The 115,343-nt window shown below is 56.5% G+C and carries 95 protein-coding genes (2 of these 95 cut by a window edge); 51 read left to right on the plus strand and 44 right to left on the minus strand.

Translation table 11 applies throughout. The annotated features are described in order from the left end of the window. The 4 genes from ACJTMZ_RS13475 to ACJTMZ_RS13490 all read right to left on the minus strand — a co-directional run. A protein-coding gene (locus tag ACJTMZ_RS13475; protein WP_252010740.1) for an SIS domain-containing protein crosses the window boundary here: on the minus strand, nucleotides 1-573 show its 5' portion. The gene continues 198 nt to the left of window position 1, outside the view; only the first 573 of its 771 coding nucleotides appear in the window; its start codon is at nucleotides 571-573; its stop codon lies off the left edge, out of view. Next, nucleotides 573-1,418, minus strand: a complete 846-nt coding sequence (sseA, locus tag ACJTMZ_RS13480) for a 3-mercaptopyruvate sulfurtransferase (protein ID WP_110870228.1) — start codon at nucleotides 1,416-1,418, stop codon at nucleotides 573-575. The genes ACJTMZ_RS13475 and sseA overlap by 1 nt, the downstream gene beginning before the upstream one ends. 89 nt (nucleotides 1,419-1,507) lie before the next feature. Further along, nucleotides 1,508-2,875 (minus strand): 6-phospho-alpha-glucosidase, encoded by a 1,368-nt coding sequence (locus ACJTMZ_RS13485; RefSeq protein ID WP_017692919.1) that lies wholly within the window; start codon nucleotides 2,873-2,875, stop codon nucleotides 1,508-1,510. A gap of 12 nt (nucleotides 2,876-2,887) precedes the next feature. Then, nucleotides 2,888-4,432: a PTS transporter subunit EIIC gene (locus ACJTMZ_RS13490; RefSeq protein WP_252010739.1), complete on the minus strand. Its 1,545-nt coding sequence runs from the start codon at nucleotides 4,430-4,432 to the stop codon at nucleotides 2,888-2,890. Between the two features lie 286 nt (nucleotides 4,433-4,718). On the opposite strand from ACJTMZ_RS13490, the gene ACJTMZ_RS13495 reads away from it, so the two are divergent. The 17 genes from ACJTMZ_RS13495 to ACJTMZ_RS13575 all read left to right on the plus strand — a co-directional run bounded on the left by ACJTMZ_RS13495 (nucleotide 4,719) and on the right by ACJTMZ_RS13575 (nucleotide 29,030). Continuing rightward, the gene (locus ACJTMZ_RS13495; protein WP_252010738.1) at nucleotides 4,719-9,671 is read left to right on the plus strand and encodes an MG2 domain-containing protein; all 4,953 of its coding nucleotides are present in this window, start codon (nucleotides 4,719-4,721) and stop codon (nucleotides 9,669-9,671) included. Between the two features lies 1 nt (nucleotide 9,672). Then, nucleotides 9,673-12,000 carry a peptidoglycan glycosyltransferase PbpC gene (gene pbpC, locus ACJTMZ_RS13500; protein WP_252010737.1) on the plus strand — a complete coding sequence of 776 codons (2,328 nt, stop codon included), beginning with the start codon at nucleotides 9,673-9,675 and terminating at the stop codon, nucleotides 11,998-12,000. A gap of 88 nt (nucleotides 12,001-12,088) precedes the next feature. Then, nucleotides 12,089-14,467 (plus strand): DMSO/selenate family reductase complex A subunit, encoded by a 2,379-nt coding sequence (locus ACJTMZ_RS13505; protein ID WP_408626932.1) that lies wholly within the window; start codon nucleotides 12,089-12,091, stop codon nucleotides 14,465-14,467. Continuing rightward, nucleotides 14,464-15,093: a DMSO/selenate family reductase complex B subunit gene (locus tag ACJTMZ_RS13510; RefSeq protein WP_015572168.1), complete on the plus strand. Its 630-nt coding sequence runs from the start codon at nucleotides 14,464-14,466 to the stop codon at nucleotides 15,091-15,093. The genes ACJTMZ_RS13505 and ACJTMZ_RS13510 overlap by 4 nt, the downstream gene beginning before the upstream one ends. After that, nucleotides 15,086-15,865, plus strand: coding sequence for a DmsC/YnfH family molybdoenzyme membrane anchor subunit (locus ACJTMZ_RS13515; RefSeq protein WP_047741451.1), 780 nt, complete (start codon nucleotides 15,086-15,088; stop codon nucleotides 15,863-15,865). Before ACJTMZ_RS13510 ends, ACJTMZ_RS13515 begins: the two co-directional genes overlap by 8 nt. Next, the gene (locus ACJTMZ_RS13520; protein ID WP_408626933.1) at nucleotides 15,865-16,740 is read left to right on the plus strand and encodes a 4Fe-4S binding protein; all 876 of its coding nucleotides are present in this window, start codon (nucleotides 15,865-15,867) and stop codon (nucleotides 16,738-16,740) included. The genes ACJTMZ_RS13515 and ACJTMZ_RS13520 overlap by 1 nt, the downstream gene beginning before the upstream one ends. Before the next feature lie 124 nt (nucleotides 16,741-16,864). Then, entirely contained in the window at nucleotides 16,865-17,296 is a 432-nt protein-coding gene (gene ndk, locus ACJTMZ_RS13525) for a nucleoside-diphosphate kinase (RefSeq protein ID WP_003860625.1), read from the plus strand. A gap of 147 nt (nucleotides 17,297-17,443) precedes the next feature. After that, nucleotides 17,444-18,610 carry a bifunctional tRNA (adenosine(37)-C2)-methyltransferase TrmG/ribosomal RNA large subunit methyltransferase RlmN gene (locus tag ACJTMZ_RS13530; RefSeq protein WP_003860623.1) on the plus strand — a complete coding sequence of 389 codons (1,167 nt, stop codon included), beginning with the start codon at nucleotides 17,444-17,446 and terminating at the stop codon, nucleotides 18,608-18,610. A gap of 291 nt (nucleotides 18,611-18,901) precedes the next feature. Beyond that, nucleotides 18,902-19,912 (plus strand): cytoskeleton protein RodZ, encoded by a 1,011-nt coding sequence (gene rodZ / locus ACJTMZ_RS13535; RefSeq protein WP_252010734.1) that lies wholly within the window; start codon nucleotides 18,902-18,904, stop codon nucleotides 19,910-19,912. Nucleotides 19,913-19,938: 26 nt separating this feature from the next. Beyond that, on the plus strand, nucleotides 19,939-21,057 hold the full coding sequence (gene ispG / locus ACJTMZ_RS13540) for a flavodoxin-dependent (E)-4-hydroxy-3-methylbut-2-enyl-diphosphate synthase (protein ID WP_017383528.1): 1,119 nt from the start codon (nucleotides 19,939-19,941) through the stop codon (nucleotides 21,055-21,057). Nucleotides 21,058-21,138: 81 nt separating this feature from the next. Continuing rightward, on the plus strand, nucleotides 21,139-22,413 hold the full coding sequence (gene hisS, locus ACJTMZ_RS13545; RefSeq protein WP_022649001.1) for a histidine--tRNA ligase: 1,275 nt from the start codon (nucleotides 21,139-21,141) through the stop codon (nucleotides 22,411-22,413). A gap of 13 nt (nucleotides 22,414-22,426) precedes the next feature. Continuing rightward, nucleotides 22,427-23,047 carry a YfgM family protein gene (locus ACJTMZ_RS13550; protein WP_017383526.1) on the plus strand — a complete coding sequence of 207 codons (621 nt, stop codon included), beginning with the start codon at nucleotides 22,427-22,429 and terminating at the stop codon, nucleotides 23,045-23,047. Between the two features lie 10 nt (nucleotides 23,048-23,057). Further along, a complete protein-coding gene (gene bamB, locus ACJTMZ_RS13555) occupies nucleotides 23,058-24,236 on the plus strand; it encodes an outer membrane protein assembly factor BamB (protein ID WP_017383525.1) in 1,179 nt (392 codons plus the stop codon). A gap of 112 nt (nucleotides 24,237-24,348) precedes the next feature. Next, nucleotides 24,349-25,821, plus strand: coding sequence for a ribosome biogenesis GTPase Der (gene der, locus ACJTMZ_RS13560; protein ID WP_022648998.1), 1,473 nt, complete (start codon nucleotides 24,349-24,351; stop codon nucleotides 25,819-25,821). 299 nt (nucleotides 25,822-26,120) lie between these two features. Beyond that, nucleotides 26,121-27,662 (plus strand): peptide MFS transporter, encoded by a 1,542-nt coding sequence (locus ACJTMZ_RS13565; protein ID WP_015572174.1) that lies wholly within the window; start codon nucleotides 26,121-26,123, stop codon nucleotides 27,660-27,662. A 61-nt stretch (nucleotides 27,663-27,723) separates the two neighbouring features. Then, nucleotides 27,724-28,758, plus strand: a complete 1,035-nt coding sequence (locus tag ACJTMZ_RS13570; RefSeq protein WP_252010733.1) for a Gfo/Idh/MocA family oxidoreductase — start codon at nucleotides 27,724-27,726, stop codon at nucleotides 28,756-28,758. A 50-nt stretch (nucleotides 28,759-28,808) separates the two neighbouring features. Beyond that, nucleotides 28,809-29,030 (plus strand): zinc-ribbon domain-containing protein, encoded by a 222-nt coding sequence (locus tag ACJTMZ_RS13575; RefSeq protein WP_252010732.1) that lies wholly within the window; start codon nucleotides 28,809-28,811, stop codon nucleotides 29,028-29,030. Here the strand turns inward: ACJTMZ_RS13575 and ACJTMZ_RS13580 are convergent. The 3 genes from ACJTMZ_RS13580 to xseA are packed head-to-tail and all read right to left on the minus strand — an operon-like array spanning nucleotide 29,027 to nucleotide 31,829. Next, nucleotides 29,027-29,377, minus strand: a complete 351-nt coding sequence (locus ACJTMZ_RS13580; RefSeq protein ID WP_006811517.1) for a protealysin inhibitor emfourin — start codon at nucleotides 29,375-29,377, stop codon at nucleotides 29,027-29,029. The two genes, ACJTMZ_RS13575 and ACJTMZ_RS13580, sit on opposite strands and share 4 nt — an antisense overlap. After that, nucleotides 29,378-30,397, minus strand: a complete 1,020-nt coding sequence (locus tag ACJTMZ_RS13585) for a M4 family metallopeptidase (RefSeq protein ID WP_252010731.1) — start codon at nucleotides 30,395-30,397, stop codon at nucleotides 29,378-29,380. 58 nt (nucleotides 30,398-30,455) lie between these two features. Continuing rightward, nucleotides 30,456-31,829 carry an exodeoxyribonuclease VII large subunit gene (gene xseA, locus ACJTMZ_RS13590; protein ID WP_032654466.1) on the minus strand — a complete coding sequence of 458 codons (1,374 nt, stop codon included), beginning with the start codon at nucleotides 31,827-31,829 and terminating at the stop codon, nucleotides 30,456-30,458. Nucleotides 31,830-31,988: 159 nt separating this feature from the next. Between xseA and guaB the strand changes: the two genes are divergently transcribed. Together guaB and guaA are read left to right on the plus strand one after the other, a co-directional pair. Beyond that, nucleotides 31,989-33,455 carry an IMP dehydrogenase gene (gene guaB / locus ACJTMZ_RS13595; protein ID WP_003860601.1) on the plus strand — a complete coding sequence of 489 codons (1,467 nt, stop codon included), beginning with the start codon at nucleotides 31,989-31,991 and terminating at the stop codon, nucleotides 33,453-33,455. A gap of 67 nt (nucleotides 33,456-33,522) precedes the next feature. Continuing rightward, the gene (gene guaA, locus ACJTMZ_RS13600; protein ID WP_006811514.1) at nucleotides 33,523-35,100 is read left to right on the plus strand and encodes a glutamine-hydrolyzing GMP synthase; all 1,578 of its coding nucleotides are present in this window, start codon (nucleotides 33,523-33,525) and stop codon (nucleotides 35,098-35,100) included. A 101-nt stretch (nucleotides 35,101-35,201) separates the two neighbouring features. Here the strand turns inward: guaA and ACJTMZ_RS13605 are convergent, their stop codons facing one another. Then, nucleotides 35,202-35,555: a helix-turn-helix domain-containing protein gene (locus ACJTMZ_RS13605; protein WP_015572178.1), complete on the minus strand. Its 354-nt coding sequence runs from the start codon at nucleotides 35,553-35,555 to the stop codon at nucleotides 35,202-35,204. A gap of 337 nt (nucleotides 35,556-35,892) precedes the next feature. Here ACJTMZ_RS13605 and ACJTMZ_RS13610 point away from each other — a divergent pair, with 337 nt between their 5' ends. Together ACJTMZ_RS13610 and oqxB are read left to right on the plus strand one after the other, a co-directional pair. Next, nucleotides 35,893-37,068, plus strand: a complete 1,176-nt coding sequence (locus ACJTMZ_RS13610; RefSeq protein WP_023295135.1) for an efflux RND transporter periplasmic adaptor subunit — start codon at nucleotides 35,893-35,895, stop codon at nucleotides 37,066-37,068. A gap of 23 nt (nucleotides 37,069-37,091) precedes the next feature. Then, the gene (gene oqxB, locus ACJTMZ_RS13615) at nucleotides 37,092-40,244 is read left to right on the plus strand and encodes a multidrug efflux RND transporter permease subunit OqxB (protein ID WP_017692935.1); all 3,153 of its coding nucleotides are present in this window, start codon (nucleotides 37,092-37,094) and stop codon (nucleotides 40,242-40,244) included. Nucleotides 40,245-40,310: 66 nt separating this feature from the next. Here oqxB and ACJTMZ_RS13620 read toward each other — a convergent pair whose 3' ends face one another. The 3 genes from ACJTMZ_RS13620 to ACJTMZ_RS13630 form a co-directional block, all read right to left on the minus strand. Beyond that, nucleotides 40,311-40,790, minus strand: coding sequence for an Rrf2 family transcriptional regulator (locus ACJTMZ_RS13620; RefSeq protein ID WP_003860591.1), 480 nt, complete (start codon nucleotides 40,788-40,790; stop codon nucleotides 40,311-40,313). Between the two features lie 167 nt (nucleotides 40,791-40,957). After that, nucleotides 40,958-42,346, minus strand: coding sequence for a HAMP domain-containing sensor histidine kinase (locus ACJTMZ_RS13625; protein WP_047636785.1), 1,389 nt, complete (start codon nucleotides 42,344-42,346; stop codon nucleotides 40,958-40,960). Then, nucleotides 42,346-43,023, minus strand: coding sequence for a response regulator (locus ACJTMZ_RS13630; protein ID WP_047636787.1), 678 nt, complete (start codon nucleotides 43,021-43,023; stop codon nucleotides 42,346-42,348). Before ACJTMZ_RS13630 ends, ACJTMZ_RS13625 begins: the two co-directional genes overlap by 1 nt. 203 nt (nucleotides 43,024-43,226) lie before the next feature. On the opposite strand from ACJTMZ_RS13630, the gene ACJTMZ_RS13635 reads away from it, so the two are divergent. Then, entirely contained in the window at nucleotides 43,227-44,063 is an 837-nt protein-coding gene (locus tag ACJTMZ_RS13635; protein WP_045142501.1) for a MipA/OmpV family protein, read from the plus strand. Nucleotides 44,064-44,192: 129 nt separating this feature from the next. On the opposite strand, the gene ACJTMZ_RS13640 is transcribed toward ACJTMZ_RS13635, so the two are convergent. The 3 genes from ACJTMZ_RS13640 to ACJTMZ_RS13650 all read right to left on the minus strand — a co-directional run bounded on the left by ACJTMZ_RS13640 (nucleotide 44,193) and on the right by ACJTMZ_RS13650 (nucleotide 45,744). After that, complete coding sequence (locus tag ACJTMZ_RS13640) at nucleotides 44,193-44,939, minus strand: alpha/beta fold hydrolase (RefSeq protein ID WP_032649056.1); 747 nt, start codon at nucleotides 44,937-44,939, stop codon at nucleotides 44,193-44,195. A 10-nt stretch (nucleotides 44,940-44,949) separates the two neighbouring features. Further along, a complete protein-coding gene (locus tag ACJTMZ_RS13645) occupies nucleotides 44,950-45,417 on the minus strand; it encodes a DUF6130 family protein (RefSeq protein ID WP_045906606.1) in 468 nt (155 codons plus the stop codon). A gap of 156 nt (nucleotides 45,418-45,573) precedes the next feature. Further along, nucleotides 45,574-45,744 (minus strand): YfgG family protein, encoded by a 171-nt coding sequence (locus tag ACJTMZ_RS13650; protein WP_017383512.1) that lies wholly within the window; start codon nucleotides 45,742-45,744, stop codon nucleotides 45,574-45,576. Between the two features lie 368 nt (nucleotides 45,745-46,112). Here ACJTMZ_RS13650 and ACJTMZ_RS13655 point away from each other — a divergent pair, with 368 nt between their 5' ends. Continuing rightward, nucleotides 46,113-48,353 (plus strand): EAL domain-containing protein, encoded by a 2,241-nt coding sequence (locus tag ACJTMZ_RS13655; protein WP_047057319.1) that lies wholly within the window; start codon nucleotides 46,113-46,115, stop codon nucleotides 48,351-48,353. Nucleotides 48,354-48,357: 4 nt separating this feature from the next. Here the strand turns inward: ACJTMZ_RS13655 and ppx are convergent, their stop codons facing one another. From ppx to purM, 4 genes are all read right to left on the minus strand, one after another. Continuing rightward, entirely contained in the window at nucleotides 48,358-49,896 is a 1,539-nt protein-coding gene (gene ppx / locus ACJTMZ_RS13660) for an exopolyphosphatase (RefSeq protein ID WP_003860570.1), read from the minus strand. Between the two features lie 3 nt (nucleotides 49,897-49,899). Next, on the minus strand, nucleotides 49,900-51,960 hold the full coding sequence (ppk1, locus tag ACJTMZ_RS13665) for a polyphosphate kinase 1 (protein ID WP_023295129.1): 2,061 nt from the start codon (nucleotides 51,958-51,960) through the stop codon (nucleotides 49,900-49,902). A gap of 229 nt (nucleotides 51,961-52,189) precedes the next feature. Beyond that, complete coding sequence (purN, locus tag ACJTMZ_RS13670; RefSeq protein WP_408626935.1) at nucleotides 52,190-52,831, minus strand: phosphoribosylglycinamide formyltransferase; 642 nt, start codon at nucleotides 52,829-52,831, stop codon at nucleotides 52,190-52,192. After that, nucleotides 52,828-53,865, minus strand: coding sequence for a phosphoribosylformylglycinamidine cyclo-ligase (gene purM, locus ACJTMZ_RS13675; RefSeq protein WP_017383509.1), 1,038 nt, complete (start codon nucleotides 53,863-53,865; stop codon nucleotides 52,828-52,830). The genes purN and purM overlap by 4 nt, the downstream gene beginning before the upstream one ends. Before the next feature lie 266 nt (nucleotides 53,866-54,131). Here purM and ACJTMZ_RS13680 point away from each other — a divergent pair, with 266 nt between their 5' ends. From ACJTMZ_RS13680 to ACJTMZ_RS13695, 4 genes are all read left to right on the plus strand, one after another. Then, entirely contained in the window at nucleotides 54,132-55,562 is a 1,431-nt protein-coding gene (locus tag ACJTMZ_RS13680; RefSeq protein WP_032669403.1) for a 6-phospho-beta-glucosidase, read from the plus strand. A gap of 226 nt (nucleotides 55,563-55,788) precedes the next feature. After that, complete coding sequence (gene upp, locus ACJTMZ_RS13685; protein ID WP_003860560.1) at nucleotides 55,789-56,415, plus strand: uracil phosphoribosyltransferase; 627 nt, start codon at nucleotides 55,789-55,791, stop codon at nucleotides 56,413-56,415. An 82-nt stretch (nucleotides 56,416-56,497) separates the two neighbouring features. Next, complete coding sequence (uraA, locus tag ACJTMZ_RS13690) at nucleotides 56,498-57,787, plus strand: uracil permease (protein WP_017692944.1); 1,290 nt, start codon at nucleotides 56,498-56,500, stop codon at nucleotides 57,785-57,787. Nucleotides 57,788-57,883: 96 nt separating this feature from the next. Further along, entirely contained in the window at nucleotides 57,884-58,585 is a 702-nt protein-coding gene (locus tag ACJTMZ_RS13695; protein ID WP_211482948.1) for a DnaA inactivator Hda, read from the plus strand. Nucleotides 58,586-58,671: 86 nt separating this feature from the next. Here ACJTMZ_RS13695 and ACJTMZ_RS13700 read toward each other — a convergent pair whose 3' ends face one another. Genes ACJTMZ_RS13700 through celB form a run of 3 tightly spaced genes read right to left on the minus strand, consistent with a single transcriptional unit; the run spans nucleotide 58,672 to nucleotide 62,369 of the window. Next, entirely contained in the window at nucleotides 58,672-60,090 is a 1,419-nt protein-coding gene (locus ACJTMZ_RS13700; RefSeq protein WP_252010757.1) for a leucyl aminopeptidase family protein, read from the minus strand. Continuing rightward, nucleotides 60,090-61,046 carry an isoaspartyl peptidase/L-asparaginase gene (locus tag ACJTMZ_RS13705; protein ID WP_252010728.1) on the minus strand — a complete coding sequence of 319 codons (957 nt, stop codon included), beginning with the start codon at nucleotides 61,044-61,046 and terminating at the stop codon, nucleotides 60,090-60,092. The genes ACJTMZ_RS13700 and ACJTMZ_RS13705 overlap by 1 nt, the downstream gene beginning before the upstream one ends. 3 nt (nucleotides 61,047-61,049) lie before the next feature. Continuing rightward, nucleotides 61,050-62,369 carry a PTS cellobiose transporter subunit IIC gene (gene celB / locus ACJTMZ_RS13710; protein ID WP_032619279.1) on the minus strand — a complete coding sequence of 440 codons (1,320 nt, stop codon included), beginning with the start codon at nucleotides 62,367-62,369 and terminating at the stop codon, nucleotides 61,050-61,052. A 145-nt stretch (nucleotides 62,370-62,514) separates the two neighbouring features. Between celB and ACJTMZ_RS13715 the strand changes: the two genes are divergently transcribed. Continuing rightward, entirely contained in the window at nucleotides 62,515-63,339 is an 825-nt protein-coding gene (locus ACJTMZ_RS13715) for a homeodomain-like domain protein (protein WP_017383504.1), read from the plus strand. On the opposite strand, the gene arsC is transcribed toward ACJTMZ_RS13715, so the two are convergent. Then, the gene (arsC, locus tag ACJTMZ_RS13720) at nucleotides 63,336-63,692 is read right to left on the minus strand and encodes an arsenate reductase (glutaredoxin) (protein ID WP_017383503.1); all 357 of its coding nucleotides are present in this window, start codon (nucleotides 63,690-63,692) and stop codon (nucleotides 63,336-63,338) included. The genes ACJTMZ_RS13715 and arsC overlap by 4 nt on opposite strands. 13 nt (nucleotides 63,693-63,705) lie before the next feature. Next, complete coding sequence (bepA, locus tag ACJTMZ_RS13725) at nucleotides 63,706-65,169, minus strand: beta-barrel assembly-enhancing protease (RefSeq protein WP_017692947.1); 1,464 nt, start codon at nucleotides 65,167-65,169, stop codon at nucleotides 63,706-63,708. A 220-nt stretch (nucleotides 65,170-65,389) separates the two neighbouring features. Between bepA and ACJTMZ_RS13730 the strand changes: the two genes are divergently transcribed. Continuing rightward, on the plus strand, nucleotides 65,390-66,454 hold the full coding sequence (locus tag ACJTMZ_RS13730) for an AI-2E family transporter (protein WP_003860546.1): 1,065 nt from the start codon (nucleotides 65,390-65,392) through the stop codon (nucleotides 66,452-66,454). Nucleotides 66,455-66,593: 139 nt separating this feature from the next. On the opposite strand, the gene bcp is transcribed toward ACJTMZ_RS13730, so the two are convergent. After that, nucleotides 66,594-67,064 (minus strand): thioredoxin-dependent thiol peroxidase, encoded by a 471-nt coding sequence (gene bcp / locus ACJTMZ_RS13735; RefSeq protein ID WP_252010727.1) that lies wholly within the window; start codon nucleotides 67,062-67,064, stop codon nucleotides 66,594-66,596. Beyond that, on the minus strand, nucleotides 67,064-67,633 hold the full coding sequence (locus ACJTMZ_RS13740) for a glycine cleavage system transcriptional repressor (protein ID WP_000213743.1): 570 nt from the start codon (nucleotides 67,631-67,633) through the stop codon (nucleotides 67,064-67,066). The genes bcp and ACJTMZ_RS13740 overlap by 1 nt, the downstream gene beginning before the upstream one ends. A 145-nt stretch (nucleotides 67,634-67,778) precedes the next feature. Here ACJTMZ_RS13740 and dapA point away from each other — a divergent pair, with 145 nt between their 5' ends. The 6 genes from dapA to ypfH all read left to right on the plus strand — a co-directional run bounded on the left by dapA (nucleotide 67,779) and on the right by ypfH (nucleotide 74,236). Next, nucleotides 67,779-68,657: a 4-hydroxy-tetrahydrodipicolinate synthase gene (gene dapA / locus ACJTMZ_RS13745; protein WP_003860542.1), complete on the plus strand. Its 879-nt coding sequence runs from the start codon at nucleotides 67,779-67,781 to the stop codon at nucleotides 68,655-68,657. Between the two features lie 16 nt (nucleotides 68,658-68,673). Continuing rightward, a complete protein-coding gene (bamC, locus tag ACJTMZ_RS13750; RefSeq protein WP_017383500.1) occupies nucleotides 68,674-69,708 on the plus strand; it encodes an outer membrane protein assembly factor BamC in 1,035 nt (344 codons plus the stop codon). A gap of 109 nt (nucleotides 69,709-69,817) precedes the next feature. After that, nucleotides 69,818-70,531, plus strand: coding sequence for a phosphoribosylaminoimidazolesuccinocarboxamide synthase (gene purC / locus ACJTMZ_RS13755; RefSeq protein WP_001171626.1), 714 nt, complete (start codon nucleotides 69,818-69,820; stop codon nucleotides 70,529-70,531). Between the two features lie 120 nt (nucleotides 70,532-70,651). After that, nucleotides 70,652-71,521: a neutral zinc metallopeptidase gene (locus ACJTMZ_RS13760; RefSeq protein ID WP_001303362.1), complete on the plus strand. Its 870-nt coding sequence runs from the start codon at nucleotides 70,652-70,654 to the stop codon at nucleotides 71,519-71,521. Continuing rightward, nucleotides 71,521-73,467 (plus strand): GNAT family N-acetyltransferase, encoded by a 1,947-nt coding sequence (locus ACJTMZ_RS13765; protein ID WP_252010726.1) that lies wholly within the window; start codon nucleotides 71,521-71,523, stop codon nucleotides 73,465-73,467. Before ACJTMZ_RS13760 ends, ACJTMZ_RS13765 begins: the two co-directional genes overlap by 1 nt. A 73-nt stretch (nucleotides 73,468-73,540) precedes the next feature. Further along, on the plus strand, nucleotides 73,541-74,236 hold the full coding sequence (ypfH, locus tag ACJTMZ_RS13770; RefSeq protein WP_048973711.1) for an esterase: 696 nt from the start codon (nucleotides 73,541-73,543) through the stop codon (nucleotides 74,234-74,236). 98 nt (nucleotides 74,237-74,334) lie between these two features. On the opposite strand, the gene ACJTMZ_RS13775 is transcribed toward ypfH, so the two are convergent. The 3 genes from ACJTMZ_RS13775 to ACJTMZ_RS13785 are packed head-to-tail and all read right to left on the minus strand — an operon-like array spanning nucleotide 74,335 to nucleotide 76,044. Next, a complete protein-coding gene (locus tag ACJTMZ_RS13775; protein WP_000383991.1) occupies nucleotides 74,335-74,532 on the minus strand; it encodes a YpfN family protein in 198 nt (65 codons plus the stop codon). A gap of 24 nt (nucleotides 74,533-74,556) precedes the next feature. Next, complete coding sequence (dapE, locus tag ACJTMZ_RS13780; RefSeq protein ID WP_017383496.1) at nucleotides 74,557-75,684, minus strand: succinyl-diaminopimelate desuccinylase; 1,128 nt, start codon at nucleotides 75,682-75,684, stop codon at nucleotides 74,557-74,559. A 3-nt stretch (nucleotides 75,685-75,687) separates the two neighbouring features. Then, complete coding sequence (locus ACJTMZ_RS13785) at nucleotides 75,688-76,044, minus strand: ArsC family reductase (RefSeq protein ID WP_015572203.1); 357 nt, start codon at nucleotides 76,042-76,044, stop codon at nucleotides 75,688-75,690. Between the two features lie 387 nt (nucleotides 76,045-76,431). Between ACJTMZ_RS13785 and ypfM the strand changes: the two genes are divergently transcribed. Next, the gene (gene ypfM, locus ACJTMZ_RS13790; protein ID WP_015572204.1) at nucleotides 76,432-76,491 is read left to right on the plus strand and encodes a protein YpfM; all 60 of its coding nucleotides are present in this window, start codon (nucleotides 76,432-76,434) and stop codon (nucleotides 76,489-76,491) included. Between the two features lie 109 nt (nucleotides 76,492-76,600). Here ypfM and acrD read toward each other — a convergent pair whose 3' ends face one another. Together acrD and narQ are read right to left on the minus strand one after the other, a co-directional pair. Further along, nucleotides 76,601-79,714 carry a multidrug efflux RND transporter permease AcrD gene (gene acrD, locus ACJTMZ_RS13795; RefSeq protein ID WP_017383494.1) on the minus strand — a complete coding sequence of 1,038 codons (3,114 nt, stop codon included), beginning with the start codon at nucleotides 79,712-79,714 and terminating at the stop codon, nucleotides 76,601-76,603. Between the two features lie 141 nt (nucleotides 79,715-79,855). Continuing rightward, a complete protein-coding gene (narQ, locus tag ACJTMZ_RS13800) occupies nucleotides 79,856-81,550 on the minus strand; it encodes a nitrate/nitrite two-component system sensor histidine kinase NarQ (protein ID WP_045614070.1) in 1,695 nt (564 codons plus the stop codon). 152 nt (nucleotides 81,551-81,702) lie between these two features. Between narQ and aegA the strand changes: the two genes are divergently transcribed. From aegA to ACJTMZ_RS13815, 3 genes are all read left to right on the plus strand, one after another. Beyond that, nucleotides 81,703-83,679, plus strand: a complete 1,977-nt coding sequence (aegA, locus tag ACJTMZ_RS13805; protein ID WP_408626936.1) for a formate-dependent uric acid utilization protein AegA — start codon at nucleotides 81,703-81,705, stop codon at nucleotides 83,677-83,679. Between the two features lie 67 nt (nucleotides 83,680-83,746). After that, nucleotides 83,747-84,340, plus strand: a complete 594-nt coding sequence (gene nudK / locus ACJTMZ_RS13810) for a GDP-mannose pyrophosphatase NudK (RefSeq protein ID WP_033487428.1) — start codon at nucleotides 83,747-83,749, stop codon at nucleotides 84,338-84,340. A 106-nt stretch (nucleotides 84,341-84,446) separates the two neighbouring features. After that, nucleotides 84,447-85,490, plus strand: a complete 1,044-nt coding sequence (locus ACJTMZ_RS13815) for a DUF1176 domain-containing protein (RefSeq protein WP_023295117.1) — start codon at nucleotides 84,447-84,449, stop codon at nucleotides 85,488-85,490. 89 nt (nucleotides 85,491-85,579) lie between these two features. Here the strand turns inward: ACJTMZ_RS13815 and ygjK are convergent, their stop codons facing one another. The 6 genes from ygjK to ebgR form a co-directional block, all read right to left on the minus strand. Continuing rightward, nucleotides 85,580-87,931 (minus strand): alpha-glucosidase, encoded by a 2,352-nt coding sequence (gene ygjK / locus ACJTMZ_RS13820; RefSeq protein ID WP_252010725.1) that lies wholly within the window; start codon nucleotides 87,929-87,931, stop codon nucleotides 85,580-85,582. Nucleotides 87,932-87,946: 15 nt separating this feature from the next. After that, on the minus strand, nucleotides 87,947-89,005 hold the full coding sequence (ygjJ, locus tag ACJTMZ_RS13825) for a protein YgjJ (protein WP_252010724.1): 1,059 nt from the start codon (nucleotides 89,003-89,005) through the stop codon (nucleotides 87,947-87,949). A 38-nt stretch (nucleotides 89,006-89,043) separates the two neighbouring features. After that, nucleotides 89,044-90,480, minus strand: a complete 1,437-nt coding sequence (locus ACJTMZ_RS13830; RefSeq protein ID WP_252010723.1) for an amino acid permease — start codon at nucleotides 90,478-90,480, stop codon at nucleotides 89,044-89,046. A 52-nt stretch (nucleotides 90,481-90,532) separates the two neighbouring features. After that, the gene (locus tag ACJTMZ_RS13835; RefSeq protein WP_015572213.1) at nucleotides 90,533-90,982 is read right to left on the minus strand and encodes a beta-galactosidase subunit beta; all 450 of its coding nucleotides are present in this window, start codon (nucleotides 90,980-90,982) and stop codon (nucleotides 90,533-90,535) included. Further along, the gene (ebgA, locus tag ACJTMZ_RS13840) at nucleotides 90,979-94,062 is read right to left on the minus strand and encodes a beta-galactosidase subunit alpha (RefSeq protein WP_252010722.1); all 3,084 of its coding nucleotides are present in this window, start codon (nucleotides 94,060-94,062) and stop codon (nucleotides 90,979-90,981) included. The genes ACJTMZ_RS13835 and ebgA overlap by 4 nt, the downstream gene beginning before the upstream one ends. A 146-nt stretch (nucleotides 94,063-94,208) precedes the next feature. Beyond that, the gene (ebgR, locus tag ACJTMZ_RS13845; protein WP_015572215.1) at nucleotides 94,209-95,192 is read right to left on the minus strand and encodes a transcriptional regulator EbgR; all 984 of its coding nucleotides are present in this window, start codon (nucleotides 95,190-95,192) and stop codon (nucleotides 94,209-94,211) included. Nucleotides 95,193-95,330: 138 nt separating this feature from the next. Here ebgR and ACJTMZ_RS13850 point away from each other — a divergent pair, with 138 nt between their 5' ends. Further along, nucleotides 95,331-95,663 carry a tRNA-binding protein gene (locus tag ACJTMZ_RS13850; RefSeq protein ID WP_017383485.1) on the plus strand — a complete coding sequence of 111 codons (333 nt, stop codon included), beginning with the start codon at nucleotides 95,331-95,333 and terminating at the stop codon, nucleotides 95,661-95,663. An 87-nt stretch (nucleotides 95,664-95,750) separates the two neighbouring features. Here ACJTMZ_RS13850 and tkt read toward each other — a convergent pair whose 3' ends face one another. Then, a complete protein-coding gene (gene tkt, locus ACJTMZ_RS13855; protein WP_045337828.1) occupies nucleotides 95,751-97,739 on the minus strand; it encodes a transketolase in 1,989 nt (662 codons plus the stop codon). A 19-nt stretch (nucleotides 97,740-97,758) separates the two neighbouring features. Continuing rightward, on the minus strand, nucleotides 97,759-98,709 hold the full coding sequence (tal, locus tag ACJTMZ_RS13860) for a transaldolase (protein ID WP_047719307.1): 951 nt from the start codon (nucleotides 98,707-98,709) through the stop codon (nucleotides 97,759-97,761). Nucleotides 98,710-98,995: 286 nt separating this feature from the next. Between tal and maeB the strand changes: the two genes are divergently transcribed. Next, the gene (maeB, locus tag ACJTMZ_RS13865; RefSeq protein WP_023295115.1) at nucleotides 98,996-101,275 is read left to right on the plus strand and encodes an NADP-dependent oxaloacetate-decarboxylating malate dehydrogenase; all 2,280 of its coding nucleotides are present in this window, start codon (nucleotides 98,996-98,998) and stop codon (nucleotides 101,273-101,275) included. Between the two features lie 79 nt (nucleotides 101,276-101,354). Here maeB and hemF read toward each other — a convergent pair whose 3' ends face one another. Further along, nucleotides 101,355-102,254, minus strand: coding sequence for an oxygen-dependent coproporphyrinogen oxidase (hemF, locus tag ACJTMZ_RS13870; protein ID WP_032102767.1), 900 nt, complete (start codon nucleotides 102,252-102,254; stop codon nucleotides 101,355-101,357). Beyond that, a complete protein-coding gene (amiA, locus tag ACJTMZ_RS13875) occupies nucleotides 102,254-103,129 on the minus strand; it encodes an N-acetylmuramoyl-L-alanine amidase AmiA (RefSeq protein WP_015572219.1) in 876 nt (291 codons plus the stop codon). The genes hemF and amiA overlap by 1 nt, the downstream gene beginning before the upstream one ends. Before the next feature lie 212 nt (nucleotides 103,130-103,341). Here amiA and ACJTMZ_RS13880 point away from each other — a divergent pair, with 212 nt between their 5' ends. From ACJTMZ_RS13880 to pdxK, 10 genes are all read left to right on the plus strand, one after another. Beyond that, a complete protein-coding gene (locus ACJTMZ_RS13880; protein ID WP_003861292.1) occupies nucleotides 103,342-103,767 on the plus strand; it encodes a GNAT family acetyltransferase in 426 nt (141 codons plus the stop codon). Next, nucleotides 103,754-104,203 (plus strand): DUF2919 domain-containing protein, encoded by a 450-nt coding sequence (locus ACJTMZ_RS13885; RefSeq protein ID WP_023304181.1) that lies wholly within the window; start codon nucleotides 103,754-103,756, stop codon nucleotides 104,201-104,203. The genes ACJTMZ_RS13880 and ACJTMZ_RS13885 overlap by 14 nt, the downstream gene beginning before the upstream one ends. Nucleotides 104,204-104,266: 63 nt before the next feature. Next, the gene (locus tag ACJTMZ_RS13890; protein WP_015572220.1) at nucleotides 104,267-104,842 is read left to right on the plus strand and encodes an RpoE-regulated lipoprotein; all 576 of its coding nucleotides are present in this window, start codon (nucleotides 104,267-104,269) and stop codon (nucleotides 104,840-104,842) included. 92 nt (nucleotides 104,843-104,934) lie between these two features. Continuing rightward, the gene (locus ACJTMZ_RS13895) at nucleotides 104,935-105,834 is read left to right on the plus strand and encodes a Dyp-type peroxidase (RefSeq protein ID WP_017383480.1); all 900 of its coding nucleotides are present in this window, start codon (nucleotides 104,935-104,937) and stop codon (nucleotides 105,832-105,834) included. A 176-nt stretch (nucleotides 105,835-106,010) separates the two neighbouring features. Further along, nucleotides 106,011-107,024: a sulfate ABC transporter substrate-binding protein gene (locus ACJTMZ_RS13900; RefSeq protein WP_017383479.1), complete on the plus strand. Its 1,014-nt coding sequence runs from the start codon at nucleotides 106,011-106,013 to the stop codon at nucleotides 107,022-107,024. Then, the gene (gene cysT / locus ACJTMZ_RS13905) at nucleotides 107,024-107,857 is read left to right on the plus strand and encodes a sulfate/thiosulfate ABC transporter permease CysT (RefSeq protein WP_017383478.1); all 834 of its coding nucleotides are present in this window, start codon (nucleotides 107,024-107,026) and stop codon (nucleotides 107,855-107,857) included. The genes ACJTMZ_RS13900 and cysT overlap by 1 nt, the downstream gene beginning before the upstream one ends. Next, nucleotides 107,857-108,732, plus strand: a complete 876-nt coding sequence (gene cysW, locus ACJTMZ_RS13910) for a sulfate/thiosulfate ABC transporter permease CysW (protein ID WP_003861305.1) — start codon at nucleotides 107,857-107,859, stop codon at nucleotides 108,730-108,732. The genes cysT and cysW overlap by 1 nt, the downstream gene beginning before the upstream one ends. Next, nucleotides 108,722-109,816 carry a sulfate/thiosulfate ABC transporter ATP-binding protein CysA gene (gene cysA, locus ACJTMZ_RS13915; protein ID WP_032659702.1) on the plus strand — a complete coding sequence of 365 codons (1,095 nt, stop codon included), beginning with the start codon at nucleotides 108,722-108,724 and terminating at the stop codon, nucleotides 109,814-109,816. Before cysW ends, cysA begins: the two co-directional genes overlap by 11 nt. Before the next feature lie 118 nt (nucleotides 109,817-109,934). Next, nucleotides 109,935-110,846 carry a cysteine synthase CysM gene (cysM, locus tag ACJTMZ_RS13920; protein ID WP_017383476.1) on the plus strand — a complete coding sequence of 304 codons (912 nt, stop codon included), beginning with the start codon at nucleotides 109,935-109,937 and terminating at the stop codon, nucleotides 110,844-110,846. Between the two features lie 5 nt (nucleotides 110,847-110,851). Next, entirely contained in the window at nucleotides 110,852-111,688 is an 837-nt protein-coding gene (gene pdxK / locus ACJTMZ_RS13925; protein ID WP_015572224.1) for a pyridoxine/pyridoxal/pyridoxamine kinase, read from the plus strand. Nucleotides 111,689-111,732: 44 nt separating this feature from the next. Here pdxK and crr read toward each other — a convergent pair whose 3' ends face one another. The 4 genes from crr to cysK all read right to left on the minus strand — a co-directional run. After that, entirely contained in the window at nucleotides 111,733-112,242 is a 510-nt protein-coding gene (crr, locus tag ACJTMZ_RS13930) for a PTS glucose transporter subunit IIA (RefSeq protein ID WP_003861316.1), read from the minus strand. A gap of 40 nt (nucleotides 112,243-112,282) precedes the next feature. Then, nucleotides 112,283-114,010 carry a phosphoenolpyruvate-protein phosphotransferase PtsI gene (gene ptsI / locus ACJTMZ_RS13935; protein WP_006811455.1) on the minus strand — a complete coding sequence of 576 codons (1,728 nt, stop codon included), beginning with the start codon at nucleotides 114,008-114,010 and terminating at the stop codon, nucleotides 112,283-112,285. A 45-nt stretch (nucleotides 114,011-114,055) separates the two neighbouring features. Continuing rightward, nucleotides 114,056-114,313: a phosphocarrier protein Hpr gene (ptsH, locus tag ACJTMZ_RS13940; RefSeq protein WP_000487600.1), complete on the minus strand. Its 258-nt coding sequence runs from the start codon at nucleotides 114,311-114,313 to the stop codon at nucleotides 114,056-114,058. A 317-nt stretch (nucleotides 114,314-114,630) separates the two neighbouring features. Next, nucleotides 114,631-115,343, minus strand: partial view of a cysteine synthase A gene (gene cysK, locus ACJTMZ_RS13945; protein WP_006811453.1) — the 3' portion only. It continues 259 nt past the right edge of the window; only the last 713 of its 972 coding nucleotides appear in the window; its start codon lies beyond the right edge, outside the window; the stop codon is at nucleotides 114,631-114,633.

A 115,343-nucleotide genomic window follows, 5' to 3' on the forward strand; every position in this document is an offset into this window, starting at 1 on the left:
CGCTTTATCCAGTACCTGCTCCGTTTCGCCGCTGCGCGAAACGGCAATAAACACCTGATAGCGCGCGGCGTTGCTGAGAAAAATATTCCGGCTGTCTCCGGGCCCGGAGATGAATGCCGTTTTTCCCAGCACCTGCAACTTCTTGGTCAGGTACTCGGCAAAAAGGTACGAAAACCCGGCGCCGTAGAGAAAGAAGCTCTCTTTCTGGCGCAGCAGGCTGGCAAACTGCTGGCGTTTGTTCTGAGTGACCCACTGGAAGGTCTGCTGATAGTTGGCAATGAACCGGGCAAAAAGCGCGGGCATTTCCGCATGTTGCTCAGGCTGTACGGTGATATGCGGCGTGTCAGAAAGCAGCTGCTTGCAGTGCCAGATAAACTCGCTAAAGCCGCTAAACCCCAGCTTCTGACACAGCCGCATAATCGTCGCGGTAGAGACAAATGTCGCCTGCGCCAGCTCGCGCACCGTGATGTTGCCCACCAGCAATGGATGCTCAGTGAGGTGGGCGAGGACGCGATACTCCGAGCGGGTCAGCGACGACCCGCGCGTTAACAGCGTTGCCAGGCGGTTATCCATTATTTCGCCGGTTCAACCGGCAGATCGTCCCGTGCACCCCATTCACTCCAGGCACTGTCGTACAGAGTCACGTCATTCGCGCCAAGGGTTGCCAGCGCCAGGATCACCACGCAGGCCGTCACGCCGGAGCCGCAGCTGGCAATAACCGGACGATGCAAATCCACGCCCTGACGTTCAAAAATGGCACGCAATTCATCGGTGGTTTTCAGCTCGCCTTCAAACACCAGATCGCCCCACGGTACGTTCAGCGCCCCCGGGATATGTCCGCGTTTCAGTCCCGGACGCGGCTCGTCCGCTTCTGCGTTGAAACGTGGAGCGGGACGCGCATCGACGATTTGCGCCGTGTTTTCGTGGCTCACGACCAGCACGTCGGTCAGGCGCTTGACCACGTTAGCGTCAAACGTGGCATCAAATTCCCCTTCCGGCAGCGTGACGTCACCCTGCTGAAGCGGTAGTTCGTCGCGCTTCCAGCCTGCAAGTCCGCCCGCCAGAATCGATACCTTTTCCACGCCGAAGTTTTTCAGCATCCACCACGCTCGCGGCGCGGAAAACAGATTACCTTCATCGTAAACAACAAGATGTTTATCTTTGCTGATGCCCAGCTCGCGCATCGCCACGGAAAACGCTTCCGGGCGAGGCAGCATGTGCGGCAGGGGAGAGGTGTGATCGGAGAGGGCTTCGATATCAAAAAATACCGCGCCAGGCAGGTGCCCTGCACGGTATTCAGCGGGAACGTCACGATGCTCCTGGCCCGGAGGGGCCATGCGCGCGTCGATAATCTGAACTTCCGGGTCGTCGCCGTGCTCAATCAGCCAGTCGGCAGCGACAAAATATGAGGTGGACATGGTTGCCTCCATTCTTTTCCGTAAAAAAGGATTGTCGGTGTTTTTTCTGACACCGACAAGCTAACCACGTTCAACTCGCGAGCAAGCCCCTATTTTTTCACCGCTTCACCGTCCTGCCAGGCCTTTTGCAGCGCAGGCCAGTAGTCGCGGTTGGCTTCGATCATCTCATCCAGAATCGCTTTCGCGTGCTCCATGGTCGGCACGGTGCGGTTCAGAGTGAACGCCTGCAACGCTTTCTCGTAGCTGCCTTCGATGGTTGCCTCAACCAGCAGCTGTTCAGAGGCCAGCTGCTGTTGCAGGAGCGTCTGGTGGAACAGCGGTACCTGACCCACGCGGACAGGCTCCGGCCCTTCGGAGGTGATATAGGCAGGCACCTCCACCACCGCATCGTACGGCAGGTTGGTAATCGCCCCGCGGTTTTCCACCATCACCAGATGGCGTTGGCGCAGGTTGAACGCCAGTGAGCAGGCGACATCGACGATAAATTCGCCGTGAACACCTACGTGGAAGGCGTCCGGTAAAATTCCGGTGCGCTGGTACTCTTCGGCGGCGGCAAACAGCTTTTTCTCACGCCCGTTCATCACTTCGTTGGCGCGGGTATAGTCAGGGTTCTGATGCTCCACAATCTGGTTTGGCATCAGGTAGTACTGTAGATACGGGTTCGGCAGGTACTCCGGGAAGTTATCCATAATCGGCTTGATGTTGCGCCAGGTTTTCACCCACGACGGATCCGAGTGCTGCGGGTCGGTTTTCGCGGCATCTTCCGTCAGCAGGCCAAACTTCGCGATATGTTTACGCAGCTCCGGCAGCTTGTCCTCGCCGTCCACCCGCACGCGGGTAAACCAGCCAAAGTGATTGAGGCCAAAATAGTCCACCTCCAGTTTATGGCGATCCACGCCCAGAATGGCGCCCATATTGCGCATCGCGGCAACCGGCATATCGCAGATGTTCAGCACGCGTGCGTTGGGGCGCAGGCGACGCACGCCCTCAGCGACAATCGCCGCCGGGTTGGAGTAGTTCACGATCCACGCCTTTTCGTGCGCGTAGCGTTCCACCCGATCGATCAGCTCTACCATCGGCAGGATAGTACGCAGGCCATATGCCAGCCCGCCGGGTCCGCAGGTTTCCTGGCCGACCACCCCGTGGCGCAGCGGGATCTTTTCATCCTGCTCGCGCATTTTGTACTGTCCGACGCGCATCTGGGCAAAAACAAAATGCGCGCCGCTGAAGGCCACTTCCGGGTCGCTGGTGACGGTGAATTTGATGCTCTGGCTGTGGTCGCGAATAACCTTCTCCACCACGGGCGCAATGGTGTTCTGGCGCGCCTCGTCAATGTCATACAGGCGGATCTCTGCCAGAGGGAAATCATGCAGACGTACCATCAGGCTTTTCACAATACCTGGCGTGTAGGTGCTACCGCCGCCGGCAATCGACAGAATAAATGGGGGTGTAAACATCTTTAGCTCCTTTCAGAGAAACGTCTCAACGGCTTCTCGCATTTTTTTGACATGCAGCCCGTAGACCACCTGAACGTTGTTACCTTGTTTGATTATCCCTTTCGCGCCGGTCGCTTTCAGGCGCGGTTCATCGATGATAGCGACGTCCTTCACCGTGACGCGTAAGCGGGTGTAGCAGTTATCCACTACCTCTATATTTTCCCGACCGCCCAGACCCACCACGATGGATTCGCCCAGCTCGTCGTTATTGCCCTTCGCCTGGTACTCCTGCTTGCTGTAAAGGCGTGTCTCCTGGTCCTCATCTTCACGCCCCGGCGTTTTCATGTTGAAGCGCAGGATCAGTAAGCGGAATACCACGAAATAAAGGGCGAACATGATCAGCCCGACCACGATGTACATGGGCCAGTTGGACTTCTCCGTGCCGAGCGGCAGGTTGTAGAGGATGAAATCGATAATCCCGTTGGCGCCGATGGCGTGAACGCCAAACAGCGAGAACAGCATCATGCCGATGCCGGTCAGCACCGCATGCACCACGAACAGCAGCGGGGCGACGAACAGGAAGGAGAATTCAATCGGCTCGGTTACGCCGACCAGCAGCGAGGTCAGCGCCGCCGGGATCAGAATCGCTTTCGCAATCGCTTTACGCTCTGGCTTCGCGGTCATGTACATCGCCAGCGCGGCGGCAGGAAGGCCGAACATCTTGCTGATGCCGCGCGCATCCCACACCACGGTACTGCTGAGCTGCTTCACGTCCGGGCAGGCCATCTCGGCGAAGTAGATATTGCGCGCGCCCTGATAGGTTGCGCCACACACCTCCTGCGTACCGCCCAGTTCGGTATACAGGAACGGCGTATAGACCAGATGATGCAGGCCCGTCGGCACCAGAATGCGTTCAAGGAAACCGTAGATCGCCACGCCAAACGGACCGGACCCTTTGATCGCCAGCGCCAGAGCGCTTATTCCATGCTGTGCGTACGGCCAGAGTTCGCTCATGACCACGCCGAGCAGCATAGAGACAGGCAGCATCACAATCGCGACAAAGCAGTGGCCGGAGTAAATCGCCATCGCGCCGTTAAACTGGACACTGGAATATTTGTTGTACAGATAACCGGAGAGCGCCCCGGTCAGGATCCCGGCGAAAACGCCCATCTCCAGCACCTGGACGCCCAGCACCATGCTTTGTCCGGCGGCTTTCATCTGTTCCGCAGGGGCCAGTTCTCCCTGAAGCTGTAACGTCACGTTCATCGCGTTAATGAATACGATAAAGGTCACCAGCCCAATCAACGCCGCGTAGCCTTTGTCTCGTGTTGCCAGTCCAATGGGGATCCCGACGGCAAATACCAGCGCCAGGTTGACCAGCACCGACACGGCAGATTTGGCTATCAGCTGGCCGATACTCTGGATCAGCGGGTGGCCGAGAAACGGCAGGTACTCGGCCAGATTGCCGTTACCCAGCACATTCCCAAAGGCGATAAACAGGCCGACGATGGGTAAGATAAGTACAGGTCCGTACAATGATTTTCCGAAATTTTGTAGGGCGTTCACGGCTCGTTTCATGGCTTTCTCTCTTATTGAACCGCGCACTCGGGGTGCGTCATGGTCATAAAACTAGCAGGCCTGATGCGAGCTTATCCAGCTATCTTCTTGTTTTAAAAACAAATGACGCGAAAGGTAACATGTTACGTTATGCGCTGTGATCGCCGTTCCATCACGGTGTGGCTGCGTGATGCCATTCTGCGAGGTGCTTTCCAGATTATAAAATTGGACTTTTTGTATTAACGAAACTTGCGGATAATACTTATCCGGACGATGACCAACAGGCCCCTCAGGCCAGGGACACAGGATGAAACCGTTTCGCTTAGCTGCGATCTCTCTCGCGCTGCTCACCACCTTTACGCTTGTCGGCTGTGATAACAGCGACGACAAACCTCAGGCCGCTGCCCCCGCAGCGTCTACTGCATCAGAACAGAAAACCCCGGCAAAACCGGATCCTGAAAAGCTGGCTAAGCTGGCCGCGCAGAGTCAGGGCAAGGCGTTGACGCTGCTGGATGCCTCTGAAGTGCAACTCGACGGCGCTGCGACGCTGGTTCTGACCTTCTCTGTACCGCTGGAGCCCAGCCAGGATTTTGCGAAAACGGTGCATGTGGTGGATAAAAAAAGCGGCAAAGTGGACGGCGCCTGGGAACTGGCCCCCAATCTGAAAGAGCTGCGCCTGCGCCATCTGGAGCCGAATCGTAATCTGGTCGTCACCGTCGAACGTAATTTGCTGGCGCTGAACAAAGCGACATTCGGCATCGACTATGAAAAAGCGATCACCACCCGGGATGTTGAACCGACGGTCGGATTCGCCAGCCGCGGATCGCTGCTGCCGGGTAAGGTGGTGGAAGGATTGCCGGTGATGGCGCTCAACGTCAACAATGTGGATGTGAACTTCTATCGCGTGAAGCCGGAGTCGCTGGCCTCGTTTGTCAGCCAGTGGGAGTACCGTAACTCGCTGACCAACTGGGAATCTGACAACCTGCTGAAGATGGCGGAACTGGTCTACACCGGCCGTTTCGACCTCAACCCGGCGCGCAATACGAGTGAAAAACTGCTCCTGCCGCTCAAAGATATTAAGCCGCTCCAGCAGTCTGGCGTCTATATCGCCGTGATGAACCAGGCTGGTCACTATAACTACAGTAACGCCGCGACGCTCTTTACCTTAAGTGATATTGGGCTGTCCGCTCACCGCTATCATAACCGCCTGGACATCTTCACCCAGAGTCTTGAAAACGGTGCGGCGCAGTCAGGCGTGACCATTACCCTTCTGAACGATAAAGGGCAGACCCTGGCCGAGGCGAACAGCGACGCCGATGGTCATGCGAAACTGGAAACCGATAAAGAAGCCGCGCTGATCCTGGCCAGTAAGGATGGACAGACCACGCTTCTTGATCTCAAACTTCCGGCGCTGGATCTGGCGGAGTTTGATATCGCCGGTAACCCGGGTTACAGCAAACAATTCTTTATGTTTGGCCCGCGCGATCTTTATCGTCCGGGTGAAACGGTGATCCTGAACGGCCTGCTTCGCGACAGCGATGGCAAACCGCTTCCCGATCAACCGGTAAAACTTGACGTGCTGCGCCCGGACGGACAGGTGGCGCGTACGGTCGTTGTGCAACCTGAGAAAGGCCTTTATCGCTTCAACTATCCGCTCGATAGCGGCGCCCAGACCGGCATGTGGCATATTCGCGCTAATACGGGCGATAACCAGCAGCGCATGTGGGATTTCCACGTCGAAGATTTTATGCCTGAGCGTATGGCGCTGAATCTGACCGGGCAAAAAACGCCGGTTTCCCCGCAGGATAATGTCGACTTTAACGTTGCTGGCTATTACCTGTATGGCGCGCCGGCTAACGGCAATTCTCTGCAAGGCCAGCTTTTCCTGCGTCCGCTACGTGACGCGGTGCCTGCGCTGCCTGGCTTCCAGTTCGGTGATATTGCCGAGGAGAACCTGAGCCGCAGCCTGGATGAAGTGCAGCTTACGCTGGACGAACAGGGGCGTGGGCAGGTTACCACCGAAAGCCAGTGGAAAGAGGCGCACTCGCCGCTGCAACTGATTTTGCAGGCCAGCCTGCTGGAATCAGGCGGGCGTCCGGTAACGCGACGCGCCGAACAGGCTATCTGGCCTGCGGCTGAACTTCCGGGGATCCGCCCACAGTTCGCCAGCAAGGCCGTTTACGACTACCGTACCGATACCACCGTCAATCAGCCGATTGTCGATGAAAACGGCAACGCCAGCTTTGACATCGTCTATGCCGATGCCAGCGGGGCGAAAAAAGCGGTATCCGGTTTGCAGGTGCGTCTGGTCCGTGAGCGTCGCGACTACTTCTGGAACTGGTCCGAGAGTGAGGGTTGGCAGTCTCAGTTTGATCAAAAAGATCTGGTTGAGGGCGAGCAGGAGCTAAACCTCAAGGCCGATGAAACCGGTAAAGTCACCTTCCCGGTGGAGTGGGGCTCATACCGTCTGGAAGTGAAAGCCCCTGATGACATGGTCAGCAGCGTGCGCTTCTGGGCGGGGTACAGCTGGCAGGATAACAGCGATGGCACGGGCGCTGCTCGCCCGGATCGTGTGACGCTGAAACTGGACAAGCCATCCTATCAGCCAGGCGATACCATCAACCTGCATATTGCAGCGCCGGCCGCAGGCAAGGGCTATGCAATGATCGAATCCAGCGAAGGACCGCTGTGGTGGAAAGAGATCGACGTGCCAGCAAACGGTCTGGATCTCGCCATTCCGGTGGACAAGGACTGGAAACGTCACGATCTCTACCTCAGCACGCTGGTGGTTCGTCCTGGCGATAAATCCAAATCCGCCACGCCAAAACGGGCGGTTGGCCTACTGCATCTGCCAATGGGGGACGAAAATCGTCGCCTGAACATTGCACTGGATAACCCGCAAAAAATGCGTCCGAACCAGACGCTTTCTGTGAAAGTGAAAGCCAGCGTAAAAGAGGGGACTGTGCCACAGAAGGTGAACGTGCTGGTCTCGGCTGTCGATAGCGGCGTGCTGAACATTACCGACTACGTCACGCCGGATCCGTGGGAAGCTTTCTTCGGTCAGAAGCGCTATGGCGCGGACATCTATGATGTTTACGGCCAGGTGATTGAAGGTCAGGGACGTCTGGCCGCACTGCGCTTTGGCGGAGACGGCGATGAACTGAAACGCGGCGGTAAGCCACCGGTGAACCATGTCACCATAATTGCCCAGCAGGCGCAGCCGGTTACGCTTGATGCCAACGGCGAAGGCACCATCACGCTGCCGATTGGCGATTTCAACGGCGAACTGCGTCTGATGGCGCAGGCCTGGACGGAAGACGATTTCGGCAGCAGCGAAAGCAAAATCATTGTGGCGGCTCCGATTATCACCGAGCTTAACACGCCGCGATTCCTCGCAAGTGGCGATACCTCTCGCCTGACGCTGGACCTGACTAACCTGACGGACCAGCCGCAAACGCTGAACATTGCGTTAACCGCAACCGGTAAGTTGTCGCTCGAAGGCGCTCAGCCAGAGCCGGTTAAGCTGCCGCCTGGCGCACGTAGCACCCTGTTTATTCCGGTGCGCGCCCTGGAAGGCTATGGTGATGGTGAAGTGACTGCTCAGGTGACGGGGCTTCAGCTCCCTGGTGAGACGTTTGCGCCGCAGCAGAAAAGCTGGAAAATTGGCGTGCGTCCCGCATTCCCGGCGCAAACGGTGAATACGGGCACGATGCTGAACCCTGGCGAATCCTGGAGTGCGCCAGCACAGCATATCAACGGTTTCTCGTCTGCCACGCTACAGGGGCAGCTGTTGCTCAGCGGTAAACCACCTTTGAACCTGGCGCGCTACATTCGTGAACTTCAGGCCTATCCATACGGATGTCTTGAGCAGACCACCAGCGGCCTGTTCCCGTCGCTTTACACCAACGCGGCACAACTTAAGGCACTGGGTATTAAAGGCGATACCGACGATAAACGCCGTGCGGCCATTGATGTCGGGATCTCCCGTCTGCTGCAAATGCAGCGTGACGATGGCGGTTTTGCCTTGTGGGATAAAAACGGCCCGGAAGAGTACTGGCTAACCGCCTATGTCACGGACTTCCTGGTGCGGGCAGGGGAGCAGGGTTACAGCGTGCCTGCCGAGGCGGTGAATAACGCCAACAGCCGACTGCTGCGCTATTTACAGGATCCGGGGATGATGTCCATCCGCTACAGCGACGACACCCAGGCCAGCAAATTTGCTGTTCAGGCGTATGCTTCGCTGGTGCTGGCGCGTCAGCAAAAAGCGCCGCTCGGTGCGCTGCGTGAAATCTGGGAGCGCCACGCTCAGGCTGCTTCCGGGCTTCCGTTGATGCAGCTGGGCATGGCACTCAAACTGATGGGGGATGCACCGCGCAGCCAGCAGGCGCTGGATCTGGCTCTCAAAACTCCCCGTAACGACAGCCGAAACTGGATGGCGGATTACGGCAGCCAGCTGCGTGATAATGCCCTGATGCTCTCCCTGCTGGAAGAGTACAAGCTGCTGCCGGATGCGCAAAACAGGCTGCTGAACGCGTTATCTGAAGACGCGTTCAGCCAGCGCTGGCTGTCTACCCAGGAGAGCAATGCGCTGTTCATGGCCGGACGTTCACTGCAAACCTTGTCAGGCGCGTGGCAGGCAACGACCACCCTCTCTGAACAGACCCAGAGCAGTGATAAAGCGCAGGTAGAAAACCTGAACGGCGATCAGCTTGGTGCGTTGCAGGTGACAAATTCCGGCACTACGCCGCTGTGGGTACGACTGGACACGACTGGCTATCCGGAGTACGCGCCTCAGCCATCCTCTAATGTCTTGCAGATTGAACGTCATATCCTGGCGACAGACGGCAGCAGCAAGTCGCTCTCTTCTCTGAAGAGCGGTGAGCTGGTTCTGGTGTGGCTGGAGGTGAAGGCCAGCCAGAACGTGCCGGATGCGCTGGTGGTGGATCTGCTCCCGGCAGGTCTGGAGCTGGAAAACCAGAATCTGGCGAGCAGCAGCGCCAGCTTGCAGGACAGCGGCAGTGAAGTGCAAAACCTGCTGAATCAGATGCAACAGTCTGATATTCAGCACATGGAATTCCGCGACGATCGCTTTGTGGCCGCGGTGCCGGTCAATGAAGGTCAGCCGGTCACGCTGGTTTACCTGGCCCGTGCCGTTACGCCGGGAACCTACCAGGTGCCTGTTCCGATGGTCGAGTCCATGTACGTTCCGCAGTGGCGGGCAACGGGGGCGGCCAGTGGCCCGCTGATCGTTGTTCCGTAAGATGCGGATAGCACGCCTGATTCGCTCCCGCTGGCTGTGGCTGGCGGGAGCGCTTCTCGTTTCAGGGGGGCTGATTGTCGTCGCTGACCGCGTGTGGCCGTTGCCCCTGAAAGAGGTCAACCCAGCGCGAGTGGTGGTGGATGAGCAGGGTGTTCCGCTGTGGCGTTTTGCCGACAGCGAAGGCATCTGGCGCTATCCGGTTACCATTGAAGAGGTTTCCCCACGCTATCTTGAGGCGCTGATCCAGTATGAAGATCGCTGGTTCTGGGATCATCCTGGCGTCAATCCGCTTTCTGTACTGCGTGCCGCCTGGCAGGATCTCACCTCCGGGAGAGTGGTTTCCGGCGGGAGCACGCTTACCATGCAGGTGGCGCGCCTGCTGGATCCGCATCCGCGTACCTTTGGCGGTAAAATTCGTCAGCTGTGGCGGGCGATGCAGCTGGAGTGGCATCTCTCCAAGCGTGAAATCCTGACGCTGTATCTTAACCGTGCCCCGTTTGGCGGCACGTTGCAGGGCGTGGGTGCGGCAAGCTGGACTTACCTTGGCAAACCGCCGTCTCAGCTGAGCTATTCCGACGCGGCGCTGCTGGCAGTGCTGCCGCAGGCACCCAGCCGTCTGCGCCCGGATCGCTGGCCGGAACGTGCCGAAGCGGCGCGGAACAAAGTGCTCGACCGTATGCTGACTCAGGGCGTCTGGTCTGAGAGGCAGGTGAAAGAGTCCCGTGAAGAGCCGGTCTGGCTGGCTCCCCGGCAGATGCCGCAGCTGGCGCCGCTCTTTTCCCGCATGATGCTGAGTAAAAGTCGTGACACAAAAATAGTCACCACGCTGGATGCAGCTTTGCAACGACAGCTTGAAGAGCTGGCAATGAACTGGAAATCACGCCTGCCTGCCCGCAGTTCGCTGGCGATGATCGTCGTGGATCATACATCCATGAAAGTGCGTGGCTGGGTAGGCTCGGTAGATATCAATGATGACAGCCGTTTCAGCCACGTGGATATGGTCAATGCGATCCGATCGCCGGGATCGGTCCTCAAGCCATTCATCTATGGCATGGCGCTGGACGATGGTCTGATCCATCCCGCTTCGTTATTACAGGATGTGCCAAGAAAAACGGGGGATTATCGTCCCGGCAACTTTGACAGCGGCTTCCATGGGCCGGTCAGTATGAGCGAAGCCCTGGTGCGTTCCCTCAACCTGCCTGCGGTGCAGGTTCTGGAAGCGTACGGCCCAAAACGTTTTGCCGGAATGCTGAGCAACGCGGGATTACCGCTCATTCTGCCTGCGGGGGCACAGCCCAACCTCTCTCTGATCCTGGGGGGCGCAGGCGCACGCCTGGCTGATATCGCTGCCGCCTATAGCGCCTTTGCGCGTCAGGGTAAGGCGGGCCGGCTGCGTTTACAGCCGGGCGATCCGCTGATCGAACGTCCGCTGTTATCGCAGGGGGCGGCGTGGATCATTCGACGCATTCTCGCTAATGAAGCACAGCCCCTGCCGGACAGTGCGCTGCCCCAGGTTGCGCCGCTGGCGTGGAAAACGGGCACCAGCTATGGCTACCGGGATGCCTGGGCCATCGGCCTGAATGCCCGGTATGTCATTGGAATCTGGACCGGACGCCCGGACGGCACGCCCGTTGCCGGGCAGTTTGGTTTCGCCAGCGCGGTACCGCTCCTCAATCAGGTCAATAACATGCTTCAGTCCCGCTCGATGGTGGATGAAGCGCGCCTGCCGCGCGATCCGCGTCCTGCAAGCGTAGGACGGGGCGTGATTTGCTGGCCGGGGGGCCAGTCCCTGCCTGAAGGGAGCGAAAACTGTCGGCGTCGGCTTTCAACCTGGCTGCTAGAAGGCAGTGAACCGCCTACGCTGTTGCTGCCGGAACAGGAAGGTATTCGCGGGATCCGTTTCCCGGTCTGGCTGGATAAAGAAGGCAAACGCGTTGCAGCGGATTGTCCTGATGCGACAGAAAAAGTGCTGGATGTCTGGCCGCTACCGCTGGAGCCCTGGCTGCCTGCTGCCGAAAAACGGGCTGCTCGTCTCCCCGCCCGTTCAGCGATTTGCCCTCCGCTGGATAACCATAATGCGGCGCCGCTGATGTTGTCAGGCGTCAGAGAAGGGGCGGTAATTAAACGTCTTCCAGGTGAGAAAAATATGACCCTCAACGTTTCAACCAGCGGCGGGGAGGGGCAACGATGGTGGTTTTTGAATGGCGAACCGCTGGACGGGCATCAGAAAAATTATTCACTGCAATTATATTTGCCGGGTAAATATCAATTAATTGTATTAGATGAAACAGGACAAACGGCGACAGTGAATTTTGAATTAGATCGCTAAGTATTACCCCTCAAGAGTTAGCTTGATAATTATCAATATTCGTTCCTGAAAAAAAACGAGAATGCGTTTTTATTTGAAGGAACGAGCAATGAAAAAAAATAAACATCAGGGAGTGGGGTTTATTCCCGCCATATCCCGGCGTCAGTTTATTCAGGCAGGGTCAGCGCTCGCCGCCCTGCCGTTTGTCGTCAAAACCGGCAAAGTACAGGCACAGGGCACGGCGGTATCAGACGCTACGCCTGAAGAAAAAGTGGTGCAAACCTGTAGTACGTTTGACTGCGGCGGGAAGTGTGATATTCGTGCTCACGTCAGTGATGGCGTTGTGACCCGAATTTCAACGCGTCCGGATAACGCGCTGGATCCGCAGATGCCAGTAATGCGCGCCTGCGTTCGTGGTCGGGCTTATCGGAAATTTGTTTATCACCCCGATCGACTGAAATATCCAATGAAACGCGTAGGTAAACGTGGCGAAGGAAAATTCGAGCGTATTACCTGGGATGAAGCCACCACCCTCATTGCGAATCAATTAAAAACTATTACGCAAAAATACGGTGCTGCGTCACGCTATGTTCATGTGGGCACCGCGGTGTCCGGCGGGACCTTTTCTGGCGATAAAATGGTTCGTCGTCTGCTCAACTTAACCGGCGGCTATCTCGAAAGCTATCACTCGGTCAGTATGGGTAACACGGCGGCGGCAACGCCGTATACCTATGGCACCGCCGCCAGCGGCAGCTCTCTGGACACGCTGCTGGACACCAAACTGGTCATTCTCTGGGGGCATAACCCGACGGAAACCATCTTCGGGCACAGCAACCACTTCTACCAGAAGATGAAGCAAAACGGCACGCGCTTCATTGTTGTCGACCCACGCTATTCCGATACGGTTTCCTCCCTTGCCGATCAGTGGATCCCGATGCTTCCCACAACAGACAACGCCCTGATGGACGCGATGATGTATGTGATCGTCACGGAGAATCTGCACGATCGCGACTTTATTCAACGCTACACCCTGGGCTTTGACGAAGACGCCATGCCAGAGGGCGTTCCGGCCAATGAATCCCTGATGGCTTACCTGAGCGGTGCAAAGGATGGCGTGGCGAAAACGCCCGAGTGGGCAGAGAAAATCACCCACGTGCCTGCACAAACTATTCGTCAGCTGGCGCGCGACTACGCAACCACCAAGCCCGCCGCGCTGATTCAGGGCTGGGGACCGCAGCGTCATAACTGCGGCGAGCGCACCGCGCGCGGCTCGACAATACTGGCCACGCTAACGGGTAACGTCGGGGTGAAAGGCGGCTGGGCAGCAGGCTATGGCGGCTGCGCAAACCGCAAATTTGCGGCCGGGCCAGAGATGCCGGAGAACCCGGTCAACGCCAAAATTTCGGTCATGAACTGGGTGCAGGCCGCGGATGATGCTTCTAAGGTAACCGCGGAAGATGGCCTGAAAGACGCTGAGAAGCTGGACAGCAATATCCGCATCCTGTTCTCGCTGGCGGGCAATTATCTGGCTAACCAGAACCCGGACCTTCATCAGGCAACCCGTGTCCTGGAAGACGAGTCGAAAATCGAGTTTATCGTCGCAAGCGATCTGTTTATGACGCCGAGCGCCAGATACGCCGACCTGCTTTTGCCGGAAACCAGCTTCATGGAACGCTGGAATATCGGCGAAACCTGGGGCACGGCAAGCTATCTGATCCTGTCAGAAAAGCTGATTGAACCTGAATTTGAACGCCGTTCAGACTACGACTGGCTGCGGGAGGTCGCTGCTAAGCTTGGCGTCGAGCCAGCGTTCAGCGAGGGCCGTGACGAAAAAGCGTGGATTGAGCACATCTGGGAGCAGACGCGGCTGTCCATGCCGGATGAAAACCTGCCGGACTTCGCGATGCTACAGAAGACGCGTCAGCATCTTTTCAAAAGCGCGCCGTACGTTGCCTTTGAAGACAACATTCGCGATCCGCAGAATCATCCGTTCCCGACGCCGTCCGGTAAAATTGAGATCTTCTCGAAGCGTCTGTACGACATGCAGCACCCGGAAATTCCGGCGCTGTCGCACTACGTGCCTGCCCATGAAGGGCCGGAAGACGAGCTGGCGAAAACCTTCCCGCTCCAGCTGATCACCTGGAAAGGAAAAAACCGCGCTAACTCCACCCAGTACGCCAACCCGTGGTTAATTGAGGCGCAGCAGCAAAAGCTGTGGATCAACCCGCAGGATGCGCAAAAGCGCGGCATTGCGCAGGGGGATACCGTGCGTATTCATAACGCGCGCGGCATTTGCGAGATCCCGGCGGAGGTCACGCCGCGCATCATTCCAGGCGTGGTGGCCATGCAGGCAGGCGCCTGGTGGCAGCCGGACGAGCAGGGTATCGATAAAGGCGGCTGCGCGAACGTGCTCAGTTCCGCCCGTATTACCGCGCTTGCGAAAGGGAATTCCCATCAAACCATGCTGGTGGAGGTAGCTAAAGCATGAGTCAGTTTAAACATTACGCGCCGGTGAGCGACAAACAGCTGGGTTTTTATATCGACTCTTCTCGCTGCTCGGGCTGCAAGGCATGCCAGGTGGCGTGCAAAGATAAAAACAACCTTGAGGTCGGACGTCGTTTCCGTCGCGTTTATGAAGTCAACGGCGGGAGTTTTATCCCGACCGGGCAGGGCGGCGTCAGCAACAACGTTTTTGCCTACACGCTCTCTATTTCCTGTAACCACTGCGCAGACCCTGTCTGCACCAAAAACTGTCCAACCACCGCGATGCATAAGCGTCCGGGGGACGGCATTGTGCGCGTTGATACTGATAAGTGCGTCGGCTGCGGCTACTGCGCATGGTCTTGCCCTTACGGCGCGCCACAGCTCAACGAGCAGACCGGGCAGATGTCCAAATGTGATTTCTGCGTGGATCTCCAGGCGAAGGGAGAGCAGCCCGTCTGTGTGGCAACCTGTCCACTCGAAGCGATTAAATTCGGGCCGATTGATGAACTGCGGGCGAAGTATGGTGCGGTCTGTGATGTGAAAGGTTTGCCTGATTCCTCCATCACCAAACCAAACCTGGTGATCAAAGCGCATCAGGGCGCAGAGAAAGAGGGGAAACGTCATGCATGAGTTACCGCTGCTGATTTTTACGCTGTTCCTGCAAGGATCGGTTGGCGTTACGCTGTGGCTGGCGTTCGGAAGCACGCAGCGCAGCGCGCTGCTGCCGGCAGCTGGAGCGTTTGTGCTGGCGAGCCTGGGGCTGCTCGCCTCCGCGCTGCACATGGGCTATCCGCTTAATGCTCTTAACGCGCTGCGCCACGTATCCAGCTCCTGGCTGAGTCGTGAGATTATCTTTGCCAGTCTTTATCTTGCGGCACTTGGCTTCGCAACGCTGCTGATGTTTGTCAAAAAGCCAGGCTGGAAGCCACTGTTGGTTGTGGCAGGTCTGGTTGGTTTAGTCGACGTGTTCTGCATGGCGCAGATCTACATGCACGCATCCGTGGTGACATGGCAGCACGTTAACACGCTGGTGCTGTTTTTCGGTTCGGTGGGGATTATCGGTTCAGCCTGCATGGCCGTTGGGACGCGTTCCCAGACTACCGTGCGTGCGGCGGTTGTCATTATCACGCTGCTGGTGCTTGTGCGTCTGGTGATGCAGCCCGTCTGGCTGGCAGATATTACGGCTTTGGACAACACCGTGGTGACGTTCCCTCATGCACCGCTACAGATGCTGGAGCAACTTCGAACCGTGCATCTGCTGAGCTGGTGCGTATCCGTTGCGGGTATGCTGTGCTTTGCTGCGGGCGGTCTGAAAGCGGCGCGATCTCCCATGCTGCTGGGAAGCGCGTTGCTGATTGTCGGTGAGCTGATGCTGCGCTTCGTTTTCTTCAGTATTGGCTGATGGGCGGATTGACCTTTGCCCCGGCGATGGACGTGACGCATGCGTGCGTCCGTCGCCGTTTTCGCCACGCTTCCTGCCTCGCCTGCGCGGACGTCTGTCCTGTGCAGGCTTTTTCTTTTACCGACTCAGGCGTCTCGGTTGATGACAGCCGCTGTATTGAATGCGGTGACTGCCTGTTCGTCTGCCCCGCTGAGGCCATCACCGGCATCACGCCGCGAAAACGCTTTCTGTGTGGCGATACGCTTGTTGGGCCGTTTACTGACCGTGCGCCAGGGGTGAATGAGCTTCTGCTGTGGCACGCGCAGCACCACGTTCGTTTTATCAGTATCGACGCGGAGCAGAATCCTGACTGGTTGCTGGCGATTGCCCGGCTGAATCTGGCGCTTCGTCGACGCGGTGAAGCGGCGTGGGCGTTTAAACATATACCCGTCAACGAGGTTAATACCGCCCGGCGTGCGCTGATGCACGTTCCCCGTGAGGATGTCCGGGCCTGTAGCGTCGTGCCCGGTCAGCGTGAACTGCGCAGGGCGTTTTCTGCGTTTAGCGAGGCAGAGATAACTCTCGATGCCGAATCCTGCGTACTGTGCGGCGCGTGCTGGCGAAGTTGTACGGAAAACGCGATTCAGTTTGAGAACGCTGAACTGATCGTGGAAACCGGACGCTGTACGGGGTGCGGCGGCTGCGAAGCGGTATGCCAGCATGCGGCGGTAAACGTGACGCAAACAGAAGGAACAACGAAAAGCGTGACCATACCGGCATATGAAGCCGTTTGCCTGACGTGCCACCGTCATTTCTGGTCATTTACGTCTGATGAAAAGCAGTGTCCGCTCTGTTTTCATCATCAACACGGTATGCGAAATACGAGCTGTTGCTAATCTTCGTCTCATTTTAAAAAAATGTTATGCATAACCATAGGCAATGGCGCTATTGCTCTTTATAATCCGCGCCACACCATACTCAGGTATGCAAAAACAACAGAACATTTTACAGAGGTTATCAATGGCTATTGAACGTACTTTTTCCATCATCAAACCAAACGCGGTGGCAAAAAACGTTATTGGCAGCATCTTCGCTCGCTTTGAATCAGCAGGGTTTAAGATCGTTGGCACCAAAATGCTGCACCTGACCGTTGAGCAGGCTCGCGGTTTTTACGCTGAGCACGAAGGTCGCCCATTCTTTGATGGTCTGGTCGAGTTCATGACCTCTGGCCCAATCGTGGTATCCGTACTGGAAGGTGAAAACGCGGTACAGCGTCACCGCGATCTGCTGGGTGCAACCAACCCGGACAACGCGCTGGCAGGTACTCTGCGCGCCGACTATGCAGACAGCTTCACCGAGAACGGCACCCACGGTTCCGACTCTGTTGAATCTGCTGCGCGCGAAATCGCGTTCTTCTTCGCTGAAGGCGAAGTGTGCCCGCGCACTCGCTAATAATTTCGTAAATGCCGCGTGCAAACGTGGCATCCCTGCGCCAGACTTTGTACAATGCAACGCCCCGGACGAGCAGACTGCTTACCGGGGCGTTTCTTTTCAACCCACCAAGGGCCACAACGTGTAACAACGAGGCCGGAAAAAATTATGTCTGAATTAGTGAATACCTCCGAAGTCGCCATTCCTGCGGTTCCCAATAAAAATGGAAAAATTAACCTGCTGGACCTGAACCGTCAGCAGATGCGCGAGTTCTTTAAAGAGATGGGCGAGAAGCCGTTTCGTGCCGATCAGGTCATGAAATGGATGTACCACTATTGCAGCGACAACTTTGATGACATGACGGACATCAACAAAGTGCTGCGCAATAAGCTTAAAGAAGTGGCGGAAATCCGCGCACCGGAAGTGGTGGAAGAGCAGCGCTCTTCAGATGGCACCATCAAGTGGGCCATTGCCGTTGGCGATCAGCGCGTTGAAACCGTGTATATCCCGGAAGACGATCGCGCTACGCTGTGCGTCTCTTCCCAGGTGGGCTGTGCGCTGGAGTGCAAATTCTGCTCTACGGCGCAGCAGGGCTTTAACCGTAACCTGCGCGTGTCGGAAATTATCGGCCAGGTCTGGCGTGCCGCGAAAATCGTGGGCGCGGCGAAAGTCACCGGTACACGTCCAATCACCAACGTGGTGATGATGGGGATGGGTGAACCGCTGCTCAACCTGACCAACGTCGTTCCGGCGATGGAAATCATGCTCGACGATTTCGGTTTTGGTCTGTCCAAGCGCCGCGTTACGCTCTCTACTTCCGGCGTTGTGCCTGCGCTGGACAAACTGGGCGACATGATTGATGTTGCGCTGGCCATCTCCCTTCACGCGCCAAACGACGCCATCCGTGACGAAATTGTGCCGATCAACAAAAAGTACAATATCGAAACCTTCCTGGCTGGCGTGCGCCGTTACCTGGAGAAATCCAACGCGAACCAGGGCCGCGTGACCATTGAATACGTGATGCTGGATCATGTTAACGACGGTACCGAACATGCACATGAGCTGGCTGAACTGCTGAAAGATACGCCATGTAAGATCAACCTGATCCCATGGAACCCGTTCCCGGGCGCGCCGTATGGCCGTAGCTCGAACAGCCGTATCGATCGCTTCTCAAAAGTGCTGATGGAGTATGGTTTCACCACCATCGTTCGTAAAACGCGTGGCGATGATATCGACGCAGCCTGTGGTCAGCTGGCGGGTGACGTTATTGACCGTACCAAACGTACGCTGCGTAAGCGCATGCAGGGTGAGTCAATCGCGGTCAAAACCGTTTGATTATTATGCAGACACGGCGCGTTTTTTGCGCCGTGAAGCATTAATTTACTGAATATTCAGTCACAATCATTATGACTGATTAATAATTACGGTGCGTTTCATACGACTTTCGGGCAGTATGTAACGACGTAACAACAGTTTAGCGTGAAGGCCTGCCAGCGCTGTCATCTGCGGCCCGACAGTCTTATACTGTTTGTTCCAGGTTAACTGACCTAAAGTTTCGCGGTGCGGGTGGCATTGTGACTCACCGGCACCTGAACCCTTATTTTCACGTACCAGTAGTTGTAGCGAATGAATACTGAAGCCACTCACGATCAAAATGCAGCACTCTCCACTGGCGTTCGTCTTCGCAACGCCCGTGAACAACTCGGACTCAGCCAGCAAGCCGTTGCAGAACGCCTGTGCCTGAAGGTTTCCACCGTTCGCGATATTGAAGAAGATAAGGCACCCGCCGATCTGGCTTCAACGTTTCTGCGCGGTTATATCCGTTCTTACGCCAAACTGGTTCATATCCCTGAAGACGAATTACTGCCGATGATGGAGAAGCAGGCGCCTGTGCGTGCGGCAAAAGTTGCGCCGATGCAGAGCTTCTCTCTGGGTAAACGTCGTAAAAAACGCGATGGCTGGCTGATGAGCTTTACCTGGCTGGTCCTGTTCGTGGTTGTCGGCCTGACGGGCGCATGGTGGTGGCAAAACCACAAAGCGCAGCAGGAAGAGATCACGACGATGGCCGATCAGTCCTCCGCTGAGCTCAATCAGTCTGGTAATAACGGCGCGCAAAGCGTGCCGCTGAGCACCGAAGGGGCTGCGACCTCCAGCGAACCTCAGGCGGCAGCAAGCAGCACGCCTGCAACCGAGCCAGCGACGACGCCAGAAGCGACGGCGAATACCGCACCAGCCACCCAGGCCCAGGATCAGAACGCGGTCGTATCACCTTCACAGGCCAATGTTGATACCGCCCCTGCGGCAACGGCACCGGCAGATAACACCGCGGCGTCACTGCCAACTGACCAGGCGGGTACGGCGGCACCTGCCGTTGACCCGAATGCGCTGGTGATGAATTTCACGGCGGATTGCTGGCTGGAAGTGACTGATGCGACAGGTAAAAAGCTGTTCAGCGGCCTGCAACGTAAAGATGGCACGTTAAATCTAACGGGCCAGGCACCTTACAAGCTTAAAATCGGCGCACCGGCAGCGGTACAGATCCAGTATCAAGGAAAACCTGTCGATCTGAGCCGCTTTATCAGAACTAACCAGGTTGCGCGTCTTACCGTTAATGCCGAACAATCAGCAGCACAGTAACAGACGGGCAATGCGGGAGATTTTACATGCATAACCAGGCTCCTATTCAACGTAGAAAATCGAAACGGATTTACGTTGGGAACGTGCCAGTCGGCGATGGGGCGCCTATCGCCGTCCAGTCGATGACCAATACTCGTACTACGGATGTAGAAGCGACGGTCAATCAAATCAAAGCATTAGAACGCGTAGGCGCGGACATTGTTCGCGTCTCTGTACCGACCATGGATGCCGCCGAGGCGTTCAAACTGATCAAGCAGCAGGTGAGCGTTCCGCTGGTTGCCGATATTCACTTCGATTACCGTATCGCGCTGAAAGTCGCTGAATATGGTGTCGATTGCCTGCGTATTAACCCAGGCAACATCGGCAACGAAGAGCGCATTCGCATGGTGGTTGACTGCGCCCGCGACAAAAACATTCCAATCCGTATCGGCGTGAACGCTGGCTCTCTGGAAAAAGATCTCCAGGAAAAGTACGGTGAGCCGACGCCGCAGGCGCTGCTCGAATCCGCAATGCGTCACGTCGATCATCTGGATCGCCTTAACTTCGATCAGTTTAAAGTGAGCGTGAAAGCGTCTGACGTCTTCCTGGCCGTTGAATCGTATCGTCTGCTGGCAAAACAGATCGATCAGCCGCTCCACCTTGGGATCACCGAGGCGGGCGGTCTGCGAAGCGGTTCGGTAAAATCGGCGATTGGTCTCGGCCTGCTGCTCTCTGAAGGCATCGGCGACACGTTACGCGTCTCCCTGGCCGCCGATCCGGTGGAAGAGATCAAAGTCGGTTTCGACATCCTGAAATCACTGCGTATCCGCGCGCGTGGGATCAACTTCATTGCCTGCCCAACCTGTTCACGTCAGGAGTTTGACGTTATCGGCACCGTGAATGCTCTGGAGCAGCGCCTGGAAGACATCATCACCCCAATGGACGTTTCCATCATCGGCTGCGTGGTGAACGGTCCGGGTGAAGCGCTGGTGTCCACGCTGGGCGTGACCGGCGGTAACAAGAAAAGTGGTCTCTATGAAGATGGCGTTCGTAAAGATCGTCTGGATAATAGTGATATGATCGACCAGCTCGAAGCCCGGATTCGCGCGAAAGCGACGATGATGGACGAAGCGAAGCGCATCAGCGTTCAGCAGGTTGAAAAATAACGTGATGGGAAGCAGGCTGCTTCCCATGTATGATTGAACCCATTCTTTGGGTTCTTTTTTGTATATAGAAAGAGAATAAACGTGGCAAAAAACATTCAAGCCATCCGCGGCATGAACGATTATCTGCCTGGCGAAACCGCCATCTGGCAGCGCATTGAAGGCACACTGAAGCAGGTGCTCGGCAGCTACGGTTACAGCGAAATTCGTTTGCCGATTGTAGAGCAGACCCCGTTATTCAAACGCGCGATCGGCGAAGTAACCGACGTGGTTGAAAAAGAGATGTACACCTTTGAGGACCGCAACGGCGACAGCCTGACCCTGCGTCCTGAGGGGACGGCGGGTTGCGTACGCGCCGGCATCGAACATGGTCTCCTGTACAATCAGGAGCAGCGCCTGTGGTATATCGGCCCGATGTTCCGCCACGAACGTCCGCAAAAAGGCCGCTACCGTCAGTTCAACCAGCTTGGCGTGGAGGTGTTTGGTCTGCAAGGACCAGATATCGATGCTGAACTGATTATGCTTACTGCCCGCTGGTGGCGTGCGCTCGGTATTTCTGAGCACGTTTCCCTGGAGCTGAACTCTATCGGTTCTCTGGAAGCGCGTGCGAACTATCGTGATGCGCTGGTGGCGTTCCTGGAACAGCACAAAGAGAAGCTCGACGAAGACTGTAAGCGTCGTATGTACAGCAACCCGCTGCGCGTACTCGATTCCAAAAATCCTGACGTACAGGCGCTGCTGAACGATGCGCCAGCGCTGGGTGACTACCTGGATGAGGATTCCCGCGAACACTTTGCCGGCCTGTGCAAGCTGCTTGAAGCGGCGGGCATTGCTTATACCGTTAACCAGCGTCTGGTGCGCGGTCTGGACTACTACAACCGCACCGTATTTGAGTGGGTCACCACCAGCCTCGGTTCGCAGGGCACCGTCTGTGCCGGCGGTCGTTATGATGGACTGGTCGAGCAACTGGGTGGTCGTGCAGCACCGGCTGTAGGCTTCGCGATGGGCCTTGAGCGACTTGTTTTGCTGGTTCAGGCAGTTAATCCGGAATTTAAAGCCGATCCTGTTGTCGATATATACCTGGTGGCCTCAGGTGCGGATACGCAGTCTGCGGCGATGCAGCTTGCCGAACGCGTGCGCGATGCGCTGCCGGACGTTAAGCTGATGACCAACCACGGCGGCGGCAACTTTAAAAAACAGTTTGCTCGTGCCGATAAGTGGGGCGCAAGTATCGCACTGGTGCTGGGTGAGTCCGAAGTGGCCAACGGCGAAGTGGTAGTCAAAGACCTGCGCTCTGGTGAGCAAACTACGGTAACGCAGGATGGCGTTGCGGCGCACTTGCGCACTCTATTGGGCTAAGGAGAAGTACTGCGTGGAAATTTACGAGAACGAACACGACCAGGTTGATGCGGTTAAGCGCTTCTTTGCTGAAAACGGCAAGGCACTGGTTGTAGGGGTTATTTTAGGTGTTGGTGCGCTGGTAGGCTGGCGTTACTGGAACAATCATCAGGCTGACTCTGCTCGCGGTTCGTCCCTGAACTACGAAAATACCGTTAGCGCAATCCGTGCCGATCAGCCGCAAACGTTGACGGCTGCGGAGAAATTTGCCGCTGACAACAAAAACACCTACGGCGCGCTGGCTGCGCTGGAAGTGGCTCAGCAGTATGTTGATAAAAACGAACTGGACAAAGCCGCTGCGCAACTGTCTCAGGGGCTTGCTGCTGCCAGTGACGAAAATCTGAAAGCGGTGATCAATCTGCGTCTGGCGCGTATCCAGGTTCAGCAGAAAAAAGCCGACGACGCGCTGAAAACGCTTGATACCATCAAAGGCGAAGGCTTTGCCGCTATTGTTGCCGATCTTCGCGGTGAAGCACTGCTGAGTAAGGGTGATAAAGCGGGCGCGCGTAAAGCGTGGCAAGCTGGCGTGGATAGTAAAGCTTCACCTGCGCTGAGCGAAATGATGCAGATGAAAATAAATAATTTGTCCGTCTGAGAGGGACCCAATGCAATTGCGTAAATTACTTCTGCCAGGACTGCTTTCTGTTACGTTATTGAGTGGTTGTTCACTGTTCAGTGGCGAAGAAGACGTTGTTAAAATGTCCCCGCTGCCGACGGTTGAAAACCAGTTCACCCCATCCACCGCCTGGGACACCTCCGTGGGTGATGGTATTGGCGATTTTTATTCCAACCTGCACCCGGCATTTGCTGACGGCGTTGTCTATGCGGCCGATCGCAAAGGCACCGTTAAAGCGCTGAACGCTGATGACGGAAAAGAAGTGTGGTCCATTAACCTGGCGGAAAAAGACGGCTGGTTCTCCCGTAAACCTGCACTGCTTTCTGGCGGCCTGACCGTTGCTGGCGGTCACGTGTATGTGGGCAGCGAAAAAGCGCAGGTTTACGCGCTGAATGCCAGCGACGGTTCGGTTGCATGGCAGACCACCGTTGCCGGTGAATCCTTGTCGCGTCCGGTTGTCAGCGACGGCCTGGTGCTGATCCATACCAGCAACGGCCAGTTGCAGGCGCTGAACGAAGCCGATGGTCTGGTAAAATGGACGGTTAACCTGGATATGCCAGCGCTGTCTCTGCGTGGCGAATCTGCTCCGGCGACCGCCTTTGGCGCCGCCATTGTGGGCGGTGACAACGGCCGTGTCAGCGCAGTACTGATGCAGCAGGGCCAGATGATCTGGCAGCAGCGTATTTCCCAGGCGACCGGTTCAACTGAAATCGACCGTCTGAGTGACGTGGACACCACGCCAGTTATCGTCGACGGTGTGGTTTACGCGCTGGCATACAACGGCAACCTGACGGCGCTGGACCTGCGTAGCGGCCAGATCATGTGGAAACGTGAGCTGGGTTCGGTGAACGATTTCATCGTCGACGGCAACCGTATTTATATGGTGGATCAGAACGACCGTCTGCTGGCGCTGAGCACCGAAGGTGGCGTGACGCTGTGGACGCAGAGCGATCTGCTGCACCGTCTGCTGACCGCACCGGCACTGTATAACGGCAGCCTGGTGGTGGGCGACAGCGAAGGCTATATGCACTGGATCGATCCAGAGAATGGTCGCTTCGTGGCACAGCAGAAAGTGGATAGCTCAGGCTTCCTGACGGAGCCCGTTGTGGCTGACGGCAAACTGCTGATTCAGGCAAAAGACGGCACGCTGTACGCGATCACGCGTTAATTACACGGCGGTTGTAGTATACTAAACGGCTCCTGTTCACTCAGGAGCCGTTTTGACATTTTTAAAAACGCTGCGAAAGCGACGTTATTTTGAATTTTATGAGGCTTCAAACATGGTACCTGTGGTCGCGCTTGTCGGGCGCCCTAACGTTGGAAAATCCACTCTTTTTAACCGTTTAACACGCACCCGTGATGCGCTGGTTGCGGATTTCCCGGGGCTGACGCGTGACCGTAAGTACGGTCGTGCAGAGGTGGAAGGACGCGAGTTCATCTGTATCGATACCGGGGGTATTGACGGTACGGAAGACGGCGTAGAAACCCGCATGGCAGAGCAATCTCTGCTGGCTATCGAAGAAGCGGATGTGGTTCTGTTTATGGTGGATGCTCGCGCTGGCCTGATGCCCGCGGATTCTGCTATCGCTAAACATCTGCGTTCACGCGAAAAGCCAACCTTCCTGGTGGCGAACAAAACTGACGGCATCGATGCCGATCAGGCTGTTGCGGATTTCTGGTCTTTAGGCCTGGGCGATATTTATCCTATCGCGGCCTCGCATGGTCGTGGCGTCACCAGCCTGCTGGAAACCGTTCTGCTGCCGTGGGTAGATGAAGTGAACCCGCCGGAAGAGGTGGACGAGGACGCTGAATACTGGGCGCAGTTTGAAGCCGGAGAGGAAGGCGAGGAAGAGCCGGAAGACGACTTCAACCCACAGGATCTGCCTATCAAGCTGGCTATCGTGGGTCGCCCAAACGTAGGTAAGTCTACGCTTACTAACCGTATTCTCGGTGAAGAGCGCGTGGTGGTTTACGACATGCCAGGCACAACGCGTGACAGCATTTACATTCCAATGCAGCGCGATGAACGTGAGTACGTACTTATCGACACCGCAGGGGTGCGTAAGCGTGGGAAAATCACCGATGTGGTAGAAAAATTCTCGGTGATCAAAACCCTTCAGGCGATTGAAGACGCCAACGTGGTGCTGCTGGTCATCGACGCACGTGAAGGTATCTCCGATCAGGATCTCTCTCTGCTCGGCTTTATCCTCAATAGTGGGCGCTCGCTGGTTATCGTCGTCAACAAGTGGGACGGTTTGAGCAATGAAGTGCGCGAGCAGGTGAAAGAGACGCTGGACTTCCGTCTGGGCTTTATCGACTTTGCCCGCGTTCACTTCATCTCTGCCCTGCACGGGAGTGGTGTTGGCAACCTGTTCGAATCCGTTCGTGAAGCCTATGACAGCTCTACCCGCCGTCAGAGCACGGCGATGCTGACCCGTATCATGAACATGGCTGCTGAAGACCACCAACCGCCGCTGGTGCGTGGTCGTCGCGTGAAGCTGAAATATGCTCACGCCGGGGGGTATAACCCGCCTATCGTGGTGATCCACGGTAACCAGGTGAAGGATCTGCCGGACTCCTACAAACGCTACCTGATGAACTACTTCCGCAAGTCGCTGGACGTGATGGGTACGCCTATCCGTATTCAGTTCAAGGAAGGGGAGAACCCGTTTGCGAATAAACGCAACACCCTGACGCCGAACCAGATGCGTAAGCGTAAGCGTTTGATTAAGCACATTAAGAAAAGCAAATAATTCTTACCGAACTCACTAAAACCCGCGCCTGTCGCGGGTTTTTTTCGCCCATTCAAAAGGCCTGCCTTCCCTGTGTGATGTCAATCACTATTCGCTTTTAACCATGTTTATATCTAAGAAAGTAGACAATCATCGAATTTTCGTCTTAAAGTCCAGGGTTCGGTACTAGACAAAACTAGCGCCTGGTTATCAAATGGTTAACCAACATTTCGCCGCATGTAAAAAATCGATCGGATACGTAACCGTTCGGCGTACATGCTGGTGTTTACAAGCACGACACATACCTTTTCGGGAGAATTATGCAATCCTCTGTTAATCAAAAAGAGAGCCGAACCTTCTTCGGCCACCCTTATCCGCTCGGTTCGCTGTTCTTCACCGAGATGTGGGAGCGTTTTTCGTTTTACGGTATTCGCCCGCTACTGATTCTGTTTATGGCCGCCACCGTCTATGACGGCGGGATGGGCCTGGCGCGTGAAAACGCCTCGGCGATTGTCGGCATCTTTGCCGGCACCATGTACCTCGCTGCGCTGCCGGGCGGCTGGCTGGCGGATAACTGGCTCGGCCAGCAGCGGGCCGTCTGGTACGGTTCGATTTTGATTGCGCTCGGGCACCTGTCGATCGCCCTGTCGGCCATCATGGGCGACAACCTGTTCTTCATCGGCCTGATGTTTATCGTGCTCGGCTCCGGCCTGTTCAAGACCTGTATCTCGGTCATGGTCGGCACCCTGTATAAAAAAGGCGATGCGCGTCGTGACGGCGGTTTCTCGCTGTTCTATATGGGCATCAACATGGGCTCGTTCATTGCCCCTCTGATTTCCGGCTGGCTGATTAAAACCCACGGCTGGCACTGGGGCTTTGGTATCGGTGGTATCGGGATGCTGGTCGCCCTGATTATCTTCCGCGTGTTTGCCGTTCCGGCCATGAAGCGCTACGACAGTGAAGTCGGTCTGGACTCCACCTGGAACAGTCCGGTAGTGAAACGTAACGGCGTGGGTGCCTGGCTGCTGGCGCTGGCTGTGGGTGTTGCAATCATCGTAACGTTGATTGCCCAGGGCGTGATTGTGATTAATCCGGTCGCGGTCGCCAGCGTGCTGGTGTATGTGATTGCCGCCTCCGTCGCGCTCTACTTCATCTATCTGTTCATCTTCGCCGGGCTGAACCGCAAAGAGCGGGCCAGACTGCTGGTGTGCTTTATTCTGCTGGTCTCCGCCGCGTTCTTCTGGTCCGCGTTCGAGCAGAAGCCAACCTCCTTCAACCTGTTCGCCAACGACTACACTAACCGCATGATCGGTGATTTTGAGATCCCGGCGGTGTGGTTCCAGTCGATTAATGCCCTGTTCATCATTCTGCTGGCCCCGGTATTTAGCTGGGCATGGCCGAAGCTTGCGAGCAAAAACATTCGTCCGAGCAGCATCACCAAGTTCGTGATCGGCATTCTGTGCGCGGCGGCGGGCTTTGGCCTGATGATGCTGGCGGCGCAGAACGTGCTGAGCAACGGTGGGGCAGGGGTTTCTCCGTTCTGGCTGGTGGGCAGTATCCTGATGCTGACGCTCGGGGAACTGTGCCTGAGTCCGATTGGTCTGGCGACCATGACCCTGCTGGCGCCGGAGAGAATGCGCGGCCAGATGATGGGCCTGTGGTTCTGCGCCAGTGCGCTGGGTAACCTGGCTGCGGGGCTGATTGGTGGTCACGTGAAGGCCGACCAGCTGGATATGCTGCCAGACCTCTTTGCCCGTTGCTCCATTGCGCTGCTGATTTGTGCTGCGGTGCTGATCGTCCTCATTGTTCCGGTGCGCCGCATGCTGGAAAATGCGCAGACTAAACCGGCCGCTAACGCCTGATAAACCTCGACCTTGCCGGGGTGGCGTTATGCCCCGGCAATTGACTTAACGAGGTAAGAACATGCTGTTAGGGTTTGTTGGGCTTGGTGCTGTGGTTGAAACGGCTTACTTACCGGCAATACGAAATCTTTTTCCTGATACTCCGCGCTGTTTAGGTTTTGATATTCACCCCGAGAAGCAGCCTGAAGGGGTCACACGTTGCGCGTCGCTCGGTGAACTTCTTTCCCACCCGCTGGATACCCTGTTTATCACCACTTCCTCCCTGTACCATCTCGAGGTACTTGAGCAGGCGCTGGCCTCACCCGCGTCGCGTATTGTGGTAGAAAAACCGATTGTCGCCACGCTGCCCCAAATTGAAAAACTGAAAGCGCTGCTGGCTCAACCGGGAGCCGCCGACCGCGTGCTGGCGCTCGATCACTGGATGGCGCGTCTCGATAGCGTAAAGCAATCACTGGTCGCTCATGTTTCTGACATCGTCAAAATCGAAGGTTTTTTGCAGGAGCCAAGCGGGTATAACGCCGAAGGAGAGCCCATTGCGCTCAACTTCGCCACCGGCGAGCCAGACGCGCGAACGCTTCGCCATCCAGATGGTGTGATTCTGGATATCGGTACGCACGTGCTGGCGATGCTGCGTGAAACGGTGCGTTACCTGGGCGGCAGTGACGATATGACGTTGCAGGTGGTGACAGCAAAAGACCGCCTGGGCCGCGAAATCGCAACGGGCGATCTGACCACGGCGGAAGGCGAGGCGCATTTGCAGGGAAGCATCAGCGGCGTGCCGGTGGACATCTGGCTTAACAAATACGCGGGACCTGCGGGCGGGCAAAAGGGATTACGCTTCTATTTGCGCGACGGGCGTATCGTCAGCCACGACCGACGCGGCGCAGAAGATGTGCTGGAGCTGATTAAGGGTAAAGAAATTCAGCGCTGGCATATTCCCGGTACGATCTACGAGCATTGCCTTGCGGAGCATATTCTGGGGGCAAAAAGTCTCTTTGAACGGGATCCGCACGAGGTGAGCCGCACGACGCGTCGCAGGATCGAGGAGGTGACGCTGCTGCTAACCTTACAGCAACAGTTGCGTGGCCCGCACTGAACGCGACGTGGTAAAATTATCGCAGACCTGAACGCTTTGAAGGAGTCACCATGACGATTACCTGCCCGGATTGCCTGGCACCGCTGGAGCCCCTGAACGGGGTAGCGCACTGCGAAAATTGTAATAAAGATATCGCGCTCGAGGCCCGCTGCCCGGAGTGTCATCAGCCACTCCAGGTACTAAAAGCCTGCGGTGCGGTGGACTATTTTTGCCAGAACGGCCACGGTCTTATCTCTAAAAAACGCGTGGAGTTTGTTCGGTCCGAAGGTTAATCGCACACGCAGCCTTCACCTTTCTGCCACAGTTCCACCAGCGACTCGGGTGCTTCCTGCTCGGGCACCAGCACGATGATATCGGCGTAGTGCGCCTGATTTTGGCCAGTCCAGATAATCTGGATGCGGAAATAGCGCTGGTCACCGCTGCCGGGGGAAGAGGCTTGCCCGGGCGGCTGGCCGCGCGGGAAAGCCTGCTCAAGAATGCTCACCAGGCGCTGGCGCTGGGCCTCATTAAGCGAGGAGAGCGCGATGGTGCGCTGGCCGCTCAGCTTAGGGATAAAAGCGACGCCGCCTTCCCGGGCCAGCTCAACCACGGCGTCATCCGTCAGTTCCGGAACCTGCATTTACAGCACTCCTACCTGTTCCCAGGCTTGTTTTATAGCCGCCCCAACGTCGCTACCGGAGCGTTTCTCGCCGTGCGCTATCGTCAGTTTTGCAAAGGCATCAAAATCCGCATCCTGCGCCAGGTTGCGATCGCAAACCGTGTCGTACCAGGCATAACCCGCTTTTTCCCAGGCGTAGCCACCAATCGCCGTTGCGGCCAGGTAAAACGCGCGGTTGGGGATGCCGGAGTTAAGATGCACGCCGCCGTTATCCTCGCGCGTTTTGATGAAATCTTTCATGTGCGCGGGCTGCGGGTCTTTGCCGAGGAGGGGATCGTCGTAGGCGGTGCCGGGTTCAGACATTGAGCGCAGCCCTTTGCCGTTAATCCCCGCTGCCAGCAGCCCTTCACCAATCAGCCAGTCTGCTTTATCGGCGGTTTGCTTCAGATGATACTGCTTCACCAGCGAGCCGAACACGTCTGATAAGGACTCGTTCAGCGCGCCCGACTGCTCAAAATAGAACAGTCCGGCTTCGGTCTCGGTCACGCCGTGGCTCAGCTCATGCGCCACCACGTCGATGGCAATGGTAAAGCGGTTGAAGATTTCCCCGTCGCCATCGCCAAAGACCATCTGCTGGCCGTTCCAGAAGGCGTTCTGATATTCCCGGCCATAGTGCACGGTGCCGGTGAGGATCAGTCCTTTGTTATCGAGCGAATTGCGCTGATATTCTTTCCAGAAGAAATCATGGGTGATACCCAGATAATCGTACGCTTCATCCACCGCCACATCGCCGTTGGAGGGCTGGCCTTCATAGCGCACCTGGGTACCCGGCAGCTCCTGGGTCTGTTTCGCATCGTAGATGTCACGCTCAAGCTGACCGGCTTTATTCACATGCGGCGCGGCGGGTTTGCCCGGCATATGGGCCATCAGCGTCTGGACGTGGGTCAAGGTCTGACGGGCGCAGCGCTGCTGCGGCTCAGAACCGCTTTCGATAATACGGCGAAGAATATACGGAGGGATGACGCTATGAAGATGGGGCATGCTGCTCTCCTTATTAAAAAAGGCAATAGCAGCAGTATAGTTTGTAACCGGCGAAGATTTATCCGCTTTTACGCTGGCGCGTTTTTTTCACCGGTTTGATCTCTTTCACCTCACTCTCGACCCAGCCGTCAGAAAGCCGGGTGGTGAGCACATCCCCGGCTTTAACCTGTTTCGTTTGTTTCAGCACTTTGCCGTCCGTCGCGGTGGTCACACTATAGCCGCGAGCCAGCGTGGAGAGCGGGCTGACGGCTTCCAGATGGGTGACCGCATTGCCGAAACGCTCGCGCGTGGTGCTCAGGCGTGAGCGGATATTTTCCGCGAGGCGGAACTCAAGCTGCTGGATACGCGTTTGTGCGCGATAAATCTTCGGCTGCGGGTTTTGCTGGTTCAGACGCTGCGTGACGCGCTGCTGGCGAGATACCGCCCGCTTAAGCTGGTTATCCAGCGCGAAGTTCATCCGCTGACGCAGACGTTCCAGCACGGTTTGCTGACGCGCCAGACGCAATTGCGGATGCTGCTGTTGCAGACGATGGTGAAGCTGGGTAAAGCGGCGGGTACGGTTGGCGAGGAAGTAGTCCATCGCCATCTCCAGGCGCTGCTGCCCGTTCTGGATCTGACGCAGCAGCTCCAGCTGGTTACGGCTGACTACCTCTGCCGCCGCGGACGGCGTGGGCGCGCGTAAATCCGCGACAAAATCCGCAATCGTTACATCCGTTTCGTGACCGACGGCACTTACCACCGGGATAAGGCTGGCAAAGATTGCCCGCGCCACGCGCTCGTCGTTAAAGCTCCAAAGGTCTTCCAGCGAGCCGCCGCCGCGCCCGACGATCAGGACATCACACTCCTGACGGGCATTTGCCAGTTCAATCGCGCGCACGATCTGCCCCGGCGCATCGTCACCCTGAACGGCAGTTGGGTAAATAATGACGGGCAGGGAAGGGTCACGGCGCTTCAGGACGTGCAAAATATCGTGCAGGGCCGCACCGGTTTTCGAGGTAATGACCCCAACGCAGTGAGCGGGTGAGGGCAGGGGCTTTTTAAACTGCTGGTCGAACAATCCCTCAGCCGAAAGCATGGCTTTGAGCTGCTCGTACTTCTGTTGCAGCAAGCCTTCTCCCGCGGGCTGCATGCTCTCGACGATAATCTGATAATCGCCGCGCGGCTCATACAGGGTAATGTTGGCGCGAACCAGAACCTGCTGTCCATGCTGAGGACGGAACGTCACGCGACGGTTGCTGTTGCGGAACATCGCGCAGCGTACCTGAGCGGTGTCGTCTTTCAGCGTAAAGTACCAGTGACCGGAAGCAGGCTGCGTGAAGTTAGAGATTTCACCGCTGATCCAGACCTGTCCCATTTCCTGCTCAAGCAGCAAACGTACCGTCTGATTAAGGCGGCTGACAGTATAAATTGAGGGGGATTGAGAGGATAACATGTGAGCGGGATCAAATTCTAAATCAGCAAGTTATTCAGTCGATAGTAACCTGCTGAGAGGTGAGCGCAAGCATTTTTTTCAAAAAAGTGTGGATGCAATCGGTTACGCTCTGTATAATGCCACGGCAATATTTAACCACCCAGGTCAGAGATATTGCCCATGCTACGTATCGCTAAAGAAGCACTGACGTTTGACGACGTCCTCCTCGTTCCCGCTCACTCCACCGTTCTGCCGAATACTGCCGACCTCAGCACGCAGTTGACGAAAACCATTCGTCTGAACATCCCTATGCTCTCCGCAGCAATGGACACCGTGACTGAAGCGCGTCTGGCTATCGCCCTGGCACAGGAAGGCGGCATTGGCTTTATCCACAAAAACATGTCTATCGAGCGTCAGGCGGAAGAAGTTCGCCGCGTGAAGAAGCATGAATCCGGTATCGTGTCCGATCCTCAGACCGTTCTGCCAACCACCACGCTGCACGAAGTGAAAGCCCTGACCGAGCGTAACGGCTTTGCAGGCTATCCGGTAGTCACTGAAGACAACGAACTGGTGGGTATCATTACCGGTCGTGACGTGCGTTTCGTGACTGACCTGAACCAGCCTGTTAGCGTCTACATGACGCCAAAAGAGCGTCTGGTGACCGTGCGTGAAGGCGAAACCCGCGACGTGGTGCTGGCGAAAATGCACGAAAAACGCGTTGAGAAAGCGCTGGTTGTGGACGCGAACTTCCACCTGCGCGGCATGATCACCGTTAAAGATTTCCAGAAAGCAGAACGTAAACCGAACGCCTGTAAAGACGAGCATGGCCGTCTGCGCGTCGGCGCTGCGGTTGGCGCAGGTGCGGGTAACGAAGAGCGCGTTGACGCGCTGGTTGCTGCGGGCGTTGACGTGCTGCTGATTGACTCCTCCCACGGCCACTCCGAAGGCGTTCTGCAACGTATTCGTGAAACCCGTGCTAAATACCCGGATCTCCAGATCATCGGCGGTAACGTGGCAACCGGCGCAGGCGCTCGCGCGCTGGCGGAAGCGGGTTGCAGCGCGGTGAAAGTGGGTATCGGCCCTGGTTCTATCTGTACCACCCGTATCGTCACCGGCGTAGGCGTGCCGCAGATCACGGCGGTTTCTGACGCGGTTGAAGCGCTGGAAGGTACCGGTATTCCGGTAATCGCGGACGGCGGTATCCGTTTCTCTGGCGACATCGCCAAAGCGATCGCCGCAGGTGCCGCAGCCGTGATGGTGGGCTCTATGCTGGCCGGTACCGAAGAATCCCCGGGTGAAATCGAACTCTACCAGGGTCGTTCTTATAAATCCTACCGCGGTATGGGCTCCCTGGGCGCGATGTCTAAAGGTTCCTCTGACCGTTACTTCCAGACCGATAACGCCGCAGACAAACTGGTGCCGGAAGGTATCGAAGGCCGTGTGGCGTATAAAGGCCGACTGAAAGAGATCATTCACCAGCAGATGGGCGGCCTGCGCTCCTGTATGGGTCTGACCGGCTGTGGTACCATTGACCTGCTGCGTACCAAAGCGGAATTCGTACGCATCAGCGGTGCGGGTATCCAGGAGAGCCACGTTCACGACGTGACGATCACCAAAGAGTCCCCGAACTACCGTCTGGGCTCCTGATAAATTTCCGCGCCCGGCTCAATGCCGGGCGCTTTGTTTTGTTTCACTTGCCTCGGAATTAGCGTCAATGACGGAAAACATTCATAAACATCGCATTCTCATCCTGGACTTTGGTTCTCAGTACACTCAGCTGGTGGCGCGCCGCGTGCGTGAGCTGGGCGTTTACTGTGAGCTGTGGGCGTGGGATGTCACGGAAGCACAGATTCGCGAGTTCAATCCAAGCGGCATCATCCTGTCCGGCGGCCCGGAAAGCACCACCGAAGAGAACAGCCCGCGTGCGCCGCAGTACGTGTTCGAAGCGGGCGTACCGGTGTTCGGCGTTTGCTACGGCATGCAGACCATGGCGATGCAGCTGGGCGGCCACGTAGAAGGCTCTAACGAGCGTGAGTTCGGCTACGCACAGGTTGAAGTCGTCACCGACAGCGCGCTGGTGCGCGGTATCGAAGACTCCCTGACCGCAGACGGCAAACCGCTGCTGGACGTGTGGATGAGCCACGGCGACAAAGTCACCGCTATCCCGTCTGACTTCGTGACCGTTGCCAGCACTGAAAGCTGCCCGTTCGCCATCATGGCGAACGAAGAAAAACGTTTCTACGGCGTGCAGTTCCACCCGGAAGTGACCCACACCCGTCAGGGTATGCGCATGCTGGAGCGCTTCGTGCGTGACATCTGCCAGTGTGAAGCCCTGTGGACCCCGGCAAAAATCATCGACGATGCCGTGGAGCGTATCCGCCAGCAGGTTGGTGATGACAAAGTGATCCTCGGCCTCTCCGGCGGTGTGGACTCCTCCGTGACCGCGATGCTGCTGCACCGCGCCATCGGCAAAAACCTGACCTGCGTCTTCGTGGACAATGGTCTGCTGCGTCTGAACGAAGCCCAGCAGGTAATGGACATGTTCGGTGACCACTTCGGTCTGAACATCGTTCACGTGGAAGGCGAGCAGCGCTTCCTGGACGCGCTGAAAGGCGAGAACGATCCGGAAGCGAAACGTAAAATCATCGGTCGCGTGTTCGTGGAAGTGTTCGACGAAGAAGCGCTGAAGCTGGAAGATGTGAAATGGCTGGCGCAGGGCACCATCTACCCTGACGTGATCGAGTCTGCGGCCTCAGCCACCGGTAAAGCGCACGTCATCAAATCTCACCACAACGTGGGCGGCCTGCCGAAAGAGATGAAGATGGGCCTGGTTGAACCGCTGCGTGAGCTGTTCAAAGACGAAGTGCGTAAGATCGGCCTGGAGCTGGGTCTGCCGTACGACATGCTCTACCGTCACCCGTTCCCGGGCCCGGGTCTCGGCGTGCGCGTGCTGGGCGAAGTGAAGAAAGAGTACTGCGACCTGCTGCGTCGCGCGGACGCGATCTTCATCGAAGAGCTGCACAAAGCTGACCTGTACAATAAAGTGAGCCAGGCGTTCACCGTGTTCCTGCCGGTTCGCTCTGTCGGCGTGATGGGCGATGGCCGTAAGTACGACTGGGTTGTTTCCCTGCGTGCGGTGGAAACCATCGACTTCATGACCGCGCACTGGGCGCACCTGCCGTATGACTTCTTAGGCCGCGTGTCTAACCGCATCATCAACGAAGTGAACGGCATTTCCCGCGTGGTGTATGACATCAGCGGCAAGCCACCGGCGACGATCGAGTGGGAGTAAGCCCATAACCTTTCCTGCGAAGTTATAAGCAGGTAAGACTGATAAAACCCTCTGTTTACAGAGGGTTTTTCTTTTTGGCCGATATCCGGCCCGGCGGTGAACTACTGGCTCATCTGCCGCGATTCACGGCAGCCGATACTGCGTCGCCATGCGCCGGGTGCCTGACCATACTGACGCTTAAAGCTGCGGTTGAAGGACTGCTGAGAGTCAAAGCCCAGCGCGATCGCCACGTTCAGAATCGGTTCATCGCTGTGGGCCAGGCGCTCAACCGATTTTTGCAGCTTTTGCGCGCGAATATATTCGGCGAGAGGGGAGCCGGTATGTTCTTTGAAAAGCCGCTGGAGGTGCCATTTCGAATAGCCGGCTCGCCTGGAGACGGTTTCAATGTCCAGACGGCTATCGAGGTTGTTGTCGATCCAGTCGAGTAAATCGTGAATGAATGCACCCGTGTTCATTTTGCTTCCCCCTACGCCACGCATTAAAAAGCATCTTTGTTTGTTGCACTTAAAGGTGACCCGTTTTTACATTAATTGCAAGTTTTATTGTTGCATTTAAATCCCTTCTCAAAACGCGTGATTTATCTTCGCCGCAAATAGCACATAAAGTGCAACAATTATTCTTGCACTTAATTAAGCGCCTTCCTACAATCGCCGCGATAGTGTATTCGCAACTGTTACAGTTTTGTGGCGATGAACGACACAAATGGCCTTCAGCCAGCTACCGGACAAAGGAAGTGGCGCGGCGCCTCCCGCTGCGTCTTGCCCGGCGGCTACAATAACCGGAATAAAAATAATGAGCCTGCAAAAAACCTGGGGTAACTTTCATCTGAGCGCGATGGGGGTGGTTTTACTCTCCGCGCTTCTCGTCGGGTGCGATGACAGCGTCGCGCAAAATGCCGCGCCGCAAGCGCCCGTTGTCAGCGCTGCTGACGTGGTGGTGAAATCCATTAGCCAGTGGGACAGCTTTAACGGTCGCATTGAAGCGGTGGAAAGCGTTCAGCTGCGTCCGCGCGTCTCCGGCTACATTGAGAAAGTGAATTACACCGACGGCCAGGAGGTGAAAAAAGGCGAGGTGCTGTTCACGATTGATGACCGAACCTATCGCGCCGCGCTGGAACAGGCGCAGGCGAACCTGGCGAGAGCCAAAACGCAGGCCAGTCTGGCGCGAAGCGAGGCTAACCGTACCGATAAATTAGTCAATACCAACGTGGTGTCCCGCGAAGAGTGGGAGCAGCGCCGTTCCGCCGCTACCCAGGCGCAGGCCGATATTCGCGCCGCGCAGGCGGCGGTAGACGCTGCGCAACTTAACCTCGACTTCACCAAAGTGACCGCGCCTATCGACGGTCGCGCCAGCCGGGCGCTGATCACCAGCGGTAACCTGGTGACGGCGGGCGACAGCGCCAGCGTGCTCACCACCCTGGTCTCGCAGAAAACGGTTTATGTCTACTTCGACGTGGACGAGTCAACCTACCTTCACTATCAGAACCTGGCCCGCAGCGGGCAGCGGGTGTCCGGCGATCATGCGGCGCTGCCGGTGGAGATTGGCCTGACGGGCGAGGAGGGCTATCCCCATCAGGGCAAAGTGGATTTCCTGGATAACCAGCTCACACCGGGTACCGGAACGATCCGCATGCGCGCGCTGCTGGATAACTCACAGCGTCAGTTCACGCCTGGACTCTTTGCCCGCGTGCGTCTGCCGGGCAGTGCGGAATTTAAAGCCACGCTTGTTGACGATAAGGCGGTGCTGACCGATCAGGATCGTAAATATGTCTATATCGTGGATAAAGACGGGAAAGCGCAGCGCCGCGACATTACGCCCGGGCGTCTGGCCGACGGTTTACGTATCGTACAGCAGGGGCTGAATCCCGGGGATAAAGTCATCGTCGATGGTTTACAAAAAGTGTTTATGCCGGGTATGCCGGTTAACGCGAAAACCGTTGCCATGACCGCCAGCGCCGCCCTCAACTGATCCCTTACCTGAGAATCCAATCCATGGACTTTTCCCGTTTTTTCATCGACAGGCCGATTTTTGCCGCCGTACTGTCGATTCTGATTTTTATCACAGGATTAATCGCCATCCCGCTGCTGCCGGTGAGCGAATACCCTGACGTCGTGCCGCCAAGCGTGCAGGTGCGCGCCGAGTACCCGGGCGCCAACCCGAAAGTGATTGCCGAGACCGTGGCGACGCCGCTGGAAGAGGCGATCAACGGCGTTGAGAACATGATGTACATGAAATCCGTCGCGGGCTCCGACGGCGTGCTGGTGACTACCGTCACCTTCCGTCCGGGCACCGACCCGGATCAGGCGCAGGTTCAGGTGCAAAACCGCGTCGCGCAGGCCGAAGCGCGTCTGCCGGAAGACGTGCGGCGTCTGGGCATCACGACTCAGAAACAGTCGCCAACGCTGACGCTGGTGGTGCATCTGTTTTCGCCTGGCGGTAAGTACGATTCACTGTATATGCGTAACTACGCCACGCTGAAGGTGAAGGACGAGCTGGCGCGTCTGCCCGGCGTGGGGCAGATTCAGATTTTCGGCTCGGGTGAATACGCGATGCGCGTCTGGCTGGACCCGAACAAGGTCGCGGCCCGCGGGCTGACCGCTTCGGACGTGGTCACGGCGATGCAGGAGCAGAACGTGCAGGTGTCCGCCGGGCAGCTTGGCGCCGAGCCGCTGCCGAAAGAGAGCGATTTCCTGATCTCCATTAACGCCCAGGGCCGCCTGCATACCGAAGACGAGTTCGGCAACATTGTCCTGAAAACCACGCAGGATGGTACGGTCGTCCGACTGCGCGACGTGGCGCGTGTCGAGATGGGGTCCGGCAGCTACGCGCTGCGCTCCCAGTTGAACAATAAAGACGCGGTCGGGATTGGTATCTTCCAGTCGCCGGGGGCAAACGCCATCGATCTGTCTAACGCGGTACGCGCCAAAATGGACGAACTGTCCACACGATTCCCGGACGATATGAAATGGGCGGCGCCTTACGACCCGACGGTGTTTGTACGCGACTCGATCCGCGCTGTGGTGCAAACGCTGCTGGAAGCGGTGGTGCTGGTCGTGCTGGTGGTGATCCTGTTCCTGCAAACCTGGCGCGCGTCGATAATCCCGCTGATTGCGGTGCCGGTATCGGTAGTGGGCACGTTCAGTATTCTCTACCTGCTGGGCTTTTCGCTGAATACCCTGAGCCTGTTCGGGCTGGTGCTGGCGATTGGTATCGTGGTGGACGATGCCATCGTGGTGGTGGAAAACGTCGAACGAAATATCGAAGAGGGGCTCGCCCCACTTGCGGCAGCGCATCAGGCGATGCGTGAAGTGTCCGGACCGATTATTGCCATTGCGCTGGTGCTGTGTGCGGTATTCGTTCCGATGGCGTTCCTCTCCGGCGTGACCGGTCAGTTCTACAAGCAGTTTGCGGTAACGATAGCCATTTCCACGGTGATCTCCGCGATCAACTCGCTGACGCTCTCGCCAGCGCTGGCCGCGCTGCTGTTGAAGCCGCATGGCGCCCCGAAAGATTTCCCGACCCGGCTTATCGATCGTCTGTTCGGCTGGATTTTCCGTCCGTTTAACCGCTTTTTCCACCGCAGCTCGACTGGCTATCAGGGGCTGGTGGGCAAAACGCTCGGCCGACGCGGGGCAGTGTTCGTGGTTTATTTGCTGCTGCTTTGCGCTGCGGGCGTGATGTTTAAAGCCGTTCCCGGCGGGTTTATTCCGACGCAGGATAAGCTGTACCTGATCGGCGGCGTGAAAATGCCGGAAGGCTCGTCGCTGGCGCGCACCGATGCGGTGATCCGCAAAATGAGCGAAATCGGGATGAATACCGAAGGCGTGGATTATGCGGTCGCGTTTCCTGGCCTGAATGCGCTCCAGTTCACCAATACGCCGAACACCGGGACGGTCTTCTTTGGCCTGAAGCCTTTCGACCAGCGTAAACATACTGCGGCGGAAATAAACGCGGAGATCAACGCGAAAATCGCGCAAATCCAGCAGGGCTTTGGCTTCTCGATTCTGCCGCCGCCGATTTTAGGTCTGGGCCAGGGATCGGGCTATTCGCTGTACATACAGGATCGTGCTGGTCTGGGCTATGGCGCGCTGCAAAACGCGGTGAACACCATGTCCGGGGCGATTATGCAGACGCCGGGGATGCATTTCCCTATCTCAACCTACCAGGCAAACGTTCCGCAGCTGGATGTACAGGTTGACCGTGATAAGGCGAAAGCGCAGGGCGTGTCGCTCACCGATCTCTTCGGGACGCTGCAAACCTATCTGGGCTCGTCTTATGTGAATGACTTCAACCAGTTCGGTCGCACCTGGCGCGTAATGGCACAGGCCGACGGGCAGTTCCGCGACAGCGTGGAAGATATCGCGAATTTACGCACCCGTAATAGTCAGGGTGAAATGGTGCCGATTGGCAGTATGGTGAAAATCACGACCACCTACGGTCCGGACCCGGTGATCCGCTACAACGGCTACCCGGCGGCGGATCTGATTGGCGATGCTGACCCGCGCGTGCTCTCTTCCGCGCAGGCGATGACGCAACTGGACGGTATGTCTAAGCAGATCCTGCCGAACGGGATGAATATTGAATGGACGGACCTGAGCTTCCAGCAGGCCACCCAGGGCAACACGGCGCTGATCGTCTTCCCGGTCGCGGTGCTGCTGGCGTTCCTGGTGCTGGCGGCGCTGTATGAAAGCTGGACGCTGCCGCTGGCGGTGATCCTCATCGTGCCGATGACGATGCTCTCCGCGCTGTTCGGCGTCTGGCTGACCGGGGGCGATAACAACGTCTTCGTGCAGGTAGGGCTGGTGGTACTGATGGGGCTGGCCTGTAAAAACGCGATTCTTATAGTGGAGTTTGCCCGCGAGCTGGAAATTCAGGGCAAAGGCATTATGGAGGCCGCGCTGGAAGCGTGCCGCCTACGTTTACGCCCGATTGTAATGACCTCTATCGCCTTTATTGCCGGGACCATTCCACTGATCCTTGGTCACGGGGCAGGGGCAGAAGTGCGCGGCGTCACCGGGATCACCGTGTTCGCCGGGATGCTGGGTGTGACGCTGTTTGGTCTGTTCCTGACGCCGGTCTTTTACGTGACGCTGCGTAAGTTCGTGACGCGCGGTAAAGCGGAAAGAGAGGTGTTGCCTGCGTAGGACGTAGCAGATAGCAAAAAGCCGCCTTCACAATGAAGGCGGCTTTTTTTTCGCAGTCTGTCAGGATTAGGGCGCTTTTTTATGCTGTGTGCAGAGTTCCGGCACCGGATCGCACCCGCTGGTATCGGCTTTTTTCACCTCTTCCAGCGCGCTGGCGACGGTATGGCGCGCTAAAACCGCTAACGAAGCCTGCTCCGCTTCATCAGCGATTGATTTGAAGTACCAGCAGGCGTTGGCGCTGACCACGCAGCGGGCCGGGACGTCAGGACGGGACGCCCACAGCTTTTTATCTTCAGTGACGGAAAGGTAGATATCACGCAGGGTAATCTCTTCCGCCGGGCGGCCAAGGTGAATAGAGCCGTTGCGGCCAAGCGTGGAGACGATAATGCCGTCGCGGGCGAGAGGAACCATTAATTTGCGGATAAAGCTCGGATTCGCTTCCAGGCCGTAAGCCAGGATTGCACTCGTCGAACGTTCACCCGATTGCTCCGCCATCGCTACGCTGAGAACCATCTGCAAAGCTGTCGGGAAGCGGTAATCTAACATTTTTCTGTCCTGGGTTGCGGTGAATCTTGTTCTTTTTGGCACCGCAGAGGTGAATAATCAGTAAGTAACAATATAACAAATACGGTAATTTTATTGAAGCAATCTGCGGCATACGTGAAGTAACGCTGCGCTGACACATGTCAGGACGTGTAGCGCCGCGTTTACGTTCATGCGAACGCCGGATTCGGGAAATCAACGGTCACCATAAGACCGCCTTCGGCTGACTTACTCAGATTGACCCTGCCGTTGTGTTGCTGCGTAACGGCTTTAACGATAGCAAGCCCCAGTCCACTCCCGCTTTGGGTCTGATTAGGATCGCGGAAGAACCTGTCGAACACACGCTCCCGCAATTCAACCGGAATGCCGGGACCCGCGTCTGAGACGCGCAGCTGAGCGGACTTATCACGCGATTGCAGTTGTACCTCAATGCGTCCACCCTCAGGGCTGTACTTCACGGCATTCTCAATTAAATTGTCGATCAGCGATACCAGACGTTCCCGAATGCCTGTGATATGGATTTCATCATCGGCGATGAATTCAAACTCAATTCTGCGCCCGGACGCCAGCGGTTCCAGGGCAGCCATTCGCTCCTGAATAAGCGTCGTCAGCGGCACAGGCGACATCACCGTGCTGATGTGCGCTTCGCTGTGCATCATCAGCAGAAGCTGATTGACGAGACGCGCAGCACGGCTATTGCTGCGAACAATGCCCGCAAGCAGCTCCTGCTGGCTTTCGCTGATGACCCAGGACTGCAACGCCTCGACGTTGATCCGCATCGCGGCCAGAGGCGTACGCAGTTCGTGTGCGGCATCGGCAATAAACATTCTTTCCCTTTCGGCGCTTTCCCGCACCCTGGCCAGAAAGTCATTAATCGCGTCGACCGTCTGGCGAAGCTCCCTGTGTCTGGGGACGGCTTTTAAAGGCGAGAGATCGTCCGGCGTGCGCAATGAAATTTCATTCACCACCTTGTTCCAGGGGCGCATCGCGATGCGGATGGACAGCCACGCGGGGAACAGAAGAAAAGGGATGCATATCATCAGCGGCATGACGTAGTAGCCGCGCGAGTTCAGATAGATAAAGAAATTCCAGCTACCGGCAGGGGTAAAAAGGGTGACTTCCACGTCGGAGTGCGCGGATTTGAGGGTACGGCTCGTCCATGTATGGTCCTCACTCTGGACATGCTGCATGACCCCCAGACGGCTATTTTTTACCCCCGTCGGCGCACCATCCGAAGAAAAAATAATCTCGTTATTCTTGCGAACAATGAGATTGATGGACAGCTCCGGATCTTCGCCGCCGCCATACCCCTCCCGCAGCGCCTTGCTGAACGCTGCCAGCACGGCATCACGCGCCTGCGGGCGATCGTCCATACTCTCCACCAGGGAAAAAACGGTTTCATAAGTCTCACTGCCCGTCAGTATGGGAGGGCTACGCAGGTCTTCCAGCAAAATGAAGGTTAAAAAGAGACACCAGAGCAACGTAAGCAGCAGCATCTGGGCGACCAGCATTCGCCTGACCAGCGTGGGAAGCCGGAGGTGGTGCCAAAAATTACGCATCAACCTGCTGCCTTCTGAACGGGTACGGTATCGATGACATACCCAACGCCTCTTACCGTTCGCACAAAGCCATCGCCGATTTTTCGCCGCAGGTTACCCATATGCACGTCAAGCGCGTTGCTGAGGTTTTCTTTCGTGCCAAATATCCTTTCTTCCAGATACCGTCGCGTAAGCACGCGATCGGCGCGCAGCATTAACGTTTCAAGCAGCGCATATTCGCTTGCCGTCAGCTCAACGTGGCGTGCGCTCACCGTTACGCGACGCGTCGGAATATGAAGCGACAAACCGCGAATTTCTATTGCCTCATTTTCAAAACCGTAACTGCGCCGCGCAAGGGCTCTCACGCGCGCCAGCAGTTCGGCGAGAACAAAAGGTTTGACCAGATAATCGTCTGCACCTGCATCCAGCCCGCACAGGCGGTCCTGTAGCGTGCCTCGCGCCGTCAGGATGATGACGGGGACGCCCTTAAGCTGTTGACGCAGGCGCGTCATCAGGCTCATGCCATCGCCATCGGGCAGCCCCAGGTCGAGCAAAATAAGTTCCGGCACGCAGATCCCAAGCTTATGCAGCGCATCCTCTTTGCGGCGTACCCATATAACATCAAACCCTTGATCTGCAAGGGCGATACGCACGCCATTGCCGAGATCCAGGTCGTCTTCAATTAGTAGAATTTTCACATTGGTAACTGTATCAACAGTGCATGAAGAACAACTGAAGAAAAAACGGTAACAGGAATTCTACAGGGTTTACAGAACCTTCACGTGCTTCAGCATTTCTTCATTTACGGCTCATAAGAACCTTAGGGTGAGTATTCAGAATGAGCGCTCTGGCGTTTAACACCGCTTGTATCGCAATCATCTGAATCCAAAGGGCTTCTTTAATGAGAAACATCACACTGCGTAATAGTTTCCCCCGTTCACGCATCGGTCGCAGCATGAAAAGCATCTTGCCGGGGGCCGTCCTGGCGTTACTGGCTACCCCGACCCTGGCGGCAGATCAGCCTCAGGGCAACGTGTTAACCCTGGGAGGCGGCGTGGATGTTGCGCCACGCTATTCCGGTTCGGACAAGAGCCGGGTCTCTGCGGCTCAGGTGGTTGATTACGCGATGGCCAATGGTTTTTTTGTCAGCACCACGCGGGGGATCGGCTACGGCAACAGCTTTGGTAACCTGGACTACAACGCAGCGCTGAGCTATCGCGCAGGACGTAAGGATCGCGACGTAAGCAGCGATTCGATCGCCTCCGGCAGCGACGACCTGCGAGGAATGGGTGACATTAAAGGCTCAGCTATCGTTGTGCCAGGGCTGGGATACAGGGTGACTGACTGGCTGACCGTGCAGTTACAGGCAGAGGTCCCGGTTTCTGAGAGAGACAATGGTGAAGCTGTGCATTTCGGCATTGCCAGCCCGCTCTATACATCTCCGAAAAATGCGTTAACGCTGGCGCTGACCGGTAGCTGGGGATCCAGTAAGTATGTGCAAACCTACTACGGGGTGAATGCCGCCCAGTCGGCCGCATCGGGTTTTGCCCGACACGATGCCGGATCGGGAATATATGCGTATTCGCTGAACCTGGACTGGACCCATAAGCTTACCTCCCGCTGGAGCCTGCTTGCCGCAGCTGGCGTTACGCAGCTGACGGGAGAGGCTGGCGATAGCCCCATTGTTCAGCGAAAAACGTCTCCTGTGGGAAGTTTGAAGGTGACGTACAGCTTCTGATGGTTCAGCGAGGGGGAAGGTGCGTTTGTGACAAAACCGCACATAACCCCGTTGCAGGAGCCGGAAGTGCATAAAGCCCGCAGGATGGCGTGGCCCGAAGTCGGACCGTTCATCATGCGGGCTTTTTTATCACTGTTGACCCGATAACGCCTGTTCAATCGTACGGGTAATGACGTCCGGCTGGCTGACCATCGATACATGGCTTGCCGCTACCTCCGTGGTGTTGGCGTTGATTTTCTTCGCCATTGCGCGCTCTAGCTCAGGATTGATCATCCGGTCATTTTTGCTGACCACATACCAGCTCGGTTTGTCATGCCAGGCGGCATGCGCGATTTTCTCCCCAAACGCATCGGCCTTAATGGGGCTCTGCGTCGCGGCAATCACGCTGCGCTCAACGTCCTTCACGTCAGGGGCGAAATTCTCGCTGACCGCTTTTATCGGCAGATATAAATACCCCTCTGTGGTTTTAGCGAGGCTGGCGCTCCCTGGCGGAGCAGGGAAGCTATTTGCCAGAGCTGCCGTCGACTGGCCGGAATCCGGCGCAAAAGCGGCAACGTAAACCAGTGACTTCACGCGGGCATTGTTTCCCGCCTCGCTGATTACCGTCCCGCCCCAGGAGTGACCGACCAGCACCACATCCCCATGAGCCCGGGCGATAGCACGCTGCGTGGCGGCGACATCATCTTTCAGAGACGTGAGCGGAAGTTGTACCGCAATGACCTCGGTATGGTGTTTTTGCAGCCGGGTAATCACCTTATTCCAGCTGCTGCCGTCGGCAAACGCCCCGTGCACCAGCACCACGCTGGCTTTCGTCTCTGCCAGCGCGCTGGTGGAAACCGCCAGCACCATCGCTGTTAATACAGACAATGCTTTCATAACAGGCTCCTTAAAAGTGATGAACCGCGGCGTGTGGCGGCACGGTGAATTCAACGGTTTTATGGTCGATGGGTTTATGCGTCGGGTCGGCAACGACGATCGTCACTTTGTGCTTTCCTGCGGGCAGCCCGACCAGGATCACCGGCTCGCCGCTGGTATCAGCCCAGTGCCAGGGCGCGTCATCCACCACAACGTGAATATGGCCGATACGCGGAGTGACTTTCAGCGCGTCGGGTCCAAATACAGGTTCAATGCGCAGGTTTTCGACACGGTACTGAATAAAGACCGCACCTTTACTTAGCGGTCCCGCCAGCGGCGGATCGACAATCAGTTTTGCTGGCGGCTGGGGGTGTTCAGGCGGGGCGACGGCGGCTGGACCGTTGACATCAGCGGCGCTCAGGCCATCCAACGGTGCGGCCAGTGCGCCAGCAAAGGACGTCAGCGCAAATACAGGAAGCAGGAAATATCGACGAATCATCTGTTTCTCTCCTCATCAGTTTATTATGGCGAGGGATACAGAAGACCATTTTTATGTATCGGGGATGTTTGCTTTTGCGGGCGTTTTGTACCGGTTTGTCAGCGTAGCGCTCAGGATACAGTGCGATACAGTTTGTCTGCCGGGAGCGAACACGCTTTAGCGCTCAGGCGAATCCACGACAAGACCTGATTGCTGCGACTGAATTTTGTCCTGATGGTGATACCAGGCGCCAATGGAGGAATAAACAAAGCGGCCAAAGAAAAACAGGAAACTGATAAGCAGTATGATGCGGGTCATCCGGGTGTTAAATCGATGTCGTTTTCGCATACGCGTAGCCTGACTCACTTTCTTTTCCTGAGTATACCCTTTTGGGCGATACGGCTATTAAGGCACAGCCGCAAGTCAGGGTCAATTCGGCGAAATGTAAAATAGCGTCAATGCTTACATTAATTTATGTTATTAAAAACAACGCTTTTATTTATCGCATTGATAATTACAGGAAAAATATTCAAAAAAAACGTAAGAAAGGTTTATTCAGATAAATTAATTTGATTTAGGTCAACCGCATCCCGTCGTTGATATTTAAAATCCCTCCTCCACTGTGCTTGCCAGGAATTTTCCAGGCAACGTGTACGTCAGGTTGGATGCCTGTCTTCATTTACCCTCTGGAGCGCAAGGGTTGTAAACGAGCATCTATGAATATTCACCACATCCTGAAGCAAAATAAAGACCGCTGGTGGGCACTTCCTCTTATTTTACCCGTCGTGTTACTCCCGGTGCTTAGTGTGGCTAATACCTTAACGCAGTTGGGCGACGGTATCGTTGCGCTCTATTATCTCCCGCTCTCCTTTTTGCTGACGCTGATGTTATTCTTTGGCCTGGAAGCCCTCCCCGGGGTGGTGGTGTCGCTGTTTTTACGTTATTACCCCTCCGTTGGGTTATTTGAAGCCATGGCCGGCATTCTGCATTTTATCGTTCCTCTGGTGCTCAGCTGGGGCGGTTATCGCGTGTTTGCGCCCCGGCGCAATATGACCGCTTACGGTGACATACGCCTGATGGGGCAGCGTATTTTCTGGCAGGTGTTTTGCCCGGCAACGCTATTTCTGCTGCTGTTTCAGTTTGCGGTCTATCTCGGCGTCTATGAGAGCCGCCAGAGCCTCGCAGGACTGAATCCCCTCAATATTCGGACCCTTATTAACTATCAGGGGCTGCTGGTGAGCGGGCTGACGGGCGTGCCGCTAAGCTACCTGCTGATCCGCCTGATACGTAATCCGCGCTATATCAAGGGACTGATGTCCCAGCTCCGCGCGCAAATAGACAAAAAGGTGACGGCCGTTGAGTTTGTGGTGTGGTTTTTAGCCCTGGGCGGGTTGCTGGTCATGCTGCTGTTGCCCATGAATGCAAACAGTTCCATTTTCAGTACCAACTACACCTTGTCCCTGCTGATGCCCGTGATGCTCTGGGGTGCGATGCGCTTTGGCTACAAGCTGATGTCACTCATCTGGACGCCGGTCCTGCTGGTGTCGATTCACTTTTTTTATCACTACATTCCGGTGCAGGAGGGTTATGGCATTCAGCTGGCGATCACCTCATCCAGCTATCTGGTCTTTTCCTTCGTCGTGACGTACATGTCGATGCTGGCGACACGCCAGCGGGCCATCAATATTCGCTCCCGCAGCCAGGCATTTCTCGATCCGGTGGTGCATATGCCCAACCTGCGGGCGCTGTCGCGCGAGCTGGCCAGTCACCCGTGGTCGGCGCTCTGTTTACTGCGCGTGCCCGAGCTGGAGGTACTGGGACGCAATTACGGCGTGATGCTGCGGATCCAGTATAAACAGCAGCTGGCGCAATGGATAAACGGCACCCTTCAGCCCAATGAACGAGTCTATCACCTTACCGGGTATGACATGGCGGTGCGTCTGGATGCGGAGTCGCATCAACAGCGCATTGAGACGCTGGACGAGCATATCAAGCAGTTCGTTTTTGTCTGGGATGGTATGCCGGTACAGCCTCAGGTCGGCATAAGCTATTGCTATGTGCGCTCACCCGTCAATCACCTCTATCTGGTGCTGGGGGAACTGGGCATCGTGGCCGATCTCTCCCTTTCTACCAACCACCCGGAAAATCTTCAGCAGCGCGGGGCTGTTCACTTGCAGCGTAGCCTGAAAGATAAGGTCGCGATGATGAGCCGTTTGCAGGCCGCGCTGGAGCAGGACGCTTTTACCCTGCTGGTTCAACCCGTTCGCGGGCTGCGCGGCGATTGTTACCACGAGGTGCTGCTGCGTATGCGTGATGATAACGGGGCGCTGATCTTTCCCGAACAGTTCCTGCCCATCGCACAGGAGTTTGGTTTATCATCGCGTGTCGATTTATGGGTACTGGAGCGTACGCTGAGTTTCCTGGCACAGCACCGCCAGCGTTTGCCGGGCCAGCGCTTTGCGATCAACCTCGCACCTTCTACCGTCTACCGGGCGCAGTTCCCGCTTGAAGTGAGCCGCCTGTTAGCCAAATACGCCGTTGAAGCGTGGCAGCTGATCTTTGAAGTGACCGAAAGCAGCGCCTTTGGTCATGCGGATTTGGCGGCGTCTACCCTCAGGAAATTACAAAAAATGGGCATCCGGATCGCCATTGATGATTTTGGCACCGGCTACGCCAGCTATGCGCGGTTAAAAAGCGTGGACGCCGACATCCTCAAAATCGACGGCGGCTTTATTCGCAATATTGTCAGCAACAGCCTGGATTACCAGATTGTGGCTTCCATTTGCCATCTGGCCCGGATGAAGAAAATGCTGGTGGTGGCGGAATATGTGGAAACGGAAGAGATACGTAGCGCGGTGCACGCGCTAGGTATCGATTATGTGCAGGGCTATTTGATTGGGTTGCCGGCTGAGCTTGATACGTTGCTCAACACGCAGCCTTCTCAGGAGAGCGCCTGAGCCGTTACGCTGCCGCCTCAGAACTCTCTTCTTCAATCTTCAACAGCCAGCCGGTGACCGCTTCCCAGTACTGCTGCTCTTTTTCAAGATCCAGCAGTACCAGCGCGTTCTGGCTGAACCAGTCGTGCGGGAAGCTCAGCGTCCAGTGATAGTCATCCGTTTTTAGCTTCAGCGTCGGCGGCGTGGTGGTCGCCTGTCGCTGATTATTGAGCAACACGCCCAGGCGCAACAGCTGAATGAGCGGCAGGAACTGCTTTTTCTTAAACAACGTGAAGCGCGGCAGATCGTCGAGCTTGATGGCTTTGCGGTGATAGCGCACCAGCGTCGCCATCATGGTTTGCTGCTCCTGGTTGAAGCCAGGCAGGTCGCTGTTTTGCAGAATATAGGCTGAATGGCGATGCATGCCGCTGTGGTTAATGTTCAGCCCCACCTCGTGCAGCATGGCGGCCCATTTCAACAGCGCGGCCAGCTGCGGATGCGCCAGCTTCGGATTCTGCTCCTCCCACTGCTCATACATCTGCACCGTGGTTTCGAGAACGCGCTTCGCCTGTTCGCGGTCGATGTTGTACTGGTTGGCCAGGCTCTGCGCGGTGCGGCTGCGAATATCCTGATGACGGAAACGGCCTTCCATCTCATACAGCACGCCTTCACGCAGGGCGCCGTCAGAGAGGCGCAGCTCTTTGATCGCCAGCGCGTCAAACACGCCGCAGAGGATCGCCAGCCCCGGCACGAACACGGCTTTACGTTCGTCGGACAGACCCGGCAGACTCAGGGCGTCGAAGCTCTTATGCTTAAGCACCTCTTCGGTGAGTTTCACCAGGCGCTCAGGCGTAATAAACCCGTCTTTTTCACCCATCGCCAGCAGCACTTCATGGGCCGCTTTAATCGACCCCGATGCGCCCAGCGCCACGTTCCAGCCCTGAATACGGTATTGCCAGGCCAGATTTTCCAGTTTTTGTACGGCGGCCATGCGCGCGCGCTGGAAGTTTTCGCGGGTGATGACGCCGCCCGGGAAATACATCTGCGCGAAGCTGACGCAGCCCATACGGCGGCTTTCCACCAGACGCGGCTCGAAGTCTTCGCCAATGACCAGTTCCGTGGAGCCACCGCCGATATCAATCACCAGCTTGCGGCCTTTTTCCGGCTGCGTATGTTCCACGCCCATAAAAATCAGGCGCGCTTCTTCGTTACCGGAGATGATCTCAATCGGGTAGGGGATAACCTTTTCCGCGCGCTTAAGAAACTCCGGCGCGTTCAGCGCCTGGCGTAGCGTATGCGTCCCGACGATGCAGACGCTGGACGGCGAAAAGCCTTGCAGACGCTCTGCGAACAGCGACAGGCAGTTCAGCCCGCGCTCCATGGCCTCTTCGCTCAGCATGTTACGCGCGTCGAGACCATCGGCCAGATGCACACGCTGCTTCAGACGACCGATGATCTGCATTGCGCCATCCACCTCGCGGGCGATGACCATATGGAAACTGTTTGAGCCAAGATCGACCGCAGCGAACTCCTGCGGGCGTGGGGTATTATCGTTTATTGGCATAGGTTAATCGGGTTGCTCAAGTGATTTGATGTAATCGTAAATCGCCAGCTGCGACCGCACTTTACGGCGATTGCCGCGCGGTACATAGCGATTACTGAGTTCTTTGTCGATATAACGTGCTTTCACCGTATCGCTGAACAGGATCTCGATAATGTCCAGGATACGCTGCTTCAGGCGAGGATCCAGCAGCGGTGCCGCCACTTCAATACGGTAATCAATGTTACGCGTCATCCAGTCGGCGGACGAGAGGTATACGCGCTTATCACCGGCGTTATCGAAAATATAGACGCGATCGTGTTCAAGATAGCGGTCCACAATGCTGATCACACGGATATTGTCGCTGATGCCTTCCAGTTCCGGAATGAGCGAGCACATGCCGCGAATGAGCAGATTTACCGGAACGCCGGAGCTGGAGGCCGCGTACAGGCGGTCCACCAGCCCTTTGTCCACCAGATTGTTGAGCTTCAGCGTGATGCCGGACGACAAGCCGTTCTGCGCATTGGCAATCTCTTTATCGATCATATCGTACAGCAGGCGCCGTGAGTTCTGCGGTGACACCAGCAGATAATCGAAGCTCACCGGGCGGTACGGGTTCTCAATGAAGTTGAACACCCGACGCACTTCGTTGGTGATGCGGGCATCGGCAGTCAGCAGCGAATAGTCGGTGTAGATTCTCGCGGTTTTCTCGTTAAAGTTCCCGGTACCGATATGGGCGTAGCGCACCACGTCGTCGCCCTCTTTACGGGAGATCAGGAACAGCTTGGCGTGAATTTTCAGCCCTGGCGCGGAGAAGATGACGTGCACGCCCGCTTCCGTCAGTCGGCGCGCCCAGTGGATGTTGGCCTCCTCGTCGAAGCGAGCCTGGAGCTCAACCACCACGGTCACTTTCTTGCCGTTGTGCGCCGCGTGGATCATCGCATCGATGATACGGGAATCTTTCGCCACGCGATAAATGTTGATTTTGATCGCCAGCACGTTCGGATCGAACGAGGCCTGACGCAGCAATTCCAGCACGTGTTCAAAGGTGTGATACGGATAGTAGAGCAGCACATCCCGTTCGCGGATGGCGTCGAACCCGTTGCGGAACTTATCGAACCAGATATGGCGCAGGCGCGGCAGCGGTTTGTTCACCAGATTGGCCTTGCCGACGTTCGGGAAGCCAATGAAATCTTTAAAGTTGTGGTAACGCCCACCGGGGATAATGGAGTCGTAGCGGGAGATGGTCAGCTTATCGCGCAGCATCTCCACCATCGCGTCCGGCATATCGCGTTGATAGACAAACCGCACCGGCTCCGCCGTCAGGCGCTGCTTGAGGCTGGAAGACATCAGCTCCATCATGCTGGCCTCCATCTCATGCACCAGATCGTACTCGGCGTCACGGGTCATCTTCATCGAGTAGGCGTTGAGCGCGTCGTAATCGAAGAAGCCTTTGAAGATATCGTCCAGGCAGTAGCGCAGGATGTTATCCAGCAGGATCATCGGCTTACGTCGGCGCGGGGTTTCCGGCGGCAGGTTTACAAAGCGTGGGACTTTATCAGACGGTATTTCCAGCAGCGCGTAGTTAATGGTCTCACCCCGAATGATTTCTACCGCCAGATAGGTGTAATCATCTTTCAGGAACTGCACCAGATCGGTTTCACGGTTGATCAGAATCGGGGTGATATGCTGGCGCAGATAATGTTTGAAATAGTGGCGCAGCCAGTTTTGCTGATTCGCGGAGAGCTGGCGTTCGTTGATCAGGAAGATTTGGTTGCGTGCCATTTCCAGCAGCAGCTCGTTATAGAGGCCATCAAATTCCTGATCGGCTTTCATGACGCGAGACTGGATTTTTCCAAGCAGATGCCGCGAGTGGGAGTTTAAGCCCTGTTCTTCGCTGATGATGATTCGCCGTTTCAGTTCGGCGAAGCGAACCTTGTAGAACTCATCCAGATTGTTGGAATAGATGCCTAAAAAACGCATACGTTCAATCAGCGGGTTGCTTTTATCGGCCGCTTCCTGAAGTACACGTTCGTTGAATGCTAACCAGCTTAGCTCTTTCTCGATGTATAACTTTTCCTGACCCATTACAGCTCACACTCCAGTTCAATCACAGGACGTGGTAAATCCGTCTCGTCCTTATTATGGCGAGCATTTCCACGATATGTCCAACAGTGCCAGAAAAGTATGACAGTTATTTTTTTGTTGGGGAATTTAGAGGGTTGGGGAAGGGGGGGGGCGGGTGGCGCTGCGCTTACCTCGGCCTACGGGACCGTAGGCCCGTGCAAGCGAAGCGCCGCCGGGCAATTCAAACAGACTACTCTTCGGCCGCATAACCCTGCGGGGGCAACTTCACGCCGTCCAGCCAGGCTGCGCCGTTGCGCATCTCCAGACGTCCATCGACAAACCAGCTTACCACCAGCGGATAAATGGCGTGTTCCTGCGTCTGCACACGTTCGGTCACGTCGTCTTCGTTGTCGCCGTCAAAGACCGGTACTTTTGCCTGCAAAATCACCGGACCACCGTCCAGCTCGTCGGTAACGAAATGCACGGAGGTACCATGCTCCTCATCGCCGTTCTCCAGCACCTGACGATGGGTGTGCAGACCGGGGTATTTTGGCAGTAGTGAAGGGTGGATATTGAGCAGTCGTCCGGCGTAGTGTGCAACAAAAGCCGGGCTCAGGATGCGCATGTAGCCTGCCAGCACCACCACGTTAGGCGCGTAGGCGTCAATCTCCTGCACCAGCTCACGGTCAAAGGCTTCACGCCCGGCGAACTGGCTGGCTTCCAGCGCGTGCGCAGGAATGTTCGCTTCCCGCGCGCGCTCAAGGCCGAATGCATCGGCCTTGTTGCTGAATACTGCCCGAATGGTGCCATTGATTTTCTTCTGTTTGCAGGCGTCTATGATTGCCTGCAAATTGCTTCCGTTGCCGGAAATGAGCACCACGATGTTTTTCATTCAATGACCACACGCTGTTCGGAATCGGAAGCTTTAATCGTACCGATTTTCCACGCGTTTTCACCTTTTTCTGTCAGCAGCTTAACCGCTTTATCCGCTTCGCTGGCGGGCAGGGCGATAACCATGCCCACGCCGCAGTTAAAGGTGCGGTACATTTCGTGAGAGCTCACGTTGCCTGCGGTTTGCAGCCAGTTGAAGACGGACGGCCACTGCCATGAGGATGCGTCGATCACCGCCTGGGTATTGTCCGGCAGCACGCGCGGAATGTTTTCCCAGAAGCCGCCGCCGGTGAGGTGAGCGATGGCGTGCACGTCAACGTTCTCAATCAGCTCCAGCACGTTTTTCACGTAGATGCGGGTCGGGGCCAGCAGGTGATCGGCCAGCGGTTTGCCGTCCAGCTCGGTGGTCAGCGGGTCGCAACCGCTCACTTCGAGGATTTTACGCACCAGAGAGTAGCCGTTGGAGTGCGGACCGCTGGAAGCCAGCGCAACCAGCACATCGCCGTCAGCCACTTTGCTGCCGTCGATAATTTCTGATTTTTCTACCACGCCGACGCAGAAGCCTGCGACGTCATAATCTTCCCCGTGATACATGCCAGGCATTTCCGCGGTTTCACCGCCGACCAGCGCACAGCCGGATTGCAGGCAGCCTTCGGCGATACCGTTAATGACGCTGGCTGCGGTATCCACGTCCAGCTTGCCGGTCGCGTAGTAATCGAGGAAGAACAGCGGCTCGGCGCCCTGTACCACCAGGTCGTTGACGCACATCGCCACCAGATCGATACCAATCGTATCGTGACGCTTAAGATCCATTGCCAGGCGCAGTTTTGTACCGACACCATCCGTACCCGAGACCAGCACAGGTTCACGATATTTTTGCGGTAGCGCGCACAGTGCGCCGAATCCACCCAGGCCACCCATCACTTCCGGGCGGCGGGTTTTTTTCACCACACCTTTGATTCGGTCAACCAGCGCATTACCTGCGTCAATATCAACACCGGCATCTTTGTAGCTGAGAGAAGTTTTGTTGGTCACGGCTTAAATCCCCACGCGATTGCATAGCTAGTAAGAAAAATCGGCGCAATTCTAACAGTCCAGGCAAACGTTTGCGAGCCTATTCTCGGCGCGAGGATCTTTTTTTCTGTGCGGGCTGTCCAGGGCAACAAACTTGACTCTGTTCACGAAAATGAAACCGGTTTCGGCGATCTGCTTGCAACGGCTATCCCCTTTGCACATCATCAAACTGAAACCGGTTTCTGTAACTGTTTTTGCAGAAAATAACGCAGAATGAGGGATAGCGAATGTCAGGATTTAAAGCAGGCTTTCTGTGGGGTGGGGCCGTTGCGGCGCACCAGCTCGAAGGTGGCTGGAAAGAGGGCGGCAAGGGCGTGAGCGTTGCCGATGTCATGACGGCAGGCGCCCACGGGGTACCACGTGAAATCACCAACGGCGTGCTGGAGGGGAAAAATTACCCAAACCACGAAGCCATCGACTTCTATCACCGCTATAAAGAAGACATCAAACTCTTTGCCGAGATGGGGTTCAAATGCTTCCGCACCTCCATCGCCTGGACGCGTATCTTCCCGAAAGGCGACGAGCTGGAGCCGAACGAAGCGGGACTCAAATTCTATGACGATCTTTTTGACGAGTGCCTGAAGCACGGCATCGAGCCGGTGATCACGCTTTCCCACTTCGAGATGCCTTTCCACCTGGTGACGGAATACGGCGGCTGGCGCAACCGTAAGCTGATCGACTTCTTTGTTCGCTTCGCGAAGGTCGTTTTTGAGCGCTACCAGCATAAAGTGAAGTACTGGATGACCTTTAACGAGATCAACAACCAGGCCAACTTCCACGAAGACTTTGCGCCGTTTACCAACTCCGGGCTGAAATATGCGCCGGGAGAAGATCGCGAGCCGGTGATGTTCCAGGCGGCGCACTATGAGCTGGTGGCCAGTGCCCTGGCGGTGAAGGCGGGGCGCGAGATCAACCCGTCGCTGCAAATCGGCTGCATGATTGCCATGTGCCCCATCTATCCGCTGACCTGTGCCCCGGACGATATGATGATGGCGATGAACGCCATGCATCGTCGCTACTGGTTCACCGACGTTCACGTGCGCGGCAAGTATCCGCTGCATCTGCTCAACTACTTTGAACGTCGCGGCTTCGCGCTGGATATCACCGAAGAAGATAAAGTGGCGCTGACGCAGGGCTGCGTGGATTACATCGGGTTCAGCTACTACATGTCTTTCGCCACCAAAGCGACGGCGGACAACCCGCAGCTGGACTACGACGAGAGCAAGAGCCTGGTCTCTAACCCGTACGTGCAGAAATCGGACTGGGGCTGGCAGATTGACCCGGTGGGGCTTCGCTACTCCCTCAACTGGTTCTGGGATCACTACCAGCTGCCGCTGTTTATCGTTGAGAACGGCTTTGGCGCGATCGACGTGCAGGAGAGCGACGGCACGGTGAACGACCAGTACCGCATCGACTACCTTTCCGCGCATATCCGCGAGATGAAAAAAGCGGTGGTGGAAGACGGCGTGGATCTGATGGGCTATACCCCGTGGGGCTGTATCGACCTGGTCTCTGCCGGCACCGGCGAGATGAAAAAACGCTACGGCTTTATCTTTGTCGATAAAGATAACGAAGGTAACGGCACGCTGAACCGCAGCAAGAAGAAATCGTTCGACTGGTATAAGCAGGTGATTGCCAGCAACGGCGATAACCTGTAATTGTCGGGTGGCGCTAACGCTTACCCGACCTACACTACACGTAGGCCCGCGTAAGCGCAGCGCCACCGGGCAGAACCCGCACCCAAGCCGGAGCTTCGCCTCCGGTTTTTTTGTCTCTAAATCACTTTGATTGATATACGTCAAGCAAGATGGGTATGGCGCAATCCGAAAAAAGCGGTATAATCCCGCGATTTTTTTGCGGATGCCACCTCAGAGGAGAAAGAGAATGAAGATTGTGGAAGTGAAACACCCACTCGTTAAACACAAGTTGGGCCTGATGCGTGAGCATGACATCAGCACGAAGCGTTTTCGCGAACTGGCTTCTGAAGTGGGTAGCCTGCTGACCTACGAAGCGACCTCTGATCTGGAAACGGAAAAAGTGACCATCGAAGGCTGGAACGGTCCGGTACAGGTTGAGCAGATCAAAGGTAAAAAAATTACCGTGGTGCCAATCCTGCGTGCGGGTCTGGGCATGATGGAAGGCGTACTGGAGCACGTCCCAAGCGCGCGTATCAGCGTGGTGGGTATCTACCGTAACGAAGAGACGCTTGAGCCGGTCCCGTACTTCCAGAAGCTGGTCTCTAACATCGACGAGCGTATGGCGCTGGTGGTTGACCCGATGCTGGCGACCGGCGGTTCGATGATCGCCACCATCGACCTGCTGAAAAAAGCGGGATGCAGCAGCATCAAAGTGCTGGTGCTGGTTGCGGCGCCGGAAGGTATCGCGGCGCTGGAAAAAGCGCACCCGGACGTTGAACTCTATACCGCGTCTGTCGACCAGGGACTGAACGAGCACGGGTACATCATCCCGGGGCTCGGCGATGCCGGCGATAAGATTTTTGGTACTAAATAATCGAATAACGATAAAGAAGCCGACTTTGATAGTCGGCTTTTTTTTGAATAAAAACCAACAATGACACTCAGAGGAAAACACTATGACGCGCCGTGCTATCGGGGTGAGTGAAAGACCGCCGCTTTTACAGACAATCCCGCTTAGTTTGCAGCACCTGTTCGCCATGTTTGGCGCAACCGTGCTGGTGCCAATCCTGTTTCACATTAACCCGGCTACCGTGCTGCTGTTTAACGGCATCGGTACGCTGCTTTACCTCTTCATCTGTAAAGGCAAAATCCCGGCCTATCTCGGGTCGAGCTTCGCGTTTATCTCCCCGGTTCTGCTGTTGCTGCCGCTGGGTTATGAGGTCGCGCTGGGCGGCTTTATCATGTGCGGCGTGCTGTTCTGCCTGGTCTCCTTCATCGTGAAGAAAGCCGGTACCGGCTGGCTGGACGTGATGTTCCCGCCTGCGGCAATGGGGGCCATCGTTGCCGTCATCGGCCTGGAGCTGGCGGGCGTGGCGGCGAACATGGCCGGGCTGCTGCCTGCGGACGGTCAGTCACCGGATTCCAAAACCATCATTATTTCGCTGGTGACGCTGGGCGTGACGGTTTTCGGTTCCGTCCTCTTCCGCGGCTTTATGGCGATTATCCCGATCCTGATCGGCGTGCTGGCGGGTTACGCGCTCTCCTTCGTGATGGGCGTTGTGGATACCACCCCGATTGCCGAGGCGCACTGGTTCGCGCTGCCAACCTTCTACACCCCGCGCTTTGAATGGTTCGCCATTTTCACTATTCTGCCTGCCGCGCTGGTGGTGATTGCTGAGCACGTCGGCCACCTGGTGGTGACGGCGAACATCGTGAAGCGCGACCTGATCCGCGACCCGGGCCTGCATCGCTCCATGTTTGCCAACGGTTTCTCCACCATCATCTCTGGTTTCTTCGGCTCAACGCCAAACACGACTTACGGTGAGAATATCGGCGTAATGGCGATCACCCGCGTCTACAGCACCTGGGTTATCGGCGGCGCGGCGATCATCGCCATTCTGCTCTCCTGCGTTGGTAAACTGGCGGCGGCGATCCAGATTATCCCGGTTCCGGTGATGGGCGGCGTTTCCCTGCTGCTGTACGGGGTGATCGGTGCCTCCGGTATTCGCGTGCTGATTGAATCCAAAGTGGATTACAGCAAGGCGCAGAACCTGATCCTCACTTCCGTTATCCTGATTATCGGCGTGAGCGGCGCGAAGGTGCACATCGGCGCGGCAGAGCTGAAGGGTATGGCGCTGGCGACCATCGTCGGCGTCGGCCTGAGCCTGATTTTCAAGCTGATCTCGGTGATCCGCCCGGAAGAGGTGGTGCTGGACGCGGACGAAAGCGAAAAAGCGCCACATTGATCGTCATGCCGGGCGAAGGATCGCCCGGTTCTCTCCTTGCAGGTTCCGTGTTAAACTCCATTCCGATTTTATGTAAGATCTCTGGTTGAGGTATTTCTGAACGGACCGGCACAGCTCTCTCTGCCACTTTATCTCCCTGACGACGAAACTTTCGCGAGTTTCTGGCCGGGTGATAACCCCTCTTTACTGGCTGCACTGCAAAACGTGCTGCGCCAGGAACACAGCGGATACATCTATATCTGGTCACGCGAAGGCGCGGGACGCAGCCACCTGCTGCATGCCGCCTGTGCGGAGCTTTCGGCGCGCGGTGACGCGGTAGGCTATGTGCCGCTGGATAAACGCACCTGGTTTGTGCCTGAGGTGCTGGAGGGCATGGAACATCTCTCCCTGGTCTGCATCGATAATATCGAATGCGTGGCGGGGGACGAACCGTGGGAAATGGCGATCTTTAACCTCTACAACCGCATCCTGGAGTCGGGCAAAACCCGGCTGCTGATCACTGGCGATCGTCCGCCGCGTCAGCTCAATCTGGGGCTGCCGGATCTGGCGTCTCGTCTGGACTGGGGACAAATCTACAAGCTGCAACCGCTGTCGGATGAAGACAAACTCCAGGCACTTCAGTTGCGCGCCAGACTGCGCGGATTTGAACTGCCGGAAGACGTGGGTCGTTTCCTGCTCAAGCGTCTGGATCGCGAAATGCGCACGCTGTTTGATACGCTCGATCAGCTCGATCGCGCCTCCATTACCGCCCAGCGCAAGCTGACCATTCCGTTTGTAAAAGATATTCTTAAGCTTTGAGTTTTTTGCCCGGTGGCGCTGCGCTTACCGGGCCTACGAAAACCCGTCATACCTTGTAGGCCGGGTAAGGCGCAGCCGCCACCCGGCTAAAGATCCCCCAACAAGTGCTCCACCAGCAGCGGAATCGGTCTTCCCGATGCCACGCTTCTGCCGTTCTCACGCCACAGCGCCGTCCCGCTGATATCCAGATGCGCCCACGGAATGGTCGGCGGGCAGAAGTGATGCAGCAGCCACGCCGCCGAGGCGCTGATCGCCGCATTGTTGGTCGGCGTGTTGCATAGATCGGCAATGGCGCTGTCGGTCTGCTTTCTCAGCCGCGCATCCAGCGGCAGGGACCACACCTCGTCGCCGCTTCGTTTGCCCGCGAGCGTCAGTGCCTGACGCAACGGCTCATCCTGGGTCATCAGCCCGCTCAGCTCATACCCCAGCGCTTTCACCACCGCTCCGGTTAAGGTCGCCATATCAATGATATAGTGCGCCTGCGGATGGCGCTGACTCGCCCAGGCGATAGCGTCTGCCAGTACCAGCCGGCCCTCGGCATCGGTATTGTTGATTTCAACGGTGGTGCCGTTGCAGGCCGTCGCCACCGTGCCGGGCTGCATGGCGTCGGGGCCGATGGCGTTTTCCGCCAGCGCCAGCACGCCCATGATGCGCACGGGTAATTTCAGCTCCGCAACGGTCAGCATCAGCCCGAGCACGTTAGCCGCGCCGCACATGTCATATTTCATGGTGTACATGCCCGCGCCTTCCTTCAGCCACAGGCCGCCGGTGTCAAAGGTAATGCCTTTTCCCACGTAGCAGCGCACCGGGCCATCAGACACGCCGTTATAGTGAATAGCGAGCAGACGCGGTGGGCAGGTCGCCCCTTTGCCGACGGCGTGCAGCAACCCAAGCCCTTGCTCAACGATTTGCGTTTCATCCAGTACGTCACACCGCAGGGCAGGGCTGGCGGCACACAGTTTTTGCGCCTCATCCACCACAAACTGCGGCGTGCAGCGGTCGGACGGCATATCCGCCAGACGTCGCGCCGCAACCATGCCGAGCGCAATGGCCTGCTGCTGGCGGAAGGTCGTCTCCAGCTTCGCCTGCTGTTCCGGCAGGCAGAGGGCAGTGATGCAGGTAAGACGCAGCGCTACGTCCGTCTTCTTCAGCTTCAGGTCACTGAGCCTGTGCGCCTGATTAAAGAGAAAACGCAGTACCTGCGCCAGCACCACATCGTCAATATCCGTCACGTCCAGCACGAGTTCGGCGCTGGCGGGGGCGGCAAGCAGCGGTCGCAGGGCGGTGAGCAACCCTTCGGTCAGGGCGTCATGCCAGAGCGCATCCGGAAACAGGGTGATGCGGGCAAACGGCGCGCAGCCAAAGCGCGCGTCCGCGACGGTGCTCTGCTGGCGCATTTCAGCGATAAGAGCGCTATCCGGTAACAGGGAACTGTCAGCGCGCGCAATCAAATGGCTTTGCGGCTTCGCGTCTGAAAGCGCGTGGATAAACTGGTATGTGATCATCATGACTCCTCAATCGGTGCGCGGATCCGCGCGGCATAGGCCTGCATCCACTCCTCATCTACCGCGTGATAGTGCGTTTTCTCCCGCAGGCGTTCAGTACGGAAAACGGTGAGGGGCTGGCGAGCCGTCGCCACCACGAACGAGAAGGTTTTGATGTTGGTCGCGGCGCCAAATTCTCCTTTGCTGTTCATGCACACCACGGAGAGATCGCCCGCGCGGCCAAAGCGCGACATCAGCTTGTCTTCCAGTTCGAACACCACCGAATCCGCCGCCTGCTGCGGCGTCATCCCTTGCGCCATCCGGCGAACGATTTCGTAGCTGGTACAGCCCTTCATCAGATCTTCACCGACGCCCGTGGCGGTGGCCGCGCCGGTTTCGCTGTCGCAGTAAAAGCCGGAGCCGATGATGGGTGAGTCACCGAGGCGGCCGCGTTTTTTCATAAACAGGCCGCTGGTGGAGGTGGCGACGCTCATCGAGCCCTGTTTATCGAGGCCGATGATGCCGACGGTGTCATGTCCGTCGTAGGGGCTTAACCCCTTGTCCAGCGTTTCGCGGCAGCGCTTACGGTAGTGTTGCATGGCGCGATCCGTGAGCATGGTTTTGTCGGCAAAGCCCTGGCTCAGCGCCCATTCGCGCGCGCCCTGGCCGACCAGCAGGTTGTTATAGCGCTGGCGGCTGAGCGCGTGCGCCACGCGTACCGGGTTGGCGATATCCACCAGATTGCCCACGGCGCCGAACGCCAGCGTGTCGCCGTCCATATAGGCCGCGTCCAGCTCCACCTCGCCGTTTTCGGTGGGCAGCCCGCCGTAGCCGACAGATTTATAAAACGGAAAGTCCTCGACGGCGACGACGGCATCCACCACCGCCGGAGCGACAGGTTTGCCCGCAGCCAGCGCAGACGCAGACTCCGTGACGCCTTCAAGCGCCATTCGCCAGGTTGCGATAATTCCCCACATGCTTTACTCCTGTTTTGCAAGGGTGGTGTCGGTTTGCGTAGCGGTAGTCAGCTCCGCGGCGCGGTACTGTTTATCCAGGATACGCATGAAAGGCAGGTACAGCATGGCGCCAATCAGCAGGTTGATCAGCTGCATCACGCTGCCGCTCAGGTGCCCGGTGACGATAAAGCCGCTGATAACCGGCGGCAGCGTCCAGGGGATAAACACCCCGGTGGTGACGGCGACCGCACCAATTTTCATCGCCGCATACTGCACGGTGACCAGCACCAGCGGCACCAGATTGAACGGGATGAGCATGATCGGGTTCATGATCACCGGCAGGCCAAACAGGATCGGTTCGTTGATGTTAAACACCGACGCGCCCGCACCGAGGCGCGCTACTTCGCGCATGTTTTTGCTGCGGGCGAAAATCAGCATCGCAATCACCAGCGACAGCGTGGCGCCCGCGCCGCCCATCCAGATCATGTCAAAAAACTGTTCGGTGATGATGTGCGGCGGCGTCGTTCCCGCCTGGATCGCGGCGATGTTGTCGGTCTGGTTCTCCATCCACAGCGGGCGAATAATCCCGTTGATCATCGAACCGGAGTTAATGCCCACTGACCACAGAATGGTGATGCTGAATACGGTCATCAGCGCCCCGAAATAAGAGGTGCCGTAGTGGCGCACCGGGGTGGCAACCACTTCATAAATAAACTGGTGGATGGTGTGATAGTGGGTGTTTTCAAAGATGATGCGGATAAGCAGCACCAGAATCATCACCAGCAGGGCCGGGATCAGGGCCGCGAACGACTCCTGCACCGCCGGAGGCACGCCGTCCGGCATTTTGATGACCAGCTTTTTGCGCTTCAGCCAGCAGAACAGTTCCGTCCACAGCAGGGAACCGATCATCGCCACGAACAGCCCTTTGCTGCCAATCCACTCCACCGGCATCACGGTAATGCCGCCGTTTTCCGCCACTTTGATAAAGGGCGTCAGGATCAGAAACGCGACCAGCGCCAGGATGCCGCAGGAGATGCGGTCCTCGCCATAATGCTCAGCCAGGCGGTAGGCCACCAGGAAGCTGATAAACAGCGACATGGTTGAGAACACCGCGTTAAACGGGATCTCTATAATTGCACTCCAGCTCTCACCAAAGGCCTGAGACATAAACTGCTGATAGGCCTGATTCGGGAAGGAGGAGATCACCAGCAGAATGGAGCCGACGATGATAAACGGCATGAATGAAACGTAGGCGCCGCGAATGGCCCCAAGATGACGCTGCTGGGCCGTTTTCGCCGCCAGCGGCATCAGTTTTGCTTCAAGAAATCCCAGAACATTGTTCATTGTGAACTCCGTACAAGATTGAGAGGTGTTGTTTATGTTATGTCTGTGGATTATCAGTGAAGCGCGGCGAGCGAAAGGTGAAATCGGTCACAAAGCATTCGCTGCTCTGATATAAATCTCATAAGATTAGTTCCGGAGGGACGCGATGGAAATCAAACTGCATGCCAACGCCACCACCACACCGCGTATCCGTCGTTATCTTCAGCAGTCAGATAAAAGCGACAGGGAACTTGCCGTTGAGCTGGGGATCTCGGTCACCACCGTCAGGCGCTGGCGCAACCGCGACCAGGTTTCGGATAACCACACAACGCCAAAAGTGATACACAAAGCGCTGAGACAAGAGCAGGCGGCACTGATAAATGCCCTGCGGGATATCACAGGGGCACCGTTGGATGAACTGCTGCTGCTGGTGAATGACGGACTCGGGATCGCCGTTTCCCGCGCGACCCTGAACCGCTACCTCAAACCAGCCTCGCTAAAACAAAAGGGGGCGTCGTTGCAGGGCAAAAAGGCGCTGAAGGCCGGGATCATGCCGCAGAAGCTACTCCTGCATCATCAGCCGCTGTCGCTGCATATGGACGACGGTGGCGAGCAACACCTGCTCTGGGCGCGTGAACCCGTCAGCGGCTGGTGTTACGCCCGGCTTTATGCTGGCGTATCGCCGCAGTTGCTGACCCGCTGGACGAACGAGGTGCTGGCTGCCTGTCCGGCTGATATTCAATCTGTTGAGACTTTTGGGCTAGAAGTGAACTTGCCGGAGCATAACGTCACCGTAAAAGTGCATTCACAGTATTATCTCGCCCTTCAGGTCACCGTGCCGTTACGCGAAATCATTCCGCGGGTGAACAGTGAACCGATGGGAGAGCTGTTGATCCAACTGTGTGAGTTTTACAACCGGGGAAAAGCGCAGAAAAAGCTGGGAGAGCGTACGCCGCAGGCGTTTCTGGAAGCGCTGCGGCGTAACGATTAGACGATCTCGAGCACGTCTTCCGGCGGACGGCCGATACGCGCCTTGCCATTTGCCACTACAATCGGGCGCTCAATCAGCTTTGGATTGTCGACCATCGCCTGAATCAGCCGATCTTCAGTGAGACTGGTATCGTTCAGATTGAGCGACTTATACAGATCTTCTTTCTGACGCATCAGGTCGCGTGCGCTGCCCATGTTCAGCATCTTCAGCAGCTGGCGGATAGTCTGCGCGTCCGGCGGCGTCTCCAGGTACAGCACCACTTCCGGTTCGATGCCGTTAGACTTCAGCAGGCTGAGGGTGTCTCGGCTCTTGGAGCAGCGAGGGTTATGGTAAATTTTTACCGCGTCTGTCATGACTTCTCCTTTATTACATCTTCTCGTACGGCTTAAAGCGTTGTTGCAGGCCGCGCAGCTGGTCGATTCGCGCATCGTAGCGGGCCTGTTGCAGGCTGCCAAGCTTCACCTGCGAGCTGGCGCTGCTCAGCAGGGAAATGGCCTGATCGAGACGACCCGCCAGCGCCAGACCTTCCGCACGCGCGGCCAGCTCCTGATCGCGGTTACCCAGTTGCCCCTGGGCCTGGGCGAGCAGCTCCCAGCCGTTCTGGTCATCTTTATTGTTAAAGGTGTAGCGGTTCAGAATGGTCACCGCCTCGCCGGGCTGGCCGCCCTGTAGGTAGGCGTTCGCCAGGTTAAGCTGCAATACTGGATTATTACGAAGATCTTTCGCCCCTTTCAGGCGATTAATCGCATCGGTCGCTTTTTTCTGCCCCAGATCGATATCGGTGGCGAGGTCGAGATACCACGGATTGTCAGGCGCCGCCGTCAGCAGCGGCTGTAGCGCTTTTCGCGCTTCATCGTATTTGCTGGCCTCCATCGCCTGGAGCGCCTGACCATACTGCGCCGCGTTTTTCTCGCGCACGTTGCCTTTCGCCAGCGCGTCCAGCAGATCGCTGGTGAGCTGATTACGTCCGGAGTTGTACATGCCAAGCGTTCTCACTTTGGCCATGTAGAAATCCTGCGAAGACTGCACCACGACCGGACGCATCTGATTGGCACGGTTACGCGCATCCGAGAGGCGGCTTTCCGGCAGCGGGTGGGTCAACAGAATTTCAGGCGGGCGCGACGAGTAGCGTGCCTGGTCGAGCAGCTTTTCCAGGAAGCTCGGCATGGCCTGCGGGTCAAAGCCGGAACGCTGTAAAACCTGAATGCCGATGCGGTCTGCTTCCTGCTCGTTCTGCTGGGTAAAGCTGATCATCCCCTGACGCGTACCCGCCAGCGTCCCGGTAAGCGCCGCCATCCCGGCCTGCGGGCTGGCCATCGCCAGCAGAATAGAACCCAGCGCGCCCACCCAGGTTAGCGGGGCGTTACGCTTCTGATCTTCCATCGCACGCGCCAGATGGCGCTGGGTGACGTGCGAAATTTCGTGCGCCATGACGGACGCCAGCTGGCTTTCGTTATCGGAATAACGGAACAACGCCGAATGCAGCACCACGTTCCCGCCAAAGAAGGCGAAGGCGTTGATTTCGTCGTTATTGATTAAATAGAAGTGGAAGGGCGTTTTTACCGAGTCGGCGTGCGCCACCAGACGCATCCCCAGGCCGTTAATGTATTGCACCAGCAAAGGGTCGTTAATCAGCGGAGCACTGCCGCGCAGCTGGCGTACGTAATAATCACCCATCTGCATCTCCTGCCCGATGGAGAGCGTGCTTCCTGCCGTGGTGCCCATGTCCGGCAATGAATCGGACGAGTCAGCGAAAGCGGGCAACACCTGACCCACCGTCACGGCGGCAATCAGTGTCGCAACCAGTGTTTTTCTCAACTGCCTGAACATAACCACTGTCCTGTATGTTGGATGTGCTAATTTGACCGATGAACCCGCATAACGTTCATCTCCGCTGCTCTGCGAGTGTAGCCGTGTTAAGAGATGAAGAAAATCCCATTCATCAGGGTTTTGCGAAACCTGACAGTGAAACAAAAAGGAAAGTCTTTTTTGTGACAGTTAGATACAATTCACCGTCTCACTCCCGCCATTCGATTCAGGGAAGGGTTGTATGCTCGAAATGTTAATGCAGTGGTATCGGCGTCGGTTTAGCGACCCGGAAGCCATTGCTTTGCTGGTCATTCTGGTTGCCGGATTCGGTATCCTGTTCTTCTTTAGTGGCCTGCTGGCACCGCTACTGGTGGCAATTGTGCTGGCGTATCTGCTGGAGTGGCCCACCGCGCGTCTGGAACATATCGGCTGTTCCCGCCGCTGGGCGACCAGCATTGTTCTGGTGCTGTTTGTCGGCATTCTGCTGCTGATGTCCTTCGTGGTGATGCCCATCGCCTGGCAACAGGGGATCTACCTGATCCGCGATATGCCCGGCATGCTGAATAAACTGTCTGATTTTGCCGCCACGCTGCCGCGCCGCTATCCTGCGCTGATGGACGCCGGGATCATCGATGCGATGGCCGAAAACATGCGCGCCCGCATCATGACCATGGGTGATTCGGTGGTGAAATACTCTCTGGCCTCGCTGGTCGGCCTGCTGACGCTGGCGGTTTACCTTGTTCTCGTGCCGCTAATGGTGTTTTTCCTGGTCAAAGATAAAGAGCAGATGCTGAACGCGGTACGCCGTGTGCTGCCGCGCAATCGCGGTCTCGCCGGTCAGGTCTGGCAGGAGATGAACCAGCAGATCACCAACTACATTCGCGGCAAAGTGCTGGAGATGATTGTGGTGGGCGTGGCGACCTGGATTGGCTTCGTGATCTTCGGACTGAACTACTCGCTGCTGCTGGCGGTGCTGGTCGGATTCTCGGTTCTGATCCCGTATATCGGCGCGTTTGTGGTGACCATTCCGGTTGTGGGGGTGGCGCTGTTCCAGTTTGGTTTGGGTACGGAGTTCTGGAGCTGTTTCGCCGTATACCTGATTATTCAGGGACTGGACGGGAACCTGCTGGTACCGGTGCTGTTCTCAGAAGCAGTTAACCTGCATCCGCTGGTGATTATCCTTTCAGTGGTGATTTTCGGCGGGCTGTGGGGATTCTGGGGGGTATTCTTCGCCATTCCGCTGGCGACGCTGATTAAAGCCGTGGTCCACGCGTGGCCGGATGTGCCAGCGGTGGAAGAGAAGTAGATTTAGTGCGGGCTGATGCCCTCACCCCAACCCTCTCCCGCGGGGAGAGGGGGCAAACACTAAAAACGGTAGCGCATGCTACCGTTTTGCATTTACCTTGTAGGCCGGGTAAGCGCAGCGCCACCCGGCACTAAAATTATCACGCGTTCTCTTTCAGCCACTTCAACACCACGTCGTGGTGGTTGCTGGTTTTGAAATCATCAAACACGTGCTCAACTTTACCGTCAGCGTCAATCAGGAAACTGATGCGGTGAATACCGTCGTACGTTTTGCCCATAAAGGACTTCTCACCCCAGACGCCAAACTGCTCGCAAACCTGGTGGTCTTCATCGGAAAGCAGCGTGAAGTTCAGCAGCTCTTTTTCCGCAAAGCGTGACAGCTTCTCTGGGTTATCGGTGCTGATGCCCAGCACTTCCACACCGACCTTTTTCAACTCATCCATGTTGTCGCGTAGACCGCAGGCCTGTACGGTACAGCCCGGGGTCATGGCTTTCGGGTAGAAATAGACCAGAACACGCTGTCCCTGGAAGTCGGTCAAATTTACTTGCTCGCCGTCTTGATCCGGTAAGCTAAATTTCGGTGCGATATCACCGGCTTTCAGTGGGTTCATTACTCAACTCCATCCTGTTCGTGCTGCGAATAATCGACGACGCTTATACTGCCTTGCGCATGTAATTCTGTACAGAGGGCTTTGAACGCTTGCTCGATATTTGACGCATCCTGCGAGGCAGGGCTGTGTGCGGTAATTTGAATAAACAGCGTCGGGATTGCGTTTTCATCGCCCGGCTGCGTGCGGGAAACCAGTTCGGCAATGTTCATCTGATGGCTGTCAAACAGCGCCGTGAAACGTTCAATCAGATGAGGTGAATCAGGCACTTCAACCTGTACCCAGACCGTGGCAGGCAGAGCCGGACGCGGGCGCGCGGTGGTGCGCTTCATCACAATCAGTAAATCCAGCTCTGCGCCTTTCAGCGGCAAGGTAGATTCGATGAGGGTAATGGCATTCCATGTTCCGGAAAGCAGCATGATGAACGTGAACTCTTCGCCAAGCATAGCCAGCCGGCTATCTTCGATGTTGCAGCCGCAGCTGCTCACGTGGCGAGTGATGGTATTCACGATACCCGGCCTGTCAGCACCCAGCGCAGTGATAACCAGGTAATGTTGTGATGAGGTTGTCAAACCTGTTCTTCCTTTGCGTGGTTAAGTCTTCCTAAGGAAAGCATAAAAAAAACATGCATACAACCGCCTGAGAGCCTCAGGTCGCTTGCTTTTATTACAGTTCCAAACGTAACATTGAGGCTCTTGTTCGCACAGAGGATGGCTCATGTTCACGGGAAGTATTGTCGCGCTTGTTACACCGATGGATGAAAAAGGTAATGTCTGCCGGTCAAGCATGAAGAAGCTCATTGATTACCATGTCGCCAATGGAACCTCGGCGATCGTTTCGGTAGGGACTACCGGTGAATCCGCTACGCTGAGCCACGAAGAGCACGGCGACGTTGTGATGCTGACCCTGGAACTGGCGGACGGGCGTATTCCGGTCATCGCGGGGACGGGCGCAAACGCAACGGCAGAAGCGATTAGCCTGACTCAGCGTTTTAACGACAGCGGCATTGTCGGCTGCCTGACGGTGACCCCTTATTACAACCGTCCTACTCAGGAAGGTTTGTTCCAGCATTTCAAAGCCATCGCTGAACATACTGACTTGCCACAAATTCTGTATAATGTGCCGTCCCGTACCGGTTGCGATATGCTGCCGGAAACCGTTGGCCGTCTCTCGAAAGTAAAAAATATTATCGGGATTAAAGAGGCGACAGGGAACTTAAGCCGCGTTCATCAGATCAAAGAGCTGGTTTCAGACGACTTTATCCTGTTGAGCGGTGATGATGCGACCGCGCTGGACTTTATGCAGCTCGGTGGTAATGGCGTGATTTCCGTTACGGCGAACGTGGCGGCGCGTGATATGGCTGACATGTGCAAACTGGCCGCAGCCGGTCACTTTGATGAAGCTCGCGTGATTAATCAGCGTCTGATGCCGTTGCACAATAAATTATTTGTCGAACCCAATCCGATCCCAGTGAAATGGGCATGTAAGGAGTTGGGGCTTGTAGCAACCGACACGCTGCGTCTGCCAATGACACCGATTACCGACCACGGTCGTGAAATTGTCGCTGGCGCGCTGAAGCATGCCGGTTTGCTGTAAAGTTTAGGGAGATTTGATGGCTTATTCAGTACAGAAGTCGCGCCTGGCGAAGGTTGCGGGTGTTTCGCTTGTTATGCTCCTCGCTGCCTGTAGTTCAGACTCGCGCTACAAGCGCCAGGTGAGCGGTGATGAATCCTATCTGGATGCGCCGCCGCTTGCTGAACTTCACGCGCCTGCCGGCATGATCCTGCCGATCCAGAACGGTGATTATAATATTCCGGTTACCAACGGCAGTGGCCTGGTGGGTAAAGCGCTTGATATTCGTCCGCCGGCTCAGCCTCTGGCGCTGGTGAGTGGCGCGCGCACGCAGTTTACCGGTGATACGGCCTCTCTGCTGGTGGAAAGCGCACGCGGTGCCACGCTGTGGCCGCAGGTTGTGAGCGTTATTCAGTCGAAAAACTATACGATTGATAAACGCGACGACGCCAGCCAGACCTTAACCACCGACTGGATTGAGTGGAACCGTCTCGATGAAGACCAGCAGTATCGTGGTCGTTATCAAGTCTCCGTTAAGCCGCAGGGTTATCAGCAGGCGGTTACCGTTAAGCTGTTGAATCTTGAGCAGGCAGGTAAACCGGTTGCCGATCCGGCCGCCATGCAGCGCTACAGCACTGAAATGCTGAACGTGATTGCCGCTGGTCTGGATAAGAACGCTACCGATGCCGCAAACGCCGCGCAGAACCGTAACGGTTCAACGTTTGATGTGCAGAGCGGTGCAGACGATACCGGCCTGCCAATGCTGGTGGTGCGTGCGCCGTTTAATCAGACCTGGCAGCGTCTGCCAGCAACGCTTGAAAAAGTGGGCATGAAGGTGACCGACAGCACCCGTTCAACGGGCAGCATCACAGCGACCTATAAGCCGCTGTCTGATAGCGCCTGGCAGGAGCTGGGGGCAAGCGATCCACAGCTGCCTTCCGGTGACTACAAAATCCAGGTTGGCGACCTCGATAACCGCAGCAGCCTGCAATTTATCGATCCGAAAGGACACACGCTGACCCAGGCGCAGAACGATGCGCTGGTCGCTGCCTTCCAGGCCGCATTCAGCAAATAATAGTGAGGGCTGGTTAATCCAGCCCTTTTTATTTTCGTGCTACGCAAACGTGTGCGTGGCATAATATGGCCAGTTTTGAATACAAATCATCACACCAGGAGTAATGAAGATGCAGAAGCAAGCTGAGTTGTATCGTGGCAAAGCGAAAACCGTATACAGCACGGAAAACCCGGATCTGTTGGTGCTCGAATTCCGCAATGATACGTCAGCAGGAGACGGCGCACGCATTGAGCAGTTCGATCGTAAGGGCATGGTGAACAACAAGTTCAACCACTTCATTATGACCAAACTGGCCGAAGCCGGTATCCCGACTCAGATGGAAGCGTTGCTGTCCGATACGGAATGTCTGGTAAAAAAACTGGATATGGTGCCGGTTGAGTGCGTGATCCGTAACCGTGCCGCAGGCTCCCTGGTGAAGCGTCTGGGCATTGAAGAGGGTATCGAACTGAATCCACCGCTGTTCGATCTGTTCCTGAAAAACGACGCCATGCACGACCCGATGGTCAACGAATCCTACTGCGAAACCTTCGGCTGGGTAAGCAAAGAGAACCTGGCGCGCATGCAGGAACTGACCTACAAAGCCAACGACGTGCTGAAAAAGCTGTTTGATGACGCGGGCCTGATCCTGGTCGACTTCAAGCTGGAGTTCGGTCTGTACAAGGGCGAAGTGGTGCTGGGCGACGAATTCTCGCCGGACGGCAGCCGCCTGTGGGACAAAGAGACGCTGGATAAAATGGACAAAGACCGTTTCCGCCAGAGTCTGGGTGGCGTGGTCGAAGCGTACGAAGCGGTTGCTCACCGTTTAGGCGTTAAGCTCGACTAAACTGCGCATTTGCCAAAGGATGTTGGCATCCTTTGGCGTCTTATCCTTGTTTACTATGGTAATCCTTTCATTAACCGCCTACGATCATAGCTATTATAAATGGAATAGTTCGAGGTGTTTATGCGCTGGCAAGGGCGTCGTGAAAGTGACAACGTAGAAGACAGACGCAGCAGTGGTGGCGGTGGTCCGTCTATGGGCGGGCCAGGTTTCCGGTTACCCAGCGGCAAGGGCGGCATTATTCTGCTGGTCGTCGTGCTGGTGGCGGGCTACTACGGCGTCGACCTGACCGGTTTGATGACCGGTGAAACCGGGCAACAGCAGCAGTATTCTCAGCGCTCCATCAGCCCGAATGAAGATGAAGCGGCGAAATTTACTTCCGTTATTCTCGCGACGACCGAAGATACCTGGGGTCAGCAGTTCGAGAAAATGGGGCGGACTTATCAGCCGCCAAAACTGGTGATGTACCGGGGCGCAACCCGCACCGGCTGCGGCACCGGGCAGTCCGTTATGGGGCCGTTCTACTGCCCGGCGGACAGCACCGTCTATATCGATCTCTCCTTCTATGACGACATGAAAAGCAAGCTGGGCGCCGACGGCGATTTTGCCCAGGGCTACGTGATCGCGCATGAAGTCGGCCACCACGTGCAGAAGCTCCTCGGCATTGAGCCTAAAGTGCGTCAGATGCAGCAGAATGCTTCTCAGGCGGAGGTGAATCGTCTGTCCGTACGCATGGAGCTTCAGGCCGACTGCTTCGCTGGCGTCTGGGGACACAGCATGCAGCAGCAGGGCGTGCTGGAAACAGGCGATCTGGAAGAGGCCCTGAATGCCGCACAGGCGATTGGTGACGATCGCTTGCAGCAGCAGAGCCAGGGGCGCGTTGTGCCGGACAGCTTTACCCATGGCACCTCAGAGCAGCGCTACAGTTGGTTTAAGCGTGGCTTCGACAGCGGCAACCCGTCGCAGTGTAATACCTTCGGCAAAGCTATGTGATGTTGGGGTTTGAACAGCTGGTCAACCAGCTTCAGCGTACCGGGCACCGCCGGCTGGTGGTGCTCAGCGGCGATGAAGCGTGGACGTTGAGCCAGGCGACCATTCTGCGCGATACGTTACCAGGAGACTGGCTGTGGCTGGAGGAAAACCCCTCTAAGACCATCAGCGGCCTGCTGGGACGTGAATACCTGCACGCCGTTTTTGACGCGCGTCGCGGGTTTGACGTCTCGGCCTTCGCCGCCCTCAGCGGGACCCTGCGCGCCGGAAGCCTTCTGATGCTGCTGGTGCCGCCGTTCTCCGTCTGGGCTAACAGGCCCGACGCGGATTCTCTACGCTGGAGCGACAGCGCCGAGCCGATCGCCACCCCGCACTTTGTTCACCACTTTTGCCGGACGCTTGCCGCCGATTCAGATGCCATCGTCTGGCATCAACATCGTCCTCTGTGCCTTCCCGTTACGTCAGATTTACCCGCCTGGCAGCCTGCCAGCGGTGAACCGCAGCGCGAGCAGGCTGAGATCCTCGACGCTCTTCTGACCATGCCTGCGGGCGTGGCCGCCGTGACGGCACCGCGCGGACGCGGAAAGTCCGCCCTGGCGGGCATGTTGCTCAACGACATTCAGGGGAGTGCAGTCGTGACGGCACCGGCAAAAGGGGCGACGGATGTCATCGCGCGTTTCGCCGGGGAACATTTTCACTTTATGGCCCCGGATGCGCTGCTGGCCTCCACAACAGAAGCTGACTGGCTGATTGTCGATGAGGCGGCCGCCATCCCCGGCCCGCTGCTGGAGAAGCTGGCGTCGCGCTTTCCCCGCGTGTTGCTGACCACCACGGTGCAGGGTTATGAAGGCACGGGCAGGGGATTCCTGCTGAAGTTCTGCGCCCGGTTTAGCGGGCTGCGGCGTTATACCTTATCCACGCCTGTTCGCTGGGCTGCCGGATGTCCCCTTGAGCGGATAGTGGCGAACGCGCTGCTGTTCGACGATGCGCTTATCGATCGCAAACCGGAAGGCGAGGTACGTTTAACGTCGCTGGAGCCCGGGATGTGGGAGAGCGATCCGACGCGCGGGGCAGGCGTGTATGAACTGCTTTGCGCCGCGCACTACCGGACGTCACCCCTCGATTTACGCCGGATGATGGACGCCCCCGGCCAGCACTTTGCTATTGCTCAGGCGGGCGCGGAGATCGCGGGCGCGCTCTGGCTGGTGGAGGAGGGGGGATTACCCCCTGAACTTAGCCGCGCAGTCTGGGCGGGCTTTCGTCGGCCGCGTGGAAATCTGGTGGCGCAGTCGCTGGCAGCGCACGGCGGCTCGCCGCTCGCGGCGACGCTGAAAGGCCGACGCGTCAGCCGCATTGCGGTTCATCCCCATCGCCAGCGGGAAGGCATCGGCCAGCGGCTGATCCGCAGTGCCAGCGGAGAAGATTATCTCTCGGTCAGCTTTGGCTATACCGACGAGCTGTGGCGTTTCTGGCGGCAGTGCGGGTTTGTGCTGGTGCGAATGGGCAGCCACCGGGAAGCCAGCAGCGGGTGCTATACGGCGATGGCGTTGCTGCCGCTGAGCGAGGCGGGGCATCAGCTCTGCGAACAGGCGCATCAGCGGTTATGTCGTGATATGCGCGTCCTGTCGGCCTGGAATGGCGAAAAGATCCCGGTGACGGATGCATGGGAAGCTACCCTTAATAGTGACGACTGGCTTGAGCTGGCGGGGTTTGCCTTTGCTCACCGGGCGTTTTCAACTTCGGTTGCGGCGCTGACGCGGTTGTTGTTAGCCGTGGACATGCCGCTCCCGGCACTGCGGGGGAAAATGGAAGGGAATATGCACGATTTCGGGCGCAAAGCGTTGCTGGCGAAGCTACGCGAGGAAACCGCTCACGCGCTTGAAAGGCTTGATTACTCCCGTAGCCAGCAGCTGAAAGCCGACATTTTGCAATGGCAATTTTTTCAATGAGTTCTTCAGTAAAGTGGCATGGTCATTACCCCGCAGAGGCGTAAAATCCTGCTTATCAATTAAGGAGATCGCCATGAAACATGACCATTTTGTTGTGCAAAGCCCGGATACACCTGCTAAACAGCTCCTGCTTCTGTTTCATGGCGTGGGCGACAATGCCGTCAATATGGGACAAATTGGCAGCTGGTTTGCACCCGTTTTCCCACACGCGCTGATCGTCAGCATCGGCGGCGTGGAGCCGTGCGGTCCGGACGGGCGGCAGTGGTTTTCCGTCGAGGGCGTGACGGAGGAGAATCGTCAGGCGCGTATTGATGCCGCTATGCCAGCCTTTATCGATACCGTGCGTTACTGGCAGCAGCAGAGCGGCGTAGGCGCCGACGCAACGGCGCTGATTGGCTTCTCTCAGGGCTCAATCATGTCGCTGGAAAGCGTAAAAGCGCAGCCCGGACTGGTGTCCCGCGTGATTGCCTTTAACGGGCGTTTTGCGACGTTACCGCAAAGCGCGACCACGCAGACCACGATCCATCTCATTCATGGGGGGGAAGACCGGGTAATTGAGCTTTCGCATGCGGTTGCTGCCCAGGAGACGCTGATGCGCGAGGGCGGAGATGTGACGCTGGATATCGTAGACGATCTGGGGCATGCCATTGACGATCGCAGCATGCAGTTCGCGCTCGATCATCTGCGTTATACCGTACCGAAGCACTACTTTGATGAAGCGCTCAGCGGCGGTAAGCCGAATGACGATGATATTGTAGAGTTTATTTAAACATTTCCCCTCACCCTAACCCTCTCCCCAAAGGGAGAGGGAACAAAACACCCCTCGCCCCTCTGGGGAGAGGGGCCGGGGGTGAGGGGTGTGTACAATTACTTCTTCTGGTCCTTCTTCGGCCAGTCGTCTTCATCGTCCCACTTGTCGTTAAAATCACGGTGCGGCGGAAGATCCGGTTTGTTGGCAAGGAACTTTTTGTGGTCAACGCGCTTGAGATCTTTAATCACGTTAAGCAGCACGCCTACCAGAAATACCAACACCAGAATCCACCAGTACTTTGAAAGCCAGTCCATTCGCTAATCCTCTTTAAGCACCCGTCAGGCGACGAGCTGCTCCATAATACGTTGATACATGCGGGCCAGCAGTTGTAAATCGGCAGCGTTCACGCATTCATTGATTTTGTGAATCGTCGCGTTAACCGGGCCCAGTTCGACAACCTGTGCGCCCATGCGGGCGATAAAGCGTCCGTCAGACGTGCCGCCCGTTGTCAGCAGCTGTGGCTTAATTTCATTATAGTGCGCAATGGCGTTCACCACCGCATCCACCAGTTTACCGCGCTGCGTCAGGAACGGCTGGCCAGACAGCCACCAGTCGAGGGTATAGCGCAGCTGATATTTCTCGAGCAGCGCAATCACACGCGCTTTGATCATCTCGTCGGTCAGTTCGGTACTGAAGCGGAAGTTAAACTGGACGAAGAGATCGCCGGGAATGACGTTGTTGCTGCCGGTGCCAGCCTTGATGTTGGCTATCTGCATGCTGGTTGGCGGGAAAAATTCGTTGCCTTTATCCCATTCAATGCCTACCAGTTCGTTCAGCATCGGCGCGGCGCGGTGTACCGGGTTATCCGCCAGGTGCGGATAGGCAACGTGGCCCTGCACGCCATGAATAGTCAAATTACAGGTCAGGGATCCACGGCGGCCATTTTTCACCACATCGCCAACCACTTCGGTGCTGGACGGTTCGCCCACCAGACAGTAGTCCAGACGTTCATTGCGCGCCATCAGCGCCTCAACGACCTTCACGGTGCCGTTGTGGGCGCTGGCTTCTTCATCGGAGGTAATCAAAAACGCAAGACGGTTTTTATGGTTCGGATGCTGGGCGACGAAACGCTCTGCCGCCACGACCATCGCAGCCAGAGAACCTTTCATGTCCGCAGCGCCGCGTCCGAAAAGCATGCCGTCGCGGATGGTCGGCTCAAAAGGCGGGTTGATCCAGCGGTCTGCGTCGCCTGCGGGAACTACGTCAGTATGTCCGGCAAATGCCAGCGTCTCTCCCTGACCGCGCCATGCCCAGAAGTTCTGCGTATCGCCAAAATCCATGTGCTCCACGGTAAAACCGATGGCACGCAGGCGCTCAATCATTAATGCCTGACAACCTGCGTCGTCCGGGCTAAGGGAAGGACGGCGAATAAGCTGCTGAGTCAGCTCAATGACCGGGCATGACATAGACTACACCTCAACGAATAAATCTGAATAAAGGGTTTCACTGAAACCCAGCAGCATAGGCTGACCTGGCTTGCAGAGCAATGGGCGTTTGATGATTGCCGGCATTTCAAGCATCAGTTTGGCTGCGCTGTCGGCGTCGTTGATCGTGGCCCGGAGAGATTCATCCAGTTTTCGCCAGGTGGTCCCGCGTGTATTCAGTAGCGCTTCCCATCCCAGTTCGTTGATGGCGGAATGGAGAAAAGCGGGGTCAAGCCCGTCGGCACGGTAATCGTGGAAGCGATAGTCGATGTTGTGTGCTTCCAGCCAGCGGCGGGCTTTTTTAATCGTGTCGCAATTCTTAATGCCGTACATCACAACCATAGTGAATCCTTTTGTTCTTTTGTGGGTTAAATGTTCAATATTTTCGAAGATATATCCTTAAGTGGAATATAACACATTCGGAATTTTTCGGGATTTACAATTCTCCATAATTCAACGAACAGCTGTAAGCTGAATAGTCTTTCATCTTTTAAGCATAGTTGTCCACCCTGTTTAAATTGCCAATAAACTCAGGGGGAAATTAAAAATGCTGTCATTTTTCCGACTATTTCAAAATATTGCTGTAGGTCACATAAAATTTACCCGACAACGCTCATAGTGATCCTAAACCTACCAGCACAGCGGGGTTCAATCACAGCAATCGGTTAAAGTGGCTTCACAATGATGATACGTTTTCGTAGAATGCACATAATAATAAGAGAGGTTGTTATGATTGAACGTGAACTGGGGAACTGGAAAGATTTTATCGAAGGCATGCTTCGTAAATGAATTTCCGGTAAGAAATGCAAGAGCACTTAATTAACTAAAATAACCATAGTGTGAAAGAATCACACAATAAAAAGGCGGCCTGTAAAGCCGCCTTTTTTATTTCAACGTGTTATTCCGGCTTATCCTTCAGCGGGAAACGACGGCGTACCAGCACAAAGAACAGCGGTACGAAATAGATAGCCAGAATCGTCGCCGAAATCATTCCCCCCATAACGCCCGTTCCCACCGCGTGCTGGCTGCTGGAGCCTGCGCCGGAGCTGGTGGCCATCGGCAGGACGCCAAACACAAACGCCAGAGAAGTCATCAGGATCGGACGCAGGCGCTGACGACAGGCGTGCAGCGTGGCGGCCATCAGTTCGTGACCTTTGGCATTCATCTCATTGGCAAATTCGACGATCAGAATGGCGTTTTTCGCCGACAATCCGATTACGGTGAGGAGTCCGACCTGGAAATAGACATCATTTTCCAGGCCGCGCATCCAGGTTGCCAGCAGCGCTCCGATGACCCCGAGAGGCACCACCAGCATCACCGAGAACGGCACTGACCAGCTTTCATACAGCGCCGCCAGACAGAGGAACACCACCAGCAGCGAAAGGGCATACAAGGCAGGCGCCTGAGCGCCGGAAAGCCGTTCCTGGTAGGACATCGCCGTCCACTCCAGGCCAAAGCCGGTCGGTAACTGCTGAACCAGTTTTTCCATTATATCCATTGCGGTACCGGTACTGACGCCCGGCGCGGCTTCACCGACAATCTCCAGCGCCGAATAGCCGTTGTAACGCTCCAGACGCGGTGAACCGGTCTCCCAGCGTGACGTCGCAAACGCCGAGAACGGCACCATGCCGCCGGTGTTATTGCGCACATACCAGCGGTTGATATCGTCCGGCAGCATGCGGTATTTGGCGGCAGACTGAACGTAGACCTTCTTCACGCGGCCGCGATCCATAAAGTCATTCACGTAGCTTGAGCCCCATGCCGTTTGCAGGGTGTCGTTAATGTCGTCGATGGAGACGCCCAGCGCCTGCGCTTTACGCTGGTCAATATCCACCTGTAGCTGAGGGCTGTCATCCAGACCGTTATGACGAACGCGGGTAAGCTGCGGATCTTTCCCGGCCAGCTCCAGCAGCTTGTCGCGAGCAGCCATCAACGCGTCATGCCCGGCACCCGCGTGATCCTGAAGCTCCATATCAAACCCGGCTGAGCTGCCCAGGCCGCTGATGGCGGGCGGGCTGCTGGCGAAAACGCGCGCTTCCTTGATTTTGTTGAACGCTTTGGTTGCACGTTCAATGATGGCAAAGGAGGAGCCGGTATCGCTGTCGCGCTGGTCCCAGTCTTTCAGGCGCACAAACATACGCGCCACGTTCTGCCCGTTACCGCCAGGGCCAGAGCCGACGGTGGAGAAGACGGAGACCACGTTATCTTTCTCCTGAGTATGGAAGTAGTTCTCAACCTTCTGCACCACTTTCAGGGTCTGCTGCTGGGTCGAGCCGCTCGGTAACTGTACGGAGGTGATAAACATGCCGCGATCTTCCAGCGGCAGGAACGAGGTTGGCAGCCGCAGGAACAGGAAGACCATGCCGCCGAGCAGCAGAACATAAACCACCATCCAGCGTACGCTGCGGTGCAGAACTTTACCCACGCCCGCTTCATAGCGCGCCGCATTGCGGTTAAACATGCGGTTAAACCAGCCGAAGAAGCCTTTTTGACCGTGGTGTTCGCCCTTATGCAGCGGTTTCAGCAGCGTCGCGCACAGGGCAGGGGTAAGGATCATCGCCACCAGTACGGAGAGCACCATCGCGGAAACGATGGTGATCGAGAACTGGCGATAAATCGCGCCCGTGGTGCCGCCAAAAAACGCCATCGGGATAAATACCGCCGACAGCACCATGGCGATACCGACCAGCGCGCCCTGAATCTGTCCCATCGATTTGCGCGTGGCCTCGCGGGGCGAAAGCCCTTCCTCGCTCATGATGCGCTCAACGTTTTCCACCACCACGATGGCATCATCCACCAGCAGACCGATGGCCAGCACCATGGCGAACATGGTCAGGGTGTTGATGCTGTAACCGAAGGCATACAGCACCGCAAAGGTACCCAGCAGCACCACCGGCACCGCAATAGTGGGGATCAGCGTAGCGCGGAAGTTTTGCAGGAACAGGTACATCACGAGGAACACCAGCGCGATAGCTTCGAGCAGGGTTTTCACCACATCTTCGATGGAGGCTTTTACGAACGAGGTGGTTTCGTAGGCGACTTTGTACTCCAGTCCGTGCGGGAAGAAATGCGACAGCTCATCCAGACGCTCTAGCACCCGCTGCGCGGTCGCCATTTCGTTGGCGCCGGAGGCCAGTTTCACCCCCAGCCCGGACGCGGCATTGCCGTTGAAGCGGCTCAGGTAGTCATATTTTTCCGCCCCCATTTCCACGGTGGCGACATCCCCCAGACGCACTTCCGAACCGTCCTGATTCACGCGTAGCGTGATATTGCGGAACTGTTCAGGTGTCTGGAGCAGCGACTGGGAGTTGATGGTGGCGTTAAGCGCCTGGTTGTCCACGGACGGGGTACCGCCGAGCTGCCCCACGGCAATCTGGGCGTTCTGCGATTCGATAGCGTCGGTGACATCTTTGGCGGTCATCTGCACGCTGTTCAGCTTGTTGGGATCCAGCCAGATACGCATGGAGTACTGCGAGCCGTAGGCGTCGATATCACCCACGCCGTTGATACGGCTGAGCGGGTCCTGAATATTACTGGCGACGTAGTCCGCGATGTCCTGCTTATCCATTGAGCCATCGGTTGAAACAAACGCGATGGTCAAAATATTGGTGTCACCGGTTTTACGCACGGTCACCCCCTGGTTCTGCACCGCCTGAGGCAGTTTACGCAGGGCCGATTGCAGCTGGTTTTGCACCTGCTGCACCGCTTCATCCGGATCCGTGCCCGCCGTAAAGCTCAGGGTTACCGTCGCCTGGCCCGTGGCGCTGCTCTGTGAGGACATGTACATCAGGTTATCGAGACCCGTCATGTTCTGCTCGATAACCTGGGTGACGGTATTTTCCAGCGTCTGTGCCGAGGCGCCAGGGTAGTTCGCCGTGATACGCACGTTGGGGGGCGCGAGGTCAGGGTATTGCTCAACAGGAAGGGACGTAATCGCCAGGACACCCGTCAGACACAACAGGATTGCAAGCACCCAGGCAAAAATGGGGCGATCGATGAAAAAATTCGCCATTAAAGTGTGACCTCGTTTTGCTGCACGTCATTATTGTTTATTGCCCGCCTAACTTTAGCGGTAAGACCCAGGTCAAACGTGGAGAAATAAAGGAGATAATGTAAATTATCATGCGCTTTTTTCAGCGCGCCTTCTTTCTCGCTATTTTTCAGCCTGCGCCGCAGGCGTCCGGAACGTTACGCTGACCTGTGTCCCACCCTGTGGCGGCTGAGAAAAGTGTAATGTCCCGCCGAGCCGTCCCGCGCGTTCGCGCATGATATTCAGCCCGTAATGCCCCGGCGGTTCACTGGCGTCGCCGATACCAATGCCGTTGTCGCGGATCGTGACCGTGTGAGTGCCGTCCGCGGTGGTGACGCAGCTGACCACAATCTCGCTGGCGTCGGCATGTTTAATCGCATTCAGCACTGCCTCACGCACAATCTGTAAGAGGTGCACCTGTTTTTGTGCGTCCAGCGCCAGCGATGAGAGACGGCAGTCGAGCACCAGCTTCGCGCGGGTCTGGCTTTGCAACCCGTCGAGAGACTCCTGTAGCGCGGCAGGAAGATTGGCGTGATTGAGCGTCAGGCGGAAGGTGGTGAGCAGCTCGCGTAGCTGATGCCAGGCATTATTCAGCTCGCGGGAGAAGTCCGTAATGATGGTCTGCGCCGGAGCATTGTCGCCGGGCACGGCATGTTTCAACAGCGTAAGCTGAATACGCAAATAGGAGAGCACCTGCGCCAGCGAATCATGCAGCTCGCGCGCGATGGTGGCGCGCTCCTCCATCAGCAGCAGCTGCTGATAATGTTTCTGCGCCTGATTAAAATAGAGCCCCCGGCCCAGCATCGTCGCCACGCTTTCCATGAGCGGCAGCGGAACATCCCCGGTCGCGCTTTGCCAGCGCAGTTCGCCGTACAGGGTGTCCTGCATTAACACCGGTAAATTGTGCATTTTCTCGCCCGGGGACTCCTGTCCTTCGTAAAGCTGCCAGTCGTCACTGGTGCGCAATTGCAGGTAATTCATCTGCGTATAGTCATGCACAATCTGCAAAATATGCCGGAAGCAGTGGCTGTCTATCTGCCCGGTATTCAACGCCTGTGAGCATTTGAACAGCATTTCGAGCTGCTGATGCGCTTCATTCAGGTGGCGGGTTTTTTCAGCAACGGAGCGCTCAAGTGAACGGTACAGGGTGTGTAATTCCGCCGACATATGGTTGAAGGCGCGGGAAAGCTGGCCCAGCTCGTTGGGAAGCGTAGTATCCGGCGCGGGAGTGTCGAATTGCCCCTGTTCGATACGCTCGCTCGCCGCCACCAGATTATTCAGCGGCAGCACAACCTGACGGCGGATGCGCCGCAGGGTCACCACCGCCAGCAGCAGGATGCCCAGGCCACCCGTCAGCGACATGAAAATCACCAGCTGAATTTTATGTTCGGTGTAGTGCTGTAGCGCCAGCACAAAGGAATCTATCCGGCCCACGAAATCCTCAATGTGGTTCTGATACCACCCGGTATCGCCGCTGGCGATGCGCGTGTCCATCTCCTGCCAGCCAAGGTGCAACTGCTGGTAACGCTGTTTGACGTCCTCTGGCACATACCAGCGGTTTAGCTTCTGCAACGCAGGCGCGCTCAGCGTTTTTTGCCAGACCGCGCGGTGCTCTGCCAGCGATGGGCCGGCGCGCTGCATTTCGTAGCCCAGGCGGTAGCTCTGCATACGCAGCGAGCCGGCGATGTTAATCGCCTCGGCGTCGCGCTGGCTGCTGGCGAGTGTGACCAGCGCAATGGCGCTGATCAGAACGGACAAGACAATCATCGAAAAGAAAGCCCGAGCCAGGCTTCCCGATACGGGGCGTTTAACGGTCACTCATCAGCTTCCTGAATTAAATTGATCTGCCACAGGTTCACTGGAAATAGTTCGGCTTCCTGGGCATTTGAACATTGCGTCGCCATGCCGCTGTGGGTAAATACGATAACAATAGAAAGAATAAGGTTATTGAACCAAAAACAGGTGTTGTTATGAATCGTTTTATTATGGCCAACGCTCAACAGTGTATCGGTTGTCGCGCCTGCGAAGTTGCCTGTGTGATGGCGCACAACGGGGAGCAGCACGCGCTGAGCGAGCGCCATTTTCATCCCGGCATTACGGTCCTTACCTCAGGCTTGCGAAAAAGCCCCGTGACCTGCCACCACTGTGAAAACGTGCCCTGCGCGCAAAGCTGCCCGAACGGAGCCATCACGCAACACAGCGACAGCGTACAGGTCAATCAACAAAAATGCATTGGCTGTAAAGCCTGCGTGGTGGCCTGTCCGTTTGGCACGATGGACATGCTGATCGCCCCGCTGGAAAACGACAGCGTAAAGGCCTCGGCGCACAAATGCGACCTCTGCCTGGAAAGGCCGCAAGGCCCGGCCTGCGTGGAAAACTGCCCGGCGGAGGTGCTTACGCTCGCCACCCCAGCCGTACTGGATAAGCTGGTTAAGCAGCGCCGACAGCGCAGCGCAAGGCTGAACGCGCTGCCGTGGCACAGCGAGGCGGTTCAGTCAGTCCCTCCGCAAACCAAACGGCAACAGATGCAAAACACCCCGGCGCGCGGTGAGCCGGATAAGCTCAGCCCCGAAGCACGCGCATACCATTTTAACGAGATCTACCTGCCGTTTCGCCCGGAACAGGCGCAGCGCGAGGCATCCCGGTGCCTGAAATGTGGCGAGCACAGCATTTGCGAGTGGACCTGCCCGCTGCATAACCACATTCCCCAGTGGATTCAGCGGATCGGGGCGGGGGATATCGTCGGTGCGGCTGAGCTTTCTCACCAGACTAACTGTTTACCGGAAATTACCGGCCGCGTCTGCCCACAGGATCGATTATGTGAAGGCGCCTGCACCCTGCGGGATGCGTCAGGGGCAGTAACCATCGGTAATATCGAACGGTATATCTCGGATCGGGCGCTGGCGATGGGCTGGACGCCGGACGTTAGCCACGTTAAGCCGGCCGGTAAGCGCGTCGCCATCATCGGCGCCGGTCCGGCAGGGCTGGCCTGCGCCGACGTGCTGGTGCGCAGCGGCGTCGGCGTGACGGTCTACGACCGCCATCCGGAAATCGGCGGATTGCTGACCTTTGGTATTCCGGCCTTCAAGCTGGATAAATCCCTGTTAGCGCGGCGCAGAGAGATATTCAGCGCGATGGGCATCCGCTTCGAGCTGAACTGCGAGGTGGGAAAAGACGTGTCGATGGCCCAACTGCAAAACGACTACGATGCCCTGTTCATCGGCGTAGGGACCTATCGTTCCATGAAAGCGGGTATCCCTCACGAAGACGCGCCGGGTGTGTACGACGCGCTGCCGTTTTTAGTGGCAAACACGCGGAACGTGATGGGCCTTGATCCTGCCGCAGACGAACCGTTTATCGACACACAGGGTTTAAACGTGGTGGTGCTCGGCGGGGGCGATACGGCGATGGACTGCGTGCGCACCGCGCTGCGGCATGGCGCGGCGAAAGTCACCTGCGCCTATCGGCGGGACGAGGCCAACATGCCGGGCTCAAAGAAAGAGGTTAAAAACGCGAAAGAAGAGGGCGCAGCGTTTGAATTTAATGTCCAGCCGGTTGAGCTCACGCTGGATACCGACGGGAAGGTTAACGGTATCCGGATGCTGCGCACCAGGCTGGGCGAGCCGGATGCGCAGGGGCGGCGGCGTCCTGTCCCGGTGGCGGGCAGTGAGTTTGTCATGCCAGCGGATGCGGTGATCATGGCGTTTGGTTTTAATCCGCACGCCATGCCGTGGCTTCAGGCGCAGGGCGTCGACACCGACGACTGGGGGCGCATCAGGGCCTCCGTGGAGAGCCGTTATCGCTACCAGACCTCGAATCCGCAGATTTTTGCTGGCGGTGATGCGGTACGCGGTGCGGATCTGGTGGTCACCGCGATGGCGGAAGGGCGTCATGCCGCGCAGGGGATCATGGACTGGCTTGGCGTGCCGCCGCGCAACATGCATTAATGCAGACGGGCGACAAAGCGGGCTTCACGGCGTAGTATAAACAGACTCATTTTGCCGTGGAGCCCGTATGTCCCTGAACATTACCGTTATTAAAGACAAAATCCTTTCTGAAAATTACTTTGTCCTGCGTAACATCACTTACGATCTCACCCGTAAGAACGGGGACGTCATTCGCCATAAACGCGAAGTCTACGACCGGGGCAATGGTGCAACCATCCTGCTGTATAACCGTGAAAAGCAAAGCGTGGTGCTGATCCGCCAGTTTCGCATCGCGACATGGGTCAATGGCAACGCGGACGGACGTCTGATTGAAACCTGTGCAGGTCTGCTTGATGACGATGAGCCGGAAGTGTGTATCCGCAAAGAAGCCATTGAGGAGACGGGTTTTGAAGTGGGTGCGGTGCAGAAAGTCTTTGAGCTGTTTATGTCCCCTGGCGGGGTTACCGAGCTGGTTCACTTCTTCATTGCGGAATATACCGATGCTCAGCGCACGCACCGGGGCGGCGGCGTGGACGATGAAGACATTGAAGTGCTGGAAATGCCTTTCGCTCAGGCTGTCGACATGGTGAAACGCGGTGAGATCCGCGACGGTAAAGCGGTGATCCTGTTGCAGTATCTGCAAACCAGCGGGCGGATGAATGCGGCGGCGGAAGCGCGATAAGTTGTATTTCAGATAAATCTATCCGATAAATCCGATTGAGCCAGCCCGCCCAGGGCACGAAGATACGCCCCAGATTGACCTATTCGTTTCCGGGGCTGTGCCGTTCATGCGCTACTGCGTTTATCTTCTCTTCTTCATTTGCGTGCTTCCCGCGCCTTTGGTGTGGGCTGCGCCTGCGCAACAGTCTTTTTCAGACTGGCAGGTGACCTGCAATAACCAGAACTTCTGCGTAGCGCGCAATACCGGCGAGCATCGCGGTCTGGTCATGACGCTGAGCCGCAGTGCGGGGGCAAAAACGGACGCCAGCCTGCGCATCGATCTCGGCGGGCTTTCGGCGCCTCCGGTGAAAGAGCCTGACATCGCCCCGCGCCTGCTGCTCGACAATGTGCCGCTTAAACTCACGTCGCAACACTGGCAGTTAGCCCCCTGGCATCTTAAAACAGACGATACGGCCACCATCACCACGTTTCTGAAAACCATTCAGGAAGGGCAGGCGCTGACCCTGCGCGGGGGGAAGCAGACAATTTCTCTGGCCGGTCTGAAAGCGGCGCTGCTGTTTATCGATGCCCAGCAAAAACGCGTCGGAAGTGAAACGGCGTGGATTAAAAAAGGGGATAGTCCACCGCTGAGCGTGCCGCCTGCGCCGGCATTAAAAAAGGTGGCGGTGGTGAACCCCACGCCAACGCCGCTGACGCATAACGAACTCAACGATCTGCTGGATTACGGTACCTGGCGCATGAACCATAGCCAGTGCTCTCTCGATCCGAACCGGCGTGAAGTGCGCGTGACCGCGCTGACCGATGACAAAGCGCTGATGATCATCAGCTGTGAGGCGGGGGCGTACAACACCGTCGACCTGGCGTGGCTGGTGTCGCGTAAAAAACCATTTTCGGCCAGGAGCGTGAGATTGCGCCTGCCGTTTACCCCTTCCAGCCAGAGTAGCGACATGGAGCTGATGAATGCCAGCTTCGACGAAAAAACGCGCGAGCTGACCACGCTGGCGCTGGGACGCGGGATTGGCGACTGTGGGATCCAGACCCGCTGGCGTTTTAACGGCCAGCGCTTCCGCCTGGTACGCTACGCGGAAGAGCCAAGCTGTGATAACTGGAATGGGCCAGATGCCTGGCCCACGCTGTGGATCACAAGGTAGGGTTTTGCCGGGTGGCGCTGTCGCTTACCCGGCCTACTTTTTAGAACCGTAGACCCGGTAAGGCGTAGCCGCCACCGGGCACGAGGGCATCACCGATCGCTCTTACGGAAAAAGTCGTTATACAGCATATACAAATGCGCCGCGCTCCAGGAGAAGTTAGGTGCGCCCTGCTGTGCTCCGGTCAGGGGGTTATAGTTCTCCTGAATCGGGCCGTCCGAGGTTAACCCTTTCGCATGCTTAAAGAAGGTTTCGGCGAGGGTTTGCGCCTGCTCACGATAGCCGTAACGTTCCATGCCTTTTAGTCCAAACCAGAACTGATCGACCCAGACCCGGCCGCGCCAGTATATGTCTGCGCCGAACGCCGGGTTTGTCAGCGCGGCGGTGCCGAGCGGTACCCAGGTATTGAACTCCTTCGGATCCAGCATCACCTTGACCACGGCATCCGCATGTTCCTGCGTCGCGGCACCGTTAAACAGCGGAGACCAGCCTTCCGGCCCTTTACCACGCTCGACGATAGGTTTGCCCGCACAGCCGTTCGCCAGCGGCTTATCCTCGATACGAAGGTCATAGTAAAACCCGCTTTTCGCATCGAACATGCAGGTGTTGATATAGGTTGCGAGCTTATCTGCCAGCTGGCGATAGTGGCTGGCCTCCTGCTCTTTACCCAGCAGGCTCGCCATCTGCGCCAGATAGTGATTGTCGCTGTACATATAGCTTGCCTGGTCAACGGACTCCTGTAATAAGGAATACCCTAACAGATCGCCTTTTTTACTCCTGTTTTCGGCAAATTTAACCGTCCAGTCGCTGCGTTTCCCGCCGTTTTCAACGTACTTATCCAGCTGCGCTTTATCGATAAATCCGAATACGGCGGCATCATCGCGCCCGGACTCCCACGAGGCGGCCACCTGCGCGGGGATCTCCAGGCTGTCGTACTGGCCGTTATCAATTATCCGTGCGTAGTTATTCAGGCCGGAAAGCGACTCTTCTTTATCACCTTTTTTCACCGTGAACAGCATCTCGCCGGTAGCGGTGTTATGGGCCTTATCACGCGTCGCACCGTACTCCGGCACGCCGTTGCCGTTATGATCGCGGTTACGCAGCCACCAGTCGTGATAGGCAACCAGTTTTGGATACATCTCGGCAAGCCAGGCTTTATCCTGCGTGGTGTTATACACCTCCATCACCGACCATGCCGCCAGGCTCGGCTTGGTGTTACGCTCGTTCCAGTTACCGCCGTCGCCGCCTCGTTCCGGGCTCAGGTTCCAGGCGATTAAATCCGGCACAAATCCGGTATCCTGCGGGCGCACCGGATCGTCGGGTTTGATCTGCCAGGAGAAGACCGCGCGGATGTTCTCTTTGGCGATCTCCGGGTTGAAATGCGCCATGGCAAATGCCTGTTTCCAGGTGTCCCACGGCCAGGTCTGGTTGCCGGAGAACCAGCGTCCGGTTACGGAGGGCGTCACCGTGTTAAAACGCACCGCGCCGCCTGGCGAACGCCAGTTACCGTTCAACGTCTCGATGGCTTTCACCGCCACGCGCGTTTGTTCTGGAGTCGCGTGCGGGTTGGTTAACCCTTGTTGTAAATACCTCTCCCAGCGCGCTTGCGAGGCGGCCATAAAGTAGGCCGGACGCGCCAGAATGTCGCGGATCTGCGGCTGTTCACGCGCGACGTCATCGGCGTTCAGCAGATGGGAGTAGGTAGTGTACAGCGTGGTGCTGCCGGAAATCTGTGCCCGGCTGGTAAAGCGATGTCCGTCAACGGTGGTCTCGGCAGGAAGAGAGCGGTGTAACTGATATTCGGAACTGCCGGAGGTGAGCAGATCCCAGGTGGAGCGTACCTTGCCGAAGGTCACCTTCAGGCCGTCGCGCGTGGCTACAATTTTACGCTGATAATCAGGATATGCGCTGTCGATGGTTTTATCCGAACGCGGCTTGCCCTCTTTGGCCTCCAGTTTTTCCAGCAGCTCGCCGTCCCACACCAGCTCCAGCGGCGTTTTGCTGGTAATACGGGTTTCAAGCAGCGAAGTACGCGCAGAAGCAAAGCGCAGCGTCATCACGATCCGAACATCCCTGGCGCTCAGTTTCTGCACCAACGCGCCAGGGAGGCTGTAGGCTTCAAGGGTGAAATCCACTTTTTTACCGTTCTGGTACACGGACAGGCGATCAAAATTCGTCGCCATAAAGTTGATGTACTCTTCGGTGAGCAGCGCTACGCCGGGAAATCCGCCCTGGGTCTGCGGCCCGTCCGGCAGCAAATGCCCGTGCCAGGCACCCATATCAAAAAAGGGATTAAACCGCTGGTGGTCGTCGTAGTCGAAATCCTGCATGAAGAGCGGCGCGCCGGTACGGTTGATGACGTTTTTGAAGTCAGTTGCGGTGGCGGCGTGAGCCGAAAAACTGAGCGCCAGCGCGCAGGCCAGCGGCGTGAGGACGTATTTCATGGTGGTAGATCCTTTTTACCAGTAGAAGTATTGCATCAGGAAGACCTGATCGCTCGGGTCGCCGGAGGCATTTTTCATATAGAAGCGGCTGTCGGCAGCGGTGGCAAAACGCCCGCCGCCGTACTCGTACCAGATCCCGAACTGCATAAACGAGGTAGTTTCTTCAGCCGAATCGTCCGGACGATGTTTCGCGTAGCTGTAAGCAGTGGAGAGATAAACGCCTTTCAGGGCTTCCACCATGGCGCTGACCATAAATCCGCTCTCCGTGCCGGAGACGTTCTGTCCATCTGCCCGTCCGGTATGATGCCACGCGCGTGCCGCCAGGTTGGGTGTCAAAACGCCTGTTAAAAAGAGCTGGCCTGTACCGTCGGTAATTTCAAGACCGTTCATCCAGGTGACATCTTTCATGATGTCGTACTGAATATAGCCATTCGCCATTGCCGGATAGGTATATTTGTCGTCATAACGATCGTATTTGCCGAAGTGCAGCCAGGCCTTGCTTTCGTCATGGTGACCCGCTGGCGTGGCGGTGACGCTATAGCGCAGGTTGCCGGAGAGGTTTTGCACCTTTAGTGCGTACAAGATGTCGCGGGTGTTGGGGATCACATAACCCAGATCCGGCGTAAAATCGCCCCACCATTGCAGGTCATCGAGAGACGAGTCCTGGCGCAGGCTGAGCATGATCTCGGTGCTGTTATCGGTTTTGTAACCGCCGTAGAAGCGGTTAATCCCACCTTCAAACCCGCCCCAGCTGTGATCGGGCACCCAGGCGTTGCCCTGATGATCCGCCTGTACGGTCCAGCCTTCGCCGTAAATCAGGCCGAACCAGTTCCCCTGTTTCATCTCCAGACCGCCCTCAATATAAGTGCCGTCGCTGTATTTATGTTTATCCTGACCTTCTAAATCCATATACCCACCGACGCCCATCTCGCCATAAAAACGAAATGACGGGGAGGCTATTGTCGGTGTTTTGGTGTCGTCATGTTCAGCGGGCCGGGCATCTTCTGCGGCAATAGCAGGGCAGCAGAAAGAGAGGGCAGCGAGTGCCCAAAATGTTTTTTGTTTAATTTTCATAAACTCATCCCAATGAGATAAAATCCATGCCTTTTATTTCAGTTAATATTCGAGGCAGGTGATGCTTCAATTTTTTGTTGTTCTTTTGATAATCCGTTTACGTATTTGCTGTATTTCCACCAGGCAAATCCGAGGAATAAAACAATGCCACCGACGTTATAGAAAATAATGGTCAGAATATTGGCACCGGTAGGGAAAGTGGATGCCACAAAACCAATGGCGAAAATAACAATCAGCATCGACACTATGGTTATACCCGTGGTTCGTGAACCCATCCTGAAATCGCGCGGCAGGTGATCGAGCTTACGACGCAGGTTGAGGTAGGCCAGCATAATAAACAGCGGCGGTAACATGGAGGCCGCAGCGGTCATATTGATGACGGTGTTCATCAGCTCCTGCGCGGTACTGGAGCCCATGGACGGGATAATCATCAGTGGGATCACAATCAAATACTGGATCCAGGCCGCGCGCGCCGGTACGCCGTTTTCGTTCAGCGCCACAGTTTTCGGACCAAAAATGCCGGTCGGGATCTCCGAGAAAAAGATTTTGACCGGCGTCGCCGTCCACATCAGCAGGGAGCCGAACATGGCGGTAAAGGAAACCAGACCGACGAAACGGTTCATCAACACTTCCGGCAGGCCAAACCACACCGCCAGACCGTGGAACACCTGCACCGAACCCCCGGTAAACTTCAACGCTTTGCTGCTGATAAAGACGTTGATTAGTACCGAGGAGATGGAGTACAGCACGCCGATAAAGATCCCCGCCAGGATGATCACTTTAACGAAAGATTTCGAACCGCCTTTCACATCGTTTACGTACACCGCGACGGATTCCGCGCCCCCGGCAGCCATAAATATCCAGGTGGTAATGCCGAGGAATGCCCAGTTAAAATGCGGGATCATCGCGTCGACGGTAATCGGATCAGCGGGCTGCACCCCACCCATTAGCGCCGCGCCCGCCAGCAGAATGTAAGAGAGCGTCAGCAGCAGCATCAGCGTGGAGGTTACAGACGTAATTGGCCCCAGCATCTTCGCCCCGTTGGTGGAGACCCACGTTGAGAAGGCGAACAGCATCATACTTAGCACCGTTGTGGCAAATGGTGTGAGAATGTACTCATAGCCAAGAAAGGCATAAGAGGCATAGGCAATGACGCGCGGTAATAACGAGGTGAAGAAGAATAAATTCACGAACCAGTATGTATAAGCGGTAATAAATGCCCAGCGCCCGCCGAGTGAACTTTTTACCCAGGCATAAACTCCAGCTTCTGAGTTTTTATTCAACGAGACAAACTCAGCGATAATTAAGCAGAACGGGATAAAATAGAACAGGGTTGCTAAAAAGAACATCGGCGCGGAGGCAAGTCCGAGTTCGATATTATTATTGATCACGTTGTTAAAACTAAACACGGCGGCAAAGGTCAGCGACAGCAGGCCGAATTTGCCGATGGTATTGCGTTTGGTGGTTTCAGACATAACGTTTCTCCGGGTAAGAGGCTAGCGGTGCTTCATTGGCACCGCTCGTTTTTTATTTGTTATGGAAATAACCGTCTTCGATGGTCACATTGAGAATGACTTTTTTGACCGGCTCCTCGCTGATAAAGCGATACGCCTCATGGTTCTCACAAATTACGATCTGCCCCTCGCGCACCTGTTCGGTGGTACCCACGCCTTTCAGGTATTCTCGATCGGTCTCATCGCGGTAGCACTCCACTGTCTGAAGCGCATCTTTGGCGGCATATTCAATTTTCTGCGCGCCCTGAAGGTAGTAATGCACCTCGAAATAGCGGCGATGCCCGACAAACAGCGCGTCGGTGCTGGCATCATTGGTCACACGGTAGGCCAGCGAATCGCCAATCGAATGGGCTACGCCGGGCGAGATATTATCGATATTGTTAATGGCTTCTGAGCAGCGCTGCCATTTGCGACCCGTGCGGTAATGCTGTTGAAACTGTTCCAGGCTCTCAAGAACGATCATTTGTCTGCCTCGCTGTGCAAATCCATGGAGAAGAAACCGGTGCCGAATTGCTGGCGTGCCAGCGCCATCGAGGCGATGCGGCCGCCATTGAGCGGGAGCAATGTGAAGCCGTAGCGGAACGGACTGAACCAGACGCGCCAGCTCTCCAGTACCTCACTTCCCCAGGAATTGGAGCCTAAGCCCAGCACCTGGTGGTCAAGATTAAGCGTGATGTCATCGCAGCGGCGCAGTTCGTTGCAGTGCTGTGCGGCGTGAATGTTCTCAGCCGTGTAGTGCCAGGCGCTGAAGTGGAGAGGCTGTTGCGGTACGACCAGCACGCCGCTGCCATGACGATCCGCGAGGGAGGCCCAGCGCACCTGCTGACGGTTGCCGTTGTTTTGCGGGAACGGATAATTTTCAAACATCTTATCAACCGTGGTGTGCCACAGGTCGATGGTGCTGGCCTGCTGGCTGTCCGGATAGTTTTCACCCGGCCCTCGCCCGTAGTAGCTCACCTGATCGAAACCGCCGTTGATGCCAAGCGTAAAGCCGATGCACGGAATGATGTGTGGGTACTCGCCGTAGCGCTCACCGCATAGCTCAACGTTGATCTGCCCGTCGGCGGCGATGCGCCAGCGATAGGTACAGCGCATGCCAAAATCAAACACTGGCGGGGCAATCAGGGTACGGGTGGTGACGATGATCGCATCGTTATGCTGCTCAACCTCGAAACCACGCAGATGCTCCTGCATGATCAGGAAATGATACGGCTGCCACAGCCCTTCATACTCCTGCTTATGGTTATCAATCATGGGCTTGAAGAAGTTAATCTTCGGCTCACGGGTAAGGTATTCCTCACCGTTCACCTGCCAGGCGCTGAGTTTTCCCGATACTTTAGAGAAGGTCGCGCGGAAGTTATGCCCGGTCACGGTGCAGCTCAGGCGATCTTCCTCCAGACGCAGCGGAGTGGCACTGGTGTTGATAAACGGTGTCGGGCGTGCCGTGCGGCCTTTTAACGGGAACTGATACACCGCGATCTCGTGCCCGACCTCGCTGTAGCGCGTGGGACTGTTTTTGATAATACGTACAGTCAGGAATGCTTCGCGCTCGTCCAGTTCCGGCACGTGCAGGCTGACGCTGCGGGAGCTGTTGGGGGCCAACCCGGTGATGTTCAGTGGCTCGCTGTGCAGCGTTTCACCTTCCGCACGCACCTCCGTGAGCAGGGTGTAATCATCCAGGCTGGTGAACCATAAGCGGTTATCAACGTGCAGCTCACCGTTTTGCCAGCGCAGTTTGACCGGGGCGATAACCTGCTTGTACTCACGCAAACCTTGCCCGGGCGTTTGATCGGAGTAGATCAGCCCGTCGAGGCAGAAGTTGTAATTATTGGGGTAATCACCGAAGTCGCCGCCATAGGCGTACCAGATATTGCCGCTGGCGTCTGTTTTCTGAATACCGTGGTCGCACCACTCCCAGACATAATGCCCCTGAATGCAGTCGTGGCGATCGAACACGTTCTGATACTCGGTCAACCCGCCGGGACCGTTGCCCATCGCATGGGCGTATTCGCAGATAATGCGCGGTTTGGCGTGCGGGTATTCGCCAAACAGATTCATCAGCGGTACGCGGGTATACATGGTGGAGATAATGTCCACCACCTCGGCGTCGCGATCTTCTTCGTAGTGAAGCAGGCGAGTATCATCCAGCGCTTTTGCCGCACGGGCCATCGCGCGGATGTTACAGCCGTAGCCGGACTCGTTTCCGAGCGACCAGATGATGATCGACGGATGATTTTTCTGCGCGTGAATATGGCGTTCGATGCGCTCAACGTAGACCGGCTCCCACACCGGATCGTCCGTAATGCGGCTCAGGTCGCCGACGTTGGCGAAGCCGTGAGACTCCACATCCGTTTCAGCCATTACAAACAGGCCGTACAGGTCGCAAAGCTCGTAAAAGCGCGGGTCGTTCGGGTAGTGGGCGGTACGTACCGAGTTGATATTGTGCTGCTTCATCAGGATCAGGTCGCGCTCCGCGCGATCCATCCCCACCGCGCGGCCCCTCAGATGATCGTTGTCATGACGATTGACGCCGTGCAGCTTCAGATAACGGTTGTTAACGTAGAACAGGCCGTCTTTCACCTTGATATCCCGAAACCCGATGCGCTGCGGGATGATTTCCAGCGTCTGGCCATGGTTATCTTTTAAAGTCATGACCAGATGATAAAGATCCGGCGATTCAGCGGACCACTGGCGGGGTTGCCTCACCTCAATGCTGAAGGCGGTTTCCGCACGCTCGCTGACGGTCAGGTTGTCGGTTGTTCCCTTGTGCAGCACTGTCTCGCCGTCGTACAGGGTATAATCCAGTTGAACACAGCCAGGGCGTGCAGCAAGGTTTTCCAGCTCAAGCTGACAGAAGAGGGTGGCGTCCCGGTATGCCTCGTCAAAGGTGGTTTTAACCGTGAAATCGCGGACATGTGTGAGTGATTTTCCCAGCAGGTAGACGTCGCGGAATATCCCCGCCGTCCACCACATGTCCTGATCCTCAATGTAGGTGGAATCTGCCCACTGCATAACCCGTACGCACAACAGGTTTTGCCCGCTGTGTACCGCATCGCTGATATCAAACTCGGCAGACAGTCGGCTGCCTTTGCTAAAGCCTATATAGCGGCCATTCACGTAGACTTCGAAATAGGTTTCGACGCCGTCAAACTTGATAAGGGTCTGTTTCTCTTGCCAGCTTTCAGAAAGCGTAAACCAGCGCTGGTATGCCCCGGTCGGGTTGTCTGACGGCACCCATGGTACGTCCACCGGGAAAGGAAAGCCTTCGTCGGTGTACTGCAACTGGCCGTGACCTTCCATCTGCCACATGCCCGGCACGGTAATATCGCCCCAGTCGGCCATGTATTCTGAGGTAAAGTTTTCCGGGACAAGCAGCGGGTTCGTGAAGAAGCGAAAGTTCCACTTTCCGCTTAGCGACAGAAAGTGGCTGCTGGCTTCACGCGCAAACGTGCGTGCCCGGGAAACGGTGTCATAAGAGAAGAAGTACGCACGTGGCGGGAGCCGGTTTTCATGCGTGAGTTGAATATTTTCCCAGCGATTCATGTGATCTCCCTGTAGGGGTAAAACATCATTGCTGGAGATTTTGGTAAATATTTTACTAAATAAAATCAGTAAAACCGATTTGCTTTAACTCGATCACGAAATTAAAAAAGCCGGGCGTGCCCGGCGGGAGAGTTAACAGGTGGAAATCAGCGGGTGGTGCCGCGCAGCTTCAGTACGCTCGGGACAAAGACCTGAAGCGGTAGCGCGCGGCCATCGCGGGCCTTTTCCAGCAGCAGATTAACGCCCTGGCTGCCCATCATTTCAGAGTGAATGCGCACGGTGGAAAGAGGCGGGAAGGTAAAGCGGGCGGTTGGAATGTCGTTCACGCTGATCAGTGAAATATCTTCCGGGATCGCCAGCCCTTTTTCGTGGATGGCGCGTAACACCCCGATGGCGATGGAATCGGAGGCCACGAACAAGGCGGAAGGCCAGCACTGTTGTGCCAGCATGATTTTTGCCAGTTCATAACCGGACGAGCTGGAAAAACCGCCGCGCCAGATGTCCTGTTCCGATACCACCCCTTTCAGAAGCCCGTACTCCACGAAGGCGGCTTCCCGAATATCAGCCTTGCCTGGCTCATCTTCGCCGCCGATAAAGCCAATCCGCTTAACTCCCTGAGCAATAAAGAAATCCACGATCTGCTTGCTGATGCGCGAAAGGTCAATATCGACAGAATCGTACTCGCTGCCTGGCTCGTGAAAGTCGATAAAACAGACGTTGTCGGTCAACGACATTGCCGCACGTCGAAGCGCAGGGGAGGGTTTGCCTACAATCAACACCCCGGTGAGCTTTTTCAGCTCCGGCAGGGTGGCATTAGCGTAGCAGTTACTCAGTTCGACCCCCAGTTTTTCGCACTGCGTCTCTATGCCGTGGCGAATGGCAAGATAGTAAGGGTCGTTGATCTCCAGTTCCTGCTGGTAGCTGTAGAGCGCCAGAATATGTTGCTGACCGGCAGCGACAGACTGCATTTTACGAGAGGTCGTGCTTTTGTATTCCAGCTTCTCGGCAATCTCCAGAATGCGGTGTTTCGTCTCTTCTTTCACATTCAGCGTCGGGTCATCGTTTAAAACCCGGGATACCGTTGCCAGCGAGACGCCAGCTTCCGTCGCGATGTCTTTCAGCGTTGCCATGTTTGTCCTTATTCCCCACGAGATAGCTTATTGTAAAGGATACGTTCGGACATGCATTAATTTTTAGTAAATAACATCCCTGTTGCTCTCGCCAGTTACCGTGTTAGTATTTAGTAAAATTTTACCAGGGAGGCAAAAGTGGAAACGGTAGCGTACGATGATTTTGCAAAGCTCGAGATCCGCGTGGGGAAGATTGTTGACGTTAAACGTCACGCCAATGCGGACAAGCTCTATATTGCGCAGATAGAGGTGGGAGACAGAACGTTGCAAACCGTCACCAGCCTGGTGCCGTATTACCGGGAAGAGGAGCTGATGGGCAAAACGGTGGTGGTGTTGTGTAACCTGGCAAAGGCTAAAATGCGCGGTGAAACATCTGAATGCATGTTGCTCTGCGCGGAAACCGATGACGCCCGAGAAAGTGTGTTATTAACGCCGGAGCGGGTGATGGCGGCAGGGGTAAGAGTGGTGTGAAAAAGCCGGGTGGCGGCTACGCCTTACCCGGCCTACAAAGCCTCGAACCGCAGGCCGGGTAAACGACAGCGTCACCCGGCAAAAGCACTACAGCACGCTTAGCGCCTTCTCCACCACGTTCTCAACGGTAAAGCCGAAATATGGGAACAGCTTGTCGGCCGGGGCGGATTCACCGTAACCATGCATCCCGACAATTGCCCCTTTCAGGCCCACGTATTTGTACCAGTAGTCGGCAATGCCAGCTTCAACCGCCACGCGCGCCGCGACGTTTGAAGGCAGCACCGATTCGCGGTACGCCTCATCCTGAGCATCAAAGATATCCGTTGAAGGGAGTGAAACCACGCGCACCGCGTGACCCTCGGCGGTCAGTTTCTCCGCCGCTTTTACCGTGATTTCCACCTCGGAACCGGTGGCGATCAGGATCACGTCTGGCTTGCCGCCGCTGTCTTTCAGGATGTACCCGCCGCGGGCGATATTTTTCACCTGCTCCGGCGTGCGCTCGATCTGCGCCAGGTTCTGGCGCGACAGGATCAGCGCCGTGGGTCCGTTATGACGCTCTACGGCCAGCTTCCAGCCCACTGCCGCTTCCACCTGATCGCAAGGACGCCAGGTGCTGAAGTTTGGCGTTAAGCGCAGGCTCGCCAGCTGCTCTACCGCCTGGTGCGTCGGCCCATCTTCACCCAGCCCGATAGAGTCGTGGGTGTACACCATGATTTGCCGCGCCTTCATCAGGGCCGCCATACGCGCCGCGTTACGGGCATATTCGACAAACATCAGGAAGGTGGCGGTGTACGGCACGAAGCCGCCATGGTGGGCGATGCCGTTGGCAATGGCGGTCATCCCGAACTCGCGCACGCCGTAGTGGATGTAGTTCCCGGCAATGTCCTCCTTCAGGGATTTAGAGCCGGACCAGATGGTAAGGTTACTTGGCGCCAGATCCGCCGAGCCGCCCAGCAGTTCGGGCAGGATTGGGCCAATCGCGTTAAGGGTGTTTTGTGATGCCTTACGGGTGGCAATTTTCGCCGGGTTGGATTGCAGGTTTTCAATCAGCGCCTGGGTTTTCTCTTCCCAGTCTTCCGGCAGGCCGCCGCTCATGCGGCGGGTAAACTCAGCCGCCAGCTCCGGATACGCTTTTTTGTAGGCGGCAAACTTCTCGTTCCAGGCCTGCTGCGCTTTTTCACCTGTTTCGCGAGCATCCCAGGCCTTGTAGATCTCTTTTGGGATCTCAAAGGCCGGGTGTTTCCAGCCCAGTTTCTGGCGGGTCAGCGCCACTTCCTCTTCACCCAGCGCCGCGCCGTGCGCCTCCTCTTTGCCCGCTTTGTTCGGCGAGCCGAAGCCGATGGTGGTGCGGCAGATGATCAGGGACGGTTTGTCCTTCACGCTCTGCGCTTCCTGAATCGCTTTTTTCACCGCCTCAGGATTGTGACCGTCGATCTCGTGCACCACGTGCCAGTGATAGGCTTCAAAGCGTTTCGCCGTGTCGTCGGTAAACCAGCCCTCGGTTTCCCCGTCAATGGAGATGCCGTTGTGATCGTAGAAGCCAATCAGCTTGCCCAGCCCCAGGGTGCCCGCCAGAGAACAGACCTCGTGAGAGATCCCCTCCATCAGACAGCCGTCGCCCATAAAGACATAGGTATAGTGATCGACAATCTCGTGGTCGGGCTGGTTGAACTGCGCGGCCAGCGTACGTTCGGCAATCGCCAGGCCAACCGCATTCGCCAGCCCCTGGCCCAGCGGGCCGGTAGTGGTTTCAACGCCCGGCGTATAGCCGATCTCCGGGTGGCCCGGCGTTTTGGAGTGCAGCTGGCGGAAGTTTTTTAATTCCTCAAGCGGCAGATCGTAGCCGGAAAGGTGCAGCAGGCTGTAGAGCAGCATCGAGGCGTGCCCGTTGGAAAGAATAAAACGGTCGCGGTCGTACCAGGTCGGATCGGTAGGGTTGTGCTTCAGGAAGTCGTTCCACAGCACTTCGGCGATATCAGCCATACCCATGGGGGCGCCAGGGTGGCCGGAATTGGCTTTTTGTACGGCATCCATGCTGAGGGCGCGAATGGCGTTGGCGAGCTCTTTACGGGACATAGTTCACTCCGTGGCAAGGTTAAAGTTTGGCGGCGAGAAGATCTTCGAGTTTGCGCTGGTCGACGGCGAACTGACGGATGCCGTCCGCCAGTTTTTCCACGGCCATTGGGTCCTGATTGTGCTCCCAGCGGAATTCCGCTTCGGTCATGGGTTTTGGTTTTGGCAGAACGGTAGAGGTTGGCACAAGCTTGCGGATCACCGTCTCTTCACTCTCCTGAAGCTTTTTCAGCAGGTCAGGGGAGATGGTCAGCCGGTCGCAGCCCGCGAGCGCGAGGATCTGCTCGGTGCGGCGGAAGCTGGCCCCCATCACGATGGTCTCGTAGCGGTGCTGCTTGTAATAATCGTAGATATTACGCACCGATTTCACGCCGGGATCTTCGTCCACCACATACGGATCCATCGGCTGTTTCGCCTGATACCAGTCGTAGATACGTCCGACAAACGGTGAAATCAGGAACACGCCCGCTTCGGCGCAGGCACGCGCCTGGGCGAAGGAGAACAGCAGCGTCAGGTTACAGTTGATCCCCTCTTTCTCCAGCACTTCCGCCGCGCGGATGCCTTCCCAGGTGGAGGCAAGCTTGATCAGGATGCGTGATTTATCGATCCCCTGCTCCTGGTAGAGTTCCACCAGGCGGCGAGCCTTGCTAATGCTCTTTTCCTGGTCGAATGAGAGGCGGGCATCCACTTCGGTGGAGACGCGTCCCGGTATGCTTTTAAGAATTTCCGCACCGATATTGACCGCCAGCTTGTCACTGGCTTCGGCGACCTGCTGCTCCTGCGTTTTCCCGCGCTTTTTGCCGTAGGCAAGGGCGTCATCAATCAGATGACTAAAGTGCGCAAGACCGGCCGCCTTGAGCAGCAACGAGGGGTTGGTGGTCGCGTCTTCCGGCTGGTAGTGACGAATCGATTCGATGTCGCCGCTGTCTGCAACCACGGTGGTAAATTGTTTGATGCCGTCTAGCTGGTTCATAATTACTCCTTGGAAATAAAAGAGTTAGTCGAGTGCGTCAGGTCACACTTCTGAGAAAATCATGATGGACTTAACAAAAAAGCATAGCAGACGGGGGAGGCATTGCTGTCTGAGACGGGTAACATGGCTGTTATAAATTGATAACAATTTTTATTCTGCAATGGTGAGAGTTTGGCAGCCTTCAAAGTTTAGGAGCCTGCCTGCGGCGATACTATGCGGCACACCAGGGTGTGCATAGGAACGTCAACATCACCCTTTTTGACCGAAACGTGAAAGGAATAACAAGATGGATGATCAGTTAAAACAAAGCGCTCTCGATTTTCACGAGTTTCCTGTTCCGGGTAAAATCCAGGTATCCCCGACCAAACCGCTGGCGACCCAGCGCGATCTGGCGCTGGCCTACTCGCCAGGCGTAGCTGCCCCGTGCCTTGAAATCGAAAAAGATCCGCTGGCAGCGTACAAATACACCGCCCGTGGCAACCTGGTGGCCGTTATCTCTAACGGTACGGCGGTACTGGGGTTAGGGAACATTGGCGCGCTGGCCGGTAAGCCGGTGATGGAAGGGAAGGGCGTTCTGTTTAAGAAATTTGCCGGTATCGACGTCTTCGATATCGAAGTGGACGAACTGGACCCGGATAAATTCATCAACGTGGTGGCGGCGCTGGAGCCGACCTTCGGCGGCATCAATCTGGAAGACATCAAAGCGCCGGAATGTTTCTATATCGAGCAGAAGCTGCGCGAGCGTATGAACATTCCCGTGTTCCATGACGACCAGCACGGCACGGCGATTATCAGTACCGCCGCCATTCTGAACGGTCTGCGTGTGGTGGAGAAAAACCTCTCCGACGTGCGCATGGTGGTCTCCGGCGCTGGCGCCGCGGCCATCGCCTGTATGAACCTGCTGGTGGCGCTGGGCATGCAGAAACACAACATCGTGGTCTGCGACTCCAAAGGCGTGATTTATAAAGACCGCGAGCCAAACATGGCGGAAACCAAGGCGGCCTATGCGGTGGAAGACGACGGCAAGCGCACGCTAGAAGACGTCATTGAAGGTGCCGACATTTTCCTCGGCTGTTCAGGCCCGAAAGTACTGACCCAGGAGATGGTGCAGAAGATGGCGCGTGCGCCAATGATCCTGGCCCTGGCGAACCCGGAGCCGGAAATTCTGCCGCCGCTGGCGAAGGCAGTGCGTGAAGACGCGATCATCTGTACCGGACGTTCGGACTACCCGAACCAGGTGAACAACGTGCTCTGCTTCCCGTTCATCTTCCGCGGTGCGCTGGACGTCGGCGCTACGGCAATCAACGAAGAGATGAAGCTCGCCGCCGTTCATGCTATCGCAGAGCTGGCGCACGCCGAGCAGAGCGAAGTGGTGGCCTCCGCCTACGGCGATCAGGATCTGAGCTTCGGCCCGGACTACATTATCCCTAAACCATTTGACCCGCGTCTGATCGTGAAGATCGCGCCAGCGGTGGCCAAAGCGGCGATGGACTCTGGCGTGGCGACGCGGCCGATTGAAGATTTCGATGCCTACGTCGATAAACTCACCGAGTTCGTCTACAAAACCAACCTGTTTATGAAGCCGATCTTCTCCCAGGCGCGCGCTGACGCGAAGCGCGTGGTGCTGGCGGAAGGGGAAGAGGCGCGCGTGCTGCACGCCACGCAGGAGCTGATCACCTTAGGGCTGGCGAAACCGATCCTGATTGGTCGTCCGAGCGTGATCGAGATGCGTATCCAGAAGCTGGGCCTGCAAATTAAGCCGGGCGTCGACTTTGAGATCGTCAATAACGAATCCGATCCGCGCTTCAAAGAGTACTGGAACGAATACTATTCGATCATGAAGCGTCGCGGGATCACCCAGGAGCAGGCGCAGCGGGCGGTTATCAGCAACACCACGGTGATCGGCGCGATCATGGTTCACCGCGGTGAGGCGGATGCGCTGATCTGCGGCACCATCGGCGAGTACCATGAGCATTTCAGCGTGGTGCAGGAGATCTTCGGCTATCGCGAGGGTGTCCATACTGCCGGCGCAATGAACGCGCTGCTTCTGCCAAGCGGGAACACCTTTATCGCCGATACCTACGTCAACGACGATCCTTCCCCGGACGAACTGGCGGAAATCACCGTGATGGCGGCGGAAACCGTGCGCCGCTTTGGTATCGAGCCGAAAGTGGCGCTGCTGTCGCATTCTAACTTCGGGTCATCCAAATCCGCGGCGGCGTGCAAAATGCGCCAGACGCTGGACCTGGTGCGCGAGCGTGCGCCGGAACTGATGATCGACGGCGAGATGCACGGCGACGCCGCGCTGGTGGAGAGCATTCGTAATGAACGTATGCCGGACAGCCCGCTGAAAGGCTCCGCGAACGTGCTGATTATGCCGAACGTAGAAGCGGCGCGTATCAGCTATAACCTGCTGCGCGTGTCGAGTTCTGAAGGGGTGACCGTAGGGCCAGTGCTGATGGGGGTGTCAAAACCGGTACATGTATTAACGCCGATTGCCTCCGTGCGTCGTATCGTCAACATGGTAGCGCTGGCGGTGGTTGAGGCACAGACGCAGCCGCTGTAAGCGCTTTATGTCGGGTGGCGCGTTCGCTTACCCGACCTACGGGACTCGTAGGCCGGATAAGCCCAGCGTCATCCGGCAGTTACACCCAGTCCCGAACCCGAATAAACTCACGCAAGGCAGCCTCCGGGCTGCCTTCTTTGGGTTCAAAGCTGTATTCCCAGCGCACCAGCGGCGGCATCGACATCAGAATGGACTCCGTGCGCCCACCGGTTTGCAGGCCAAACAGCGTCCCGCGATCCCATACCAGGTTAAACTCCACGTAACGCCCGCGGCGGTACAGCTGGAACTCACGCTCGCGAACGCCGTAGTCGGTGTTTTTGCGGCGTTCGACAATCGGCAGATAGGCATCGGTAAAGCCTTCACCCACTGCGCGCATAAAGCTGAACGCGGTATCAAAATCCGGCGTGTTGAGATCGTCAAAGAACAGCCCGCCGATGCCGCGTTGCTCGTCGCGATGCTTCAGATAGAAATAATCATCGCACCACTTTTTGTATTTCGGGTAAACGTCTTCGCCAAACGGCAGGCAGAGGTCGCGCGCGGTGGTGTGCCAGTGCACGGCGTCCTCTTCGAAGCCATAGTAAGGCGTTAAGTCGAAACCGCCGCCAAACCACCAGACCGGATCGGCCCCCGGTTTTTCCGCGATGAAAAAGCGCACGTTGGCGTGGCTGGTTGGCACAAACGGGTTATGCGGATGCACCACCAGCGAGACGCCCATCGCCTCGAAGCTGCGGCCCGCCAGTTCAGGCCGATGCGCCGTGGCGGACGCCGGCATTGCATCACCGTGGACGTGGGAGAAGTTGACCCCGGCCTGTTCAAAAATGCCACCGTTACGCAGCACGCGGCTGCGCCCGCCGCCGCCCGCTTCGCGCTGCCAGGCATCTTCCTGGAATTCACCGCCGTCTGCGGCGGCCAGTTTCTGGCAAATCGCGTCCTGTAGCTGCATCAGGAAAGTTTTGACCAGCTGTGCATTCGGTTTCATCAACGTTTCCTGGAGTGCGCTTTTTGATTATCGAACCAGTTGAAATAACTGATGACCCCGGAGGCGATAGCGTTCGCGATCTTCTGACGAAACGCCGTGGTGCCGAGTAAACGCTCCTCTTCCGGGTTGGTAATGAACGAGGTTTCAACCAGCACGGACGGAATGGACGGGGACTTCAGCACCACAAACGCGGCCTGCTCGGTGCTTTTACTGTGCAGACGGTGCACGGGCTTAATCCGTTTAAGGATATGCGAGCCGAGCGTCAGGCTGTTTTTGATGGTATCGGTCTGCACGAGATCAAACAGAACCTGCTGCAACAGATGGTCTTTGTCGGTGGCTTTTTTCCCGGCCACTTCATCCGCCCGGTTTTCGCGATCGGAGAGGTATTTCGCCATGGCGCTACTGGCGCCACGGTTGGAGAGGGCGAACACCGATGCGCCTGCGGCGGAAGGGTTTGTGAAGCCATCCGCGTGAATGGACATAAACAGGTCGGCGCCGTGCTTATGGGCAATTTCCACGCGATCGTACAGCGGGATAAACGTGTCGCCCGTGCGCGTCAGGCGGGCGTCAATGCCGTTGCTGCGTAAAATTGCGCGCACATTTTTTGCAATTGCCAGCACGACGTGTTTTTCTTTCGACCCGTTTCGGCCAATGGCGCCGGTGTCGATCCCGCCGTGGCCCGGATCGAGCATGACCAGACGCTTTGCGCCGGCTTTTTTGGTTTTCGGCTTGCTGTGTCCGTTACTGGTTTTAAGCGAGCTCTCTTCTTTTGCCTGAGCCTGCTTTGCGATGCCTGTTAACGTTAAGGCCGCCAGCCCCGCTTTGAGAACCTGACGACGCGATGTGAGTGCTTTTAATGGTTTGAATGTGCTCATGCGGCCTGAATTGTAAAAATTGGGGTCCTGGTGTTATATCGTATCGCGTTTTGCGTGACGACATTCCTTATTGAGAATTGTTTTACTTTTCATTTCAATACGTGACAAAGTGACATTATGCCAAATTTTGGCGAGTTTTTCCCCGGTTATTGGCTAAATGCCCTGTTCACGCCATAATCACTGTTTTTAAACCCGAAAAGGCGGTTAATACCATGGAGATACGCGTTTTTCGCCAGGAAGATTTCGAAGAGGTGATCACCCTTTGGGAGCGCTGCGATCTGCTGCGTCCGTGGAACGATCCGGAAATGGACATCGAACGGAAGGTGAATCACGACGTCAGTCTGTTTCTGGTCGCTGAGGTCAACGGCGAGGTGGTCGGGACGGTAATGGGCGGGTACGACGGCCACCGCGGGTCGGCCTACTATCTGGGCGTGCACCCGGAATATCGCGCGCGCGGCATCGCCAACGCGCTGCTTAACCGTCTGGAAAAGAAACTGATCGCCCGTGGCTGCCCGAAAATCCAGATTATGGTGCGGGAAGATAACGACGTGGTGCTGGGCATGTATGAACGTCTGGGCTACGAGCACGCGGATGTACTGACGCTGGGTAAGCGCCTGATCGAAGATGAAGAGTACTGAGTTCCACCCTGGCGACTATGATGTTCACGGTCGTCTGCGTCTGCCTTTTTTATTCTGGTGCGTTCTGCTGTTGCAGGCCCGCACCTGGGTGCTGTTCGTGATGGCTGGCGCGTCACGCGGGCAGGGCGATACGCTACTGAATCTCTTTTATCCCGATCACGATGCGTTCTGGCTGGGGTTACTGCCCGGTGTACCGGCGGTGCTGGCGTTCCTGTGCAGCGGTCGGCGGCAGTTCCTCCCGCGCTTCTGGCGCGCGCTTCGCTGGCTGTTGATTCTGGCGCAGGTTGTGCTCCTGATCTGGCAGCCCGTGCTCTGGCTGTACGGCGAGCCGCTTTCCGGTATCGGGATTGCGCTGGTGGTGGCGGATATTGTCGCGCTGCTGTGGCTGGTCACGAACCCCCGTTTACGCGCCTGTTTTACGCAAGAGTCAGATTAAAACGGCACTTTTTGCCGATACTGCACTCCAACAAGCGTTGATTTATTACGTAAGGACGTCTCAATGAAATCGCTGCGTTTACTTTTATGCGCTCTCCCGCTGGCGTTAACCGGCTGTTCCACGCTCTCATCCATCAACTGGTCTGCGGCCTATCCGTGGAACTGGTTTGGCTCCTCAACGGAAGTGACCGAGCAGGGCGTGGGCAAAATCACCGCCTCGACGGCGCTGGATCAGGATGCCATTCAGGAGGCCATCGGCAGTGATTATCGCCTGCGCAGCGGCATGAAAACCGAGAACGGCAACATCGTGCGCTATTTCGAAGCGTTGAAAGACGACAAGGTGGCGATGGTCATCAACGGCGATAAAGGTACGGTCAACCGCATTGCGGTGATGGATGAAGAGATCCCGACCTCAGGTGGCGTGAAGGTAGGTACGCCGTTTGGCGAGCTCTACCAGAAAGCGTTTGGCCACTGCGCCAGCGTGCCGTCGGATGATAGCGTGGCGGTCGAGTGTAAGGCCGACGGCAGCCAGCACATTAGCTATGTATTCAGCGGCACCTGGAACGGTCCGGAAGGGTTAATGCCCTCTGACGACACCCTGAAAAAGTGGAAAGTGAGCAAAATTATCTGGAAGCAGTAATTTGCGCCTGAGCAAGCCGCCTCGCTGAAATCCAGGTATAATAGCCGCCATCAATGCCACGCTGTCGTGGCATCTTTTTTTCAGGAGGAGCGATGTCTCAGGTTCAGAGTGGCATTTTGCCAGAACATTGCCGCGCGGCGATTTGGATTGAAGCCAACGTCAAAGGGGACGTGGATGCCCTGCGCGCGGCCAGCAAAATTTTCGTTGATAAACTGGCCACCTTTCAGGCCAAATTCCCCGAAGCCCATCTGGGCGCGGTGGTTGCCTTTGGCAACACCGTCTGGCGTCAGCTGAGCGGCGGCGAAGGCGCAGAAGAGCTGAAAGACTTTATTCCTTATGGCAAAGGTCTTGCGCCCGCCACCCAGTATGACGTCCTGATTCATATCCTCTCCCTGCGCCATGACGTGAATTTCTCCGTCGCTCAGGCAGCGATTGAGGCCTTTGGTGACAGCATCGACGTGCAGGAAGAGATCCACGGTTTCCGCTGGGTGGAAGAGCGCGATTTGAGCGGCTTCGTCGACGGTACCGAAAACCCGGCCGGGGAAGAGACGCGTCGCGAGGTGGCTGTAATCAAGGATGGCGTGGACGCGGGCGGCAGCTACGTGTTCGTCCAGCGCTGGGAGCATAACCTCAGGCAGCTTAACCGCATGAGCGTGCATGACCAGGAGATGATGATTGGCCGCACCAAAGACGCCAATGAAGAGATTGACGGCGATGCGCGTCCGGTCACGTCCCACCTGACCCGCGTTGACCTTAAAGAAGACGGTAAGGGGCTGAAGATTGTTCGCCAGAGCCTGCCGTACGGCACCGCGAGCGGTACGCACGGCCTGTACTTCTGCGCTTACTGTGCACGCCTCTACAACATCGAACAGCAGCTGCTGAGCATGTTTGGCGATACCGACGGCAAGCGTGACGCCATGCTGCGCTTCACCCGTCCCGTGACCGGCGGCTACTACTTTGCGCCGTCCGTTGAGCGCCTGCTGGCGCTGTAAATCGCTCTCCATTCGTAGGCCGGGTTAGCGTTAGCGCCACCCGGCAATTTCTCCCGCACCCCTTATTCCCTTTTCTGCTTCTAAATCACCAAACGGTATATAAAACCGTTACTCCTTTAGACTCCGTTATAAATATTATGACTATAAGATAGTCATCACATTTATAAGGGTGCGCAATGGCCGTTACTGTACTGAAAAAAGGATCGCTGGCACTGGCAGGTTTACTGCTGGTGGCGCAGGCGCAGGCAACCGAGTTGCTGAACAGTTCTTATGATGTTTCACGCGAGCTGTTTGCCGCCCTTAATCCCGCATTTGAACAGCAGTGGGCGAAAGATAACAACGGCGACAAGCTGACCATCAAACAGTCGCACGCTGGTTCATCCAAGCAGGCGTTGGCCATTTTGCAGGGGCTGAAAGCGGATGTGGTGACCTACAACCAGGTCACGGACGTGCAGATCCTGCACGACAAAGGCAAGCTGATCCCGGCGGACTGGCAAAGCCGCCTGCCGAACAACAGTTCGCCGTTCTACTCCACCATGGGCTTCCTGGTGCGCAAGGGCAACCCGAAAAACATTCACGACTGGAACGACCTGGTGCGTTCTGACGTCAAGCTGATTTTCCCGAATCCGAAAACCTCCGGCAACGCGCGTTATACCTATCTGGCGGCGTGGGGCGCGGCGGACAAAGCTGACGGTAACGATAAAGCGAAAACCGAACAGTTTATGACCCAGTTCCTGAAAAATGTCGAAGTGTTTGACACCGGCGGCCGGGGCGCAACCACCACTTTCGCCGAGCGCGGGCTGGGCGATGTGCTGATCAGCTTTGAATCCGAAGTGAACAATATTCGTAAACAGTACGAAGCGCAGGGCTTCGAAGTGGTTATCCCGAAAACTAACGTTCTGGCCGAGTTCCCGGTGGCGTGGGTGGATAAAAACGTCAAAGCCAACGGCACTGAGAAAGCGGCAAAAGCCTATCTCAACTATCTGTACAGCCCGCAGGCGCAGACGGTGATTACTGACTATTACTACCGCGTTAATAATCCGGACGTGATGAACAAGCTGAAAGACAAATTCCCGCAGACCGAGCTGTTCCGCGTGGAAGATCATTTCGGCGCCTGGCCTGAGGTGATGAAAACGCATTTTGCCAGCGGCGGTGAGTTAGACAAATTGCTGGCGGCGGGGCGTAAGTAATGTTTGCAGGATCAACAAGACGTGTGCTGCCGGGTTTTACCTTAAGCCTCGGGACCAGCCTGCTGTTCGTCTGTCTGATTTTATTGTTACCGCTCAGCGCTCTGGTGATGCAGCTCGCTGAGATGAGCTGGTCCCAGTACTGGGAAGTGGTCACCAACCCGCAGGTGGTGGCGGCCTACAAGGTCACGCTGCTGTCTGCGTTCGTGGCCTCGATTTTTAACGGCGTGTTTGGCCTGCTGATGGCATGGATCTTAACCCGCTATCGCTTCCCGGGCCGCACGCTGCTCGACGCCCTGATGGATCTGCCGTTTGCCCTGCCGACGGCGGTGGCCGGTCTGACGCTGGCGTCGCTGTTCTCCGTGAACGGCTTTTACGGCGAATGGCTGGCGAAGTTTGATATTAAAGTGACCTATACCTGGATCGGTATCGCGGTGGCGATGGCCTTTACCAGCATCCCGTTTGTGGTACGTACCGTGCAGCCGGTGCTGGAAGAGTTAGGCCCCGAATACGAAGAGGCCGCGGAAACCCTGGGCGCCACGCGCTGGCAGAGTTTCCGTAAGGTTGTGCTGCCGGAACTTTCTCCGGCCTTGCTGGCGGGGGTGGCGCTTTCCTTTACCCGCAGCCTCGGTGAATTTGGCGCGGTCATTTTTATCGCCGGGAACATCGCGTGGAAAACCGAAGTGACCTCGCTGATGATTTTTGTCCGTTTGCAGGAGTTTGATTATCCGGCCGCGAGCGCGATTGCCTCGGTGATCCTTGCCGCGTCGCTGCTGCTACTGTTTTCGATTAACACTCTGCAAAGTCGCTTTGGTCGACGTGTGGTAGGTCACTGATGGCGGAAGTTACGCAATTGAAGCGCTATGACGCGCCCCGCATCAACTGGGGCAAATGGTTTCTGATTGGTACCGGCGTGCTGGTCTCCGCATTCATTCTCGTCGTGCCGATGGTGTACATCTTCGTGCAGGCCTTCAGCAAAGGGATTATGCCCGCGCTGCAAAACCTGGCCGATCCGGACATGCTCCACGCCATCTGGCTGACGGTGATGATTGCTCTGATCACCGTCCCGGTGAATCTGGTGTTTGGCGTATTGCTGGCCTGGCTGGTAACGCGCTTTAACTTCCCGGGGCGTCAGCTGCTGCTGACCCTGCTGGATATCCCGTTTGCGGTGTCTCCGGTGGTGGCGGGTCTGGTTTATCTGCTCTTCTACGGCTCCAATGGCCCGCTGGGCGGCTGGCTGGATGAGCACGACCTGCAAATCATGTTCGCCTGGCCGGGGATGGTGCTGGTGACCGTCTTTGTCACCTGTCCGTTCGTGGTGCGCGAGCTGGTGCCGGTGATGCTCAGCCAGGGCAGCCATGAAGATGAAGCCGCGGTGCTGCTCGGCGCTTCCGGCTGGCAGATGTTCCGCCGCGTCACGCTGCCGAATATTCGCTGGGCGCTGCTTTACGGCGTGGTGCTGACCAACGCCCGTGCGATCGGTGAATTTGGCGCGGTATCGGTGGTATCCGGCTCGATTCGCGGCGAAACCCTGTCGCTGCCGTTACAGATTGAATTACTGGAACAGGACTACAACACCGTCGGTTCCTTTACTGCCGCAGCGTTGCTGACGCTGATGGCGATTTTGACCCTGTTTTTGAAGAGTGTGGTGCAGTGGCGTTTAGAGAATCAGGAAAAACGTCAGCATCAGGAGGGAAATCATGAGCATTGAGATTGCCAATATTAAGAAGTCTTTTGGTCGCACCCAGGTGCTGAATGATATCTCGCTGGATATCCCTTCCGGACAAATGGTGGCGCTGCTGGGGCCGTCTGGCTCCGGAAAAACCACGCTGTTGCGCATTATCGCCGGGCTTGAACACCAGACCAGCGGACATATTCGCTTCCACGGTACGGACGTTAGCCGCCTGCACGCCCGCGACCGTAAAGTGGGCTTTGTATTTCAGCATTATGCGCTGTTCCGCCACATGACGGTATTCGACAACATCGCGTTTGGCCTGACCGTGCTGCCGCGTCGTGAACGTCCAGATGCCGCCGCCATCAAAGCGAAAGTGACCAAACTGCTGGAGATGGTGCAGCTTGCGCATCTGGCGGACCGCTTCCCGGCTCAACTTTCCGGCGGGCAGAAGCAGCGCGTGGCGCTGGCGCGTGCGTTAGCCGTTGAACCGCAAATCCTGCTGCTGGACGAACCGTTTGGCGCGCTGGATGCACAGGTGCGAAAAGAGCTGCGCCGCTGGCTGCGTCAGCTGCATGAGGAACTCCAGTTCACCAGCGTTTTCGTGACCCACGATCAGGAAGAGGCGATGGAAGTGGCCGATCGCGTGGTAGTGATGAGTCAGGGCAACATTGAGCAGGTTGACGAGCCAGAGCAGCTCTGGCGTGAACCGGCGACCCGCTTTGTGCTGGAGTTTATGGGGGAAGTAAACCGCCTTCAGGGCACCATTCGCGGCGGTCAGTTCCACGTTGGCGCGCACCGCTGGCCGCTGGGGTATACCTCCGCGCATCAGGGGCCGGTGGATCTGTTCCTGCGTCCGTGGGAAGTGGACGTCAGCCGCCGTACCAGCCTGGATTCACCGCTTCCGGTGCAGGTGCTGGAAGCTAGCCCTAAAGGGCACTACACCCAATTAGTGGTACAACCCCTGGGCTGGTATACCGAGCCGCTGACCGTGGTTATGCGTGACGACGAGCCGCCGCACCGGGGGGAGCGTCTTTTTGTGGGGCTGCAACACGCGCGCATTTATCACGGTAACGAGCGCATTGAAACGCGCGAGGATATTGCTCTGGCGGAGTCAGCCTGATAGGTTATTAGTATGTTTATCGCCCGGTGGCGCTGCGCTGACCGGGCCTACAGTTATCACTGCGTCTTGTAGGCCGGGTAAGCTAAGCGCCACCCGGCTTTTTTATTGAGTAAAAATCGTGAATACACTCGAACACACCATCGGCAACACCCCTCTGGTCAAACTTCAGCGCATGGGGCCTGATAACGGCAGCGAAATCTGGGTCAAACTCGAAGGCAATAACCCGGCGGGGTCGGTGAAAGACCGGGCGGCACTGTCGATGATTGTCCAGGCCGAGAAGCGCGGTGAAATTAAGCCAGGCGACGTGCTCATTGAGGCCACCAGCGGAAATACCGGTATCGCGCTGGCAATGATTGCCGCCCTGAAAGGCTACCGCATGAAGCTGCTGATGCCGGATAACATGAGCCAGGAGCGCCGGGCCGCCATGCGCGCCTATGGAGCCGAGCTGATTCTGGTGAGCAAAGAGCAGGGGATGGAAGGGGCGCGAGATTTAGCGTTAGCGATGGCGGAGCGCGGGGAAGGCAAGCTTCTCGACCAGTTCAACAACCCGGATAACCCGTACGCGCACTACACCACCACCGGCCCGGAAATCTGGCAGCAAACCGACGGGCGCATCACCCACTTTGTCTCCAGCATGGGGACCACGGGCACGATCACCGGTGTGTCACGCTTTCTGCGCGAACAGGAGAAGCCGGTGACGATTGTCGGCCTGCAACCGGAAGAGGGGAGCAGCATTCCGGGCATCCGCCGCTGGCCGGCGGAGTATATGCCGGGCATCTTTAATGCGCAGCTTGTGGACCAGGTGCTGGATATTCATCAGCGCGAGGCGGAAAATACCATGCGTGAGCTGGCCGTGCGTGAAGGTATCTTCTGCGGCGTCAGCTCTGGCGGTGCCGTAGCGGGTGCGATCCGGGTGGCTGAGTCCACGCCGGGGGCGGTGGTCGTAGCGATTATTTGCGATCGCGGCGACCGTTACCTGTCTACCGGCGTCTTTGGTGAAGAGAGTTATTCGCAGGGGGCGGGGATTTAAGCGTCATGGAGATGATTTTATTCCGGGATAACACCCGGGCGCAGCAAACCGATATTGTCGCCGTTCAGTCGCAGGTGGTGTACGGCAGCGTGGGAAACAGCATCGCGGTGCCGAATATTCGCACCCACCGGCTGAACGTTACCGCCGTGCCAACGGTGCTGTTCAGCAATACGCCGCACTACGACACCTTCTACGGCGGGGTGATCCCGGACGAGTGGTTCAGCGGCTACCTTAAGGCGCTGGAAGAGCGCGAGATCCTGCGCGAGCTTAAAGCGGTCACCACCGGCTATATGGGCAGCGCCAGCCAGATCGCGCTGCTGGCGCAGTGGCTGAAGGCAATCAAAGTGCAACATCCCGATCTGCTGGTGCTGGTCGACCCGGTAATTGGGGATATCGATAGCGGGATGTACGTGAAGCCGGATATTCCTGAAGCCTACCGTGAGCATCTGCTCCCGCTGGCCCAGGGCATTACGCCCAACGTGTATGAACTGGAAGTGCTGAGCGGCAAACCGTGCCGTACGCCGGAGAGCGCCATTGCCGCCGCGCAGGGGCTGCTGTCCGACTCGCTGAAATGGGTAGCGATCACCAGTGCGCCAGTGTCTGACGATCCGCAGAATATCCACGTTGTGCTGGTGAGCGAAGAAGGTGTTACCGTAAGCGCGCACCCGCGCGTAGAGACGGATCTGAAAGGAACGGGCGATCTGTTCTGTTCGGAGCTGGTCAGCGGCATTGTGGGAGGGAAAACCGTTGCCGATGCCATTCGCATGGCGGGCGATCGGGTGACTGACGTTATGATCTATACGCAGTCGAAAGGCTATGACGAGCTTATCCTGCCGGCATAAACAAAAATGGCGCCCGAAGGCGCCATTTTTCTGTGCGGCAAGAATTACTTCTTGATGCGGATAACCGGGGTTTCACCCACGGTGACGCTGCCAGACAGTTTGATCAGTTCTTTGATTTCGTCCATGTTGGAGATAACAACCGGAGTCAGGGTAGACTTCGCTTTTTCTTCCAGCAGCGGCAGATCGAATTCAATTACCGGGTCGCCAACTTTAACACGCTGGCCTTCTTCTGCGATACGCTTGAAGCCTTCGCCTTTCAGTTCAACGGTGTCGATACCGAAGTGAACGAACAGTTCGATACCGCTATCGGATTCGATAGAGAACGCATGGTTGGTTTCAAAAATTTTACCGATGGTGCCGTCAACTGGAGCAACCATTTTGTTGCCAGTTGGTTTGATAGCAATGCCATCACCAACGATTTTCTCAGCAAACACTACATCCGGCACGTCTTCGATGTTGACGATCTCGCCGGAGAGCGGAGCAACAATCTCAATAGTTCCGGAGTCTTTCTTGTCATCAGAAACCAGAGATTTCAGTTTATCGAACAAACCCATGATCTTCTCCTAAGCAGTAAATTGGGCCGCATCTCGTGGATTAGCAGATTGTTTTTTCTTCAATGAACTTGTTAACCAGCGTCATTAACTCGTCCGTTGTCGGTTGAGCAAGAGCCTGCTCTGCTAACACCTTCGCATCTTCGAAGTTCGTGTTACGGATAATCTTCTTAATGCGCGGGATGGAAATGGCGCTCATAGAGAATTCGTCCAGACCCATACCCAGCAACAGAAGTGTAGCACGTTCGTCGCCTGCAAGCTCACCACACATGCCAGTCCATTTACCTTCTGCATGAGAAGCATCAATAACTTGCTTGATCAAATTCAGTACGGACGGTGACATTGGCTGGTAGAGATGTGAAATCATATCATTACCACGGTCAACTGCCAGGGTGTACTGCGTTAAATCATTGGTACCGATACTAAAGAAATCAACTTCTTTGGCTAAATGACGCGCAATGGTCGCGGCTGCCGGTGTTTCCACCATCACGCCGATCTCAATGGATTCGTCAAATGCTTTACCTTCGTCGCGCAGTTCCTGTTTGTAGATTTCGATCTCTTTCTTCAGTGCACGCACTTCTTCAACAGAGATGATCATCGGGAACATGATGCGCAGTTTACCGAAAGCGGAGGCACGCAGAATAGCGCGAACCTGGTCACGCAGGATCTCTTTGCGATCCATGGCGATACGCACGGCACGCCAGCCCAGGAACGGGTTCTCTTCTTTCGGGAAGTTCATGTACGGCAGCTCTTTGTCGCCACCGATGTCCATGGTACGGACGATTACAGCCTGCGAGCCGCACGCTTCCGCAACCGCTTTGTACGCTGCAAACTGCTCTTCTTCCGTTGGCAGAGCGTCGCGATCCATGAACAGGAATTCAGTACGATACAGACCTACACCTTCCGCGCCGTTGCGCTCAGCGCCGTCAACGTCACGTACGGTACCGATGTTAGCGCACACTTCAACCTGATGGCCGTCCAGCGTGATAGCTGGCAGATCTTTCAGTTTAGCGAGTTCCGCTTTCTCGGTAGCAACCTGCTCCTGAACGGAACGCAGCTGCTCGATCACATCGTTAGTTGGGTTGACGTAAACCACATTGTTTACGGCATCCAGAATCAGATAGTCGTCGTTTTTCACCTGGGAGGTAACGCTACCGGTACCCACAATGGCTGGCAGCTCCAGAGAACGCGCCATGATTGAGGTGTGGGAGGTACGTCCACCTGCATCAGTAATGAAACCCAGCACCTTGTTCAGGTTCAGCTGTGCGGTTTCAGACGGGGTCAGGTCAGCGGCAACCAGGATGACTTCGTCCTGAATCGCGCTCAGATCGATGATGGCCAGACCCAGGATGTTGCGCAGCAGGCGCTTACCGATGTCACGTACGTCAGCCGCACGTTCTTTCAGGTATTCATCGTCCAGCTCTTCCAGGGCAGATGCCTGACCTTCGATAACTTCATGCGCAGCCGCGTCGGCCGTCATGCCTTTATCTTTAATCAGGGCTATGATTTCCTGCTCCAGCTCCTCATCTTCGAGCAGCATAATGTGCCCTTCGAAGATGGCTTCTTTTTCTTCACCGAAAGTTTCGCCAGCTTTAGTTTTAATCGCTTCCAGTTGCGCAGATGCCTTGGCACGACCGCTCAGAAAACGTTCAACTTCCTGATCAACCTTGTCGGCAGAAATTTTTTTCCGGTCAATGACGATTTCGTCTTCTTTCAGCAGCAATGCTTTGCCGAAAGCGATACCCGGGGATGCTAAAATGCCTGAAATCATAACCCTACCTTACTTGTGACTGATATTGAAAAGAACCCGGTAAACTTACTCGAGTTCAGCCATCAGCTTAACCAGATGCTCAACTGCTTTCTGCTCGTCTTCACCTTCAGCGGAGATGGTAACAACGGTACCCTGAGTCAGGCCCAGAGTTTGCAGCTTGAACAGGCTTTTTGCGCTAGCGCTTTTGCCGTTGGAAGTCACAGTGATTTCAGAAGTGAAGCCTTTCGCTTCTTTAACAAACTGAGCAGCAGGGCGGGTGTGCAGACCGTTCGGAGCGGTAATGGTAACTTCTTGCTGGAACATTGTATTTCCCCAACTTATAGGTTTAGTGTTGTGGAACTAAAGTCTAGCCTGGCGACTTAACTTTAGCCTGTATAGTTAGCGCTGACGTTTCAATCGTCATTAAACATTATGCAGTGAAAGCAAGACTTGAACCAAATCATAAAATCGATTCAGCAGCGCTATTTCGTTCACCGATTAATTTCGCGCATCAAAATAATTGCTGGTTTAAATACCAGACCCAACGGGGTGAAGCAATGCCAGGAGGGGTAAAACTTTGAAGCAGGCCACAAAAAAGCACCTGAAAAGGTGCTTTTTTACGCGTTTTTAACATGCTGGCATCACTGTTGCAGTTCTTTCTCTGTGAAGAGATCGGCAAACAGTGCTGTGCTTAAGTAACGCTCACCCGAAGACGGTAGGATAACCACAATGTTCTTATTGGTAAAGGTTTCATCTTCCAGCAGTTTGAGGGCTGCCGCAACCGCCGCACCGGAAGAGATACCCGCCAGAATGCCTTCCTCGTCCATCAGGCGACGCGCCGTGGAGATGGCTTCTTCATTGGTAATGGCGACGACTTTATCGATCAGCTTCAGATCCAGGTTGCCTGGAATAAAGCCAGCGCCGATACCCTGGATTTTGTGTGGGCCAGGTTTGATCTCTTCGCCTGCCAGCGCCTGAGCGATAACCGGTGAGTCGGTTGGCTCAACGGCAACGGTAATCAGATCTTTTTTACCTTTCGTGCCTTTAATATAGCGAGACACACCGGTCAGCGTACCGCCGGTGCCTACGCCGGAGATAAACACATCAACCTGACCGTCGGTATCTTCCCAGATTTCCGGGCCGGTGGTTTTCTCATGAATTTCCGGGTTGGCCGGGTTGCTGAACTGCTGGAGCAGCAGATACTTTGCCGGATCGCTGGCAACAATTTCTTCGGCCTTCTGAATCGCGCCCTTCATGCCTTTTGCGCCTTCGGTCAGGACCAGGTTCGCACCCAGCGCTTTCAGCAGCTTACGACGCTCAATGCTCATGGTTTCAGGCATAGTCAGCGTCAGCT

It is taken from the genome of Enterobacter sp. DN, assembly GCF_046054285.1.
GTDB classification, from domain to species: Bacteria; Pseudomonadota; Gammaproteobacteria; order Enterobacterales; family Enterobacteriaceae; genus Enterobacter; species Enterobacter hormaechei_C.

Coding starts and splice junctions, on each gene's coding strand:
- sseA (WP_110870228.1), bottom strand. CDS start 1,418: ATGTCCACCTCATATTTTGTCGCTGCCGACTGGCTGATTGAGCACGGC.
- ACJTMZ_RS13485 (WP_017692919.1), bottom strand. CDS start 2,875: ATGTTTACACCCCCATTTATTCTGTCGATTGCCGGCGGCGGTAGCACC.
- ACJTMZ_RS13490 (WP_252010739.1), bottom strand. CDS start 4,432: ATGAAACGAGCCGTGAACGCCCTACAAAATTTCGGAAAATCATTGTAC.
- ACJTMZ_RS13495 (WP_252010738.1), top strand. CDS start 4,719: ATGAAACCGTTTCGCTTAGCTGCGATCTCTCTCGCGCTGCTCACCACC.
- pbpC (WP_252010737.1), top strand. CDS start 9,673: ATGCGGATAGCACGCCTGATTCGCTCCCGCTGGCTGTGGCTGGCGGGA.
- ACJTMZ_RS13505 (WP_408626932.1), top strand. CDS start 12,089: ATGAAAAAAAATAAACATCAGGGAGTGGGGTTTATTCCCGCCATATCC.
- ACJTMZ_RS13510 (WP_015572168.1), top strand. CDS start 14,464: ATGAGTCAGTTTAAACATTACGCGCCGGTGAGCGACAAACAGCTGGGT.
- ACJTMZ_RS13515 (WP_047741451.1), top strand. CDS start 15,086: ATGCATGAGTTACCGCTGCTGATTTTTACGCTGTTCCTGCAAGGATCG.
- ACJTMZ_RS13520 (WP_408626933.1), top strand. CDS start 15,865: ATGGGCGGATTGACCTTTGCCCCGGCGATGGACGTGACGCATGCGTGC.
- ndk (WP_003860625.1), top strand. CDS start 16,865: ATGGCTATTGAACGTACTTTTTCCATCATCAAACCAAACGCGGTGGCA.
- ACJTMZ_RS13530 (WP_003860623.1), top strand. CDS start 17,444: ATGTCTGAATTAGTGAATACCTCCGAAGTCGCCATTCCTGCGGTTCCC.
- rodZ (WP_252010734.1), top strand. CDS start 18,902: ATGAATACTGAAGCCACTCACGATCAAAATGCAGCACTCTCCACTGGC.
- ispG (WP_017383528.1), top strand. CDS start 19,939: ATGCATAACCAGGCTCCTATTCAACGTAGAAAATCGAAACGGATTTAC.
- bamB (WP_017383525.1), top strand. CDS start 23,058: ATGCAATTGCGTAAATTACTTCTGCCAGGACTGCTTTCTGTTACGTTA.
- der (WP_022648998.1), top strand. CDS start 24,349: ATGGTACCTGTGGTCGCGCTTGTCGGGCGCCCTAACGTTGGAAAATCC.
- ACJTMZ_RS13565 (WP_015572174.1), top strand. CDS start 26,121: ATGCAATCCTCTGTTAATCAAAAAGAGAGCCGAACCTTCTTCGGCCAC.
- ACJTMZ_RS13570 (WP_252010733.1), top strand. CDS start 27,724: ATGCTGTTAGGGTTTGTTGGGCTTGGTGCTGTGGTTGAAACGGCTTAC.
- ACJTMZ_RS13575 (WP_252010732.1), top strand. CDS start 28,809: ATGACGATTACCTGCCCGGATTGCCTGGCACCGCTGGAGCCCCTGAAC.
- ACJTMZ_RS13580 (WP_006811517.1), bottom strand. CDS start 29,377: ATGCAGGTTCCGGAACTGACGGATGACGCCGTGGTTGAGCTGGCCCGG.
- ACJTMZ_RS13585 (WP_252010731.1), bottom strand. CDS start 30,397: ATGCCCCATCTTCATAGCGTCATCCCTCCGTATATTCTTCGCCGTATT.
- xseA (WP_032654466.1), bottom strand. CDS start 31,829: ATGTTATCCTCTCAATCCCCCTCAATTTATACTGTCAGCCGCCTTAAT.
- guaB (WP_003860601.1), top strand. CDS start 31,989: ATGCTACGTATCGCTAAAGAAGCACTGACGTTTGACGACGTCCTCCTC.
- guaA (WP_006811514.1), top strand. CDS start 33,523: ATGACGGAAAACATTCATAAACATCGCATTCTCATCCTGGACTTTGGT.
- ACJTMZ_RS13605 (WP_015572178.1), bottom strand. CDS start 35,555: ATGAACACGGGTGCATTCATTCACGATTTACTCGACTGGATCGACAAC.
- ACJTMZ_RS13610 (WP_023295135.1), top strand. CDS start 35,893: ATGAGCCTGCAAAAAACCTGGGGTAACTTTCATCTGAGCGCGATGGGG.
- oqxB (WP_017692935.1), top strand. CDS start 37,092: ATGGACTTTTCCCGTTTTTTCATCGACAGGCCGATTTTTGCCGCCGTA.
- ACJTMZ_RS13620 (WP_003860591.1), bottom strand. CDS start 40,790: ATGTTAGATTACCGCTTCCCGACAGCTTTGCAGATGGTTCTCAGCGTA.
- ACJTMZ_RS13625 (WP_047636785.1), bottom strand. CDS start 42,346: ATGCGTAATTTTTGGCACCACCTCCGGCTTCCCACGCTGGTCAGGCGA.
- ACJTMZ_RS13635 (WP_045142501.1), top strand. CDS start 43,227: ATGAGAAACATCACACTGCGTAATAGTTTCCCCCGTTCACGCATCGGT.
- ACJTMZ_RS13640 (WP_032649056.1), bottom strand. CDS start 44,939: ATGAAAGCATTGTCTGTATTAACAGCGATGGTGCTGGCGGTTTCCACC.
- ACJTMZ_RS13645 (WP_045906606.1), bottom strand. CDS start 45,417: ATGATTCGTCGATATTTCCTGCTTCCTGTATTTGCGCTGACGTCCTTT.
- ACJTMZ_RS13650 (WP_017383512.1), bottom strand. CDS start 45,744: ATGCGAAAACGACATCGATTTAACACCCGGATGACCCGCATCATACTG.
- ACJTMZ_RS13655 (WP_047057319.1), top strand. CDS start 46,113: ATGAATATTCACCACATCCTGAAGCAAAATAAAGACCGCTGGTGGGCA.
- ppx (WP_003860570.1), bottom strand. CDS start 49,896: ATGCCAATAAACGATAATACCCCACGCCCGCAGGAGTTCGCTGCGGTC.
- ppk1 (WP_023295129.1), bottom strand. CDS start 51,960: ATGGGTCAGGAAAAGTTATACATCGAGAAAGAGCTAAGCTGGTTAGCA.
- purN (WP_408626935.1), bottom strand. CDS start 52,831: ATGAAAAACATCGTGGTGCTCATTTCCGGCAACGGAAGCAATTTGCAG.
- ACJTMZ_RS13680 (WP_032669403.1), top strand. CDS start 54,132: ATGTCAGGATTTAAAGCAGGCTTTCTGTGGGGTGGGGCCGTTGCGGCG.
- upp (WP_003860560.1), top strand. CDS start 55,789: ATGAAGATTGTGGAAGTGAAACACCCACTCGTTAAACACAAGTTGGGC.
- uraA (WP_017692944.1), top strand. CDS start 56,498: ATGACGCGCCGTGCTATCGGGGTGAGTGAAAGACCGCCGCTTTTACAG.
- ACJTMZ_RS13700 (WP_252010757.1), bottom strand. CDS start 60,090: ATGATCACATACCAGTTTATCCACGCGCTTTCAGACGCGAAGCCGCAA.
- ACJTMZ_RS13705 (WP_252010728.1), bottom strand. CDS start 61,046: ATGTGGGGAATTATCGCAACCTGGCGAATGGCGCTTGAAGGCGTCACG.
- celB (WP_032619279.1), bottom strand. CDS start 62,369: ATGAACAATGTTCTGGGATTTCTTGAAGCAAAACTGATGCCGCTGGCG.
- ACJTMZ_RS13715 (WP_017383504.1), top strand. CDS start 62,515: ATGGAAATCAAACTGCATGCCAACGCCACCACCACACCGCGTATCCGT.
- arsC (WP_017383503.1), bottom strand. CDS start 63,692: ATGACAGACGCGGTAAAAATTTACCATAACCCTCGCTGCTCCAAGAGC.
- bepA (WP_017692947.1), bottom strand. CDS start 65,169: ATGTTCAGGCAGTTGAGAAAAACACTGGTTGCGACACTGATTGCCGCC.
- ACJTMZ_RS13730 (WP_003860546.1), top strand. CDS start 65,390: ATGCTCGAAATGTTAATGCAGTGGTATCGGCGTCGGTTTAGCGACCCG.
- bcp (WP_252010727.1), bottom strand. CDS start 67,064: ATGAACCCACTGAAAGCCGGTGATATCGCACCGAAATTTAGCTTACCG.
- dapA (WP_003860542.1), top strand. CDS start 67,779: ATGTTCACGGGAAGTATTGTCGCGCTTGTTACACCGATGGATGAAAAA.
- bamC (WP_017383500.1), top strand. CDS start 68,674: ATGGCTTATTCAGTACAGAAGTCGCGCCTGGCGAAGGTTGCGGGTGTT.
- purC (WP_001171626.1), top strand. CDS start 69,818: ATGCAGAAGCAAGCTGAGTTGTATCGTGGCAAAGCGAAAACCGTATAC.
- ACJTMZ_RS13760 (WP_001303362.1), top strand. CDS start 70,652: ATGCGCTGGCAAGGGCGTCGTGAAAGTGACAACGTAGAAGACAGACGC.
- ACJTMZ_RS13765 (WP_252010726.1), top strand. CDS start 71,521: ATGTTGGGGTTTGAACAGCTGGTCAACCAGCTTCAGCGTACCGGGCAC.
- ypfH (WP_048973711.1), top strand. CDS start 73,541: ATGAAACATGACCATTTTGTTGTGCAAAGCCCGGATACACCTGCTAAA.
- ACJTMZ_RS13775 (WP_000383991.1), bottom strand. CDS start 74,532: ATGGACTGGCTTTCAAAGTACTGGTGGATTCTGGTGTTGGTATTTCTG.
- dapE (WP_017383496.1), bottom strand. CDS start 75,684: ATGTCATGCCCGGTCATTGAGCTGACTCAGCAGCTTATTCGCCGTCCT.
- ACJTMZ_RS13785 (WP_015572203.1), bottom strand. CDS start 76,044: ATGGTTGTGATGTACGGCATTAAGAATTGCGACACGATTAAAAAAGCC.
- acrD (WP_017383494.1), bottom strand. CDS start 79,714: ATGGCGAATTTTTTCATCGATCGCCCCATTTTTGCCTGGGTGCTTGCA.
- aegA (WP_408626936.1), top strand. CDS start 81,703: ATGAATCGTTTTATTATGGCCAACGCTCAACAGTGTATCGGTTGTCGC.
- nudK (WP_033487428.1), top strand. CDS start 83,747: ATGTCCCTGAACATTACCGTTATTAAAGACAAAATCCTTTCTGAAAAT.
- ACJTMZ_RS13815 (WP_023295117.1), top strand. CDS start 84,447: ATGCGCTACTGCGTTTATCTTCTCTTCTTCATTTGCGTGCTTCCCGCG.
- ygjK (WP_252010725.1), bottom strand. CDS start 87,931: ATGAAATACGTCCTCACGCCGCTGGCCTGCGCGCTGGCGCTCAGTTTT.
- ygjJ (WP_252010724.1), bottom strand. CDS start 89,005: ATGAAAATTAAACAAAAAACATTTTGGGCACTCGCTGCCCTCTCTTTC.
- ACJTMZ_RS13830 (WP_252010723.1), bottom strand. CDS start 90,480: ATGTCTGAAACCACCAAACGCAATACCATCGGCAAATTCGGCCTGCTG.
- ACJTMZ_RS13835 (WP_015572213.1), bottom strand. CDS start 90,982: ATGATCGTTCTTGAGAGCCTGGAACAGTTTCAACAGCATTACCGCACG.
- ebgA (WP_252010722.1), bottom strand. CDS start 94,062: ATGAATCGCTGGGAAAATATTCAACTCACGCATGAAAACCGGCTCCCG.
- ebgR (WP_015572215.1), bottom strand. CDS start 95,192: ATGGCAACGCTGAAAGACATCGCGACGGAAGCTGGCGTCTCGCTGGCA.
- tkt (WP_045337828.1), bottom strand. CDS start 97,739: ATGTCCCGTAAAGAGCTCGCCAACGCCATTCGCGCCCTCAGCATGGAT.
- tal (WP_047719307.1), bottom strand. CDS start 98,709: ATGAACCAGCTAGACGGCATCAAACAATTTACCACCGTGGTTGCAGAC.
- maeB (WP_023295115.1), top strand. CDS start 98,996: ATGGATGATCAGTTAAAACAAAGCGCTCTCGATTTTCACGAGTTTCCT.
- hemF (WP_032102767.1), bottom strand. CDS start 102,254: ATGAAACCGAATGCACAGCTGGTCAAAACTTTCCTGATGCAGCTACAG.
- amiA (WP_015572219.1), bottom strand. CDS start 103,129: ATGAGCACATTCAAACCATTAAAAGCACTCACATCGCGTCGTCAGGTT.
- ACJTMZ_RS13880 (WP_003861292.1), top strand. CDS start 103,342: ATGGAGATACGCGTTTTTCGCCAGGAAGATTTCGAAGAGGTGATCACC.
- ACJTMZ_RS13885 (WP_023304181.1), top strand. CDS start 103,754: ATGAAGAGTACTGAGTTCCACCCTGGCGACTATGATGTTCACGGTCGT.
- ACJTMZ_RS13890 (WP_015572220.1), top strand. CDS start 104,267: ATGAAATCGCTGCGTTTACTTTTATGCGCTCTCCCGCTGGCGTTAACC.
- ACJTMZ_RS13895 (WP_017383480.1), top strand. CDS start 104,935: ATGTCTCAGGTTCAGAGTGGCATTTTGCCAGAACATTGCCGCGCGGCG.
- ACJTMZ_RS13900 (WP_017383479.1), top strand. CDS start 106,011: ATGGCCGTTACTGTACTGAAAAAAGGATCGCTGGCACTGGCAGGTTTA.
- cysT (WP_017383478.1), top strand. CDS start 107,024: ATGTTTGCAGGATCAACAAGACGTGTGCTGCCGGGTTTTACCTTAAGC.
- cysW (WP_003861305.1), top strand. CDS start 107,857: ATGGCGGAAGTTACGCAATTGAAGCGCTATGACGCGCCCCGCATCAAC.
- cysA (WP_032659702.1), top strand. CDS start 108,722: ATGAGCATTGAGATTGCCAATATTAAGAAGTCTTTTGGTCGCACCCAG.
- pdxK (WP_015572224.1), top strand. CDS start 110,852: ATGGAGATGATTTTATTCCGGGATAACACCCGGGCGCAGCAAACCGAT.
- crr (WP_003861316.1), bottom strand. CDS start 112,242: ATGGGTTTGTTCGATAAACTGAAATCTCTGGTTTCTGATGACAAGAAA.
- ptsI (WP_006811455.1), bottom strand. CDS start 114,010: ATGATTTCAGGCATTTTAGCATCCCCGGGTATCGCTTTCGGCAAAGCA.
- ptsH (WP_000487600.1), bottom strand. CDS start 114,313: ATGTTCCAGCAAGAAGTTACCATTACCGCTCCGAACGGTCTGCACACC.